The 111,888-nt window shown below is 70.9% G+C and carries 109 protein-coding genes and 1 pseudogene (2 of these 110 running past the window's edge); 64 read left to right on the forward strand and 46 right to left on the reverse strand.

Features of this window, described 5'->3' with window-relative positions; all coding sequences use genetic code 11:
- A protein-coding gene (locus ACFY36_RS31410; RefSeq protein WP_499749527.1) for a LamG-like jellyroll fold domain-containing protein crosses the window boundary here: on the reverse strand, positions 1-7,130 show its 5' portion. 2,233 nt of this gene lie to the left of the window's left edge; only the first 7,130 of its 9,363 coding nucleotides appear in the window; its start codon is at positions 7,128-7,130; its stop codon lies beyond the left edge, outside the window.
- A 220-nt stretch (positions 7,131-7,350) separates the two neighbouring features.
- Between ACFY36_RS31410 and ACFY36_RS31415 the strand changes: the two genes are divergently transcribed.
- Positions 7,351-8,334 carry a carbohydrate binding domain-containing protein gene (locus ACFY36_RS31415; protein WP_499749528.1) on the forward strand — a complete coding sequence of 328 codons (984 nt, stop codon included), beginning with the start codon at positions 7,351-7,353 and terminating at the stop codon, positions 8,332-8,334.
- A gap of 16 nt (positions 8,335-8,350) precedes the next feature.
- Here ACFY36_RS31415 and ACFY36_RS31420 read toward each other — a convergent pair whose 3' ends face one another.
- Entirely contained in the window at positions 8,351-9,067 is a 717-nt protein-coding gene (locus ACFY36_RS31420) for an SDR family oxidoreductase (protein WP_499749529.1), read from the reverse strand.
- Between the two features lie 123 nt (positions 9,068-9,190).
- Between ACFY36_RS31420 and ACFY36_RS31425 the strand changes: the two genes are divergently transcribed.
- Together ACFY36_RS31425 and ACFY36_RS31430 are read left to right on the forward strand one after the other, a co-directional pair.
- A complete protein-coding gene (locus ACFY36_RS31425) occupies positions 9,191-9,760 on the forward strand; it encodes a TetR/AcrR family transcriptional regulator (RefSeq protein WP_499749530.1) in 570 nt (189 codons plus the stop codon).
- A gap of 87 nt (positions 9,761-9,847) precedes the next feature.
- A complete protein-coding gene (locus ACFY36_RS31430; protein WP_499749856.1) occupies positions 9,848-12,025 on the forward strand; it encodes a S8 family serine peptidase in 2,178 nt (725 codons plus the stop codon).
- A 30-nt stretch (positions 12,026-12,055) separates the two neighbouring features.
- Here ACFY36_RS31430 and ACFY36_RS31435 read toward each other — a convergent pair.
- The 4 genes and pseudogenes from ACFY36_RS31435 to ACFY36_RS31450 all read right to left on the reverse strand — a co-directional run.
- Positions 12,056-12,301 (reverse strand): annotated as a pseudogene (locus ACFY36_RS31435) (DUF7674 family protein); the annotation flags it as partial.
- Positions 12,302-12,322: 21 nt separating this feature from the next.
- Complete coding sequence (locus ACFY36_RS31440; protein WP_499749531.1) at positions 12,323-12,799, reverse strand: DUF1877 family protein; 477 nt, start codon at positions 12,797-12,799, stop codon at positions 12,323-12,325.
- Positions 12,800-12,821: 22 nt separating this feature from the next.
- Positions 12,822-14,039, reverse strand: a complete 1,218-nt coding sequence (locus tag ACFY36_RS31445; protein ID WP_499749857.1) for an NAD(P)-binding domain-containing protein — start codon at positions 14,037-14,039, stop codon at positions 12,822-12,824.
- Positions 14,040-14,049: 10 nt separating this feature from the next.
- Positions 14,050-14,598 carry an OsmC family protein gene (locus ACFY36_RS31450; protein ID WP_499749532.1) on the reverse strand — a complete coding sequence of 183 codons (549 nt, stop codon included), beginning with the start codon at positions 14,596-14,598 and terminating at the stop codon, positions 14,050-14,052.
- Between the two features lie 102 nt (positions 14,599-14,700).
- Here ACFY36_RS31450 and metX point away from each other — a divergent pair, with 102 nt between their 5' ends.
- Genes metX through ACFY36_RS31465 form a run of 3 tightly spaced genes read left to right on the forward strand, consistent with a single transcriptional unit; the run spans position 14,701 to position 17,623 of the window.
- Complete coding sequence (gene metX / locus ACFY36_RS31455) at positions 14,701-15,855, forward strand: homoserine O-acetyltransferase MetX (RefSeq protein ID WP_499749533.1); 1,155 nt, start codon at positions 14,701-14,703, stop codon at positions 15,853-15,855.
- Positions 15,852-17,144 carry an O-acetylhomoserine aminocarboxypropyltransferase/cysteine synthase family protein gene (locus ACFY36_RS31460; protein WP_499749534.1) on the forward strand — a complete coding sequence of 431 codons (1,293 nt, stop codon included), beginning with the start codon at positions 15,852-15,854 and terminating at the stop codon, positions 17,142-17,144. The genes metX and ACFY36_RS31460 overlap by 4 nt, the downstream gene beginning before the upstream one ends.
- Positions 17,141-17,623: a CoA-binding protein gene (locus ACFY36_RS31465; protein ID WP_499749535.1), complete on the forward strand. Its 483-nt coding sequence runs from the start codon at positions 17,141-17,143 to the stop codon at positions 17,621-17,623. The genes ACFY36_RS31460 and ACFY36_RS31465 overlap by 4 nt, the downstream gene beginning before the upstream one ends.
- On the opposite strand, the gene ACFY36_RS31470 is transcribed toward ACFY36_RS31465, so the two are convergent.
- The gene (locus ACFY36_RS31470) at positions 17,595-17,804 is read right to left on the reverse strand and encodes a hypothetical protein (RefSeq protein WP_499749536.1); all 210 of its coding nucleotides are present in this window, start codon (positions 17,802-17,804) and stop codon (positions 17,595-17,597) included. The genes ACFY36_RS31465 and ACFY36_RS31470 overlap by 29 nt on opposite strands.
- A gap of 52 nt (positions 17,805-17,856) precedes the next feature.
- Here ACFY36_RS31470 and ACFY36_RS31475 point away from each other — a divergent pair, with 52 nt between their 5' ends.
- Entirely contained in the window at positions 17,857-18,669 is an 813-nt protein-coding gene (locus ACFY36_RS31475; RefSeq protein ID WP_499749537.1) for a hypothetical protein, read from the forward strand.
- Positions 18,670-19,009: 340 nt separating this feature from the next.
- Here ACFY36_RS31475 and ACFY36_RS31480 read toward each other — a convergent pair whose 3' ends face one another.
- Positions 19,010-20,323, reverse strand: coding sequence for an MATE family efflux transporter (locus tag ACFY36_RS31480; RefSeq protein WP_499749538.1), 1,314 nt, complete (start codon positions 20,321-20,323; stop codon positions 19,010-19,012).
- A gap of 8 nt (positions 20,324-20,331) precedes the next feature.
- Positions 20,332-20,922, reverse strand: coding sequence for a phosphotransferase family protein (locus ACFY36_RS31485; RefSeq protein WP_499749539.1), 591 nt, complete (start codon positions 20,920-20,922; stop codon positions 20,332-20,334).
- 116 nt (positions 20,923-21,038) lie between these two features.
- Here ACFY36_RS31485 and ACFY36_RS31490 point away from each other — a divergent pair, with 116 nt between their 5' ends.
- From ACFY36_RS31490 to ACFY36_RS31505, 4 genes are all read left to right on the forward strand, one after another.
- Positions 21,039-21,794, forward strand: a complete 756-nt coding sequence (locus ACFY36_RS31490) for a cyclase family protein (protein ID WP_499749540.1) — start codon at positions 21,039-21,041, stop codon at positions 21,792-21,794.
- A gap of 88 nt (positions 21,795-21,882) precedes the next feature.
- Positions 21,883-22,656 (forward strand): hydroxyethylthiazole kinase, encoded by a 774-nt coding sequence (thiM, locus tag ACFY36_RS31495; protein ID WP_499749541.1) that lies wholly within the window; start codon positions 21,883-21,885, stop codon positions 22,654-22,656.
- Positions 22,653-23,981, forward strand: coding sequence for an LLM class flavin-dependent oxidoreductase (locus ACFY36_RS31500; protein ID WP_499749542.1), 1,329 nt, complete (start codon positions 22,653-22,655; stop codon positions 23,979-23,981). The genes thiM and ACFY36_RS31500 overlap by 4 nt, the downstream gene beginning before the upstream one ends.
- Positions 23,978-24,670, forward strand: a complete 693-nt coding sequence (locus ACFY36_RS31505; RefSeq protein WP_499749543.1) for a GntR family transcriptional regulator — start codon at positions 23,978-23,980, stop codon at positions 24,668-24,670. Before ACFY36_RS31500 ends, ACFY36_RS31505 begins: the two co-directional genes overlap by 4 nt.
- On the opposite strand, the gene ACFY36_RS31510 is transcribed toward ACFY36_RS31505, so the two are convergent.
- Positions 24,589-25,500, reverse strand: coding sequence for a DMT family transporter (locus ACFY36_RS31510; protein WP_499749544.1), 912 nt, complete (start codon positions 25,498-25,500; stop codon positions 24,589-24,591). The genes ACFY36_RS31505 and ACFY36_RS31510 overlap by 82 nt on opposite strands.
- 19 nt (positions 25,501-25,519) lie before the next feature.
- Between ACFY36_RS31510 and ACFY36_RS31515 the strand changes: the two genes are divergently transcribed.
- The 3 genes from ACFY36_RS31515 (at position 25,520) to ACFY36_RS31525 (ending at position 26,713) form a co-directional block, all read left to right on the forward strand.
- The gene (locus ACFY36_RS31515; RefSeq protein WP_499749545.1) at positions 25,520-26,017 is read left to right on the forward strand and encodes a MarR family winged helix-turn-helix transcriptional regulator; all 498 of its coding nucleotides are present in this window, start codon (positions 25,520-25,522) and stop codon (positions 26,015-26,017) included.
- 158 nt (positions 26,018-26,175) lie between these two features.
- Complete coding sequence (locus ACFY36_RS31520) at positions 26,176-26,469, forward strand: hypothetical protein (RefSeq protein WP_499749546.1); 294 nt, start codon at positions 26,176-26,178, stop codon at positions 26,467-26,469.
- A gap of 37 nt (positions 26,470-26,506) precedes the next feature.
- Positions 26,507-26,713 (forward strand): hypothetical protein, encoded by a 207-nt coding sequence (locus ACFY36_RS31525; RefSeq protein ID WP_499749547.1) that lies wholly within the window; start codon positions 26,507-26,509, stop codon positions 26,711-26,713.
- Positions 26,714-26,722: 9 nt separating this feature from the next.
- On the opposite strand, the gene ACFY36_RS31530 is transcribed toward ACFY36_RS31525, so the two are convergent.
- Complete coding sequence (locus ACFY36_RS31530) at positions 26,723-27,160, reverse strand: DUF6232 family protein (RefSeq protein WP_499749548.1); 438 nt, start codon at positions 27,158-27,160, stop codon at positions 26,723-26,725.
- 53 nt (positions 27,161-27,213) lie between these two features.
- Entirely contained in the window at positions 27,214-29,199 is a 1,986-nt protein-coding gene (locus tag ACFY36_RS31535) for an alkaline phosphatase family protein (protein ID WP_499749549.1), read from the reverse strand.
- Between the two features lie 134 nt (positions 29,200-29,333).
- Here ACFY36_RS31535 and ACFY36_RS31540 point away from each other — a divergent pair, with 134 nt between their 5' ends.
- The 6 genes from ACFY36_RS31540 to ACFY36_RS31565 all read left to right on the forward strand — a co-directional run bounded on the left by ACFY36_RS31540 (position 29,334) and on the right by ACFY36_RS31565 (position 36,436).
- Positions 29,334-30,029: a Crp/Fnr family transcriptional regulator gene (locus ACFY36_RS31540; RefSeq protein WP_499749550.1), complete on the forward strand. Its 696-nt coding sequence runs from the start codon at positions 29,334-29,336 to the stop codon at positions 30,027-30,029.
- Between the two features lie 70 nt (positions 30,030-30,099).
- Positions 30,100-30,840: a hypothetical protein gene (locus ACFY36_RS31545; RefSeq protein ID WP_499749551.1), complete on the forward strand. Its 741-nt coding sequence runs from the start codon at positions 30,100-30,102 to the stop codon at positions 30,838-30,840.
- A complete protein-coding gene (locus ACFY36_RS31550) occupies positions 30,833-33,055 on the forward strand; it encodes a hypothetical protein (RefSeq protein ID WP_499749552.1) in 2,223 nt (740 codons plus the stop codon). Before ACFY36_RS31545 ends, ACFY36_RS31550 begins: the two co-directional genes overlap by 8 nt.
- Positions 33,052-33,846 carry a hypothetical protein gene (locus ACFY36_RS31555; RefSeq protein WP_499749553.1) on the forward strand — a complete coding sequence of 265 codons (795 nt, stop codon included), beginning with the start codon at positions 33,052-33,054 and terminating at the stop codon, positions 33,844-33,846. Before ACFY36_RS31550 ends, ACFY36_RS31555 begins: the two co-directional genes overlap by 4 nt.
- Positions 33,843-35,057 carry an OmpA family protein gene (locus ACFY36_RS31560; protein ID WP_499749554.1) on the forward strand — a complete coding sequence of 405 codons (1,215 nt, stop codon included), beginning with the start codon at positions 33,843-33,845 and terminating at the stop codon, positions 35,055-35,057. The genes ACFY36_RS31555 and ACFY36_RS31560 overlap by 4 nt, the downstream gene beginning before the upstream one ends.
- Positions 35,057-36,436: a hypothetical protein gene (locus tag ACFY36_RS31565; protein WP_499749555.1), complete on the forward strand. Its 1,380-nt coding sequence runs from the start codon at positions 35,057-35,059 to the stop codon at positions 36,434-36,436. Before ACFY36_RS31560 ends, ACFY36_RS31565 begins: the two co-directional genes overlap by 1 nt.
- On the opposite strand, the gene ACFY36_RS31570 is transcribed toward ACFY36_RS31565, so the two are convergent.
- Both ACFY36_RS31570 and ACFY36_RS31575 read right to left on the reverse strand, forming a co-directional pair.
- Complete coding sequence (locus tag ACFY36_RS31570) at positions 36,362-37,105, reverse strand: sulfite exporter TauE/SafE family protein (protein WP_499749858.1); 744 nt, start codon at positions 37,103-37,105, stop codon at positions 36,362-36,364. The two genes, ACFY36_RS31565 and ACFY36_RS31570, sit on opposite strands and share 75 nt — an antisense overlap.
- Positions 37,102-39,900, reverse strand: coding sequence for an FAD-binding and (Fe-S)-binding domain-containing protein (locus ACFY36_RS31575; RefSeq protein ID WP_499749556.1), 2,799 nt, complete (start codon positions 39,898-39,900; stop codon positions 37,102-37,104). Before ACFY36_RS31575 ends, ACFY36_RS31570 begins: the two co-directional genes overlap by 4 nt.
- A gap of 125 nt (positions 39,901-40,025) precedes the next feature.
- On the opposite strand from ACFY36_RS31575, the gene ACFY36_RS31580 reads away from it, so the two are divergent.
- Complete coding sequence (locus tag ACFY36_RS31580) at positions 40,026-41,141, forward strand: flavin-containing monooxygenase (protein ID WP_499749557.1); 1,116 nt, start codon at positions 40,026-40,028, stop codon at positions 41,139-41,141.
- On the opposite strand, the gene ACFY36_RS31585 is transcribed toward ACFY36_RS31580, so the two are convergent.
- On the reverse strand, positions 41,138-41,749 hold the full coding sequence (locus ACFY36_RS31585; RefSeq protein WP_499749558.1) for an HAAS signaling domain-containing protein: 612 nt from the start codon (positions 41,747-41,749) through the stop codon (positions 41,138-41,140). The genes ACFY36_RS31580 and ACFY36_RS31585 overlap by 4 nt on opposite strands.
- 139 nt (positions 41,750-41,888) lie before the next feature.
- Here ACFY36_RS31585 and ACFY36_RS31590 point away from each other — a divergent pair, with 139 nt between their 5' ends.
- Positions 41,889-42,719: a carbon-nitrogen hydrolase family protein gene (locus ACFY36_RS31590; protein ID WP_499749559.1), complete on the forward strand. Its 831-nt coding sequence runs from the start codon at positions 41,889-41,891 to the stop codon at positions 42,717-42,719.
- Positions 42,720-42,728: 9 nt separating this feature from the next.
- Here the strand turns inward: ACFY36_RS31590 and ACFY36_RS31595 are convergent, their stop codons facing one another.
- Positions 42,729-43,151 (reverse strand): hypothetical protein, encoded by a 423-nt coding sequence (locus ACFY36_RS31595; RefSeq protein ID WP_499749560.1) that lies wholly within the window; start codon positions 43,149-43,151, stop codon positions 42,729-42,731.
- Positions 43,152-43,202: 51 nt separating this feature from the next.
- Here ACFY36_RS31595 and ACFY36_RS31600 point away from each other — a divergent pair, with 51 nt between their 5' ends.
- The gene (locus ACFY36_RS31600; RefSeq protein WP_499749561.1) at positions 43,203-43,487 is read left to right on the forward strand and encodes a hypothetical protein; all 285 of its coding nucleotides are present in this window, start codon (positions 43,203-43,205) and stop codon (positions 43,485-43,487) included.
- Positions 43,488-44,224: 737 nt separating this feature from the next.
- Here ACFY36_RS31600 and ACFY36_RS31605 read toward each other — a convergent pair.
- On the reverse strand, positions 44,225-44,857 hold the full coding sequence (locus ACFY36_RS31605; RefSeq protein WP_499749562.1) for a LysE family translocator: 633 nt from the start codon (positions 44,855-44,857) through the stop codon (positions 44,225-44,227).
- A 113-nt stretch (positions 44,858-44,970) separates the two neighbouring features.
- On the opposite strand from ACFY36_RS31605, the gene ACFY36_RS31610 reads away from it, so the two are divergent.
- From ACFY36_RS31610 to ACFY36_RS31635, 6 genes are all read left to right on the forward strand, one after another.
- Complete coding sequence (locus ACFY36_RS31610; protein WP_499749563.1) at positions 44,971-45,930, forward strand: LacI family DNA-binding transcriptional regulator; 960 nt, start codon at positions 44,971-44,973, stop codon at positions 45,928-45,930.
- 9 nt (positions 45,931-45,939) lie between these two features.
- Positions 45,940-47,109, forward strand: coding sequence for an extracellular solute-binding protein (locus ACFY36_RS31615; protein WP_499749564.1), 1,170 nt, complete (start codon positions 45,940-45,942; stop codon positions 47,107-47,109).
- Complete coding sequence (locus ACFY36_RS31620) at positions 47,106-48,149, forward strand: ABC transporter ATP-binding protein (RefSeq protein WP_499749565.1); 1,044 nt, start codon at positions 47,106-47,108, stop codon at positions 48,147-48,149. The genes ACFY36_RS31615 and ACFY36_RS31620 overlap by 4 nt, the downstream gene beginning before the upstream one ends.
- On the forward strand, positions 48,146-49,060 hold the full coding sequence (locus ACFY36_RS31625) for an ABC transporter permease (RefSeq protein WP_499749566.1): 915 nt from the start codon (positions 48,146-48,148) through the stop codon (positions 49,058-49,060). Before ACFY36_RS31620 ends, ACFY36_RS31625 begins: the two co-directional genes overlap by 4 nt.
- Entirely contained in the window at positions 49,057-49,884 is an 828-nt protein-coding gene (locus ACFY36_RS31630) for an ABC transporter permease (protein WP_499749567.1), read from the forward strand. Before ACFY36_RS31625 ends, ACFY36_RS31630 begins: the two co-directional genes overlap by 4 nt.
- 182 nt (positions 49,885-50,066) lie before the next feature.
- On the forward strand, positions 50,067-50,639 hold the full coding sequence (locus tag ACFY36_RS31635) for a GIY-YIG nuclease family protein (RefSeq protein WP_499749568.1): 573 nt from the start codon (positions 50,067-50,069) through the stop codon (positions 50,637-50,639).
- A 35-nt stretch (positions 50,640-50,674) separates the two neighbouring features.
- Here ACFY36_RS31635 and ACFY36_RS31640 read toward each other — a convergent pair whose 3' ends face one another.
- Positions 50,675-51,271 carry a PIN domain-containing protein gene (locus tag ACFY36_RS31640; protein ID WP_499749569.1) on the reverse strand — a complete coding sequence of 199 codons (597 nt, stop codon included), beginning with the start codon at positions 51,269-51,271 and terminating at the stop codon, positions 50,675-50,677.
- 93 nt (positions 51,272-51,364) lie between these two features.
- Here ACFY36_RS31640 and ACFY36_RS31645 point away from each other — a divergent pair, with 93 nt between their 5' ends.
- The 4 genes from ACFY36_RS31645 to ACFY36_RS31660 all read left to right on the forward strand — a co-directional run bounded on the left by ACFY36_RS31645 (position 51,365) and on the right by ACFY36_RS31660 (position 55,916).
- Entirely contained in the window at positions 51,365-51,859 is a 495-nt protein-coding gene (locus ACFY36_RS31645) for a hypothetical protein (RefSeq protein WP_499749570.1), read from the forward strand.
- A gap of 16 nt (positions 51,860-51,875) precedes the next feature.
- Positions 51,876-52,076, forward strand: coding sequence for a hypothetical protein (locus tag ACFY36_RS31650; RefSeq protein WP_499749571.1), 201 nt, complete (start codon positions 51,876-51,878; stop codon positions 52,074-52,076).
- Positions 52,077-52,211: 135 nt separating this feature from the next.
- Positions 52,212-54,965, forward strand: a complete 2,754-nt coding sequence (locus ACFY36_RS31655; protein WP_499749572.1) for a TIM-barrel domain-containing protein — start codon at positions 52,212-52,214, stop codon at positions 54,963-54,965.
- 63 nt (positions 54,966-55,028) lie between these two features.
- On the forward strand, positions 55,029-55,916 hold the full coding sequence (locus ACFY36_RS31660; RefSeq protein WP_499749573.1) for an ABC transporter substrate-binding protein: 888 nt from the start codon (positions 55,029-55,031) through the stop codon (positions 55,914-55,916).
- Here ACFY36_RS31660 and ACFY36_RS31665 read toward each other — a convergent pair.
- Positions 55,885-56,040, reverse strand: a complete 156-nt coding sequence (locus ACFY36_RS31665) for a hypothetical protein (RefSeq protein ID WP_498700156.1) — start codon at positions 56,038-56,040, stop codon at positions 55,885-55,887. The two genes, ACFY36_RS31660 and ACFY36_RS31665, sit on opposite strands and share 32 nt — an antisense overlap.
- A gap of 167 nt (positions 56,041-56,207) precedes the next feature.
- Here ACFY36_RS31665 and ACFY36_RS31670 point away from each other — a divergent pair, with 167 nt between their 5' ends.
- Together ACFY36_RS31670 and ACFY36_RS31675 are read left to right on the forward strand one after the other, a co-directional pair.
- Complete coding sequence (locus ACFY36_RS31670) at positions 56,208-56,513, forward strand: hypothetical protein (protein ID WP_499749574.1); 306 nt, start codon at positions 56,208-56,210, stop codon at positions 56,511-56,513.
- A gap of 42 nt (positions 56,514-56,555) precedes the next feature.
- Positions 56,556-56,909 carry a hypothetical protein gene (locus tag ACFY36_RS31675; protein WP_499749575.1) on the forward strand — a complete coding sequence of 118 codons (354 nt, stop codon included), beginning with the start codon at positions 56,556-56,558 and terminating at the stop codon, positions 56,907-56,909.
- Positions 56,910-56,929: 20 nt separating this feature from the next.
- Here ACFY36_RS31675 and ACFY36_RS31680 read toward each other — a convergent pair whose 3' ends face one another.
- Positions 56,930-57,706, reverse strand: coding sequence for a CDP-alcohol phosphatidyltransferase family protein (locus tag ACFY36_RS31680; protein WP_499749576.1), 777 nt, complete (start codon positions 57,704-57,706; stop codon positions 56,930-56,932).
- Positions 57,707-57,812: 106 nt separating this feature from the next.
- Between ACFY36_RS31680 and ACFY36_RS31685 the strand changes: the two genes are divergently transcribed.
- From ACFY36_RS31685 to ACFY36_RS31705, 5 genes are read left to right on the forward strand one after another with little or no spacing between them, the layout of a single operon-like run.
- Positions 57,813-58,781 (forward strand): zinc-dependent alcohol dehydrogenase, encoded by a 969-nt coding sequence (locus tag ACFY36_RS31685; protein ID WP_499749577.1) that lies wholly within the window; start codon positions 57,813-57,815, stop codon positions 58,779-58,781.
- Between the two features lie 13 nt (positions 58,782-58,794).
- Positions 58,795-59,193 (forward strand): 6-pyruvoyl trahydropterin synthase family protein, encoded by a 399-nt coding sequence (locus ACFY36_RS31690; RefSeq protein ID WP_360255651.1) that lies wholly within the window; start codon positions 58,795-58,797, stop codon positions 59,191-59,193.
- Positions 59,166-60,275 (forward strand): glycosyltransferase family 4 protein, encoded by a 1,110-nt coding sequence (locus tag ACFY36_RS31695; RefSeq protein ID WP_499749578.1) that lies wholly within the window; start codon positions 59,166-59,168, stop codon positions 60,273-60,275. Before ACFY36_RS31690 ends, ACFY36_RS31695 begins: the two co-directional genes overlap by 28 nt.
- Positions 60,272-61,039, forward strand: a complete 768-nt coding sequence (locus ACFY36_RS31700; protein ID WP_499749579.1) for a class I SAM-dependent methyltransferase — start codon at positions 60,272-60,274, stop codon at positions 61,037-61,039. Before ACFY36_RS31695 ends, ACFY36_RS31700 begins: the two co-directional genes overlap by 4 nt.
- A gap of 42 nt (positions 61,040-61,081) precedes the next feature.
- Entirely contained in the window at positions 61,082-62,185 is a 1,104-nt protein-coding gene (locus ACFY36_RS31705; protein WP_499749859.1) for a lysylphosphatidylglycerol synthase transmembrane domain-containing protein, read from the forward strand.
- 129 nt (positions 62,186-62,314) lie between these two features.
- On the opposite strand, the gene ACFY36_RS31710 is transcribed toward ACFY36_RS31705, so the two are convergent.
- The gene (locus ACFY36_RS31710; protein WP_499749580.1) at positions 62,315-63,007 is read right to left on the reverse strand and encodes a RibD family protein; all 693 of its coding nucleotides are present in this window, start codon (positions 63,005-63,007) and stop codon (positions 62,315-62,317) included.
- A 157-nt stretch (positions 63,008-63,164) separates the two neighbouring features.
- Here ACFY36_RS31710 and ACFY36_RS31715 point away from each other — a divergent pair, with 157 nt between their 5' ends.
- The 3 genes from ACFY36_RS31715 (at position 63,165) to recQ (ending at position 67,899) form a co-directional block, all read left to right on the forward strand.
- Positions 63,165-63,806, forward strand: coding sequence for a GTP cyclohydrolase II (locus tag ACFY36_RS31715; protein ID WP_499749581.1), 642 nt, complete (start codon positions 63,165-63,167; stop codon positions 63,804-63,806).
- A 33-nt stretch (positions 63,807-63,839) separates the two neighbouring features.
- On the forward strand, positions 63,840-65,735 hold the full coding sequence (locus tag ACFY36_RS31720) for a SpoIIE family protein phosphatase (protein ID WP_499749582.1): 1,896 nt from the start codon (positions 63,840-63,842) through the stop codon (positions 65,733-65,735).
- Between the two features lie 70 nt (positions 65,736-65,805).
- Positions 65,806-67,899 carry a DNA helicase RecQ gene (recQ, locus tag ACFY36_RS31725; RefSeq protein WP_499749583.1) on the forward strand — a complete coding sequence of 698 codons (2,094 nt, stop codon included), beginning with the start codon at positions 65,806-65,808 and terminating at the stop codon, positions 67,897-67,899.
- A gap of 12 nt (positions 67,900-67,911) precedes the next feature.
- Here the strand turns inward: recQ and ACFY36_RS31730 are convergent, their stop codons facing one another.
- Together ACFY36_RS31730 and ppdK are read right to left on the reverse strand one after the other, a co-directional pair.
- Positions 67,912-68,319, reverse strand: coding sequence for a VOC family protein (locus ACFY36_RS31730; protein WP_499749584.1), 408 nt, complete (start codon positions 68,317-68,319; stop codon positions 67,912-67,914).
- 146 nt (positions 68,320-68,465) lie between these two features.
- Complete coding sequence (gene ppdK, locus ACFY36_RS31735; RefSeq protein ID WP_499749585.1) at positions 68,466-71,147, reverse strand: pyruvate, phosphate dikinase; 2,682 nt, start codon at positions 71,145-71,147, stop codon at positions 68,466-68,468.
- Positions 71,148-71,337: 190 nt separating this feature from the next.
- On the opposite strand from ppdK, the gene ACFY36_RS31740 reads away from it, so the two are divergent.
- Both ACFY36_RS31740 and ACFY36_RS31745 read left to right on the forward strand, forming a co-directional pair.
- Positions 71,338-71,805 (forward strand): hypothetical protein, encoded by a 468-nt coding sequence (locus tag ACFY36_RS31740; protein WP_498700136.1) that lies wholly within the window; start codon positions 71,338-71,340, stop codon positions 71,803-71,805.
- The gene (locus ACFY36_RS31745; RefSeq protein WP_499749586.1) at positions 71,802-72,845 is read left to right on the forward strand and encodes an MAB_1171c family putative transporter; all 1,044 of its coding nucleotides are present in this window, start codon (positions 71,802-71,804) and stop codon (positions 72,843-72,845) included. Before ACFY36_RS31740 ends, ACFY36_RS31745 begins: the two co-directional genes overlap by 4 nt.
- Here the strand turns inward: ACFY36_RS31745 and ACFY36_RS31750 are convergent.
- On the reverse strand, positions 72,784-73,200 hold the full coding sequence (locus ACFY36_RS31750) for a helix-turn-helix domain-containing protein (protein ID WP_499749587.1): 417 nt from the start codon (positions 73,198-73,200) through the stop codon (positions 72,784-72,786). The two genes, ACFY36_RS31745 and ACFY36_RS31750, sit on opposite strands and share 62 nt — an antisense overlap.
- A 286-nt stretch (positions 73,201-73,486) precedes the next feature.
- On the opposite strand from ACFY36_RS31750, the gene ACFY36_RS31755 reads away from it, so the two are divergent.
- Positions 73,487-74,641, forward strand: coding sequence for a cytochrome P450 (locus tag ACFY36_RS31755; protein ID WP_499749860.1), 1,155 nt, complete (start codon positions 73,487-73,489; stop codon positions 74,639-74,641).
- Between the two features lie 121 nt (positions 74,642-74,762).
- On the opposite strand, the gene ACFY36_RS31760 is transcribed toward ACFY36_RS31755, so the two are convergent.
- Positions 74,763-75,446, reverse strand: coding sequence for a hypothetical protein (locus tag ACFY36_RS31760; RefSeq protein ID WP_499749588.1), 684 nt, complete (start codon positions 75,444-75,446; stop codon positions 74,763-74,765).
- 62 nt (positions 75,447-75,508) lie between these two features.
- Between ACFY36_RS31760 and ACFY36_RS31765 the strand changes: the two genes are divergently transcribed.
- The 3 genes from ACFY36_RS31765 to ACFY36_RS31775 are packed head-to-tail and all read left to right on the forward strand — an operon-like array spanning position 75,509 to position 79,427.
- Positions 75,509-76,960: an FAD-linked oxidase C-terminal domain-containing protein gene (locus ACFY36_RS31765; protein ID WP_499749589.1), complete on the forward strand. Its 1,452-nt coding sequence runs from the start codon at positions 75,509-75,511 to the stop codon at positions 76,958-76,960.
- Between the two features lies 1 nt (position 76,961).
- The gene (locus ACFY36_RS31770) at positions 76,962-78,080 is read left to right on the forward strand and encodes an FAD-binding oxidoreductase (protein WP_499749590.1); all 1,119 of its coding nucleotides are present in this window, start codon (positions 76,962-76,964) and stop codon (positions 78,078-78,080) included.
- The gene (locus tag ACFY36_RS31775; RefSeq protein ID WP_499749591.1) at positions 78,081-79,427 is read left to right on the forward strand and encodes a (Fe-S)-binding protein; all 1,347 of its coding nucleotides are present in this window, start codon (positions 78,081-78,083) and stop codon (positions 79,425-79,427) included.
- A 2-nt stretch (positions 79,428-79,429) separates the two neighbouring features.
- Here ACFY36_RS31775 and ACFY36_RS31780 read toward each other — a convergent pair whose 3' ends face one another.
- The 3 genes from ACFY36_RS31780 to ACFY36_RS31790 form a co-directional block, all read right to left on the reverse strand.
- Positions 79,430-80,014, reverse strand: a complete 585-nt coding sequence (locus tag ACFY36_RS31780) for an RICIN domain-containing protein (RefSeq protein ID WP_499749592.1) — start codon at positions 80,012-80,014, stop codon at positions 79,430-79,432.
- A 69-nt stretch (positions 80,015-80,083) separates the two neighbouring features.
- Positions 80,084-80,458, reverse strand: coding sequence for a VOC family protein (locus ACFY36_RS31785; protein WP_499749593.1), 375 nt, complete (start codon positions 80,456-80,458; stop codon positions 80,084-80,086).
- 9 nt (positions 80,459-80,467) lie between these two features.
- On the reverse strand, positions 80,468-80,797 hold the full coding sequence (locus ACFY36_RS31790) for a hypothetical protein (RefSeq protein WP_499749594.1): 330 nt from the start codon (positions 80,795-80,797) through the stop codon (positions 80,468-80,470).
- 143 nt (positions 80,798-80,940) lie between these two features.
- On the opposite strand from ACFY36_RS31790, the gene ACFY36_RS31795 reads away from it, so the two are divergent.
- Entirely contained in the window at positions 80,941-81,108 is a 168-nt protein-coding gene (locus ACFY36_RS31795; protein ID WP_499749595.1) for a hypothetical protein, read from the forward strand.
- A gap of 390 nt (positions 81,109-81,498) precedes the next feature.
- On the opposite strand, the gene ACFY36_RS31800 is transcribed toward ACFY36_RS31795, so the two are convergent.
- Entirely contained in the window at positions 81,499-83,271 is a 1,773-nt protein-coding gene (locus tag ACFY36_RS31800; protein WP_499749596.1) for a rhamnogalacturonan lyase, read from the reverse strand.
- A gap of 73 nt (positions 83,272-83,344) precedes the next feature.
- Here ACFY36_RS31800 and ACFY36_RS31805 point away from each other — a divergent pair, with 73 nt between their 5' ends.
- The 5 genes from ACFY36_RS31805 to ACFY36_RS31825 all read left to right on the forward strand — a co-directional run bounded on the left by ACFY36_RS31805 (position 83,345) and on the right by ACFY36_RS31825 (position 90,506).
- Entirely contained in the window at positions 83,345-84,385 is a 1,041-nt protein-coding gene (locus ACFY36_RS31805) for a cellulose binding domain-containing protein (RefSeq protein WP_499749597.1), read from the forward strand.
- Between the two features lie 160 nt (positions 84,386-84,545).
- Positions 84,546-84,683 (forward strand): hypothetical protein, encoded by a 138-nt coding sequence (locus ACFY36_RS31810; protein ID WP_499749598.1) that lies wholly within the window; start codon positions 84,546-84,548, stop codon positions 84,681-84,683.
- A gap of 59 nt (positions 84,684-84,742) precedes the next feature.
- The gene (locus ACFY36_RS31815; protein ID WP_499749599.1) at positions 84,743-86,473 is read left to right on the forward strand and encodes an ABC transporter ATP-binding protein; all 1,731 of its coding nucleotides are present in this window, start codon (positions 84,743-84,745) and stop codon (positions 86,471-86,473) included.
- A 77-nt stretch (positions 86,474-86,550) separates the two neighbouring features.
- Positions 86,551-89,832 (forward strand): S8 family peptidase, encoded by a 3,282-nt coding sequence (locus ACFY36_RS31820; RefSeq protein WP_499749600.1) that lies wholly within the window; start codon positions 86,551-86,553, stop codon positions 89,830-89,832.
- Between the two features lie 281 nt (positions 89,833-90,113).
- Positions 90,114-90,506 (forward strand): hypothetical protein, encoded by a 393-nt coding sequence (locus tag ACFY36_RS31825; protein WP_499749601.1) that lies wholly within the window; start codon positions 90,114-90,116, stop codon positions 90,504-90,506.
- A gap of 28 nt (positions 90,507-90,534) precedes the next feature.
- On the opposite strand, the gene ACFY36_RS31830 is transcribed toward ACFY36_RS31825, so the two are convergent.
- The 4 genes from ACFY36_RS31830 to ACFY36_RS31845 form a co-directional block, all read right to left on the reverse strand.
- Entirely contained in the window at positions 90,535-90,675 is a 141-nt protein-coding gene (locus ACFY36_RS31830) for a hypothetical protein (RefSeq protein WP_499749602.1), read from the reverse strand.
- 55 nt (positions 90,676-90,730) lie between these two features.
- Positions 90,731-91,585: an NAD-dependent epimerase/dehydratase family protein gene (locus ACFY36_RS31835; RefSeq protein WP_499749603.1), complete on the reverse strand. Its 855-nt coding sequence runs from the start codon at positions 91,583-91,585 to the stop codon at positions 90,731-90,733.
- Positions 91,586-91,632: 47 nt separating this feature from the next.
- Entirely contained in the window at positions 91,633-92,511 is an 879-nt protein-coding gene (locus ACFY36_RS31840) for an arginase family protein (RefSeq protein ID WP_499749604.1), read from the reverse strand.
- 173 nt (positions 92,512-92,684) lie between these two features.
- Positions 92,685-93,008, reverse strand: coding sequence for a putative quinol monooxygenase (locus ACFY36_RS31845; RefSeq protein ID WP_499749605.1), 324 nt, complete (start codon positions 93,006-93,008; stop codon positions 92,685-92,687).
- 72 nt (positions 93,009-93,080) lie between these two features.
- Between ACFY36_RS31845 and ACFY36_RS31850 the strand changes: the two genes are divergently transcribed.
- Entirely contained in the window at positions 93,081-93,875 is a 795-nt protein-coding gene (locus tag ACFY36_RS31850) for an IclR family transcriptional regulator (protein ID WP_499749606.1), read from the forward strand.
- Here the strand turns inward: ACFY36_RS31850 and ACFY36_RS31855 are convergent.
- Genes ACFY36_RS31855 through ACFY36_RS31865 form a run of 3 tightly spaced genes read right to left on the reverse strand, consistent with a single transcriptional unit; the run spans position 93,851 to position 97,919 of the window.
- Positions 93,851-94,810, reverse strand: a complete 960-nt coding sequence (locus ACFY36_RS31855; RefSeq protein ID WP_499749607.1) for an amidohydrolase family protein — start codon at positions 94,808-94,810, stop codon at positions 93,851-93,853. The genes ACFY36_RS31850 and ACFY36_RS31855 overlap by 25 nt on opposite strands.
- Positions 94,810-95,808, reverse strand: coding sequence for an NAD(P)-dependent alcohol dehydrogenase (locus ACFY36_RS31860; RefSeq protein ID WP_499749608.1), 999 nt, complete (start codon positions 95,806-95,808; stop codon positions 94,810-94,812). The genes ACFY36_RS31855 and ACFY36_RS31860 overlap by 1 nt, the downstream gene beginning before the upstream one ends.
- A gap of 26 nt (positions 95,809-95,834) precedes the next feature.
- Positions 95,835-97,919 carry an MMPL family transporter gene (locus tag ACFY36_RS31865; protein ID WP_499749609.1) on the reverse strand — a complete coding sequence of 695 codons (2,085 nt, stop codon included), beginning with the start codon at positions 97,917-97,919 and terminating at the stop codon, positions 95,835-95,837.
- 123 nt (positions 97,920-98,042) lie between these two features.
- On the opposite strand from ACFY36_RS31865, the gene ACFY36_RS31870 reads away from it, so the two are divergent.
- The 3 genes from ACFY36_RS31870 to ACFY36_RS31880 are packed head-to-tail and all read left to right on the forward strand — an operon-like array spanning position 98,043 to position 99,836.
- Positions 98,043-98,306, forward strand: coding sequence for a hypothetical protein (locus ACFY36_RS31870; protein WP_097323815.1), 264 nt, complete (start codon positions 98,043-98,045; stop codon positions 98,304-98,306).
- Between the two features lie 11 nt (positions 98,307-98,317).
- Positions 98,318-98,803, forward strand: coding sequence for an SsrA-binding protein SmpB (gene smpB / locus ACFY36_RS31875; RefSeq protein WP_499749610.1), 486 nt, complete (start codon positions 98,318-98,320; stop codon positions 98,801-98,803).
- 1 nt (position 98,804) lies between these two features.
- Entirely contained in the window at positions 98,805-99,836 is a 1,032-nt protein-coding gene (locus ACFY36_RS31880) for an LLM class flavin-dependent oxidoreductase (protein WP_499749611.1), read from the forward strand.
- Positions 99,837-99,852: 16 nt separating this feature from the next.
- On the opposite strand, the gene ACFY36_RS31885 is transcribed toward ACFY36_RS31880, so the two are convergent.
- The 3 genes from ACFY36_RS31885 to ACFY36_RS31895 all read right to left on the reverse strand — a co-directional run bounded on the left by ACFY36_RS31885 (position 99,853) and on the right by ACFY36_RS31895 (position 101,868).
- Positions 99,853-100,728: a hypothetical protein gene (locus ACFY36_RS31885; protein ID WP_499749612.1), complete on the reverse strand. Its 876-nt coding sequence runs from the start codon at positions 100,726-100,728 to the stop codon at positions 99,853-99,855.
- A gap of 143 nt (positions 100,729-100,871) precedes the next feature.
- The gene (locus tag ACFY36_RS31890) at positions 100,872-101,135 is read right to left on the reverse strand and encodes a hypothetical protein (RefSeq protein WP_499749613.1); all 264 of its coding nucleotides are present in this window, start codon (positions 101,133-101,135) and stop codon (positions 100,872-100,874) included.
- A 10-nt stretch (positions 101,136-101,145) separates the two neighbouring features.
- Positions 101,146-101,868, reverse strand: coding sequence for a TspO-related membrane protein (locus ACFY36_RS31895; RefSeq protein ID WP_499749614.1), 723 nt, complete (start codon positions 101,866-101,868; stop codon positions 101,146-101,148).
- Between the two features lie 47 nt (positions 101,869-101,915).
- Here ACFY36_RS31895 and ACFY36_RS31900 point away from each other — a divergent pair, with 47 nt between their 5' ends.
- On the forward strand, positions 101,916-102,395 hold the full coding sequence (locus tag ACFY36_RS31900) for a MarR family winged helix-turn-helix transcriptional regulator (protein WP_499749615.1): 480 nt from the start codon (positions 101,916-101,918) through the stop codon (positions 102,393-102,395).
- Positions 102,388-103,116: an alanyl-tRNA editing protein gene (locus ACFY36_RS31905; RefSeq protein WP_499749616.1), complete on the forward strand. Its 729-nt coding sequence runs from the start codon at positions 102,388-102,390 to the stop codon at positions 103,114-103,116. The genes ACFY36_RS31900 and ACFY36_RS31905 overlap by 8 nt, the downstream gene beginning before the upstream one ends.
- 58 nt (positions 103,117-103,174) lie before the next feature.
- Here the strand turns inward: ACFY36_RS31905 and ACFY36_RS31910 are convergent, their stop codons facing one another.
- The 4 genes from ACFY36_RS31910 to ACFY36_RS31925 all read right to left on the reverse strand — a co-directional run bounded on the left by ACFY36_RS31910 (position 103,175) and on the right by ACFY36_RS31925 (position 106,842).
- Complete coding sequence (locus ACFY36_RS31910; protein ID WP_499749617.1) at positions 103,175-104,311, reverse strand: sugar ABC transporter substrate-binding protein; 1,137 nt, start codon at positions 104,309-104,311, stop codon at positions 103,175-103,177.
- A 241-nt stretch (positions 104,312-104,552) separates the two neighbouring features.
- Entirely contained in the window at positions 104,553-105,563 is a 1,011-nt protein-coding gene (locus ACFY36_RS31915) for an ABC-2 membrane transporter-related protein (protein WP_499749618.1), read from the reverse strand.
- A complete protein-coding gene (locus ACFY36_RS31920) occupies positions 105,560-106,438 on the reverse strand; it encodes an ABC transporter ATP-binding protein (RefSeq protein ID WP_499749619.1) in 879 nt (292 codons plus the stop codon). The genes ACFY36_RS31915 and ACFY36_RS31920 overlap by 4 nt, the downstream gene beginning before the upstream one ends.
- On the reverse strand, positions 106,435-106,842 hold the full coding sequence (locus ACFY36_RS31925; RefSeq protein ID WP_499749620.1) for a GntR family transcriptional regulator: 408 nt from the start codon (positions 106,840-106,842) through the stop codon (positions 106,435-106,437). The genes ACFY36_RS31920 and ACFY36_RS31925 overlap by 4 nt, the downstream gene beginning before the upstream one ends.
- A gap of 71 nt (positions 106,843-106,913) precedes the next feature.
- Here ACFY36_RS31925 and ACFY36_RS31930 point away from each other — a divergent pair, with 71 nt between their 5' ends.
- Positions 106,914-107,447, forward strand: a complete 534-nt coding sequence (locus ACFY36_RS31930; protein WP_499749621.1) for a GNAT family N-acetyltransferase — start codon at positions 106,914-106,916, stop codon at positions 107,445-107,447.
- On the opposite strand, the gene ACFY36_RS31935 is transcribed toward ACFY36_RS31930, so the two are convergent.
- Positions 107,437-108,864 (reverse strand): NAD-dependent succinate-semialdehyde dehydrogenase, encoded by a 1,428-nt coding sequence (locus ACFY36_RS31935; protein ID WP_499749622.1) that lies wholly within the window; start codon positions 108,862-108,864, stop codon positions 107,437-107,439. The two genes, ACFY36_RS31930 and ACFY36_RS31935, sit on opposite strands and share 11 nt — an antisense overlap.
- Positions 108,865-108,899: 35 nt before the next feature.
- Between ACFY36_RS31935 and ACFY36_RS31940 the strand changes: the two genes are divergently transcribed.
- Positions 108,900-110,339: a peptide MFS transporter gene (locus ACFY36_RS31940; protein ID WP_499749623.1), complete on the forward strand. Its 1,440-nt coding sequence runs from the start codon at positions 108,900-108,902 to the stop codon at positions 110,337-110,339.
- Between the two features lie 499 nt (positions 110,340-110,838).
- On the opposite strand, the gene ACFY36_RS31945 is transcribed toward ACFY36_RS31940, so the two are convergent.
- On the reverse strand, positions 110,839-111,108 hold the full coding sequence (locus ACFY36_RS31945; protein WP_499749624.1) for an SCO0607 family lipoprotein: 270 nt from the start codon (positions 111,106-111,108) through the stop codon (positions 110,839-110,841).
- Positions 111,105-111,338: a hypothetical protein gene (locus ACFY36_RS31950; protein ID WP_499749625.1), complete on the reverse strand. Its 234-nt coding sequence runs from the start codon at positions 111,336-111,338 to the stop codon at positions 111,105-111,107. The genes ACFY36_RS31945 and ACFY36_RS31950 overlap by 4 nt, the downstream gene beginning before the upstream one ends.
- 61 nt (positions 111,339-111,399) lie before the next feature.
- Here ACFY36_RS31950 and ACFY36_RS31955 point away from each other — a divergent pair, with 61 nt between their 5' ends.
- A protein-coding gene (locus tag ACFY36_RS31955; protein ID WP_499749626.1) for an NAD(P)-dependent oxidoreductase crosses the window boundary here: on the forward strand, positions 111,400-111,888 show its 5' portion. Its footprint extends 405 nt past the window's final position; the window shows 489 of its 894 coding nt (coding positions 1-489); its start codon is at positions 111,400-111,402; its stop codon lies off the right edge, out of view.

Genomic DNA, 111,888 nt, shown 5'->3' on the forward strand with positions numbered 1-111,888 from the left:
AGCGCGTCGTAGCCGTACGTCTGGGTCTGCCCGTTGGCGGCCTGCTGGCTGATCACCCGCCCGAACGCGTCGGAGCTGGTGGTCGTGGTGGCGCCGCCCTTGACCGTCTGGGCCAGTGTGCCGCGGGCGGTGTACGTGTACTGGGTGCCGTCGCTGGAGGACATGAGCTGGTCGCGGGCGTCGTAGACCAGCGTGCGGTCACCGGCCTTCGTGCGGTTGCCGGCCGCGTCGTACTCGTACGCCACCTTGGTGACGCCGTTGTCCCAGGAGGTGAGCTGGCCGGCGAGGTCGTACGTGTAGGCGTTCTCGGTCGTGCCGCCGAAGCCGGTGGTGGTCTTGTCGGTCAGATTGCCGGCGACGTCGTACAGGTAGTCGATGGCGGCGACCTCGGCCCCGGCCTGGGTGTGCATCTGGTCGCGGGAGAGGCGGCGGAAGTCGTCGTACTCGAAGGTCCGTGTGTTGCCGGCGGCGTAGCGGATGCTGGTCGGCTGCGACAGCGCGTTGTAGCCGACCGTCGCCGACAGCCCGGCCCCGGTGTTGGCCAGCGCGCCGAGGCGCCCGGCCGAGTCATAGGTGTACGAGGTGGTGCCGGCCGCGTCGGTCCGTGACGCCGGGTTGCCGTCCGGGCTGTAGGTGACGGCGGTGGCGCCCGACGGGCCGGCGGTGGTGCGCAGCAGGTCGCGGTCGTCGTACGTGAAGTTGTTGGTGCCGCCGGGCGCCGACGCGGAGGTCATCCGGCCGTCGGCGTCGTAGCCGAAGACCCGGTCGGTGGTGGCCGCCTCCGCGCCGGCGCCGCTGCTGCGGGTGAGGTTGCCGGCGGTGTCGTACTCGTAGGCGGCGGTGACGTTGCCCGGCGAGCGGTCGGCGACGGCCCGGCCCACGGCGTCGTACGTGCGTGTGAACGTGCGGTCCGCGCCGGCGGGGTAGCGGGTGGTCGACGGCTCGATCACCGATTCCGGCAGGTTCAGGACGTTGTACGTGGTGATGAACGCGTTGCCCCGCCCGTTGGTGAAGCGGGTGCGGTTGCCGAGCAGGTCGTATCCGAAGCTGGTCTGTATCGCCTGGCTCGCCGACACCGGTTGCCGCTGCGAGGTGAGCCGCCCCGCCGCGTCGTACGTATAGACCGTGCGGGTCTTCCGCTCGTCGACGGTGGCCGTCGGGTGGCCGGCCAGGTCGTATTCGGCGAACGTGCCGGCCAGATAGTCGCCGCCGGGGGCGAGTTCCCAGGTCTCGACCGGCCGGCTGGCCTTGTCGAAGGCGATGCCCAGCTCGGTGCCGTTGGGCAGGAGGGTGACGTCCTGGCGGCCCAGGCCGTCGTAGTAGAGCCGCGTCACGTTGTTCGCGCCGTCGGTGCTGGTGACCACCTGCCCGGCCGCGTTGAAGGTCCTCGACGTGGTCACCCCGGCCGGGCTGCGCACCGAGGCGGGCCAGCCGCCGGGGGCGTACCCGTAGCTGGTGGTGTAGTTCTTGTCGTCCTGCCGGACCACATCGGAGCTGGTGAGCATCCGGCCCAGGTAGTCGTAGGTCGCGGTGCTGACCGCGCCGCCGGGTGCGGTGGTGGAGAGGCGGTCGCCGATGAGGTCGTAGGTGTGCCGGGTGACCGCCCCGCCCGGTTCGGTCTGTTCGGCCACACGGCCGAGCTGGTCGTACGCGAAGCCGGTGGTCCGGTCGAGCGCGTCGGTGACCGTGCGCAGCTGACCCAGCTCGTCGTAGGTGCGCGTCATCCGGGGGACGACAGCGGTGCTGGCGCCGGGCGGCAGGTAGGTGGGATACCGGGTCTCCGTCAGCCGGCCCGCGGTGTCGTAGGTACTGGTCGTGCGGCGGCCGGCCGGGTCCTGCTGGTCGACGGCATCGCCGAAGGTGTTGTAGCCGACGGTGCTGGTGGGCCGGCTGCGGACCGGGGTGCTTCCGCCGGTCTCGGCGGCGGTGGCCGGGGCGGTCACGACGGCGGGGCGGTCACCTTCGTCGTACGTGTAGTCGGTCGTGTCGCCGTTGGGCCCGGTGCCGGCGCGGACGAAACCGCCCTCGTCGACCCGGTACGAGGTGCGCACGACGCGGGCGTCACCGCCCGGGCCGTTGCCGTCACGGACCGCGGTGACCTCGGAGCCGGTCAGCGCCTTCTGGTAGAGCTGCACGTCGTCGACCTGGCCCGGCCAGAAGTCGGTGACCGTGCCGTTCCACCGGCCGGCGCCCACGGTCGTGCCGCCGGAGGAGGCGAACGGCCGGGCGCCGGTGTCGGTGTCCTGCAACGAGCCGTTGACGTAGAGCCGCATCGTCTGCGCGCTCGCGTCGTAGACGCCGGCCAGGTGGGTCCAGGTGCCGGCGGACGGCGTCGAGGTGGAGGTGGAGGCGACCGCGCCGGGCGCGGTGCTGTCGTACTGGCTGGTGATGAACTGCCAACGGTTGGCCGGGCCGTCGTAGCGCAGCTGGAACGGGCTCTGCTTGTTGCCGTCGGCGCTGACCGCCTGACCGGTCCTGCCGGTGGCGCTCAGCTTCACCCAGGCCGCGACGGTGAAGCTGCGGCTGCTGTCGACCGGGGTGGCCGCGCTGGTCAGCCGCCCGTCGGTGCCGTTGAGCACGGCGGCGCCGCCACGCTCGGCCGAGAAGGTGACCCCGGGGGCCGGGGTGAGGGCGCCGTTGCCGACGTCGTCGGCGGCCCGGCCGTCGGTGAGACTGTCGAGCCGCCAGCGGGCGGCCCGGTCGGCGCCGGCCAGCCACAGCGCCTCGGAGATCTGATTGCCGGCGGCGTCGTAGGCGTACGTCAGCCGCTCCTCGACCGCGCCGGTGCCGACCCGCCGGTTGGTGGCCAGCAACGCGTCGTCGTCGCTGTAGTCGTACTGGGTGACGCGGTTGACGCCGGAGGGGTCCAGGACCGAGGACGTGGTGCGCCCGGCGGCGTCGACGGTGTGGGTGGTGAGCGTGACACCGTTGTTGGTCCTCTGCGAGACCAGGTTGCCGCCGGCGTCGTACGTGTTGTCCTCCACGGCGAACGCGGCGCCGGTGGCCGGATCGCGGCGGGTGATCGTGGCGGTGAGCCCGTTGTCGGTGTAGGTGTACGCCGTCACCCAGTTCATCGCGTCGATCTCGGAGGCGAGCCGTCCCGCCGGGTCGTAGGTCTTGCTCTCGAGCACCAGGTCCCTGGCCGGGGACGGGTTGTTCGGGTCGCCGGTCCAGCCGGCGGCCGTGGTGCTGGTGAGATGGCCGTTGTGGTCGTAACCGTGGCGGGTCACCCCGCCGTCCGGCTCGGTCTCGGTGACGATGTTGCCCAGCACGTCGTAGGTGAAGTGGCTCTCGTGGCCGGAGGTGTCGGTCGCGGTGGCGATCTGGCCGTTCTGGTTGTAGGCGTAGAAGACCGTTCGGGGCGCGTCGCCGCCGGTGGTGTCCCGCGCGTGCTGCTCGGCCAGGAAACCGTCGGGGTCGTACGACATCGAGGTGGCGGCGGTGTGCACCACACCGGTGACCTTGTTGGTCACCGGGGGCTCGACCTGCCAGATCACGCGGCTCAGCTGGTCGTAGCCGTACGTGGTGGTGAGCCCGTTCGGGAAGCTCGAGGTCGTCTCGGTCTTGTCGGTGACCCGGCCCGCCAGGTCGTAGACGTAGGAGGTCAGCTTGCCGGTGGGCTCGGTCACGGAGGCCACGTCACCATTGCGGTAGTAGGCCACGCCGCGGCGGGCGCCGCCCGGTGTGGTGACCGCGGTGGGCAGACCGGCCGGCACCAGGCCGCCGCCGACGGCCGTGCCCGTGCCGTCGGAGTAAGTGGTGCGGGTGACCCGGCCGAGCGGGTCGGTGACCGCCATCCGGTTGCCCTTCGCGTCGTAGGTCATCGTGGTCACGTACCGGTTGTCGGTGGCCGAGGAGGACCGTCCGTCGCGCACGGTCAGCAGGACGTCGTTGCGGGGGTCCGGGGTGAGCGCAGTCGACGTCGCATCCGGGTAATAGGAGTAGTAGACGGTCGAGCACCGGCCGGCGGCCCGGTTCTGACAGGTCGCTGTGGAGACGACGTTGCCGCGGACGTCGTGCTCGTCGGTGGTGACGTGGCCGTTGGGGTCGGTCACGGTGCGCAGGAAGCCGCCCGTGTCGTAGCCGAACCTGGTGGTCCTGCCGAGCGCGTCGGTGGTGGCGACCCGGCGGTCCTCGGGCAGCTCGTAGACGTCGGTGAGCCACTTGCCGTTGGGGTCGGTGGTGATCACCGTCTTGACCGGCTCACCGGCCGATTTGGCGCGCGCGGCGAACTGCTGGGCGGCCTGGCCGGCGGAGAGCTCGGACCGGTAGTAGGCGAACTCGGCCAGGGAACCCGGGAAGAAGCCGTTGGTGCTGTCCGCGGCGGCCGAGGGCCAGTTCAGCGTGGTGCCGGCGCCGATGTACGGGTTCCAGGCGTCGGTCGCTTCGACGGTGCGGCCGACCGTGCCGGCCGGGGTGCCGTCGAGGTAGAGCGTGGTGCCGGTGGCGCCCGCGGCGAGTGCGGCGTGGTGCCACTGGCCGTCGTTGACCGTGCCGCCGGTGGTGATCGGAGTGGCGCCGTCGCAGTAGCAGAACTGGCCGCGCAGCTTGCCGTCGCGCCCCACGTAGAGGGCGGGCACCCACTGGTCGGTGTCCTCGTCGGGATCGTTCCAGATCTCGTGCGATTGGAACGAGTAGAGCACCCCGCCGGTGCTCGCCCCGGCGTTCATCTTGAACCAGAGGCTGATCGAGACCGGGCCCGACTGCGGCACGTTGCCGTCGCCGAGCGCCACGTGCGAGGCCTCGCCGTCGAACTGGGCGACCGGATCGCCCACCGGCCCGCCGCTGTTGCCCAGGCCGACGTCGCTGTAGTGGGCGTCGTCGCCGCCGATGACCTGGTTGACCGGGCGCCAGGTGCCCGACTCGGCGAACCGCCAGTAGTCGTTGGGCCGGGCGTTGAGCACGCTGGCCTGGTAGATCTTGCTGGATCCGCTGACGCCGGGCTTGCCCAGCTTCCACACACCGCCGTTGGTGTCGGTCACCGTGTCGACCGTGCCGTCGACCCGGTCGTAGCCGATGCGGGTGGTGGCGTTGCCCGACGGCCGCAGGATGGCGATCACCGGATGTGAGTCGGTGGTGCCGGCGCGGTGCATGGTGGCGATCTCGTCGGCGGTCAGCGGCCGGTCGAAGCGGGCGGCCTCGGCGATCCAGCCCTTGAAGAAGCTCGGCGCGGCGGCCGTCGACGGCTGGTCCGGCCAGCCACCGCCGTTGAAGCCGGCGCCCAGGTAGCGCCGGCTGGCGCCGGTCAGGCCGGCGATGTTCACCGCCCCGGTCTTGGTTCCGGCCTCGGCGCCGTCGAGGTAGAGCCACTGCTTGCCGGCCCCGGCGACCAGCGCGACGTGGTGCCATCTGCCGTCATTGACGGCGGCCGTCGTGGCGATCGTGGTCTGGCTACCGGTCCACAGGCCGCCGTGCAGCCGGCCGCTGCTGCCGATGTAGAGCGCCGGCGTGTAGTGGTTGCCGGTGGTGGCCTTGGTGATCGGGTCGGCCGAGTAGCCGAACAGCACCCCGCGGTCGCCCGGGTTCGCCTTGAACCACAGGGCCATCGACTGCACGCCGGTGGCGGCGTCGAGCTTGGCCGGCAGCTCCACGCGCGACGAGGTGCCGTTGAAGCCGGCCGAGGTGGCGGTCGCGCCGGTCAGCGGTCCCGGCTGGCCGAGGGTGACGTCGGTGTATCCGGCGTTGTCGAGGCCCTGGTTCGTGGGGACGGCGCTGACCGCGGTGGCGCCGGACGTCTCGGTCAGCCGCCAGTACGACTGCGGGCCCGCGTTGGCCACGATGGACGGGTGCTGCGAGGCCGAGGTGTGCTGGTAGACGGTGCACTTGCCGTTGTTGCCGGGCGGGCAGACCTGGCTCAGCTCGTCGTCCGGCCCGTAGTGGTACTCGTGGGTGTAGCTGCTCTCCGGGTCGTCCGGGTCGAGCCGCTCGGTGCTGACGTAGAGCACGTGCCAGCGGCCGGATCCGGTCTGCCGCCAGTCGATCCACAGGCGGCGCCCGGAGGCAGCGGTGATCGACTCGGCCCGCCCGCCGGCGTACTGGAAGGTCAAGGCCCGGTTTTGTACGTCCGTGATGGCGGTGACGCGATACTGCCCGGTGCCGGCGGCCAGGCCGAAGGTGTACGCGGTGCCGTCCTTGTCGGCCAGTCGGTAGCCGCCGTTGATCGCGGTGAAGGTGGCGAACCGCCCGGTGGGTGGGACGTAGGCGCCGTCCGGGTTACGGCCGAAGCCCACCTCCTGGCCGTTCGGGTAGGTGACCACGACGCCTTGCAGCGCGCCGGCCCGGTCGCGGGACTCGGTCGCCTTCGCGTCCAGGATGCTCGACCATCCGGCGCCGAACGCGGTGTCCCGGCGTACGTCGAGGGTGTTGTAGAAGCGGTCCAGCGACAGAGAGGGACCGACCGTCGGCACGGTGAGATCGGTGACGGTAGTCGTGTAGTTGCGGGTGTCGGGGTCGAAGCCGCGCCCGCCGTTCTGCGACAGACCGGTGGTGACCAGCGACTGCGGGAATCGCGGCTGCAGGCTGTTGAGCTGCTGGGAGGTGCTGGTGGCGGAGCCGTCGGTGACGGTCACGGTCCAGACGTACGTCTTGCCCCAGCGCAGCGCGCCGGCCGGCACCGTCCAGCCACGCGCGGCGATGGCGCCGGACTGCGCGACGACGGCCGCCGCGGCGTCGTGAACGGTGAACGAGTATCGCAGGGCCGACGGCCCGCCGTCCGGATCGCTGCCGGCGGCCAGCAACTCCGGCGTCAACGTCGGCACGGCCGCCCCGGTGGCCGGGTACTGCGCGTCGATCTGCGGCGCCACGTTGGCCGCGAGGCCGACGCTACGGCTGCCGGCCAGGGTCTTCTTGACCGTGCGCTTCTCCGGCACGTCCGGCGGCAGCGCCCCGATGCCCTTGCCCGCCGCCCGGCCCGCGCCGCCGTCGGCCCGGGTCGCGCCGGACCCCGCCGGATCGGCCTGCCGCGGGCCGCCGTCGCGTTGCTGCGGGAGCGCGCCGCGGGACTGGCCGTCCCCCGGCCCCGGAGCCCTGAGGTGGGCGCCCAGCGAGGCCAACATGGCGATGATCGACGGTCCACGTTCCAGCTCGGCCGCCAATGGCAACGGCACGGCGCCGCCGACGGCCAGCGACATCGAAAAGAACAAGCCCAGAGTTCGGCGTCCGCGCAACGGTCCGTCCCATCGGTCATGCACCGCGGCGGTGGCCGGTGCGGGCCGTCAAAGTGGACCAAGGCTGATCACTGTCCGGCTACGGTCCGGATGCCGTCCGTACTGTCCGGAACAGTGCCGGACACGCCGGACGCCCGTCGGCCATCCCTTGTGGACACCTATAGATCGATTTAAGTTTGTCTCCGTGATCCGAGTGGACTCCGGCAACGGCGGCGCGCCGGCCGCGCGCAACGCGGAAGCATTCGTGGCCGAGCTCCGCCGCCTCCGCGCGCGGGCCGGCGATCCGTCCTTCCGGCATCTCAGTCGGCTCGCCGCCGGCCAGCGCCCGGCGGATCCGCTGCCACCGAGCACGATCTCCGACGTGCTCGCCGGCAAACGCCTGCCTCGCCTGCCCCGCCTCGAGTTCGTCGAGGCGTACGTGGCGGCCTGCCTGACCGCGGAGGGCCGGGACGAGCCCGGCATCACCGCCGAGCTCGCCCAGTGGCGGGCGCTGTGGCGCTCGCTGGCGACGCCGGAAAAGCTGGAGGAGCAGGCCGATTCCGTACGATCGGAGCAGCCTCCGCGGCGTCGCCGGCTCACTCTGCTCACCCTGGCGATCGTGGTGTTCCTCGCCGGCCTGGGCGCCGGCGTCGCGGGCACCTTGGGCTGGACCGGCCGGCACCGGGCCGTAGCGGACGCGGCGGCCGCTCCCGACACCTGCGTCCCCGCCGGAGCGGCGCCGCCGACCGGCCAGGACGTCCTGCGACTGCCGTCCCCGGGCCGGAAAACCGGCTCCTGGTGGGTCAACGACACCACCGCGGCCACCCTCAGCACCGACGGCCGGCGGTTCCGGGCCGACGTCACCGCGGGCACCTCACGCCCCGGCGACCTCATCATCGTCAAGAGCGACGTCACCCTGGTGCGGGGTCGCGCGTACGCCCTCGCCTTCACCGCCGCCGCCGACCGCGCCACCACGATCCGGGTCCGCGTGCAGGACAGCCAGCCGCCGGCCTACCAGGCCTCCCACGACCGCGAGGTGTCGGTGGGCCGGGACACCTGCCACCACCATTACCGGTTCGTCGCCCAGAAGAGCAGCAGCCATTCCGAGCTCACGTTCCAGGTCGGCGGCCGCCCCCACGACTTCCAGCTGCACGTCAGCAACGCGGCCCTGGTCGCCGTCCCGGCCTGACCCGCCGAAACTCGAGTTAGGCGCCGTATCCGCCGTCGATCCTCAGTACCGCGCCGGTGACGTAGGAGGCCTCCGGGCCGGCCAGGAAGACGACGCCCGCGGCGATCTCCTCTCCCCTGCCGTAACGCCCCATCGACGTTGTCGGAAGGAACACGGCTGCGGCCGGGCCGTCGGCGGGGTTGGCATCGGTGTCCACGAATCCGGACTGGATGACGTTGACCGTGACGCCCCGGCCCGCCAAGTCGCGGGCCACGCCCCGGCTGAAGCCCTCGAGAGCCGACTTCGTCGCCGTGTAATAGGCCATCCCGGGGAACCCGGCCCGCGTTCCCACACCCGAGCTGATGCTGATGATGCGCCCGTCGTCAGGCAGCAGCGGCAACGCCTCGCGGATCGCGGCTGCCGGGCTCCTGTAGTTGGCGGTGAGCTGCCGCTCGATGGCGGCCTCGTCCGGATCGGCGTCGTCGATGCGGCCGCCACCGCCGATGCCCACGTTGTTGACCAGGATGTCGAGCCGTCCGAACCGCTCGGCCACCTGATGGATCAGGCCCACCGCCTGCGTCACGTCCGCCTGGTCGGCCCGGAACGCCGCCGCGCGCACTCCCTTCGCTTCCAGGTCGGCGACCACGGCCTTGGCCCGGTCCTCGGCGGCTACGTAGCTGATCGCGACGTCGGCTCCCTCGCCGGCCAGCGCCAGCGCGATCGCGGTCCCGATCCCCCGCGATCCGCCGGTCACGATCGCCACTTTGTTGTCCAGCTTTCCCACTGTTTCCCACTTCCCGATCCAACGAGTTCTTGACTGTTCGGTCCACATTAAGAGTAGTGGACCGAACGGTAAAGAACCCGTATCCTGGATCGCATGGCACGACCGCGAGGGTTCGACGAGAAGCAGGTGCTGGACGCCGTCCGTGATCAGTTCTGGGACGCCGGTTACGCCGCGACCTCGCTGGAGGACCTCATGCGGGTCAGCGGGCTCGGAAAAGGCAGCCTGTACGCGGCGTTCGGGGACAAGCACCAGCTCTTCCTCCGGGCCCTGCACAGCTACACCCACGACAACCACGACCACCTCCGCCAAGCCCTCGCCGAGGCGCCCCGGGCCGTGGACGCCCTACGCAAGATCCTCGAGCCAGGCACGCGGCGCGGCTGCCTGATGGCCAACAGCACCCTGGAACTCGGCAACGCCGATCCCGAAGTCCTCGATCACGCCCACCGCACGTACGAGACGTCCACCGCGCTGATCGGTGACTGCGTCGCCCGCGCCCAGCGCGAGGGCGACCTGCCCGCCGGAGCAGATCCGATCGCACTGGCGCGGGCCCTCCTGGCCGCACAACAAGGACTGCTGTTCATGAGCCGGACCGGCCTGGACGCGGCCACACTCACTGCCACGGCACGATCACTCGCGGACCAGCTCCTGAAGGCGCAGTCCTGAAGCGCACGGCTGGGCCTGACCCTCCATGTTGTACCTTGCCGACGACGTGCGTGACCGTGCGAAAGAAGATCGGTGCGACCACAGATGATGAAGTCGTGGCGGGTGGCCGGGGCCGGAGTGTGGGCGGTCGCGGTCAGCGTCACGGCGCAGTGGCTTGCCTGGCAGGCCGGGCAGGACACGGTCAGGACGGCCGGGGAACATCCCGGCGGCGGGGCCGCGGTCGCGTACGGCGCGCTCGGCGCGGTACTGGCCGCGATGCCGGCCGTGCTGCTGACGGTCCGCCGGCGGGACCCGGTGGCCCGGGTCTGGGTGTGGGCGGCGGCGGCAGGCCTGGCGCTCGGCACGGCCCGGTTCGTACCGGTTCCCGATCACGAGCTCTACCTTTCGGTCCTCGCCGCGCTGGCCGCTCTGGGCGCGTTCATCGCGCGGAACCGCCGGCCGGCCGAACACCGGAGCGTCCCCGCCGCGATCGTCGCCGGGGTGGCACTGCTGCTGCCCTGGTTGTGGGTGGGCGCGCTCGGTGGGCCCGTCGAGACGGCGCTGGCGGTGGTCGCGGCGGGCGCGGTCGGGTGGCTGGCGGCGGCGGTGCTCGCTCCGGCGTACCCCGGGAATGGTTTGGTTCTCGGTGTTGGTCTGATTCTGATCGCCGCTGGTGTGGGCCAGCCAGGTTCGAGCCTGGCGGTGTCCGCGCTGGCCCTGGCCGGGTTCGCGGTCGCCCGGATGCGCGGGCGGGTGGCGGTCGGGGTGCTGACCGGATTGGGCGTGCTCGGGCCGCTGGCGTTCGTCGGCCCGGAGGAGGTGACCGTGATGCTGACCGGGCGGGACGTGCCGATCTGGACCGCGGTCGCCGGGGTGGCGACAGCCGTGATCGCGGTCATGGTCGGCGTGGTCTTCCGCTTCTGGACTCCCGGGCGACGGTACGCGGCGGCGCTGCTGCTGCTCGGCACGGTGGTGCATGTCGGCGCCGGGCAGCCGGGGTTCCACGGCGACCGGCTGTTCGTGATCCTCGCCGACCAGGCCGATCTGTCCTCCGTCGACACTTCACGGATCGGCCCGTCCGGCCGGGCCGCGCGGACCAGCGAGGTGCACGACCGGCTGGTGGCGCAGGCCGAGCGCACCCAGGCCGGTCTGCGCCGCGATCTGGACCGCCTCGGGATCGGCTACACCCGGTACTACCTGATCAACGCGCTGGAGGTGGAAGCCGGCCCGTGGCTGCGGCCCTGGCCGGAACGTCGAGCCGATGTCGGCCGGGTGCTGCTCAGCCCCCACCTGCGGCCCCTGCCGCGGCCACGCGAGACCGGCGGCGGCCCGGTCGGCTCAGCGCCCGGCGACGGCTGGAACATCACGGCGATCGGGGCCGATCGGGTCTGGTCCGAGCTGGGGATCCGCGGCGCCGGTGTGGTCGTCGGCGCCTCCGACAGCGGGGTGGACGGCACCCATCCGGCGCTGTCGGCGAACTTTCGGGGAGGCGACGACTCCTGGCTGGATCCGTGGAACGGCACCCGGGTTCCGGTCGATCACGGCGGCCACGGCACCCACACCACCGGCTCGGCGGTGGGTGGCGGTGGTATCGGGGTGGCGCCGGACGCCCAATGGGTCGGTTGCGTGAACATGGACCGCAATCTGAGCAGCCCGGCCCGCTACCTGGACTGCCTGCAGTTCATGATGGCGCCGTTCCCCGCCGGCGGTGATCCGATCGCGGACGGGCGGCCCGGACGTGGTCCGCAGGTGCTGACCAACTCGTGGAACTGCCCGGTGGTCGAAGGCTGCGACCTGGCGACGTTCACCCCGGCCACCGCCGCGTTCGCCGTCGCCGGGACATTCGTGGTCGCCTCGGCCGGCAACGGCGGGCCCGGCTGCGCGACGGTGAATCTGCCGCCGGGGCCGTACCCGGATGTGGTCACCGTCGGCGCGACCGACCACGCGGGTGCGGTGGCGGCGTTCTCCAGCCGGGGGCCGGGCGCCAAGCCGGACCTGGTCGCACCGGGCGCTCGGATCCGGTCCGCATTGCCGGGCGGCGGGTACGGCGAGATGTCCGGTACGTCGATGGCGGCGCCGCACGTCGCGGGGGTGGTGGCGCTGATGTGGTCGGCGGTCCCGGCGCTGATCGGCGACCTGCCCCGGACCCGGGCACTGCTCAGCTCCACAGCGACGCCCGTCACCGGCCCCGCAGCCGGATGCGATGCGGCCGGCGCCGGCATGGTGAACGCCCCGGCGGCAGTCCACGCCGCCCTGGGGCTGGATCTCGAGGCGACGTCCGGTTGAGTCGCCGGATGACACCCACGCCGGCCTCCGTCAGCCAGGCTCGATGTTGGGGATGGGGGTACCGAGTTCCCAGAACCTGTTGATCGCTTCCCAGTACTTCGCAGACAGGGGGCGGAGCCAAGGCCGGAACGCCTCCGGGTCAACGCCCCGCGAGGTGACGGTTTGCATCTGCATACCTTCGAGATAGCCGATCACGCCCAGTTTGTAGACGTACGGATCGCCATGAAGGATCAGATGCTCGATGTAGTCGAAGGCGGCATCGAACTCGCTCGTGTCGCCCGCTGCGACCTGAGGCCGTCACGCGGCCCAGAAAACCGTGCACTGCCCCTCGGCTGCGGCTGTCCGGTAGAACCCCACCAGCAGGAGGTAGGCCAGCGCGAGCCTGTCTCGGATGGCGCGCGCTCTTCCCTCGTCGACGGGGCTGACAACCGGCTCGAGCGCCGGACCCGGCGCCTCGGCTTCGAGCAGCGGCCGCAGATGCACCTCCAACGCCCCGAACGGTGTCACCGCCAAGTGTTCCGCGGCCGCCTTGACCTGCTCCGCGGTCAGGGACAGCCCGAAGTCACAGCGCTCATCAGGAAAGGGCGCTCCGCCGGTGACCGGGTTGAGCGGAAAGCCCGCCCGGTCCATGAGTTCCGCGAGCCTTCTCCACTCCCGGTCGAGGTCCAGCATGTCGCTGAGCACGCTGACCCGGTCCCAGGCGTTCTCCGGGCCGGCCTTGATCTCCTCCAGGTGCGCCGGCGGCATCCGGCGGAACTCCCCCAGCACACTCACGCCATCGCCTCGATCTCCGCCTTCAGTGATCGGTCAGCTCCTTGGCCAAGTGGTCGATCACGGCGCGGGCGTCATCCTCTATGCCGTTGATGAACGATGAGCGGCGGCGGCGCAACATCGGCAAGCCCAAGGCGTACAGGCCGGGTGCATCGACCACGCCGCCCTCATGACGTAGGCGGCCCTTCTCGTCGACGACCGGGACGTCCAGCCAGCTGTAATCGGGGCGGAAGCCGGTGGCCCAGATGATGGTGCTGATCTCGCCGCTGCTCAGGTCGAGCTTGAGGCGGGTCGAGGCGGGCACGGCAGTCGGCTCGAAGTCCGGCGAAGGAGAAAGGCCGGCCCACTCGTCGAAGCCGGTCAGCAGGCGCTTCATCTTCAGGTCGGCCAGCGAACATACGTTGCGCAAGCCGCCCGAGAACAGGGCCACCCCGTCGCGGACCGCGGCCAGGCGGCCCACCAGCTCGACGCCCAGGCCGGTCAAGGTGTTCAGGTCCAGCGTGTCTCGCGTGGGGCTTCCGATCAGTTGCGGTGACGGCAGGCGGCGCGCCCTGTTCAGGTCGTCCACCTCGTCCCAGCGCTGGTCCCACACGCCGGAGGCGTCCATCCACCACAGGACGTCGCGGTCCCGGTACAACCTCGGGAGCCGGACGTGCTCGCCGACCGACAGGACCACCGGGCGGCCGGATCGCTGGATCTCGGCCGCCAGCTGTACGCCAGTAGCCGAGGCACCGACCACGAGCACGCCGCCTTCGGGCAGGGCGGACGGCCCCCGATAGCCGAGCGGTGTCAACTGCGTCAGGGCCGGCGGCAACGACGTACGGAAAGCGGGGGTTGTGGCTTTGTTCGAGGCCCCGCTGGCGATGACGACGGACCGGCAGTCGATCTCGCCTTGACTCGTGGTGACCCGGTATCCGTCGCCGGACGGCCGCACCGACGACACGTCGCAGGAAGTGCGCACGGGGGCGTCGATGACCCGGGCGAAGCGCGACACCAGGGACGCGACCTCGCCCGACGTCATGTAGCCGTCCGGATCGGGGCCGTCGTAGTCGAGGCCGGGCAGGCGGCTCAGCCAGTTCGGGGTGAGCAGCCGCAGCGAGTCCCAGCGTTCGCGCCGCCACGAGTTGGCCACCTCGCCCCGTTCCAGGACGACGTGATCGACCGAGCGGCCGGTGAGGAAGTGGCTCGCCGCCAGGCCGGCATGACCGGCGCCGACGACGACCGTGGTGACGCGTTCGATGATCCGGCCCGCCTCAGGCGACTTCGACGGTGACGTTCGTCGGGTTGGTCAAGGCGTCGTAGACCGCCGAGCGCTTCTGCGACTGGGCGACCAGGGCCTCGATCTCCTCCTTGGAGGCGTCGGCGTCGATGTTGAAGGTGACCTTGACGTCGTTGAAGCCGTTGCGGACGTCGCTGTCGGCGCCGAGGATGCCGCGGATGTCGTGGGCGCCCTCGACCGTCGACTCGATCGAGCGGACCTGGATGCCCCGGTTCTGCGCGACCGAGGCCACGCCGGCCGTCAGGCAGCTGGCCAGGCCCACGAGCAGGTATTCGATCGGGGTGATGCCGTTGTCCTCGGCCGCGAAGACCTCGGGGTGGTCGGCCGAGAAGACCGACTCCTTCTTGTGGGTCTGCTCCTGGCCGAGGCCGAAGAACTTCTGCACGGTGGCGGTGCTGTGCACGCCCTTCTCCCACTTGGAGGTGGCGCGCCAGGTGAACTGGGCGGCCTCGGGGGCGCCCTTGAGAACCTCGCGCGCCTCGAGCAGCGCCTGCACGTTCACGCCGTTGTCGACTACGGTCATGATCCAAATGCCCCTTTCAATATAATCCCGATAGGGATTCCCGACAAACATACTGGCCTGCGCAGACGGCGTATAGATAGCATCTCCCGCATGGTGAGGCCCTTGACCGTCGAAACTCAGTTCTTGGATCTACCGGGGTCTCTGCCGCTCGACAGCGGCCGCGAGCTGCGCGAGGTCCGGGTGGCGTACGAGACGTACGGCACCCTGTCCGAAAATCGTGACAACGTCATTCTCGTCTGTCACGCCCTCAGTGGAGACGCTCACGCTGCCGGATATTCGACAACGGCCCCGGCCGCGGGCACCCGCGACGGCTTCGCGGCGGAGAGCCGTGACGGCTCCCAGGGCAAGGCCCTGGGCTGGTGGGACGGCATGATCGGGCCCGGGAAGGCGTTCGACACCGACCACTATTTCGTCGTCTCGACCAACCTGCTGGGCGGCTGCCGGGGCAGCACCGGGCCGTCGTCGGTAGACCCGGGGACCGGTAAGCCGTACGGGTCCGACTTTCCCGTCATCACCGTGGCCGACATGGTTCGGTGCCAGCGGGCGTTCCTCGACGAGCTCGGCATCGAGCGGCTGGCCTCGGTCGCGGGCGGATCCCTGGGCGGCATGCAGGCGCTCCAATGGGCGGTCGAATACCCCGAGCAGGTCGACTCGATCGTGGTGATCGCCTCCACGCACGGGTTGCACCCGCAGGGCATCGCCTGGAACGCGATCGCCCGCGAGTCCATCCGGCGCGACCCGGCCTGGCAGGGCGGCCACTACTACGGCACCGGCCGCAAGCCCGACGGCGGCATGGGCGTGGCCCGCATGGTCGGCCACATCACCTATCTCTCCGCGCCCGCTCTGGAGGAGCGGTTCGCCCGGCGGCTCCAGTTCGCCGACGACATCCGCTACACGATCGACCAGCCCGAGTTCGAGGTCGAAAGCTACCTCGACCATCAGGCGGAGTCGTTCGTGAAGCGGTTCGACGCGAACACGTACCTCTATCTGTCGAGAGCTTTGACCTATTTCGACCTGACCCGAGGGCACAAAACGCTCGCCGACGCGGTAAAAGGCGTCAAAGCCCGCGTCCTGCTGATCGCCTTCAGCTCGGACTGGCTCTATCCGCCCTCGGCGTCCGAGGAGATCGCGGCCGCGCTGCCGGCGAAACCCGAGTTCCACGTCATCGACGCCCCGTACGGGCACGACTGCTTCCTGCTGGAGGAAGCCCGGCAGACTCCGATCGTCCGCCGCTTTCTGAATCTGGAGTCCAAGTGATCGAGGAAGCCCACGAGTTCGGATTCGAGACCCGGCAGCTGCACGCCGGGCAGCGGCCCGACCCCAACACCGGCGCCCGCGCGGTGCCGATCTTCCAGACGTCGAGCTACGTCTTCGAGGATCCCGAGTCGGCGGCCGCTTACTTCAATTTGCAGGAGTACGGCAACACGTACTCCCGCATCATGAACCCGACCACGGCCGTCTTCGAGGAGCGGGTGGCCAACCTCGAGGGCGGCTCGGGCGCGGTGGCGTTCTCCAGCGGCATCGCGGCCCAGGCCGGCGCCCTGTTCACCCTGCTCCAGCCGGGCGACCACGTGGTCGCCTCCTCGGCGCTCTACGGCGGCACGGTCAACCAGCTCAAGCACCTGCTCCGCAAGATGAACGTGGAGCTGACCTGGGTCGACCCGGACGACCCGGACGCGTGGCGCAAGGCCGTGCAGTCGAACACGAAGGCGTTCTTCGGCGAGACCATCGGCAACCCCGGCGGCAACGTGCTCGACCTCGAGACCGTGGCCGGCATCGCCCACGAGCACGAGCTGCCGCTGATCGTCGACAACACGTTCGCCACGCCCTATCTGTGCCGCCCGATCGAGTGGGGCGCGGACATCGTCATCCACTCGGCGACCAAGTTCATCGGCGGTCACGGCACCAGCATCGGCGGCGTGGTGGTCGAGGCCGGCACGTTCAACTGGTCGAACGGGCGCTTCCCGGTCGTGGCCGACCCGTCACCGGCGTACCACGGCCTGCAGTTCCATGAGACGTTCGGCGAGTACGGCTACCTGATGAAGCTGCGCGCCGAGACCCTGCGCGACCTGGGCGGCACCATGTCGCCGTTCAACGCCTTCCTGTTCCTGCAGGGCCTGGAGACGCTGTCGCTGCGCATGGAACGGCACGTCCAGAACGCGCTGAAGATCGCCGATTTTCTTCAGCGGCACCCGCTCGCCTCCAACGTGAGCTACCCCGGGTTGCCCGGCAGCAAGTACGCCCCGCTCGTCGAGAAATATCTGCCGAAGGGCGCCGGCGCGGTGTTCTCCTTCGACGTGGCCGGCGGCCGCGACGGCGGCCAGGACCTCATTCGCGGCGTCACCCTCTGGTCCCACCTGGCCAACGTGGGCGACGCCAAGAGCCTGATCATCCACCCCGGCAGCACGACACACCGCCAGCTCAGCGATGAGGAGCTGACCGCGGCCGGCGTCGGCCCGGGCACGGTACGCCTGTCGGTGGGCACCGAATCCGCCGACGACCTGATCTGGGACCTGTCCCAGGCGTTCGAAGGGCTGAAGAAATGACCGACCTCGCGCAGTACCAGGACGTGAAGGACATCCAGCGTGTCCTGCACACGTCGAAGACGATCGCGATCGTCGGCCTGTCGAACAACCCGCTGCGGGCCAGCTACTTCGTCGGCTACTACATGAAGCGGCACGGCTACAAGGTCATCCCGGTCAACCCGCGGGAGTCCGAGATCCTGGGCGAGACCAGCTACAAGAGTCTGCAGGACGTCCCCGAGCCGGTCGACGTGGTGAACGTCTTCCGCGCCCCGAGCGCCGTACCGCAGATCGCCACGGACGCCGTCGCCGTCGGCGCCAAGACCCTGTGGTGCCAGTTCGGCGTGATCAGCCCCGAGGGCGCGCAGACGGCCACCGACGGCGGCCTGACCGTCATCATGGACCGCTGCCTGAAGGTCGAGCACGCGCGCTACGTCGGCCGGATGAACTGGCTCGGCTTCAACACCAAGAGAATCACCGCGGTCCGTACGGGGCTGCAGTGAGCTCCCCGTTCCGGACGATCGCCGCCTCGATTCTCAGCAGCAGGCCGGCCACCGTCAGGATGCCCGCCAGAAATCGCCACGCGTCGTAGTCGCTGTCCCACAACAGCACGAGCCAGACGAGGCCGGCCAGGGCTGCGACGGTGCCGACGGCCCGCACAGTACGGCTGTTGCTCTGTTCCACGGCGGGAAGTGTAGGGACCCGCCGAGGCTCGTGGTGTGCTGGACTGGGTGGCATGCTGATGCGTCCCGCGGAACTGGAGGCGATCCGGGCCGGCGAGGTCGACGTGGCGTTCCGGCGCTGGGAGCGGCCCCTGGTCAAGGTGGGCACCCGGATGCGGACCGCGGTCGGGCTGGTCGAGGTCACGTCGGTCGATCGTGTGCCGGTGAGCAGGCTGACGGCCGCGGACGCCCGCCGGGCCGGGGCAGCCTCGCTGGCGGCGCTGCGGCAAGGGCTGGACCGGGTGCATCCCGAGCGGCCGGTGTACCGGATCGGGCTCCGGTACGCCGGCGTGGATCCGCGGCTCGCGCTGCGGGAGGCGGTGCCCGGCGAGGCGGAGATCGAGGCGATCGGGGCGTGGCTCGACCGCCTCGACCGTGCCTCGGCGAGCGGGCCGTGGACCCGGGCCACGCTGCTGCTGATCGACGAGCTGCCGGCCACCCGGGCGCCCGACCTGGCGCAACGAATGGGCCACGACACCGTCTCGTTCAAACAGAACGTGCGCAAGCTGAAGGAGCGCGGCCTGACCGAGTCGCTGGACATCGGCTATCGGCTCTCGGCCCGTGGCGCCGCTGTCCTGGACCACTCCCGGCCGGGCAGCAGCCGAACCGCACCGGAACCAGGCATCCCCCTGCCCCACCTCGGCGCGCCCGCGACCCGCGCCCTCAGCGCACGCGGGGTGGTCCGGCTCGAGCAGGTGGCCGAGCTGAGCGCGGGCGAGGTGCGGGCCCTCCATGGGGTGGGGCCCTACGCACTGCGCCATCTGCGGGCGGCGCTGGACGCGGCCGGCCTCGCCTTCCGCGACGATTCCGACGCCTCACCGCCCTGATCATCTTCTTCGTGAACGCGCACTGGTCCTCATGGCCGGCGGGGAGGGACGGGCAGGCGGCGCAGCGCCCGATGCTCCCCCACTCGCGCGTGGTCGAGCCGATGAGGCCGGTCCACGATGGCCTCCCACGGATCACGGCAGCGGCGGCGAGCCGGGGCGAACGCGGCCCCGCAGGACCCAAACGGCGGCGAGCCGAGGCGGAGGCCGCACAGCAGGACCCAAACGGCGGCGAGCCGAGGCGGAGGCGGCGCGGCAGGATCAGGGCGGCGGCGGGCCGGAGCGGAGGCGGCGCGGCAGGATCAGGGCGGCGGCGAGCCGGGGCGGAGGCGGTGCGGCAGGATCAGGGCGGCGGCGAGCCGGGGCGGAGGCGGCGCAGCAGGATCAGGGCGGCGGCCGCCGAGACGGGCTCGCCCAGGGCCAGCGCCACCCACACGCCGGTCGTTCCGGTGTGGGCGAGCGCCACCACCAGCGGCGCCTTGATGGCGAGCAGGGTGCCGACCGAGATGGTGTACGACAGCGCGGGCCGGCCCAGCGACTGGCTGTAGGCCGAGATGAGCGGGGCGACTCCGGCCGCGACGAAACCGATGGCGATGATCCGCAGCGCGTCCCGGGCGGTCGCCGCAGTCTCACCGTCGGGCAGGAACAGCGCCACGAGCGGACCGGCGAACACCGCGACGACGGCCGCCATCGCGGCGCCGTAGATGACCGTGGCTCGCAGCGACAGGGTCTTGGCGCGCCGGACCCGGTCGTGCTGCCCGTTTCCGGTGTTGTAGCCGACGATCGGCTGCAAACCCTGACTGATGCCCAACTGGGGCATGGCCACGAAGGTCTGAAGACGAGCGCAGACCGCGTACGCGGCAAGGGCCACCGCTCCCCCGGCCGCCGACAGAGTGTTGTTGACCAGCACCGCGAGCAGAGTCGCACCAAACCCGGCCAGGAACGACGGCGCGCCCACGCCGATCAGGGCGCGCACGGCCGGGCCGTGCGGGCGCAGGTCGGCCGCCCCGATGCGATAGGGCCGCTCGCGCTGGAGGAAGAAGAACCAGATGCTCATCGCCGCCGACACCGCCTGCCCGCCGACCGTGCCCAGGGCCGCCCCGCGTACACCCCAGCCCAGGCCGAAGATCAGTAGCGGGTCGAGGGTGATCTGCACCAGCACCGGGACCACCCACAACATCGTGGAGAACCGCAGCCGGCCCTCGGCCCGGACCAGGCTGGAGAAACCGGTCGACACGAGCGCCCCGCACAGGAGCACGATCGTGTAGTCACGGGTCAGGCCACGGGTGGCGTCCTCCGCACCGAGCGCGGTCAGCAACGGCTCGATACCGAACAAGCCGACCGTCGTGACCAGAACGGCGGCGATCCAGAAGACCGCGAACGCGTTCCCGGCGGCCCGGGCCGCGCCCGCCGGATCACCCGCCCCGAGCCGGCGCGAGACCAGCGACGCGCCACCCGCGCCAACCGTGGTCGACACCGCGCCGAGCACGAGCAGGACCGGGGCGGCCAGGTTCACCGCGGCCATCGCGTCCGCGCCGACGCCGCGGGCCACGAACCAGGCGTTGGTCAGCGCGTAGATCCCGTACACGCCGACCGACAGCGTGGTCTGCGAGCAGGTGTGCCACAGCAGCCGCCCGACCGGGCGGCTGCCGAGCATCGCCGCGCTCAGCGACTCTCCCGGAACAGCGCCATCACCTCGTGCAGGCGTTCGCGGGCCCAGTCGTACTGCTTGGTGTCGGTGTGGCCCCGGTAGTCGGTCTCGATGATCATGATGAGGATCAGGTACAGGGTGTAGAGCTTGCGGCGCTGCCGTTCGGTCGCCGTGAGCTCGGGGTGGCCGTAACCGCGCATGAACGCCGCCGGGTCGCCGAACGCGGGCAGGTCGATCGCGGTGAAACCGGCCTCGATGAGCGGGTCGCCGTAGAACGCCCGCTCATGGTCGATGATCGCGACGATCCGCCCGTCGCGGATCATGACGTTGCTGTCCCACAGATCCCACTCGACGAAGCGCGGCTCGCTCACCTCGTCCAGGCAGTCTTCGCTGGCGGCGATCACGTCACGGACCACGGAGCAGGGGTAGCCGAGGTCGACATCGCGACGTTCACCCGAACCCGGGGCGATCTTGACCACCACGCCGGCGCCGTCACGCAGGCGGATCCGGTACGCAACGTTGAACCAGCCGTGGCCCATCTCCTCGGCCCAGTCGTCACCGTCCGGCGCCTGCCCCGGCCCGCACGCCCGGGTGATGCTCTCCATCGGTCTCCCAACTGACACGTTTAAGCGAGCTTACCGGCACTGCAGAGCGCCATGGGCTGGGCAAGATGAGGGCCATGTGCACTCAAACCCATCATCTGCCCGGTATCAGCCGTCGCGTGGCCTTGTTCGGAGGGGCGGCGGCCGTCGCCTCCGTGGCCGTGGCCACGCCGGCCGAGGCAAGCGGGCGCGGCGGCCTCCTCGACCTCACCTATCCCCTGACTACCGGCTTTCCGGCGTTCTCGCCCGGCGAGGAGGCCCGGCGCCGGACCGTCGCCACCATCGCCGGCGACGGCTACTACATGCAGGAGTGGACCACCGTCGAGCACATCGGCACCCATGTCGACGCGCCGGTGCATTTCACGGCCGGCGGGCGTACGGCCACCGAGCTGCGGCCCGATGAGCTGATCCTGCCCGCCGTGGTCGTCGACATCGCGCGCAAGGCGAGGAACGACCCGGACGCCGTCGTCACCGTTGACGACCTCAAGGCGTACGAGCGCCGCTACGGCCGCATCCCGGACGGAGCCGCGGTGTTCATGTATTCGGGGTGGGGCGCCAAGGTCGGCGACCCCGGCGCCTACCGCGGCACGGACGCCAAGGGCGCCCTGCACTTTCCCGGTTTCGGTCTCGACGCGTGCGAATGGCTTCTGCGGCACCGCCGGATCCGCAGCCTCGGCGTCGACACGCTCAGCATCGATCCCGGGGTCTCGTCGACCTTCGACACGCATCTGGCCCTCACCGGCGCCGACCGCTACGGCGTGGAGAACCTCGCCAACCTCGACCGGCTCCCCCGGCGGGGCGCGACCGTCTTCGTGGGCCTGATCCCGTACGAGGAGGGCTCCGGCGGCCAGGCCCGGGTCCTGGCGATGAGATGAGATAAATCCTATTGGCTCTAGAGGAAATGAGGAGAACGGCCTACGCTGGCCCCCTGTATGCAGCCATATGCAGCTGGGAGCTGGACGTATGACCACCGTGACCTGGCAGGACCCGGACGTGCGCGAGGGGTACGCGCATATCGCGCGGCGCGTCCCCTTCGTGTACGGGCTGACGAACTACATCGCGGCCACCCTCAGCGCCAACGTGCTGCTGGCGGCCGGGGCCGGGCCGGCCATCGGCGCCGTGGCGGACTGGACGACCACGTTCCCGGCCGGGGCCAGCGCCGTCTGGATCAACGCGGCCGCCCTGATGAGCAGTGACGAGGAGTCGCTGCGCGAGGTGGCCCGGACGGCGCACGAGGCCGGCACGCCGTGGGTGCTCGACCCGGTCGCGGTCGGGGCGGGCGCGGTCAAGTACGACGACTTCGTCCGTTCGCTGCTGGAGTGGAGGCCCGCCGTCGTGCGGGGCAACGCGAGCGAGCTGCTCGCCCTGGCCGGCGGCGCGGCCACCGGCAAGGGCGTGGAGACGACCGTCGACTCGGCCGACGCGGTCGGGGCGGTGAGCGAGTTCGCCCGGGAGACCGGAACGGTCGTGGCCATCAGCGGGCCCGTCGACTACATCTCCGACGGCACCCGGACGGTGCGGGTGCCCGGCGGGGACGTACGCCTGACGAAGGTGACCGGGGCCGGATGCGCTCTCGGCGCGCTCACCGCGGCGGCCGTCTTCGCCACCGGGGACGCGTTCCAGGGGGCCGTCGTCGCCCATGCCGCGTACGCCGTCGCGGCCGAGCGCGCGGGGAGCCGTACCACGGGAACCGGGTCTTTTGCCGTGGCTCTGGTCGACGAATTGTCGGTGCTGTGATCCACCTCGGCGCCTTCCTCAACGCAGGTGTGCAGGGAACCGCGGGCTGGCGGCATCCCGGTGCGGCGCCCGGGTTCCTGACGGCCGCGCATTACGCCCGGATCGCGCGGACGCTCGAAAGTGGACTGTTCGACTTCGCGTTCGTGCCGGACGCGCTCAGCGTTCCGCGCAGTCTCGGTGACTCGTTCGAGCCGGCGGTGAAGTGGGGTTCGGGCACGCCGAGGCTCGATCCGGTGCCGGTCATCAGCGTCATGGCCGCCGCGACCACCCACCTCGGCGTGGCGGCCACCGTGTCGACCGGCTATCACGAGCCGTACAACGTGGCCCGGGAATTCGCGACCATCGACCACCTGACCGGCGGCCGCTCCGGATGGAACGTCGTCACCAGCTTCCAGGACGCCGAGGCGCGGAACTTCGGCCAGGACAGGCTGCCGCCGCGCCCGCGGCGCTATGCCCGCGCCGAGGAGTTCCTCGAGGTCGCCACCCGGCTGTGGGACAGCTGGGGCGACGACGCGATCGTCGGCGACAAGACTTCCGGCGTCTTCGGCCGGCCCGAGCGGGTCGAGGCGATCGACCACGACGGCGAGCTCTTCACGGTCCAGGGCCCGCTGAGCGTGCCGCGTCCGCCGCAGGGCTATCCGGTGATCATCCAGGCCGGCGCGAGCGAGTCCGGCCGTGACTTCGCCGCCCGATGGGCCGACGTCATCTTCTGCAGCCACGAGTCGCTGGAGTCGGCCGTCGCCTTCTACGCCGACGTGAAGGCCCGCGCCGCCGCGCACGGCCGTGATCCCTCCCAGATCAAGATTCTTCCCGCGGCCACGCCGGTGATCGGCCGGGACATCGAGGACGCGCTGGCCAAGCACGAGGCGTTCGCCGATCTCGTGTCGGTCGAGGCCGGTCTGTCGCGCCTGGCGTACCACGTCAACGTCGACCTGACGAAGTACGATGTGGACGGTCCGCTGCCGGCCCTCGATGAGGTCGGCGTCGAGGGTCACTACCGCGAGGTCGTCGAGTTCGCCGAGCGCGAGAAGCTCACCGTCGGGCAGATCGGCCGCTGGTACGGCGCCCGCACCGAGGGCCGCCTGCTCGGCTCGGCCGCCGACATCGCCGGCACCATCGAGCAGTGGGTCGCCGCGCGGGCCGCCGACGGCTTCGTCATCCAGGCCACGCACGTGCCGGGCGCCTTCGACGAGTTCGTGACCGAGGTCGTTCCGGAACTTCAAAGACGAGGCTTGTTCCGTACGGCCTACGAAGGCACCACGCTCAGAGAGCATCTCGGCCTGAGCCGCCCCGAGCGCGGCGAGTGGAAGGCCCGGCGCAAGTGACAAACGCCCGCGACACCATTTACCGCGCCGTGCTCGACCGGCTGACACACGGCCACTACCGCGACGGCGCCCCGCTCATCCCGCAGCAGCTCAGCGACGAGTTCAACGTCTCGCGGACGCCCGTGCGGGAGGCTCTGGCCCTGCTGGAGCAGGACGGCCTGCTCGTCTCGGGCAAGCGCGGCTTCGAGGTCCGCCCGCGCAGCGACCAGGAGATCCTCGACATCTTCGAGACACGGGCCATCCTGGAGTCGTCGGCCGCCTACGCCGCCGCGACCCGGGCCACACCCATCGACCTCGCCCGCCTGCAGGACCTGCACGACCGGTCGCAGGCCACCGACGACCCGGCCGAGATCCGCCGCGTCTTCAATCACTTCCACGACGCCGTGCGCAACGCCGCGCACAACCGCACGATCACAACCCTGCTCCGTACGATCGAAGCGCAGGTGAAGGTGTCCGCTCCCTGGACCACGCCGGGCGGCGCGCGCGAGTTCGGCCCCAGCTACGCCGAGCACGCCGCGGTCCTCGGCGCCATCCGGTCCGGCGACGCGGCGGGCGCCCGCACGGCCAGCCTCACCCACAGCGCCCACGACCGGGACACGCGGGTCAGTCAGTTGATCGTCCGGATGGCCGAGGACCTCACCGCGCCCGACTCCACCGCCGCCGGCTTCCTCGACCGCCACAGGGGCTGACCCAGCAGAACCCCGGCGAAGACCAACACCAGACCCCCGATCTGCTGTACGGACAGAGCCTCGTGGGCGATCGCCGTGCCCAGCAGCACCCCGGTCGCCGGGTTGAGCAGGCCGACCAGCCCGACCGTGCCCGCGCTCAGATGGCGCAGCCCGGTGAACCAGGCCGCGAAGGCGACCGCGGTCGCGATCACGGTGATGTAGCCGAAGCCCAGCACAGCCGCCCCGTCCAGGGCCGGCGGCGCCCCTTCCAGCAGCATCGCGGCCGGGACGAGCATGGTCCCGCCCGCGATGAGCTGCCACGAGGTCAGCGAGAACACGTCGACGTCGGCGCTCCACTTCTTGGCCAGGATGTAGCCGAACGACGACATGACCATGGCCGACACCGACGCCAGCACGCCCCGCGCGCCGACCGCGACCGGCCCGGTGAACAGCATCAGGCAAACACCCAGCACCCCGACCGCCGCGCCCACGAGGTGCGCGCCCCGGGGCCGCTCGCTCAGCGCCGCCCACGCGAAGAGCATCAGCACGACCGGCGAGGTCGCCATGATGGTGGAGGCGATGCTGGTCGGCAGCGTCTGCGCCGCGAGGTAGACCAGCGCGAAGAACGCACCCATGTTGAGCGTGCCCAGCACCAGCGACTTCCACCACCACGACCCGGACGGCAGCTTCCGGCGCACGAGCAGCAGCAGAAGCCCGGCCGGCAGCGCCCGGATGGCCGCGCCGTAGAGCGGGTAGTCGGCCGGCAGATATCGGTGGGTCACGAAGTAGGTGGTCCCCCACGCGATCGGCGCGAGCGCCGTGATGACCGTCCACCGCCAAGTAGCTTCCACGGAAGGTACTATAGCTTCCATGGAAGCTATCGACCACGTGTCCCGCATCCAGCAGGCGTGGGCCCGCGAACGCCCCGACCTCGACGTCACCCCCCAGGGCGTGATCGGCCGCCTGCACCGCGTCGCCGGCCACCTCACCGACCAGCTCACGGTCGTCTACCGCCGCTACGGCCTGGGCGAGGGCGACTTCGACGTGCTGGCCGCGCTGCGCCGGGCCGGCGCCCCTTACGAGCGAGCCCCCGGCGAGCTGGCCGCCCACACGATGGTCACCACGGGAGCCATGACCAAGCGCATAGACCGCCTGGAACGCGACGGCCTGGTGACTCGCCGCCCCAGCACGACCGACGGCCGGGGCCGGGTGGTCGCCTTGACCGAGGCCGGCCGCACATTGATCGACCAGGCTTTCACCGACCACATGCGCAACGAGCGCCGCTTGCTGGACGAGCTCTCCCCCGACGACGCCGCCACTTTGGAGGCCATCCTGACCCGCTGGCTGGCCCGCTTCGAGACGCCGTAGCTCGCAAGCCACCTCACGGCCGCCGGCGGCGGATCTGTCGTCGAACTGACATAGGCCACGGGTAGCGGCTTAGCGGCGCTTGTATTGTCCCCAGCCGCCCAGGGCGCTAAGCATGATCCCTCTTATGTCCGGTCACGTTCAGGGCTCAAAGGTGAGCCATGGCTGAGTTCTGGGCCTTGATGCACAAGGTTCTCGCCCGATCGAGTACCGTCTGGCGGCTCCTCTGGCTCGTTTTCTGCCTCGTGGTCATCTGCCTGGCGGGAGCGCCCGCACTCCGGTGGGTCGTTCCGTACGTGCTCGCCGGTATAGGCGATCAGCCCTCGACTCCGCTGCTCCCGAAGAAAGCTGACGCCGAGCCGCCGCCCGTCGGACCCTTCCTCACCTGGGTGCTACCTACGATCTTCTGGATTCTTGGTGCCGCCTGCGTGATCAAGCAGCTCTTCTTCCCATGAGATCGCCGGCTGCCCGGCAGGCGAGAGGAGGGATCTCATGGCACGCGTCTTCATCACCGGGTCGGCGGACGGCCTCGGGCGGGCGGCCGCGCGGACGCTGCTCGGCGAGGGACACGACGTCAGCAACGCCGTCGATCCGGGCTGGGTTCCGACCCGGATGGGCGGCCCCGGCGCCGACCCCCACTTCCAGGACCGTCTGCTCGACGCCCTGGCCGAGCTCACCGGCACGCCGCTGCTGCTCTGACCGGCGCCGTCAGGTGGGGTGGTGGCCGTCGTCGGCCATCTCGATGGAGCGGCGGATCGCCCTCTGCACCTGGTGGAAGACGCGGTCGTCGCGGCTCGCGTAGACCACCACCTCGGCGCCGTGATGCTTCGCGTGGATCTCCCATGTGCGCGTTCGGCGGCCCAGCGCCGCCCAGACGCAACCGATCGCGAGCACGTCGACGACGGCCGCCGTGACCCACATCGGTGTGCTGTCGGCGTACACCGCCGCCGCCAGGGCGACGATCGCGACCAGCACGCTCACCCCCGCCAGCACACTGGCGCCGGCGCTCGGCGGCGGCGGGGCCCCGCGGACGATGCCGAGCTCGCGCAGCTCGCGGCGCGGGAACGTGCGCACCGGCTCGGTCAGCCAGACGATGTGGTCGCTCGTGACGACGGCATCCGGGCCCCGGTAGTAGATTCTCGTCACGCGGCCACCCCCACCGAAGCGTATGCATCCACGCCCTTGATCGCAGCGCTCGGTCAGCGAAGTGACTTCCGCGCCCCGCAGTCCTCGAGCCAGCGGACCAGCTGACGGTGGACGGCGTCGGCCCCGTAGAGCATCGTCTCGCCCGGTTCCAGCTTCAGCGGCCAGTCGGCCGGGTGCACCAGCACGGCCTCGTTCTGCCAGCCGCCGAGGCCGCCGTGACATCCCACCAGCTCCTCGAAGGCGTGCACCTCGCGGGTGCGCTCGTCGAGGGTCGAGTGCACGTACAGGTCCGGCGCGTTGGGCATCGCCGCCACGCGCGCCAGGTCCCGCGCCGCCCTCTTCCCGAACGGTTCCAGGGGATCGGCGCCTTCGATCAAACCCTCTCCGAGCACGTGTACGCCGTCACGGCCGACCGCCAGCGGCCCGCGGGCACTGTCCACGACCAGGAATCCGATCCCCGGCTCGCCCAGCAGACCGGGGATCAGGTTCGGGAAGTGCCGCCCCAGTTCCTCGATCGGCACCCGGCCCGGGCGCCGCGGGAACCAGACCAGCCCGAGGTTGCCCGAGCCGACCACCACCAGCTCGGGCCGGTCGCCGTCGGGGGCCGCCCCGTGGCCCGGGTCGGGCCCGAGCTTCTTCGATTTGCCGAGCACCTCGGTGAGCATCGCGTTCAGCGGCCCCCACGTCTCCGCGTCCCGGGTGTCGGCCAGCGTCGACACCCGCGACGCGCCCGTGTGCTCCCGGACCGCGTCCTCCAGGGGCCGCCCGCTCAGCTGCCGGAACGTGGCGCCCTGGCTCTGGCCGTGGTCGGAGAGCACCACGAAGCGATAGGGCCGGGGCGCGGCCGCCGCGACCCGTTCCAGGGTCGACAGCACCCCGTCGAGCCCGGCCAGGGCGGCCAGCGACTCGGGGCGCAGCACCCCCGCGTGGTGGGCGATCTCGTCGTAGTCGACGAAGTCCACGAAGATGACCGGCGCCGCCGCCATCATGTGCTCGGCCACCAGCGCCACGTTCAGGTCGCGGAGCAGCACGTTCGTCAGGCCGCGCAGCGCCACGTACGACCCGCGCCGGGAGACCCGGGGCTCGATGCCGCGCAGGCGCTGCTGGCGGCCCTGGTAGACCTCCTTGACCATCTCCCCGATCGTGCGCACCAGGGCCCGCACCAGCACGAACGGGCTGGCGAAGAAGCGTACGTAGGCCTTGCCCGGACCCAGCCCGAAGCTGCTGCCGGCCCGGCTCATCACCACGTGCGCGGTCGGCGCGTCCCCGCTGAACATGTTCGAGATGCTGACGCCGCCCTCGGCCAGCAGGCCGTTGCCGTCGGACAGGCGGGCCTCGATCGCCGCCGCGTCGGCCGGCCGGTTGGCCACGAACAGCCGGCCGGCCTCCTTGTCGTACCACCGGAAGGCGGGAATTCCGTCGTTGGTGCCGTGCAGGAGCCCGGCCTGGCTGGCCGGGGTGGTCGACGGCACCCGGGCCCACCAGCGCGCCGCGTCGTGCGTCCCGGAGCGGATCCAGCGCGACAGCGTCGGCAGCGTCCCGGCCGCCGTGCCCACCTCCAGCACCGGGAACGGCAGCCCGTCGATCTGCACGATGACGACGCCCTCGGCGCCGCCGCTCTCGGCCGGCCGGCGCCGTACCCGTCCCCGGTGGATCAGATCGGCGACCAAATACGAGCTGTCGTTGACCCCGAGCAGCCAGCGGGTCACCGCCAGCACGACCGACACGATCAGCAGCGTCCAGGCGGCCGTGCCCCAGCCCGCGACCGTCACCCCGGGCACCACCACCAGGGCCGCCTCCACGACCGCGACCTGGGCCGCGATCCCCAGCAGCAGCGAGATCACCGCGCCCACCCGCCCGGCCAGCACCCGCAGCACGGGCAGGACGGCCGCGTCCACGAGGCCGAGCAGCGTGGCGATCAGCAGGGCCAGCCAGGACGACGAGAACGCCAGCCCGTCGAGCACCGCGGCCGCCACGAGCAGCGCCACCGCCGTCGGCACGAGCCCCAGCATGGCGTCCCGGACGTCCCGCCCACCCATTTGATGATCTTACGAAATGCCACGCCAAGTTACGGCGCAGACACTATGCGTATCTGATCGGCCGATGCATTCCGGCACCGCCGCACGTAGGAAGTGTGCACGGGGTGGCACCGCGACGAGCTGAGGGGGCCGACGTGGAAGGTCGCCAGAAGTACCACGACGGCACCTTCCTGGCCGGGCTGTCCGACCAGGAGCGCATGGGGCTGTTCCGCCTGGGCCAGCGCCGGGACTTCCGCAACGGCAGCTATCTGCTGCGCCAGCAGGACCGCGGCCGCGACGTCTTCGTGGTGCTGCACGGCCGGGTCGAGATCTTCATGCTCGACCGGCGGCAGCGCCCGCAGCGCATCGCCGTGCGGGTGCCGGGCGACGTGCTCGGCGAGATGGCGTACGTCGACGGACGGCACCGCTCGGCCTCGGTCGTCGCCGCCGGACCGGTCATCACGCACAGCCTGCCCGCGGCCTCGTTCGACCGCTATCTGCGGGAGTTCCCCGGCGCGTACCGCCATCTGACCCGCACCCTGATCGACCGTCTCCGCGCCGCCGACAACCGGCAGGTCGAGATCGGCTCCGACGTCGAGTCACGCCTGGCCGCGGCCCTCTACCTCCTGGCCACGCAGGGTGACGATCACAACGGCGTTCATGTCGTACGCCGTACCCAGCGCGAGCTCGGTCAGATGATCGGCGCCTCGACCGTCTCGGTGCACCGGGCTTTGCGAAAACTGGCTGGTCGCGACTGTGTCCGTACGGAATATCGGGAAATCGTGGTCCTCGACCTCGACAACCTGGCCTCGGCGGCCGGCGCCCGCACAACTATGCATCGCCTGATGTAGATCAGTTGGCGGCCCCGGAATCGGTCACTCACAGTGGAGAACACTCCTTTACTGATCAAGGTGGATATCGATGACTCGCACGCTGCCCGTCCCCGGAATCGTGTCCAACTGCGACGTCGTCGCCTCGAGCGCCGGAGGCTACACACGCCACGCCGAGCTCAACGGCGCCGCCCGCTCGCTGATCGCCGGCGCCGTCCGGACGTCGTCCGCTCCGGCGGGATGGATCCGCGACAGCCAGGGCGACGGCGAGGTCACGGTCGCACCGGCCGCGATCCCGGCCGCCTGGATGCTCTGGGACTTCCTCAACGAGATGTACGCGGGCGTGATGGCGTACAACCGCAACAAGCACGAGGACCACCGGCTGCGCCTGCGCTTCGGCCTGGCCGGCGGCGACGTGCTGATCGAGGAGGGCGTCCCGCGCGGCGGCGACCCCCTCGTCCTGGCCGCCCGCCTGCAGAACTCGCCGGCCGCCCGCGAGGCGACCCGGGCACTGCCGGAGGTCCCGCTGGTCGCCGTCGTCGCCGACGACCTGTACCAGCGCGTGGTCCCGCACGGCGCCAACGGCTTGCAGCCCCGCCAGTTCCGCGGCGTGACGGTCGACGTCAACGACGTCAAAGTCCTGGCCTGGCTGTACGTCCCCCACTCCTACCCACCGCACGTCGGCGCCACCGCGGCCCGGCCCGCGGCCCCGGCCCCGCCGCCCGCACAGCCCGCTCCGCCCGCCGCCTCGAAGTTCGACATCCGCATGGACCGCCCGTCGGGCGTCCAGATCGGCGACAACGGCCAGATGTGGGTCGGCCGGCATGAATGACGAGACACCGCCCCCGCCACCACCGGACCAGCCACCGGCACCGGCGCCGGCACCACCGGAACCTGAACCCCAGCCCCAACCCCAGCCTCAGCCTCAGCCTCAGCCCGAGGCGGCCTCGCGCGCGCCGGAGAGCGACAGCACCAGGAAGGACTACGACGACTTCGCCAACCCGGGCGGAACGGCCGCGACCGGACCGGCCAAGCCGGACGACAGCTGGGGCGGCGACGCCGGCGGGGCTGACCTCGGCCCGGATCGCGGCTACCACGCGAAGATCGACGGCGGCTACACGACCATCGGCGACAACGCCCGCACCTTCGTCTACAACCTGCGCAACGGCCGCGAGATCGCGATCCTGCGCTACCACCGCGGCCCGGAATGGGTCGCCCGCGCCCTGGACATCTTCGTCCCGCCGGCCAACCATCAGTCCTGCTACCGGACGCTGACCGAGGAGCGGCTGCTCTACCTCTGCGGACCGGCCGGCAGCGGCCGCCGCCTGTTCGCCGAGATGCTGTTGAAACTCGCCGTCGGCGAGGACCGGATCTGCGGCCTCCAGGTGAACCAGACCGACGTGCCCCTGACCGCTCTGGCCGGCGAGAACGACCTGCTCGCCGACTGCCACGGCTTCGGCGTCGTCCTCGAACTGGCCGCGCCCGGCCCGGTGGCCCCGGCGACCCTGGCCGCCCTCGCCGGCATGGCCGAGAAGGCGGACGCGTTCATCGTCGTGCTCGGCGAGCCGGGCGCCACCGCCGACCAGCCCCTGCACCCGTACGACGCGCTGATGGAGCCGGCCCCGCCGGAGGAGGTCCTCCGCACGCATCTGCTGCGCGAGCTGCGGGACCGCCGCGAGCGGGGCGACACGGTGCCCGGCGCGGACCCGGACGACTTCGTGCGCCTGTGCCGGAAGACGGACAAGGTCCAGGAGCGGCTCACCGCCGATCCGCTGCCCGGTGCCGTGGCCGACCTGGCCCGCGCCCTGGCCGTCTGGAACGGCACCGGCGAGGACGACCTGGACCTCGCGCTCAACCGGATCCGGGCCAAGGTCCGGGAGCTGGCGGCCCGCCTGGTCAAGGGCGAGGGCGACGCCGAGGCCACACCGGCCACCCCGCGCCGGCAGGCCGTGCAGATCGCGCACGCCGCGTTCGACGGGCAGCCCCTGGCCGACGTGTTCGAGGCCGGGCAGGTGCTGCTCGACATCCTCGACCACCTGGCCAGTGGCGGCGCCGACCGGCCGCGGGCCGTGTTCGACGCCGACGTCGACCGCATGCTGCGCCTGCCCGACGGCACCGTGCTGACCCGGCTCGAGGCCACCGACAGCCCGCGCCGGGCCCACTTCGTCGACCCCGGGTTCGCGCCCGAGGTGCTCGACGTGGTGTGGAACGACTTCGACACCGTCCGCGTGCCGCTGCTGTTCTGGCTGCACCAGCTGGTGGACGACGGCCGGCCGGCGATCCGGCGGCGGGCCGCCTACACGGCGGGTGCGCTCGCCGTCCGCGACTTCGACGAGGTCTGGCGCTATCTGATCAAGCCGTGGGCGCGCTCGGGCAGCGGCGTCCAGCGGCAGGCGGCGGCCTGGGCCATGGACGCGCTGGCCGCCGACGGCCGTCTGCTCTGGCTGGTGCGCGCGCTGGTGCGTGACTGGGCGCGCAGCCGCAATCCTCAGCTGCACGACGCGGCCGCGCGCGCCTACGGCACCTCGCTCGGCGCCGCCCTTCCGGAGGACGCGCTGGCCGACCTGCGCCTGCTGGCCGGGCGCGACGACCTCAACGGGAGCGCCTCCGTGGCGTACGCGATGAAGTTCCTCTACATCGCCGCCCCCGAGCTCACCCGCGCCGCGCTGGTCAGCTGGAACGCCGACGAGCTGTACCGGCTGCGGGTGCACGCCGCCCGTTCGCTGATCCTGCTGGCGCGCTATCCCGCCGCCGCTCCCCGGCAGCAGTGGCCGGTCCTGCTGGCCGACGTCGAACCGGGCGACCTGGCCGGCCTCTGGCGGGGCGCGCTCGCCGGGCCGACGACGATGCGGCGGGCCTGGAGCGAGCTGCGGATCTGGCTGCAGTGCGCCGACGCGGATCCCGATTTCGCGGACCGGATGGCGGAGCTCGGCCGCCTGGTCCTCGCCTCCTCCCTCGAGGACCGGGGCCGCTTCTATCTCCGGCGGTGGCGGCGGGACTGCGCCACGGCCGCCCGGCTCTACGACTCCCTTGGAGACCCCGCATGAGCAAGTCGTTCTTCCAGCGCTTCCGGGACCTGTTCCGCCGCCGGCGGGAGCCCGCGCCCGAGCCGATCAGCTACCGCCCACCGGATCAGCCCTTCACCATTTCGGCGCTGTGCCGGGGCGACGTCCACGAGTTCCAGGTCAGCGTCGAGACGGAGTGGACCGGCGACAACGTGCTGTACGAGGCCGTGGTCCGCCAGGCCGGCAAATACCAGTCCAGTGTCCAGGACACGCACCGGCGCCGGATCTGGCAGATCGCCCGCAACTACGGCCCGCACGAGGCGGCCGACGCCGAACGGGCGATCCAGCAGGACCTGGGGACGATGTGTTACAGCACCGACAACGGCCAGGTCCGCTGCACGTCGTACTTCCGGGTCACGCCCGACCCCCGCGTGCGGGAGCATCTCACGCAGTTCGTCCTGCGCGAGGTGAACGCCGACAGCGAGGCGGTCCTGGCCCGGCAGCGGGTGGTGCTGGCCCGCGAGCTCACCGGCAAGTGGTCCGGGCTGCTGACCGACCTCGGCGTGAGCCCGGTCAAGCTGAGCGCCACCGCCCTGGCCGACCCGCACTTCTCGGCCGAGCTGGGCCGGCTGGCCGACCGCCGCCGCCTCTCGGCCCGCGAGCTGGTCGACGTGCTCGGCGAGGCGGCCAAGGACCACGGCCAGCTCGGCATGTACGAGATCGCCGAGCTGTACGCCACGGCGGTCGCGGCCTACCAGCGCCAGATGGAGGTCCAGGACAGCGCCTTCATCCGCGAGGTGATGGACATGGAGCCCCCGGAGCCCGCCCGATGACCCGGCCAGGCACAGCCCTCACTCTCGCCCTCCTTCTCCTCCTCGGTGGCCTGGCCGCAGCGTGTGGCGACGGGCCGGATGTCTGCGACGGCATGACCGGCCGGGACGCGGGACAGGCCGCGACCACGACGGTGCTCATCGATGTCAGCGGGTCGGCCCGGGTGGGAAGGACCGCGCCCGACTACGCCGCCGCCCTCGACGGCCGGCTCGACCAGGCGATCGGCCGCGGCGACGTCGTGTCGATCGGCTCCTTCGACGGATCGGCCTCGACGGTCAGGTGGGCGCTGCAGAACCACCTGACCCGCTCGGACGCCAACCGCGAGGAGAACCGGAAGAAGCAGCGGGCCAACTTCAAGGACTGCCTGACCGGCGCCGCCAAAAGGGCCGCCACCCGCCCCGCCGAGACCGCCAGATCGGACATCGGTGGTGCGATGAACGTCGCCGCGGCGGCCGGCCCGGGGACCGTCGTCGTCGCCACCGACGGGATCGGCACCACCGGATGCCTGAGCCTGTCCTCGCCCTCGGCCGGCAGGTCACGCTGGATCGACGACCTCGTCGGCACCTGCCCCGGCCGGGACGGCTGGCCGTCCGCGCTGGCCGGCAAGAACCTCGTGATGCTCGGCGTCGGGCAGCCCGCCGACGGCGTTCCCCCGCCCACCACCGGCACCGTCGAGTTCCTCGGGCGCCTGTGGCAGCGTACGTGCCTGGCCGCCCGAGCCCTCTCCTGCGAGATCTCCACCGCACCGGTCGCCCGCGGCGACGGCGCCGCCGAGTCCGCCCACGCCGATCCTCCCGTCACCTTCGTGGCCGACGACGGGCCGCCCCCGATCTCGCCCGGCCCCGTCTTCAACCTCTCTTCCGAGGAGTTGTTCGCCCTCGACTCGGACGAGCTCAGCGAAGGCGCCGAGGCCCGGCTGCGGGCCCTGGCCGACGACCTGCGCCGGCGGAACCCGGTCGCCGTCCACGTCGTCGGGCACACCGACACCCGGGGCAGCGTCGAGCACAACCGCGACCTCTCGCAGCGCCGGGCCGCCCGCGTGTCGGCCGTGCTGAGCGCGGCCGGGATGCCCGGCGTGACCAGTGACGGCAAGGGCGAAGCCGATCCACTGTGCACCGTGGGCAAGCGGCCGGACGGGTCGTGGAACGAGCCGTGCCTGCAACGGGACCGGCGGGTCGAGATCACGATGAAGGTGAAGGACGGGCCGGCCTGATGACCGAGATGACGCGACCCGGCGAGACCTCGAACGGCCGCCGCTATCCGAGCACACCGTGCGGCGCCGGCTTCCCGCCGGTCCTTCCGCTGATGCCGGCCGGTAACAGGCAGGAGCCGTACGACCGGAACGAGCTCTCCTACGCCGAATCGGCCCGGCTGACCCGGGCCACCATGGCCGCCGAGGCGGCGATCGTGGCCGCCCGCGACGGCATCCGCGAGGCCCACCGGCGCCTGGTCACCGCCTGGCACCGCGGGGAGACCGCCGTGCGCCGGGTGGAGGAGTACGCGGCCGAGCACCGGCACGGCGAGGCCGGGCGGTCCCGGCGCCGGGTGCTCGACCGGCACGCCGGCGACGGGGCCGAGGACCGGCGGGCCCGGCCGCGCTGGCTGAGCTGGTGGCTGGTCTGGCCGCTGATCCTGATCAGCGCGGCCTACGACACCGCGTTCTTCGCCGGCACGTTCCAGACCGCGCTCGACGTGCCGGTGGACGCGCCGTGGTGGCACACCGCCATCTCGTACATCCCGGGCTTCGGCATCGCGATGGCGCTGATCCTGGCCGGCAGCTGGCTGGCCGTGCCGTTGCTGCGCCACCGCAACCGGGCCGAGCGGCGGCCCACCCGGGGCCGGCTCGACTGGCGGGTCGTGCTGTCCCGGACCTTCCTGCGGTGGCGGCCGTCGGTGGAGACCCGGCGGCCCGGCGACCTGCCGTGGCCGAGCTGGCCGTTGCCCGTCGCCTTCCTGCTGGCCCTGGTCGGCGTGCTCGGCGCGTGGGCCTGGCTGCGCGGCGACGGCCTGATCGACGACCGGCTCCGCGGCCCGCTGGCCGCGCTGCTGGTGCTGCTGACGGTGTCGGCCATCGCCTTCAAGGCGAGCGCCCACAACCCGTTCAAGGACCGGGACGTCGAGTCCCGCGTGGGTTTGGCCAGGAGCGGCGAGGAACTGACCCGGCTGGAGAAGGGCGCCCGCGACGAGCTCGGCGAGCACACCACGGCCTGGCAGGACTTCCACGCCGCGGTCGAGGACGCGGCGGCCGATTCCCGGCGGCATGTCGTGCAGGCGTGGGCCGAGATCGCCGACGAGCGCGGACGGCACGGTCTCACCGGGCCGATCGCCCCGCGGTTCGCCTCGGCCGACGGCGAGGGCGTGATCTTCGAAGGGCTGCTGCCGGCGCCGGCCGTACGGAGCCTCGTGCTGGGCGACGCCGGCCAGGCCGTCGAGCGCTACCGGCCCAGCGCACTCGAGGATCGGCTGACCACGGCCCTGCGCGCGGCGACCGACCAGCTGAGCCGGGCCATGGACCCGTCAGGTGAGCAGCAGGATCGCGGCCACCACCGTCGCGAGGACGACGATGGTCCACCGCAGGGCCCCGGCCGGTAGCCGCTGGGCGACGCGGGCCCCGGCGACGCCGCCGGCGATCGTGGCCGGGGCCAGGACGGCCACGACCGCCCAGTTCACCGGCCCGAAGACGCTGTAGGTCAGCACCGTGGTCACGCCGACCACGGCCGAGAAGACGTTCTTCAGCGCGCTGATCCGGCGCAGCGTCTCGTCGAGCACGAGCGACAGCGCGGCGATGAGGAGCAGCCCCATCGCCGCGTTGAAATAGCCGCCGTACAACCCGCAGAGGAAGACCGCGACCTGCACGAAGACCACGGGATTGTCCCTGGGCGGGCCGGCCAGCGAGCGCAGCCGTTTCTGGAAGGCCATCATCGCGGCCGCCGCCAGCAGCAGGAACGGCACCACGAAGTCGAAGACCGAGCGCGGTGTGAACAGCAGCAGGGAGCTGCCGCACAACGTGCCCACCACGATCGCCGGGATGATCGTGACGATCCGGCGGCCCTGGCCCACCAGGTCGGGCCGCCCGGCGAAGGCGCTGGCGGCGTATCCGGGCGCCACCGACAGCGCGTTGCTCACGTTGGCCGCCACGCCCGGCAACCCGAGCGCGACCAGCAGCGGGAAGGTGATCAGCGAGCCGCCACCGGCCACGGCGTTGACGGCGCCGGCGAGCAGCCCGCCCCCGAGCAGGGCGGCTATCTCGGCGGTGGTCAGCGCTTGTGCTCCCGCAACAGCTGCACGAGGTGCTTGCCCGGGGTGTCGGCCAGGTCGGCCGCCTGCGTGCGGCAGGAGAAACCGTCGGCCAGGAAGATGTCGCCCTCCTCGGCCTTGTCCAGGGCGGGCAGCAGCTGCTGCTCGGCCACCTGCACCGACACCTCGTAGTGGCCGCGCTCGACGCCGAAGTTGCCGGCCAGGCCGCAGCAGCCGCCGAGCCGCTTGACGGTCGCGCCGGCCTTCTTCAGCAGCTTGGCGTCGGCGTCCCAGCCCATCACCGCGTGGTGGTGGCAGTGCGGCTGCGCGATGACCCGCACCCCTTCCAGCGACGGCGGCTCGTAGCCCTCGGTCTCGGCCAGCAGCTCGGCCACGGTCTTCGTCGCCGCGGCGACGTCACGGGCCTTGTCGTTGTCGACCAGCTCGACCGCGTCCTGTCGCAGCACTCCGGTGCACGAGGGCTCGAGCCCGACCACCGGGATGCCCTGCTTCACCGACTCGTGCAGCTCGTCCACCGTCTTGCCGAGGATCCGCCGCGCCGCGTCGAGCTGCCCGGTCGAGATCCATGTCAGACCACAGCAGGCTTTCCGGCTCGTCACCTGCGGCGCGTACCCGGCGTCTTCCAGCACGTCCACGGCCGCCTGAGCGATCTCCGGCGAGAAGTGATCGGTGAAACTGTCCACAAACAACACAACCGGTTTGCCCAAATTTTTCGGCTCATAAGACGCGCGGAACGTGGACGCGGCAAATGTCGGGATCGACCGCCGCTTGTCCACACCCGCGAAATACAACGCGAGCCCCCGGATACCGGGCAGAGAGGTCATCAGGTTCGCCAGAGCGGGCATCCTCGACGCCAGCCGGGACCACCGAGGCAGCCACCCCAGCGAGTAATGCGACCGCGGCCGCGCGCGCCCCTGGTAACTCTGATGCAAGACCTCGGACTTGTACGCCGCCATGTCGATCCCGGTCGGGCAGTCCGAGGCACACCCCTTGCAGGACAGACAAAGATCAAGCGCATCGTGTACGGCCTCGGCCCGCCAGTCAGGCGCAAGGTCGCCGTCGAGCATCTCCTGCAGCACGCGCGCCCGGCCCCGCGTCGAGTCCTTCTCGTTCTTGGTGGCCAGGTATGACGGGCACATCACCCCGCCCAGCACGGTGGTGTCGGCCCGGCACTTGCCCACGCCCGTGCACCGGTGCACGGCCTGGTTGAAGTCGCCGCCGTCCGCGTGGTAGGCCAGCGCGAGCGGCACCGTCACCGGCCGCGCCCGCGACACCCGGATGTTCGCGTCGACCGGGTCGGGATCGACCAGGTTGCCCGGGTTCAGCAGGTTGCCCGGGTCGAACGTGTGCTTGATCCGCCGGAACAGGTCGATCGCGGCCGGCGAGTACATCCGGGTCAGCAGCTCGCTGCGGGCCCGCCCGTCGCCGTGCTCCCCCGACAGCGAGCCACCGTAGCTCACCACCAGATCGGCCGCGTCCTCCAGGAAGGCCCGGAACTTGCCCGGCCCGCCCGGCTTGTCCAGCGGGAAGTCCAGGCGCACGTGCACGCAGCCGTCACCGAGATGCCCGTACGGCATCGCGGTCAGCCCGTGCCGTTCCACCAGCACGTCGAAGTCACGAAGGTAGGCGCCGATCTTCTCGGGCGGCACGGCCGCGTCCTCCCAGCCCGCGTGGGCCGGCAGCCCGCTCGGCGCCCGCCCGGCCAGGCCCGCCCCGTCCTCGCGGATCTTCCAGAGCGGCGCCGCCTCGGCCGTGTCCTCGACCACCCGCGAGTCGACCGCCCCCGAGGCCGCGACCAGTCTCGCCGTACGGTCGCGGACCTCGTCCTGGTCCTCTCCGGCGATCTCCACCATGAGCCAGGCCGTGCCACCCGGCAGCGGCGGCACCGCGCCCGGACCGCGGCGGCTGCGCACCACGTCGCAGATGCGGGAGTCGATGCCCTCGCACGCGGTCGGCTTGAACCCGAGGATCTCCGGGATCACGTCACCGGCCGTGCCGAAATCGGGATAACCGAGAACGACGAGCGTCCGGTACGCCGGATCGGCCACCAGACGTACCGTCGCCTCGGTGATGACCGCGAGCGTCCCCTCGCTGCCGACCAGGAACTCGGTCAGGTTGAAGCCGTTCTCCGGCAGCAGGTGCTCGACCGCGTAGCCCGACACCTGACGGCCGAAGCGCGCGAACTCCGTACGCCCGGTGGCCAGGTTGGCCCCGATGACGTTGCGCAACTCGTCGACGACCTTGTCGGCACCGCTCGTCTCGGCTCCGGTGATCAGCCGATCGCCGTCGATCGTCAAAGCCCTCAGACCGGAGACATTGTCCGATGTACGCCCGTAGCCCAGCGTCCGGGCGCCGCACGAGTTGTTGCCGATCATCCCGCCGATCGTGCACCGGGTATGTGTGGACGGATCGGGACCGAACCGCAGCCCGTACGGCTTGGCCGCCGCCTGCAACGTCGCCTGGATCGTTCCGGCCTGCACCCGCGCGGTCCGCGCCTCGGGGTCGATCTCGAGCACCTTGTTCATGTGCCGGCTGAAGTCGAGCACCACGCCCGGGCCGATCGCGTTGCCCGCCACCGACGTGCCCGCGCCCCGGGCCGTGATCGGAACGCCCAGCTCGCGGCACACCCGCAGGGTCGCCGCCACATCGTCGTCGTGGCGCGGCCGCACGATCGCCCGCGGCACCACCCGGTAGAGCGAGGCGTCGCTCGAATAGGCCGACCGGTGCGCCGCATCGGTGAGAACGTCGGCCACACCGGCCCGGCGCAGGCTGTCGGTCAGGTCGGTGTCGCTTGTCATGTCCGGTTCCAGTGGGGCTGCGTAGCGGCGGTGTCCTCGGCCTTGTGGGCGTCGCCGTCATGGTAGTCGCCGTCCGGGCCACCCCAGCGCACCGGGCGCGTGGGCCATAGATCACACTGCTGCCCATGGCGAACGTGACTGTGCTCGGCGCCGGCGCCGCCGGCCTGGCCGTGGCGGCCCAGCTGAAGGCCAACGGCGTGGACAGCGTCGTGCTGGAGCGCGGCCCGGAGGTGGCCACCAGCTGGCGGGGCCGCTACGACCGGCTGCGCCTGCACACCGTGCGCCGCCTGTCCGGCCTGCCGGGTTTCCCGATCCCCCGCGAGTACGGCCGGTGGGTGCGCCGGGACGACCTGGTGCGCTACCTGGAGGCGTACCGGGAACGCTTTGCCCTTGATGTCCGCACCGGCACCACGGTCGAACGGGTCAAGCCGGGCGGCGAGCGCTGGTCCTTGCAGTTGGCCGACGGTGCGGAGCAGACGACGCGCACGCTGATCGTCGCCACCGGATATCTGCACACCCCGGTCGTGCCGCGGTGGCCGGGCCTGCCGTCATGGACCGGAACGCTGATCCACTCGTCGGCCTACCGCAACGCGGAACCCTTCCGCGGCAAGAACGTCCTGGTGGTCGGCCCCGGCAACAGCGGCGCCGAGATCGCCACCGACCTGGCCGAGGGCGGCGCCGCCTCGGTCAGCCTGGCCATCCGCACGCCACCGCACATCGTCCGCCGCACGACCGCGGGCTGGCCCGCCCAGATGAACGGCCTGCTGCTCAGCGGCCTGCCCGAGCCGGTCTTCAACTCGATGGCGGCCACGATGGCACGCATGGAGGTGCCCGACCTTCGCCAGTACGGCGTGGCGCGCCCCACCGAGGGCCTCAAGACCCGCCTGCGCACCCAGCGCTACGTCCCGTTGCAGGACGTGGGCATCGTCCGCGACGTCCTGGCCGGCCGGGTCCGCCCGGTCGCGGCGGTCGAGTCCTTCACGCCGTCCGCGGTTCAGCTGGCCGACGGCACCACCATCGAGCCGGACGTGGTGGTCGCGGCCACCGGTTACGGCACCGGGCTGCCCGCCCTGTTCGACGACCCCGCGCTGTTCGACGACACCGGCGTCCCGCTGGTGCACGGCGGCCCGTCGGCCCGTCCCGGCCTGTACTTCATGGGCTACAACGTGACCCTCGGCGGCATGCTCCGTGAGCTGGCCATCGAGTCCCGGCGGGTGGCCCGGGCCGTCGCGGCTCCTTAAGGTCGCCGCAGCGCGTCGTACATGCGCCACCCGGCGATCACCGACCCGCCGGTCAGGATCAGGTACAGGAGCATGAGGGCGGCCGCGCCCCCGACACCGGCCACACCCAGGAACAGGGCGAAGCCGAACGCGGCGGCCCCCGCCCCGACGGTCAGCACCCAGCCGGCGGCCTTCTGCGCCGGCTGCCAGTGCGGCGACCCGCTGGCCAGCAGCATGCCCGCCACCGGCCCGGCGACCGGGATGAGCACGGCCCCGACGGTCATGAGCCCGACCGCGGTGTACTCGGCCGCCCCGCCCCGGGCGACCGCTCCCCCGCCGGTGGCGGCCGGCGGAGGAGGCGGAACCAGGGCGGGCAGCCGGATGTGGGCCGGCACGCTCCCGCGGCGCACGGCCGCCACCAGGTCCTCCGGCGGCCCTAACCGGCGAATGATCTCCGCCGGATCCTCGAGCGGCGAGCTGGGCGACGTACGCCGCACCGCGATGTAGTCGGCCACGGTCGTCATGAGCTCGTCGCGAAGCTCGGGCGCCAGGTCTTCGCTCTGCGCCCACAGAGCGGCCAGGTAGTCGAGCACAACAACGTCGGTGTGTGCGAGCGGTGCCGTCGTCATTTGTGGTCCCCCGTTACTGGTCCGGCGCGATGGAAACAGCTTCGCCCGGCCCCACCCCCACCAACATCCACCCTCGGACGGAATCCCCTTGGCCGCCTCTACCTTTCGGCCGATGCACCGCGCTGGTTACGGTGCCGAGGTGAGGATCGCCGTCGCACAGACCGAGGTCACCACCGATCCGGTGGCGAACGGCCGAGCCATCCGAGCCGCGATGCGCCAGGCCGCCGACCAGGAGGCACGCCTCGTCCACTTCTCCGAGGGCGCGCTATCGGGCTACGCCGGCATGGCGAAGACGTACTACGCGGGCTGGCGCGTGAATGGGGAGCCGGTAGCGGACGAGCTGCGCCACACGATGGCGCTGGCCGCGGACCTGGGCATCTGGGTGGTGGCGGGCGGCAACCACCACTTGACCGGCCGCCACCGCCCCCACAACTCCCTCTGGGTGATCGACGATCGGGGCCGCCTGGCCGATCGCTACGACAAGCGCTTGCTGTCCCACTCCGAGATAAGCGGCTACTACACCCCCGGCGACCACACGTGCACGTTCGAAATCGACGGATTCCGTTTCGGCTGCCTGCTCTGCATCGAGGTGAACTTCCCCGAGCTGTGGCTGGAACAGCGCTCCCTGGACGTGGACTGCGTCCTGTTCTCCAGCTTTTCCGAGGACCCCATCTTCGAGGTGATGGCCCGGGGCCACGCCGCCGCGAACAACTATTGGGTGAGCATGGCCGTCCCGGCCCAGTGCGCCCCCGCCACCCCGTCGGCGGTGATCGGCCCCCACGGCTACGTACTGCGCCAAGCTTGTACGGAAGGTCCCGACGTGATCTGTGTCGACCTGGACCGCGCCGACCCGGCACTCGACGTCGCCCTCACGAAGGCCCGCCCCTGGCGCGCCATCGCCCGGGCCGGGGACATCTATGCCGCCGCCCGGGTCACCGACCCTCGCAGCGCGGACCACACCGGCATCTGACGAATCGAATCAGCCGATCCTGGCCGAGTAGCTCTCCGCGTCATACCACTCCTCCACACCGGCGATGACGTCGAGCATTTCCAGGGCTTCATCGGTGCCCAGCCCGGCGAGGTACTCCTTCGTCCGCGCCGGCCCCGCCCCGAGCAGAAGTTCGGCGTCGATGGCACCCGTGGCGTCCATGCTGGTCCGGCGGGCACGATGAATCAGGAGCGCGTCCTCGACCTGCCCGCCGTGCCACAGCTGAACGGCGCAGATCCGCATGAGCTCGGTGTTGCCGGGAACCGAGCCCACGCCGGCATAGGTGTCCGCCTCGTTCCGGGTCTCGCGAACGAGAATCTCCCGGACAGCCGGAAGGAGCCCAGGCTCAACGTGGAGACCGTGGACGGCCAGATATCGCTCGGCGTCGCGCTCGTACCGGTCATAGACGTCCACCTACACTCCCAGCATGGTGCGTGCCGACAGCTTAGGTGGAGGGGCCAAGTCATGTGGGCCGTGATCGGTGTGTGGGAGATCGACCCGTCGGTCATCGACGAGTTACGCGCCCAGGTCCCTCTGATGGCGTCAAGCAAGGTAGGAACGCCCGGCTTCGTCCACGGCACATGGACACTCGACGGCCACATGATGCAGGTATACGCCGACGAGAACAACGCGAGGCGCTACCACGAAGCGATGCTGGCCCAGGGCGCCACCGAGCGCCCGGGCGTGCGCTGCCTCGTATGGGACGTCGCCGAAGTCGGTGCCGAATCATCGGCCCCGGACCGCTCCTGACAGCCAATCCGCGGTCACATCACCGCGGAAAGACCCCGTCGACGCAAATACGATGTCGGCGTCTTCGGAACCGTAAGCAGATCATCGTCGTGGCGACATTCTGTTGGAGCGCAGACGCCGCGGATTTGTCGGATCTGAAGCACCTGATCATGTTGATCGAATGAGCATTCGCGCTCACGGATCCTCCGCTGTGCTGAGGATTCAGATGCAGGACGACGATCTCGGAGATCGTCAAGCACAGCAGTTCCTGTCGCCCGCCGTCATAACGCGCGGCGAACACGGTATCCGGGCGAGGTCGATCACTTGATCGCGTCGTCGCCTACGATGGCAGCTTGCCACTGGCATCATTTTCTCAAATACCCCACGAAGGAGGGAATGTTGCGCTCACCCTGGATAAGATCAAGCGATTCCGGCAAGCGCTGAGTTTCGATCTGTTTCTGAACACTCCAATCGGGCAGCCCGTGGGAATCGTCGTTCCCTATTTGCGGTTTCGGCTGGCCACTTCCGTTTCACCGGTCCCTCCGGACATCGAGGATCCAGTAATTACCTGATGTCGCGACGGCACGAAGCAGACGAGACGCCTCGGTGACCGGCTCGCCGATTCCGACTGCGGTCGATGAGACGTCCGAGAACGACGGCCCATGCCCGACGGCGCGCCTCAGCCGCACGTCATGGCAAGGACATCGCGTGGGCGACAGGCATGCGCCACACCGATCGGCGCTCGCACTCGCCGCGGGTCAGTCCTTGCGACCGGTGACCGCGACCGAGACACCCAAGCCGATCATCGTCAGGCCGCCCAGGCCGCCGACCATCGACAGGCGGCGTGGGGAGCGGGCGAACCACGTGCGGGTCGTGGCGGCGGCCAGGCCCCAGGCGCAGTCCGACGTGATGGCGACCAGGTTGAAGATGAGGCCGAGCAGGAGCAGTTGGGCTACGACGTGGCCCTGGGTGGTGTCGACGAACTGGGGCAGCACGGCCGAGAAGAAGACGATGCCCTTGGGGTTGGACACGCCGACCGTGAAGCCCTCGCCGAAGGTCCGCAGGCCGCCCCGGGCCGGTCCGCCGGCCACGAGCTTCAAGGTGTGGCGCTCGCGCCACGACCGGACACCCAAGTAGATCAGGTAGGCCGCGCCGGCCAGCTTCAGCGCCGTGAAGACCAGCGCCGACCGCTGCACGATCGGGCCCACGCCGAGCGACACCGCCACCACCAGCACGTAACCGCCCGCCGTATTGCCCAGGACCGAGGCCATGGCGGCCCGGCGGCCCTGTGACAGGGCCCGGCCGACGATGAACAACACGCTCGGGCCGGGGATGACGACGAGCAGGAACGACATCGCCGCGAAGGCGAGCAAGCGGTCTCCGGACACCATCGGGTCATTGGACCACGGCCATGACCATGATCTGTAAAGGTTTTCATGCGCCAAGAAAGAGATCATGGTCGATGCATTGACAGCGGAATGAAACGGATTGCAGTCTGGCCCGCATGGCAGTGACCATCAAGGACGTGGCTCGCGCGGCCGGTGTCTCGGCCGCCACCGTCACCCGGGCGCTGTCCAATCCCGAGGTGGTCCGGCCCTCCACCCGCGACCGGGTCAAGGAGATCGCGGCCAGCCTCGGCTATCACCCCAACCGTGCCGCCCGCGGCCTGATCACCGGGCGCACCGGCAATCTGGGCCTGCTCGTGCCCGATCTCGGCAACCCGTTCTTCCCCAGCATCGTCAAGGGCGTGCAGGCCCGCGCCCACGAGGCCGACCACGCCGTCTTCCTGGCCGACACCGACGAGGATCCGGCGGCCGAGGCCGGCCTCGTGCGCAAGCTGGCCAAGCAGGTCGACGGGGTTCTGCTCTGCTCGCCCCGGATGGCCGAGGCCGACCTGCGCGAGCTGGCCGCCGAGGTGCCCGTCGTGCTGCTCTACCGCCGCATCCCGGGCGTCCCCTCGGTCACGGCCGAGTTCCTCGACGGCATGCGCCAGGCCGTCAGTCACCTTGTCGCGCTCGGGCACCGTCGCGTGGCGTACGTCGCCGGACCCCGATCCTCATGGGCCAACCGGGAACGCGTCCGCTCCCTGCGGACGGTGGCCAAAGCGAAGGTCGACCTGGTCGAGACCGGCAACGTGGTCCCGCAGTTCGAGGGCGGCGTCTCCGTGGCCGACCGGGTGCTGGCCGAGCGGGTGACCGCCGTCATCGCCTACAACGATCTCGTCGCGCTCGGCCTGCTGCACCGCTTCGCGGCCCGCGGCGTCGACGTTCCGGGCGACATCAGCGTGCTCGGCTTCGACGACATCCCCCTGGCCGCGATGGTCCATCCCGCCCTGACGACCGTCGCGCTTCCCAAAGAGCTGGCCGGTCAGGCCGGCGTCGATCTGCTCCTGAAGAGACAAGACAAGGAACGCCGCGAACTACCCACCCAACTGATGGTACGAGGCTCCACCGGCCCCGCCTGAGGAGACACCATGTCCCGAAAGATGATCACCGCCGCCGTAGCCGCCGTCCTCCTGGCCTCGGCCTGCGGCGCCCCCGACAGCCCGGACGGCAACGACGGCGGGTCCGTCACCGTCAACATCCTCGACGTGGCCGGCAATCTTCAGCTGACTCAGGGGATGATCGACGAGTTCGTGGCCAAGAACAAGGACCAGATCGGCAAGGTCACCTACTCCAAGGCCACCGCGCCCGAGCTGGTCGGCAAGATCAAGGCGCAGCAGAACGCGAACCGGGTCGACATCGACCTCGTGCTGACCGGCGTCGACGGCCTGGCCGCCGGCATCGAGCAGGGCCTGTGGACGCCGCTGGCCGACGCCAGGACGAAGTTGCCCGGCATGGCCACGTACTCCGAGGGCGCCGCCGCCATGCAGAAACTGGCCGGCGACTTCGGCGTCACCGTCACCTACTACCCGTCGGGCCCGCTGATCGAATATCTGCCGGCCAAGGTCCCGGATCCGCCGAAGACCGCCGAGGACCTTCTGGCGTACGCCAAAGCGAACCCCGGCGCCGTGCAGTACGCCCGCCCGTCCAACTCCGGACCGGGCCGCACCCTGCTCATGGGCCTGCCCTACCTGCTGGGTGACAGCGACCCCAAGGACCCGGAGAACGGCTGGGCCAAGACCTGGCAATATCTGGCCGAGCTCAACAAATACGTGACGCTCTATCCGTCGAGCACCAGCGAGACGATGAAGAACCTGGCCAACGGCTCGGCGAAGATCATCGCGACCACCACCGGCTGGGACATCAACCCGCGCGTGCTCGGCACCGTGCCCAAGGAGGCCAAGGTCCAGGCCCTGGACGGATTCCACTGGGTGACCGACGCCCACTACGCGGTGATCCCCAAGGGCGTCCCGGCCGGCAAGCAGGCCACCATCCTCAACCTGCTCCAGGACATGCTGACCCCGCAACAGCAGGCCAAGGCGTACGACAAAGGCTATTTCTATCCCGGCCCGGCGGTGAAGGACGTGACCCTGGACATGGCGCCGGCCGAGAGCAAACAGGCGATTGAGGAGTACGGCCGGCCCGAGTACGAGAAGCTCATCGCGGACAACCCGCTCGAGGTGCCGCTGGACGCGAAGGCGCTGGTGGCGGCGTTCGACAAGTGGGACCGCGAGATCGGCGGCGCGAAGGTGAAGAAGTGACCACCTTCTCCGAGCTGCGCCTCGACGGGGTACGCCGGCGTTTCGGCGGCAAGGACGCCCTCGCCGGGCTGAGCCTGACGATCCGGCGGGGCGAGTTCATCGCCCTGCTGGGCCCGTCCGGCTGCGGCAAGTCGACGGCGCTGAACTGCCTGGCCGGCCTGCTGCCCCTGACCGACGGCAGCATCTGGCAGGACGGCGCCCGGCTCGACACGTTGCCCCCGGAGCGGCGCGGGTTCGGCATGGTCTTTCAGAGCTACGCGCTCTTCCCCCATTTGTCCGTACGCAAGAACATCTCGTTCGGCCTTCAGATGCGCCGCCTTCCCCGCGACGAGATCCGCCGCCGCACGGACGAGGCGATCAGGTTGGTACGCCTGGAGGAGCACGCCCGCAAGCTGCCGGGCCAACTGTCCGGCGGTCAGCAGCAGCGCGTGGCGATCGCCCGCGCCGTGGTGCTGGAGCCCTCGCTCGTGCTGATGGACGAGCCGCTGTCCAACCTCGACGCGAAACTGCGCCTGGAGATGCGTACGGAGATCCGGCGGCTCCACCAGTCGCTCGGCCTCACCACGATCTACGTGACGCACGACCAGGAGGAGGCCCTGTCGATGGCCGACCGCCTGGTCGTGCTGCGCGACGGCCGGGTCGAACAGATCGGCACCCCCGAGGACCTGCACAACCGCCCGGCGAACCGGCACGTGGCCGACTTCATGGGCTATCGCAACCTGCTGCCGATGAAGGTGAAGGCGGTGCACGGCGACACGGTGTCCGTCGACGGCTCGGGCCTCACCCTGGAGGGGACGGCGGTGGGCCCGGTCGCGGCCGGCGACGACGTGGTGGCCGGCATCCGGCCCGAGGACCTGCGCGCCGGCCCGCACGGGGTGCCGGTGACGGTCGAGGTCGTCGAGTACCAGGGACGTGAGTTGGCGGTCGAAGCCCGTACGGAAGAAGGGGTCGCCCTTTTCCTGCGCGCCGCCGAACGGCCGTCGCCCGGCGACCGGATCACGGTCACCGCTTCCCCCGACCGCGTCCTGGTGTTCCCGTGACGGCGACGCTTCCCGACCGGGACACGACGCCGGAGACGCGGGTGGCGCTGCGGCACCGCCTGGCCGAGCGCGGCATCGACCGGCAACTGCTGCTGCTCGCGCCGGCCCTGATCGGCGTGCTCGCGCTGTTCGTCTACCCCTTCGCGTACGGCATCGGCCTGTCCTTCCAGCCGGCCGAAGGCGGTGTCCTCGGGGCCTACCGAGCGTTCTTCACCGACGCCTACCAGCGCGACACCATCGCCACCACGCTCGGGCTGGCCCTGCCGGCGGCGATCCTGAACGTGGCCGCCTCGGTGCCGATCGCGTACCGGATGCGAGGCCGCTTCCGGGGGAAGCGCCTGATGACGACGGTCCTGGTCGTGCCGATCACGCTCGGCACCGTGCTGACGGCCGAAGGCCTGCTCAACTATCTGGGCCCGGCCGGCTGGTTCAACCGCGCGCTGATGACGATCGGCCTGACCGACGCGCCGGTGCGGTTGACGAACAACTACTGGGGCGTGTTCTTCTCGCTGGTCATCACCGGTTTCCCGTTCGCGTTCCTGCTGATCCTGTCGTATCTGTCGGGCATCGACCCGACCCTCGACCGGGCGGCGGCCACGCTGGGCGCCGGCTGGTGGCAGCGCTTCCGGCGGATCACCCTGCCGCTGCTGGCCCCCGGCCTGGCGACGACCTTCTGCCTGACCTTCGTGCTGGCGTTCAGCGTCTTCCCGTCGGCCGTCCTGGTCGGTGATCCGGCCGGCACGACAAGGGTCATCTCGATCGCCGCCTACCACGCCGCGTACGAGGTCTACGACTATCCGCTCGGCAGCGCCATCGCCGTGATCATGGGCCTGGTCGAGCTGGCGGTGGTCGCGGTGGTGCTCGGCCTGCGCTCACTGCTCTACACGGGATCGACGGGAGGTAAGGGATGAGATCGAAGATGACCGTCGGCGCCTGGCTGGTCTGGGGCGCGGTGGTGTTCTTCTTCGTCCACCTGGCCGGCGTGATCCTGTCGGTGGTGGTCAACTCGTTCGGCGAGCGCTGGTTCGACACGTGGCTGCCGCAGGGCTGGACAACGAAGTGGTACGCCTCGGCCTGGAACGAGTTCGGCCTGCTGCAGATCCTGGTGGTGACGCTGGAGGTGGCGCTGCTGGTGGTGGCGATCTCGCTCCTGGTCGGCGTCCCCGCCTCGTACGTCCTGGCCCGTCGCTCCTTCCCGGGCCGCCGCCTGGTCTACCTGCTGTTCCTGCTGCCGATCCTGATGCCACCCATCACGTACGGCATCCCACTGGCGACGGTGCTTTACAAGTACGGCTTGGCCGGCCACCTGGCCGGCGTGGTCCTGGCCAACCTGGTCCCGTCGATCCCGTTCGTGATCCTGACGATGACCCCGTTCATCGAGCAGATCGACCCGTCGGTGGAACGAGCGGCCCGCATGTGCGGCGCCCGAACGAGCCAGATCTTCGCCCGGATCCTGTCCCCCCTGCTGGTGCCGGGCATCCTGGCCGCCTCGATCCTGGTCCTGGTCCGCACGGTCGGCATGTTCGAGCTGACGTTCCTGACCGCGGGCCCCGACTCGCAGACGTTGGTGGTGGCCCTCTACTACTCGATGTCGGCCGCGGGCATCCGAGCCCAGCAGTCGGTGGACGCGATGGCCGTCATCTACACAGCCTCGATGCTGGTCCTGCTGGTCATAGCCCTACGTTTCGTCAACCCGACCCAGTTGGTGGCCCGCGTCAAGGAAGATCCAGAATGAGGTGACTTCCCGTCTCGCTCCAACGGAAGCCTCCGGCGCCATCGCCTTTGCCCGCCGCCCGCCCGTGCCTGAACCGTCGATTCGCGTCGTACTGCCATGTCGGCCTGGACGGTCGGCTTCGCCCGCACATGCGAGAATGACGGTTCGGCCCTGGCCGGACGAGACGCCTAAGATGACGTCTGATGACCAGTTCTGAACAGCGGTCCGCCGGTGAGACGGATGGCTGGACGCCCGCGGAAGAAGCCCTGCGACTGCTGGCCGGCGCTCCGGCCGAGCTGGACGTCGCCGTCAAAGGGCTCAGTCGCAGCAGTGGTGTCTACGCGTGGTGGGCTGCCCCGGCGGTCTTTCCCGATCTGCCCGGCCTGCCCAACGAGAACAACCCGTCGCTACGGCTGCTGTATCTCGGCCGGGCCACCAACCTGCGCGGGCGGATTCTTCGCAACCATCTCCGGCGGTCGGGCAGTTCGACTCTGCGCCGCACGCTGGCCGGATTGCTCCCGCACGAGGGCTATCGGACACAATGGACCGACCGCGTCGTCCTGGTGCCTGAGGATGAGGCACGGCTGACGCGATGGATGTACGCCCATCTGCGCCTGACCTTCGCCGAGGAACCCGAGCCGGTCCCCGTCGAGGCCGAGCTCGTCCGTCGCCTGCACCCGCCACTGAATGTGCACGGCGTCGATCCGGAACACCTTCAAGCGGCCGTTGTCGCCGCCAAGAACGCCTACAACGCCTCCAGCAGCCCGCCGAACTGAACTGTCGCTGCCCCGCCCCATCGAGTGATGTCACTTCACGGAGTACGCCAGTCCAGGCGCCGGGTCAGGATGGGCGCCAGAACGGCCCGGTTTGCCGCGCCGATCCCGTCCAGTGCCCGGTCCATGGTCTGCTCGGCGTCCTCGGGCAGCTCCTGGGCACCCACCATCGGCAGCATCAGCAGAAGCCGCTGCGCCCAGGTCAGCCTCTCGTCCGGCCGCCCCGCCGCCGAGAGAAGCTCGGCCCACGTCATCGCCGAGGTGAATCCGTGACCCTGAACGGAGGCGACCACCTTCGCCGTCCCGCCCGGCCGCTCCCGGACGAAGTCGATCGCCGGTTCGTCCTCGCAGTTGCGGTACACGATCCGAAGCCACACTTCCGCGCCGAGCCGCACCGAGACGACCGGCCAGCGTTCCGGATCGTCAAGAACGGCCGACACCGCGTCGCGGCCCTCCGCCGTCACCTCGAAGGCGTTGCCCGCCTCCGGGTAGGCGTTCAACGGGTCCGACAAGTAGCGCTCCCAGAAGGCCGGCCGCCGCACCAGGCCATCAGCGGCGTACACGACCGCGTGGCCGGGCGGAACCGGGCCGGTGTACCCAGGGATCGTGAACGCAGGTCCCGCGGTCGGCGACATGGCGGCATTCAACACGATCCCGGATCCGGGCGACGGAGCGAGGGCGTTGACGGAAGGGGGCATCATCGTGACAGCGCGAGCATGGGAGGAACTGTGGTTCAGTCCTTTGACGCGGTCGCCGCGTGGCGGGCCGCCGGCGAGGCCGGTGACGCCGCCGGGGCGGTCGCCGCCCTCGATCCTGAGGTCACATTGGTCTCGCCGATCACCGAACAGTTCACGTTCCGAGGGCATCGGCAGGTACAGACCTTGCTCGAGGTGGCCCTGACCGCCATCGACGACATCACCTACACCGACCAGGTCACCGAGGGCCGTACCACGGCGCTCTTCTACGAGGCGAGGATCGGCGCGACACGCCTGTTCGAAGCCCAGCGGCTGCGCTTGGGCGACAGCGGCCTGATCAGCGACATCACCCTCTACATCCGGCCGTTGCCGGCGCTCACTCTGCTGATGACCCGCCTCGGCCCCGAACTGGCCCGGCGCGACGGGCGACCCGGGCTGGCCCGGCTGATCCCGCTCGCCGGGGGCGTGATGCACTCGATGGCCACCACCGGCGAGCAGCGAATCATGCCGAGAGTGGCGCCCCGATAGCAGCGGGCGGTCCGCGGTGAAAACGGCGATCGTGATCCTGCTGGGCGCGCTGGCCGGCGCCGTTGCCGGCGCCGTGTTCGCCTGGGTGTTCGCGGACGGGTACGAGGCCGTCGACTCGATGATCGGCACCGGGTTCCTGGGCGCCCTGCTCGGCCGCCGTGGCCGTGGCCGTGGCCGTGACGCTGCGCCGCCGCCGGTGACGCGGACGCCTCAATAGCCGGTGACGCGGACGCCTCAATAGAAGCCGCCGCGGCGGTAAACCGAAGAGCGTTCCCCGGTTGACTTTGTTTCACGCCGATGACAGCGTTGTCATCGGCTTGTTCATCGTTGTAAACCGCGGCTAGGAGTGCGCGTGTTCCATCGATCCACCCCGCGACGCGGCCAAGCGGCCGCCACCGTCGCCATTCTGGCGGCCGGCCTCGCGCTGGCCGCCTCGTCACCCGCCGCTGCTCATGGGCCCAGCTCCACCGTGGTCTCCGGGAAAGCGCGGTTCGAGGTCCTCTCCCCCACCCTCATCCGCACCGAGTACGGGACGTTCACCGACGCGTCCACGTTCAACGTGATCGGCCGGGACTCCTTTGCTCCTGTGCGCTTCACGAAGCGTACGGACAAGGGCTGGCTGACCATCGACACCGGCGCTCTCACCCTGCGCTACAAGGTCGGCTCGGGCTCCTTCACCGCCGGCAACCTCGACGTCCGGCTGCGCACCGGCCAGCAGGTCGTGCAGGCCTCGCCGTGGGCCGGCCACTATCCGCCGAGCTGCGACGTCGGCGTGCTCTGCGAGGCCGAGGCACTCGATGTCCGCGGTCCGGGCGTGGCCACCGACCACCGGGACTTCACCGGCAAGGGCTTCACCGCCGGCTACACCGGCACCGGTGACGCCATCGTCTTCACCACCGCCGCCTCCGGCAGTCTCCAGCTCGCCGTCCGCTACGCCAACAGCACCGGCGGCGACGGCCAGAACGTCACCCGCACCCTGACCGTGGCGGTCGACGGGACCAACCAGACCCTGTCGCTGCCGCCCACCGCCAACTGGGACACCTGGGGCGTGGCCACCGTGCCGCTCCAGCTCAGCGCCGGCACACACCAGATCAGCGTGACCAAGGGCGCCAACGACACCGGCAACGTCAACATCGACAGCCTGGCGCTGATCCACGCGGGCGACGCCTACCCGGCGCCCACGCCCGCTCAGCCGCAGCCGTGCGCGTTCGGCACTGTCTGCGAAGCCGATCAGGGCACCCTGGCCGGCGGCGCCCGCACCGCGTCCGACCACAACGGATACGCCGGCGAGGGCTTCCTGGCCGGGCTCGAGAACACCAGCTCCTCGGCCGCGCTGACCGTGACCGGCGTGCCGTCCAGGGGCACCTACCGCGTGCAGGTCCGCTACGCCAACGGCAAGGCCGGCGCCCAGCCGGTGCAGACCCGCACGATGACCGTCAACGGCGCCACGGTGACGCTGCCGGCCACCTCGAGCTGGGACTACTGGCGTACCGTCGAAGCTCCTGTGACCTTGGACAAGGGCACCAACACGGTGACCCTGGCCTGCCCGACCGCGGCCAGCTGCAACGTCAACGTGGACACGATCGCGCTGGTCCGGGGCGGCACGCCGCTGCTGGCCCCGCACGCCGCGCTCGGCGGTTACCGCCGCGGCCTCGACGGCGTCAACGGCGCCGCCCTGACCGAGCCCGGCCTGCTCTACCAGGACGGCTGGTCGCTGCTCGACGACTCCGCGTCGGCGCTCTACAACACCAGGACCGGCAAGGTCACCCAGCGATCGGGGACGGCGCAGGACGGGTACGTCTTCGCGTACGGCCAGAACTACACCCGCGGCCTCTCCGAGCTGTCGAAGCTGACCGGCCCCACGAAGCTGCTGCCGAAGTGGGCGTACGGCGTCTGGTACTCCGAGTACTACGACCGCACCGCCGCCGAGTTCCAGGACATCGTCAAGCGGTTCAAGTCGGAGAACGTGCCGCTCGACGTGCTGATCGTCGACACCGACTTCAAAGCGCCGGACAAGTGGAACGGCTGGAACTTCGACGCCACCCGCTTCCCCGACTACACGGCGTTCCAGTCGTGGCTGAAGAAGCAGGGCATCAAGACCAGCTTGAACATCCACCCGAGCATCCTCGGCTCGGACCCGAAGTTCGCGCAGGCCCAGGCCACCGCCAAGGGCAAGCTCAAGAAGACCGGGTGCAACGGCGGGGCCGACTGCTACACCTTCGACTTCGGCGATCCCGACCAGTTGAAGGCGTACTTCGACCTGCACTCCTCGCTGGCCGACCCGGACTTCTGGTGGCTGGACTGGTGCTGCGACGCCTCCACCTCCACCCTGGCCGGCGTGACCGGCGACGCCTGGATCAACCAGCAGTACGCGGCCCGCGACGGCTTCGCGTTCTCCCGGGCGTACGGCTCGTTGCAGGCCGGCGGCTACGGCAACCCGACCGCGGTGCCGACCGGCCCGTGGGCCGACAAGCGCACCACGCTGCACTTCACCGGCGACACCGTGTCGACCTGGGAGACGCTGCAGGCGCAGGTCGGATATACCCCGGGTGAGTCGGCCGCGACCGGCCTGGCCGCGGTCAGCCACGACATCGGCGGCCACACCGGCGGCCTGTCGACCGAGAAGGGCGCCGAGCCGGACAGCACCAAGCTGCCGGACGACCTTTACGCCCGCTGGGTGCAGCTCGGCACGTTCCAGCCGATCGACCGCCTGCACTCCAACCACAGCGACCGCCTGCCCTGGCAGTACGGCCCGGCCGCCAACGCCTCGGCCAAGAAGTTCCTCCAGCTGCGCGAGAAGCTTCTGCCTTACACGTACGCGGCGGCCCAGAAGGCCACCCGCACGGGCACCCCGATCGTCCGCCCCATGTACTTGGCCTACCCGGGCCAGCAGGAGGCGTACGCCACGGCCGGCTCGCAGTACCTCTACGGCGACGACTTCCTGGTCGCCCCCGTGACCACCCCCGGCGAGACCGCGACCACCACGGTCTGGTTCCCGCCGGGCGACAACTGGAAGGACTACTTCACCGGCAAGGTCTATCGAGGCGGCACCACCCAGCAGATCACCTCGACCCTGGCCACGATGCCGGTGTTCGTCCGCTCCTGACCGCATCCCGCTCCGAGCGCGCCCCCGGCCACCGTCAGGCCGGGGGCGCGCCATCATGGACGCATGCGCCTGGTCTCCCTGCTCCCGTCCGCCACCGAGATCGTCTACGCCCTCGGCCTGGGCGACGACCTGGTCGGGGTGACCTTCGAGTGCGACGAGCCCCCGTCGGCTCGCACGGACAAGACGGTGGTGGTCGGCGGCCGCGACACCCGCGGCATGACCCCGGCCGAGATCGACGACTACGTGCAGACCCAGATGAGGAGCGGCCAGGACCTCTACACCCTGCACGCGGGCGCTCTGGCCGCCCTGGATCCCGAGCTCATCCTGACTCAGGACCTCTGCCGGGTCTGCGCGCTCCCGTCGGGTCACGTCACCGACGCTCTGGACCACCTGGGCTGCCGGGCCGACGTGCTGTCACTCGATCCGTACACCCTGGAGGAGGTCCTTCGGACCTTCCTCGAGGTGGGCGTAGCGGCCGGTGTGCCCGACCGGGCTGAGACCTTGGTCGCGGGCCTGCGGGCCCGCCTGGCCACGGTCAGCGCCGCCGTCGACGGCCGTACCCGGCCGAGGGTGGCGGTGGTCGAATGGGTCGATCCGCCCTTCACCGCCGGTCACTGGGTCCCCGACCTGGTCACGGCGGCGGGCGGCGTCGCGGTCGCGGCGCGTGGTGGGCAGCGCTCGGTCCAGACGACGTACGCCGACCTGGCCGCGGGAGATCCGGAGATCGTCCTGGTCACCCCGTGCGGCTTCCACCTGGACGGCGCCGCGCTCCAGGCCGCCGACGTGGTCCCCCACTTCCCCGGCGCGCAGGTGTGGGCCCTCGACGGCGACAGCCTGATTGTCCGCCCCGGCCCGCGCCTGATCGACGGCGTGGAGACGATCGCCGCGATACTGCACCCCACCGCGTTCCCGGCGGGCCCTAACCCGAGATCCGCTCGACGTCTTTCTTGAGGGCCTCGGCCTCCTGCTCGGTGACGTCCTTGAGCGCTTCCGCGACCTTGTCGAGCGGCACTCCGGCCCGGGTCAGCGCTTCCACCCACCGCTCATGAACAGACTTGTCGGCCACGTTCGACATACCCCCAGCCTGTCATTTCCGTCGTCCCGCCGTCCGCCCAACGCCGGAAACGCCCGAACCACGCCTCGCCGACGGCTACCGGGCGTTGAAGCAGAGGCCAGAACGCCTCGCCCGGTCGTGCCGAGCATGACGGATGCTGACGGCCCACCGAACAGGGAGCATCCGACATGACCTACGAGCCACCCACCCCGGCGGCCATGACAACTCCAGCACCCGATCCGGTCCCACCCCGGCGACCCCGCAGGGCCGGCCCGGTCTGGGTGATTCCCGCGGCGGCGATCGTCGCGCCGCCGGGACCCGAACTGTCCGCCGCCGATGTCAAACTCACCCCGAAGGTCGCCGAGAAGCAGTGCTTCGGTTCGGCCGGATGCAACGTGACGGTGAAGGTTCAGATGTCCTACGCGGGGCCGACGCTGAAGTCCAGCCGCACGAAGATCACAGCGAAGGTGACGGGCGTGGAGCGTGTCGGCTGACGTCGTCCGTAGCGTGATCGAGCGGAGAGCCGAGGAGGTGACGTGAGAGCCGAAGCGGCCGCTCTGCGGGACTTCATTTCTGATGTCTCCGAGGATGTGTACGCGGCCGGCTGGATGGCCGGCTGCGAATGGGACATCTGGCGGGCGTACACCGACTGGCTCGACGGCAAGCCTGCAGTCTGGGCACACGCGGACATCAGTGCACATATGCCGGCGCTGAATCGACTGCACAAGGCGGCGGGCGGATGGGTGTGGTGGCTGGACGACCCGGACGACGAAGTGGACGGCGAACGGTTCGTGTCCACCGACCGTTGGCTGCGGCTTCTCGATCTGCGGGAGCGGGCCGGCCGGCGGATCAGCAACGAAGATCTCGATCTGTCCGCCGGTGACGGCTAGCGCTGATACGCGGCCAGGCCTCAGTGGGCCAGGGCCGGCCGGCGGGACGGGACGGCCGACCAGCGGGCACGGGCGGCCTCGCGGACGCGCATGGCCCGGTAGAGCCAGTGCACGTCGCGGCCGAACGACCAGGTCAGGGAGCCCAGGGCCAGGGCGAGCACCGCGAACGCGGCGACGAAGGGCAGGAAACCGGCGGTGACCAGCGCCAGCGCGACGCCCTGCACGGCCGCGACCACCTTGCGGGAGAAGCGGGGCGGCAGCGCCGCGTTGAGCCACGGCCAGGCCCAGGCCGCCGCCACGAACGCGTAGCGGAAGGCGCCGATCGCGACCCACCACCAGCCGTAGCGGTCGCCGGCGTAGACGCTGAGCACCAGGATCAGGAACGCGTCGATCTCCATGTCGAACCGCGCGCCGAGCGCCGTCGTCGTGTTGGTGCGGCGGGCCACCTGCCCGTCCACGCCGTCGAGGGCGAGGGCCACGCCCGCGATCGCCACCAGGGCCGGGGTGCTGACCGGGTGGGTGAAGGAGGTCACCACCATCGCGGTCACACCGCCGACCAGGATCGCGCGGCTCAGGGTGACCGAGTTGGCCGCGCCGAGCTGCGTCATTCCGGCCCGGCCTAGCCCGGCGCCGAGCAGCGCGCACAGCACCAGGCCGTACGCCGCTCCGGCGACCAGCCCACCGGCCGTGAGCCCGAGGGTGCTGCCCAGCAGGGCCAGCAGGGCGAGCTGGGCGGCGAGCCCGAGAACCGGCCCGCGCGAGGGGCCTGCCGCTGCTTCCGCGGTACTGAGGGTCACCGTGGCTCCTCCCGTTCACAAGATCGGCCGCCGCGTATGGTTGCCGTCGTCAGCGCTTTACACGAGCGGAACCGGCGAACGGTTCAGCCGCTGAAGGGATCAACGCATGTCGGGTGACGCGGAAGCGTTCTGGCTCGCCGAGCCCGGCCGGGGCGAGATCCGCCCGGCGAAGGTGCGCGAACCCGGTCCGGACGAGGTGCTCGTGCGCACGCTCCACAGCGGCGTGAGCAGGGGAACCGAGACTCTGGTCTTCACCGGCCGGGTGCCCGAGAGCCAGTGGCCGTCGATGCGCGCGCCGTTCCAGGAAGGCGACTTCCCGGCCCCCGTCAAGTACGGCTACCTCAACGTCGGCGTCGTCGAGCAAGGACCGCGGGACCTTCTCGGCCGTACGGTCTTCAGCCTCTTCCCGCACCAGACGCGTTTCGTGGTGCCCGTGTCGTCGGTCACCGTCGTCCCGGATGACGTCCCCGCCGATCGCGCCGTGCTGGCCGGCACCGTCGAGACCGCCGTCAACGCTCTCTGGGACGCGGCCCCGCTGATCGGCGACCGCGTCGCCGTGGTCGGCGCGGGCATGGTCGGTGGTTCGGCCGCCGCGATTCTCGCGCGCTTTCCGGGGGTACGTCTCCAGCTCGTGGACATCGATCCGGCCCGTGCCGCCCTCGCCGCGCGGCTGGGCGTGCCCTTCGCCTCGCCGGACGAGGCCCTGGGCGACTGCGATCTGGTGATCCACGCCAGCGCGTCGGCGGCCGGATTGAAACGTTCGCTGGAGCTGCTGGCCCACGAGGGCACTGTCGTGGAGCTGAGCTGGTACGGCGACAAGCGGGTGGACGTGCCCCTGGGCGAGTTCTTCCACTCGCGGCGCCTGACCGTGCGCGGCAGCCAGGTGGGCGGCATCCGGCCGGACCACCGCCGCTCGTACGCCGACCGGCTCGCCCTCTCGCTCGATCTGCTCCGCGACGACCGGTTCGAGGCGCTGATCAGTGGACGGTCCCCGTTCGGGGACCTGCCCGCGGTCATGCCGCGCCTGGCCGACGGTAGCCTTCCGGCACTCTGCCACGTGATCGACTACAACTGAGGAGGAGCTGATCTTGTTCAGCGTCACCGTCCGCGACCACATCATGATCGCCCACAGTTTCTCGGGTGAGGTCTTCGGACCGGCCCAGAAGCTGCACGGCGCGACCTTCGTGGTGGACGCCACGTTCCGCCGGCCCGAGCTGGACGACGACAACATCGTCGTCGACATCGGCCGGGCGAGCGAGGAGCTGCACGCGATCTGCGGCGGGCTCAGCTACCAGAACCTCGACGACGACCCGGCGTTCAAGGGCGTCAACACGTCGACCGAGTTCCTGGCCAAGGTGATCGCCGACCGCCTGGCCGACAAGGCCGCCGCCGGCGACCTGGGCCCGGGCGCGGCCGGGCTGACCGGCATCTCGGTCACCCTGCACGAGTCGCACATCGCATGGGCCTCGTACGAGCGCGATCTGTGAGCTCACCACCTCTCTGGGCGGTGCTGCCGGGCGGGATCGACGACCCGGCGGCACCGAGCGGTGGCAACCGCTACGACCGGGCGGTCCTGTGCCGCCTGCACCGCGACGTCCACGAGCTGGCGATCGGCGGCACGTGGCCGTCGCCGAGCCCGGCCTCCCGGCGCGCGCTGCAGTGGGCGCTGGCCGACATCCCCGACGGCGCCCTGGTGCTCGTCGACGGCCTGGTCGGCTGCGGCGTGCCCGAGCTCCTGGCCCCGCATGCCGGCCGGCTGCGCATGGCCGTGCTCGTGCACCTGCCGCTGAGCGACGAGACCGGCCTCACCGCCGAGCAGGCCGCGGACCTGAGGGCGAAGGAACGCGCCGCCCTGCACCTGGCCACCACGGTGATCGCCACCAGCGAGGCCGCCGCCGCGCACGTGGCCGCCATGCACGGCCTGCCGCGGGTGGAGGTCGCCGCGCCCGGGGTGGGCCGGTTCCCCGCCGCCGAGCCGCACCCCGACGGCCACCGCCTGCTCTGCGTCGCCTCGGTCTCCCCCCGCAAGGGCCAGGACCTGCTGGTCGGCGCCCTCGAGAACGAGCTGCCCGGCCTGCGCTGGAAGTGCACGTTCGCCGGCGCCCTCGTCAATCCGGTTCCGTATCTGAGCGGCCGCATCCAGTTCGTGGGCCCGCTGGCCGGCGCCGATCTCGACGCCGCCTACGCCAACACCGACCTCTTCGTCCTGCCGTCCCGCAACGAGACGTACGGCATGGTGGTCACCGAGGCCCTGGCTCGCGGCATCCCCGTGCTGGCCACCGCCGTCGGCGGCGTGCCCGAGGCTCTGGGCACCACTCCCCTGGGCCTGCCCGGCATGCTCGTGCCCCCGGAGGACCGCACCGCCCTGGCCGCCGCCCTGCGCGACTGGCTCACCGACCCCGCCTTGCGCGCCTCCCTGCGCGCGGCCGCCCTCCAGCGCCGAGAGACCCTCCCCAGCTGGACCGCCACGGCCGAGCGCGTCACCGAGATCCTCGACGCCATGCCACCAGTTCCGCCGCCGCCCGCAACCCGGGCCGCGGCTCCGCCGATCGAAGGAGAGTCCGCATGACCGGTGAGTTCAGCGAGTCGTGGCTGGGGCTGCGTGAGCCGGCCGACGCCGACGCCCGCGCGGCCGACCTGGTCGGACGGCTCCCTCAGCCGATCCACGTGATCCGCGACCTGGGCTGCGGCACCGGCTCGCTGGGCCGCTGGCTCGCCCCCCGGCTGCCCACCCCGCAGCACTGGATCCTGGCCGACCGTGACCCGAAGCTGCTGCATTACGCGACCTCGCACCTGCGGCTGCCCGGCGTCACCGTCGAGGGCGCCCTCGGCGACGTCACGGCGCTGACCGCCGAGGATCTCGACGGCACCGACCTGGTGACCTGCTCGGCGCTGCTCGACCTGCTCACCGAGGACGAGATCGACTCGCTGGTGGCCGCCCTGGCCGCGGCGGGGACGGCCGCGCTGTTCACGCTCTCGGTGGCCGGCGAGGTCACGCTGGAGCCCGCGCGGCCGGAGGACCAGCTGGTCGAGGCCGCGTTCAACGCGCACCAGCGCCGCGTCGAGGGTGGCCGCCGCCTGCTCGGGCCGGACGCGCCGGCGTACGCCACCCAGGCCTTTGAGAAAGCGGGCGCCGCCGTGGTGACCCGGCCGAGCCCGTGGAAGCTCGGACCGGAGCGCCCGGAACTGACCGCGGAGTGGCTGCGCGGCTGGACCGGCGCCGCCCGTGAGCAGGAGCCGGAGCTCGCGCTGGACGACTATCTGGCCGCCCGTCTGGGTGACCTGCCGAGCGTGTCGGTCGGACATGTCGATCTTTTAGCGATCTTCGGCTGAACCCTTTGTGCCCGCCCCGGCGTACTAGGGGAAAGACGGGCTATCGAAGGGGACGGCGAAGTGACGCGATCGATCTGGGTGTGGCTGCGGATCCTGGGAGGGGCCGGGATCCTCGGTTTCCTCCTGTGGCGGCTCGGCACCGGCGCCTTCCTCGACGGCCTGCGGGTCATCGACGGCCCGTTGCTCGCCCTCGCGTTCGGCATCGGCGTGGTGACGACGGTCTTCAGCGCCTGGCGCTGGTGCCTGGTGGCCCGCGGCCTGGGCCTGCGGCTCTCGCTGGGCGGGGCGATCGCCGACTACTACAAGGCCCTGTTCCTGAACGCGGCCCTGCCCGGCGGCGTGCTCGGCGACGTCGACCGGGCGGTCACCCACGGCCGTGACGAGGGTGACGTCGCCAAGAGCGTGCGGGCCGTGGTCCTGGAGCGCACGGCCGGCCAGCTGGTCCTGATCGGCGTGGGCGTGACGGTGCTGCTCACGGTGCCGTCCCCCGTCCTGACGGCCCTCTCCCGGCACGGCGCCACCGTCGCGGTGGCCGTGACCGCGCTGGCCGCCGCCGGCGTGATCCTGCTGCTCGCCGTCCGCAAGCTGCGGCAGGGCGGCTCCCGGGTCGCCTCGGCGGTCCGCACCGGCGCCGCCGAGATCCGCACCGGCCTGCTGTCGCGCCGCAACTGGCCGGGCGTCACGCTGGCCTCGACCGTCGTGCTCGTGGGCCACCTGGCGACCTTCGTGGTGGCGGCCCGGGCCGCCGGCTCGACCGCCTCCCTGCTGCGCCTGGCCCCGCTGATGCTGCTGGCCCTGCTGGCCATGTCGCTGCCCCTGAACATCGGCGGCTGGGGCCCCCGCGAGGCCGTGACCGCCTGGGCCTTCGGCGCCGCCGGCCTCAGCGCCACCCAGGGCCTGACCACGGCCGTCGTCTACGGCGTCTTCGCCTTTGTGGCCGCCCTGCCCGGCGCGGCCGTGCTCCTGGTACGCGCGACCGCCGGCCTGCGCACCTCGCTCGCCGTACGCCGCGCCGTCCGCCTCTCCCCGGCCCCGGCCCTGCCGGTGCCCGTCTCCCCCGCGCCCGCCCTGCCGGTCCTCGTCTCGGCCGCCCCGATCGCGCCGGAGATGCTGCTCGGGCGCGAGCTGGCGCGCACCGGCGCCTGAGGGCGGCCCTGGGTGCCTTGGCTCTTACGCCGCGGCCCGTGGCCCCGACCGGGCCGCGGGCCTCAGCCCTGTCACACGGCCCTCTGTCCCACGGCCCTCTGCCCCACGGTCCTCTGCCCCACGGACTGGTCAGGCCGCCTGGAAGCGGTCGGAGAGGGCGTAGCGCAGCAGCACCACGTCACCGATCTGGCGCACCTCGGCCAGCGTGGCGCGGCGCCCCGGCCCCCAGGGGAAGTCGCCGTCGGTGACGAACCTCGGCGCCCGCGAGTCGCCCACGAAGAACGGCGCGACCACGAGCTGCAACTCGTCGGCCAGACCGGCGGTGAGGAACTGGGTGTGCATCCGCCCGCCGCCCTCGACCATCAGCCGGCGCACGCCCCGGGCGGTCAGGTCGGCCGTCACCAGACGCAGGTCGACCGGTTCGCCGCCGTCGACGACGGTGGCGACGTCGCCGAGCTTGGCCCGGGCCGATTCGACCGAGGGCGAAGCACAATAGACGATTTTGTCCACTTCGCCCACGGTGAAGAACTGGGCGCCGGGATCGATCGCGCAGCTGCCGGTCACGGTGACCTTGACCGGGTTGGCCGGCTCGCCCCGCGCGACCCGGGCGGCCCGCCGCTCGGCCGAGCGGACCAGCAGGCGCGGATCGTCCTGCCGGATCGTCGCGGCCCCGACGAGGATCGCGTCACAACCGGCACGAACCTCATCGACCCGGTCGAAATCGGCCTCGTTGGACAGCAGGAGCCGCTCCTGCGCCGCGTCATCGAGGTAGCCGTCGATGGACATGCCGCAGCTCAGCAACGTGTAAGGACGCTCAACCACCGATGACGCCTCCCGTCGAGCGACCATCGTCACCCTGGCCGAACAGTTGCGTCCAAGATAATCCGGGACACGATTACTGGCACGTTCGCAATCTGTTGCGGTGCGGTGACTCCGTCGGCGGGTATAGCGATCAACGGGGAACCAACGAGGAGGACCGATGATAGAAGCCACGGTGCGGCAGCAGGTGACCGTTCCGCTGCGGTTCGGGGACGGGTACGCGACGCCGGCCCGGGTGATGACCTTCGACGGCCTCGTCGACGGCAAGGAGCACCTGGCCCTCGGCCTGGGCGACTGGCAGAGGGCTCTGAAGAAGTCCGACGCGGGCGGCCGTGCCCCGCTGGTGCGCCCGCACAGCGAGTGCCTGACCGGGGACGTCTTCGGCAGCCAGCGCTGCGACTGCGGCCCGCAGCTGCGCGAGGCCGTGGAGCGGATCGCCGAGCAGGGCGGCCTCCTGCTCTACCTGCGCCAGGAGGGCCGCGGGATCGGCCTGTACGCCAAGCTGGACGCCTACGCGCTCCAGGACGCCGGTCTGGACACGTACGAGGCGAACGTCGCCCTGGGCCGCGGCGAGGACGAGCGCGACTACGCGCCGGCCGCGCAGATGCTGCTGGCTCTGGGCGCCGACCGGATCCGCCTGCTCAGCAACAACCCCGACAAAGCCCTGCAACTCGAGAAGAACGGGATCGACGTGACTCAGCGCATCCCGACCGGGGTCCACATGTCGCCGACCAATGTCCGCTACCTGGCGACGAAGGCGTCACACACGGCTCACACGATCGAGCTACCCCTTGCCGAGTAACTGATGCCCGGGGTCATCCGGCACCATGAGGGGATGGCGGACGACCCCGAGCTCATTCTCACCGCGGTCGACCAGGTGCCGTTCATCCTGGCCGTGTGCGAAGGCCCCGATCTTCGGGTGCTCCTGCTGAGCGGGGCCACGCGCGCCGTCCTGCCCGGCCGCGACTACCGAGGGCGGCCGATCCGCGACGTGATCAGCGACCTGGTCGGTCAGCAGATCGTCGACGCCTATTACGAGGTCAACCGCACCGGCCAGCCGTTCGAGGGCCGCGAGTGGCGGGTCCACCTGGACATGCCGGACGGATCGGTCCACGAGATGTTCGCCGACTTCACGATCACCCCGTGGACCGTGGACGGCGAACGCCGCGGCGTGATCGGCATCGGCACCGACGTCACCGAGGCGGTGCACAAGCGGCGGGCCGCGGCCGCCGACACCGAGCGGCTGCGCCGCCGCTACGAGGAGAGCCGCGAGGTCATCACGGCGCTCCAGCGCGAACTGCTCCCGGCCGGGCTCCCCGTCCTGCCCGGCGCCCAGATCGCGGCGAGTTACCTGCTGGCCGAGACCGACTCGGCGGCCGGCGGCGACTGGTTCGACGCGATCGTGCAGCCCGACGGCCGCCTGGCCCTGATCGTGGGCGACGTGGTCGGCCACGGTGTGGCCGCCTCCGGCGTGATGGGCCAGCTCCGCGCGGTCCTTCAGGACCGCCTCTACTCCGGCGCCTCGGTGACCGAGGCGATCGGCGCCGTGGACCGTTTCGCCGCCCGCCTGCCGGCGGCGCACGCGGCGACGGTCGCCCTGGCCGTGCTCGACACGGTCTCGGGCGCGGTCGAATACTGCACGGCCGGCCATCCGGCGCCCCTGGTCGTCGGCGGCGCCGGTGGCACGCGTTATCTGCACCTGACCGGGGCCGCCCCGCTCGGCACCGGCGGCTCCCTCGCCGTCGGGAAGGACCAGATAGAGGACGGGGACCTGCTTCTTCTCTACAGCGACGGCATCCTCGAGCGGCCGGGCCGCGACCACACGTCGAGCGCCGCCGAGCTGGCCCAGTCCGCCGCGGACAGCGCCGCCGGGCGGGCGCTGCGCGATCCGGAGGCCACCCCGGCCGAAAGGGTGTGCACGCAGACCGTCGAGCTGCTGGTGCGCGCGACGGGCCACGGCGATGACATCACGCTGCTCGCTGTGCAGCGCGTGACCCCCGTACCGGATCTGGCCCTTGATCTGCCGGCCGGGCCGGCCGTTCTCCGTGGTGCGCGCCACGAGCTTGGTGCGTGGCTGACCAAGGCGGGCGCCACCGACCAGGATGTCTTCGTGCTTCTGCACGCTATCGGGGAGTTGATGACCAACGCGGTCGAGCACGCGGCCGCCGCCGAGGGGTCGACGGTGACGGTGACGGCCACCCTGACGGCCTCGGGCGCGATCGAGGCGGTCGTGACCGACCGGGGCAAGTGGCGGGCGCCGACGCGGCAGGAGAACCGCGGGCGCGGGCTGGCTCTGACCGCACAGCTGGTCGAGAGCCTGACCGTGACGCACGACACCGACGGCACGGTCGCGCGGATCAGGCAGCCGCTGACCCGTCCGGCCCGGCTGCTGGACATGCGTGATCCCGCGACGCCGGCCCCGGCGCCGGCCGCGATCGAGTTCCGCATCGTCGAGCAGGAGGGTGACGACGAAGCACACGTACGGGTGGAAGGGCCGCTGGACTTCGAGACGGCGTCGCTCGCGCGGCGCGAGCTCTTGCGGCGCAGCCGGGGTGGAACTGTGCCTCTCACTGTGGAGTTGTCAACGGTGACGCATTTGTCCAGCGCCGGGGTCTCCGCGCTGCACCACGTCGCGGCTCAGCACGCGGCTCAAGGAGCGCCGCTGAGTCTCGTCGCGCCGCCGGGGTCACCGGCGCAGACGATTCTGGCACTCGTCGCGCTGCTCCATTGAGTTGTCCACAGGCCCGAAGTTATCCACAGGGCCCGAGCGGATTGTCGGTCCACCTCTCTAATATCGCTTCGTGACTTCGCCACCGACTCCCGCCTACGACGTCCTCAACCGCGTCTTCGGCTACCCCGACTTCCGTGGGCAGCAACGCGAGATCATCGAGCATGTCGTCGACGGCGGCGACGCGCTGGTGCTCATGCCCACCGGCGGCGGCAAGTCGCTGTGCTACCAGATCCCGGCGCTGGTCCGCCCGGGCACGGGCGTGGTGATCTCGCCGCTCATCGCCCTCATGCAGGACCAGGTCGACGCCCTGCGCACGCTGGGCGTGCGGGCCGGCTTCCTCAACTCGGCGCAGGACTACGACGAGCGCCGCCTGGTCGAGGCCGAGTTCGTCAACGGCGAGCTCGACCTTCTCTATGTCGCGCCCGAGGGCCTGGGCGTCGCGGCGACCCAGCGGCTGCTCGACCGCGGCAAGATCTCCCTGTTCGCGATCGACGAGGCGCACTGCGTCTCGCAGTGGGGCCACGACTTCCGGCCCGACTACCTGGGCCTGTCGATGCTGCACGAGCGCTGGCCCGACGTGCCGCGCATCGCGCTGACCGCCACGGCGACCAGCGCCACCCGCGAGGAGATCGCGACCCGCCTGCGCCTCGACGACGCCCGCCACTTCACGGCGAGCTTCGACCGGCCCAACATCCAATACCGCATCGTGCCGAAGAACGAGCCGCGCAAGCAGCTGCTCGACCTGCTGCGCACCGAGCACCCCGGCGACTCCGGCATCGTCTACTGCCTCTCGCGGGCCTCGGTGGAGAAGGTCGCCGAGTTCCTCAACCAGAACGGCGTCACCGCGTTGCCCTACCACGCGGGGCTCGACAACCGGGTCCGCGCGGCCAACCAGTCCCGCTTCCTGCGTGAGGACGGCCTGGTCATGGTGGCGACGATCGCTTTCGGCATGGGCATCGACAAACCGGATGTACGCTTTGTCGCCCACCTCGATCTGCCGAAATCGGTCGAGGGCTACTACCAGGAGACGGGCCGGGCGGGGCGCGACGGCCAGCCGTCGACGGCCTGGCTGGCGTACGGGCTCCAGGACGTGGTCCAGCAACGCAAGATGATCGAGAGCTCGGACGGGGACGTCAACTTCCGCCGCAACGCCTCGAAACACCTCGACGCCATGCTCGCCCTCTGCGAGACGGTGTCGTGCCGCCGGTCCGAGCTGCTGGCCTATTTCGGTCAGGACCAGTCCGGCGACAACTGCGGCAACTGCGACACCTGCCTGGCCCCGCCGGAGTCGTGGGACGCCACGGTGGCCGCGCAGAAACTCCTGTCGACGGTGCTGCGGCTCCAGCGCGAGCGGGGCCAGAAATTCGGCGCCGGCCAGTCCATCGACATCCTGGTCGGCAAGCAGACCGACAAGATCAAGCAGTTCCGCCACGACCAGCTCTCGGTCTTCGGCATCGGCACCGAACTGCGCGAGACCGAGTGGCGCGGCGTCGTGCGGAAGCTTCTGGCCGCGGGCCATCTGGCCGTCGAGGGTGAGTACGGCACGTTGGTGCTCACCGAGAGCAGCGCGGAGGTCCTCCGCGGTCAGGCGAAGGTCGCGATGCGCCGGGAGGTGGCCCCGGTCAAGACCAGGGCCCCGAAACAGCGCGCGGCCGCGGCGGCTCCGGCGGCCGACCTGTCACCGGCCGCCACCTCGGTCTTCGAGCGTCTGCGGACGTGGCGAGGGGCGACGGCGAAGGAGCAGGGCATGCCCGCGTACGTCATCTTCCACGACGCCACGCTGCGGGCGATCGCCGCGCTCAACCCCACGACCCTGTCCGAGCTGGGCACGGTGAGCGGTGTCGGCCAGAGCAAGCTGGCCAAGTTCGGCCAGCAGGTCCTGGACACCCTCCACGGCGACGGCGCCCCCGCAGCTCCCGCCACGCCACCGCCCGCCGCCCGCATCGCCTCCCGCTTCGGCGACGACCCCGCGCCGGCCGCGGCAGAGGGCCGGGGCGCGGCAGCGGGGCCAGGCGCGGCGGCAGCCGTCGGCGCGGCGGCCCGCGGCGGTGCGGGCGGAGCCGCTGCGGGCCAGGCGGGCGAGGCCTATCCGTTCGACTTCAGTGAGGAGCCGCCGGACGATTTCGACTACGACTTCGACGCGCCGCCGCCGGACCACCACTGACGAAGGGCCGGGCTACTGGGATGTCACGTTGACCATCCAGTGGATGCCGTACTTGTCCTTCAGCTGGCCGAACGTGTCGCCCCACATCTGCTTCTCGAAGGGGACCTCGATCTCGGCGCCGTCGGCCAGCTTCGACCACACGTCCTCCAGGCCTTCGCCCGTGTCGCCGGACAGGCTGCAGACGATCGTGTTGCCGGGGGTCGTGGTGCTGCCGGGCGGGGCGTCGGCGCCCATGATGGTGTAGCCCTGCGGGGTCTCCAAGCGGCCGTGCATGATGCGGTCCGCCGTTGTGGGGTCGGGGGCGCCGAACTCGCCGTACGTGTTGACCGTCAGGTCGCCGCCGAAGACGGACTTGTAGAAGTCGAGCGCCTCTCGGGTCTTGCCGTCGAAGATCAGGTAGGGGTTGAGCCGGGATGCCATCGCGGACTCCTTTGGCTGTGAAGGCCTGTCCCGGCTGACGCTAGACCTCACCTTCGGCGGACATCAGCCGGAAGAGTGAGATGTACCCGGTCGTGACGAGGCCCCGGCGGCTCGGGTGAGCGACCGGGGCCGAAAGAGGGAACGGGTCAGCGGTGATCGGAACCGGTCGATGAGATCGCCGCGCGGCCGGCCTCCAGGCGGGCGATCGGCACGCGGAACGGGGAGCAGGACACGTAGTCGAGGCCCACCTCGTGGAAGAAGTGCACCGACTCCGGGTCGCCGCCGTGCTCGCCGCAGACGCCCAGCTTCAGGCCGGGACGGGTCGCCCGGCCCTCGTCGGCGGCGATGCGGACCAGGCGGCCCACGCCGTCGCGGTCGATCGACTCGAACGGGGAGATGCCGAAGATGCCCAGCTCCAGGTAGCGCCAGAAGAACGCGCCCTCCACGTCGTCGCGGGAGAAACCCCAGCCCATCTGGGTCAGGTCGTTCGTGCCGAACGAGAAGAACTCGGCCGCCTCCGCGATCTGGCCGGCCGTCAGCGCCGCCCTCGGCACCTCGATCATCGTGCCGATCAGGACCTCGACGCCCGAGGAGCCGACCACCTCCGCGATGATCCTCTCGGCTTCGGCCCGGACCGTCTCCAGTTCCTGGACCGCGCCGACCAGCGGCACCATGATCTCCGGGCGGGGGTGGCCGCCCTCGCCCGCCAGCGCCACCGCCGCCTCCGCGATCGCCCGCACCTGCATCGCGAACAAGCCGGGGATCACCAGGCCGAGGCGGACGCCGCGCAGGCCCAGCATCGGGTTCGACTCGTGCATGCGCCGCACCGCCGCCAGCATCCGCTCGTCGTGCTCGGCCTCCTCGCCGCGCTCCTTCGCCACCGCCACCTGCACCGCCAGGTCCTCCAAGGACGGCAGGAACTCGTGCAGCGGCGGGTCGATCAGCCGGACCGTCACCGGCAGGCCGTTCATCTCGCGGAAAATGTCCAGGAAGTCCGCCCGCTGCAACGGCTGCAGCGCGCTCAGCGCGTCGTTGCGCTCGGCGTCCGTCCGGGCCAGGATCAACCGCTCCACCAGGGGGCGGCGGTCGCCCAGGAACATGTGCTCGGTGCGGCACAGCCCGATGCCCCGGGCCCCGAAGCGGCGCGCCCGGGCCGCGTCGGCCCCCGTGTCGGCGTTCGTCCGCACGGCCAGGCTCGCCGCCGAATCCGCGTGCGTCATCAACAGGTGCACCGCCGCCACCAGCGGCTCGTTGGCCAGGGCCGGGTCGAGGTCACCCTCGAAGTACTGCACCACCTCGGACGGCTGCACCGGCACCTCGCCCAGGTAGACCCGGCCGGTCGTGCCGTCGATCGACACCGTGTCGCCCTCGTGGACGACCTGGCCGTTCACCGTGAACTGGTCGCGGCCGACCTCCATCTCGTCGGCGCCGCACACGCACGTCTTGCCCATGCCGCGGGCCACCACCGCCGCGTGGGAGGTCTTGCCGCCGCGGGAGGTCAGGATGCCCTGCGCCGCGATCATGCCGGGCAGGTCGTCGGGGTTCGTCTCCCGGCGTACGAGAATGACCGATTTGCCCTCGGCAGCCGCCGCGACCGCGGCCGCCGCCGTGAAGACGACCTCGCCCGAGGCCGCTCCCGGTGACGCGCCGACACCGCGGGTGATCGCCGACGGCGAGCCCGACAGGTCGAACCGGGGGAACATCAGCTGGCCCAGCTGACCGCCCGAGACCCGGGTGAGCGCCTCGTCCAGGTTGATCATGCCCTCGTCCACGAGCTGGGCCGCGATGGTGAAGGCGGCCGCCGCCGTCCGCTTGCCGACGCGGGTCTGCAGCATCCACAGCTTGCCGCGTTCGATCGTGAACTCGATGTCGCACAGATCGTGGTAGTGCCCCTCGAGGCGGGCCATGATGGCGAGCAGCTCGTCGTACGACCTCTTGTCGATCTTCTCGAGGTCCTGCAACGGCACCGTGTTGCGGATGCCGGCGACCACGTCCTCGCCCTGCGCGTTCTGCAGGTAGTCGCCGTAAATGCCGCTCTCGCCGGTGGCCGGGTCCCGCGTGAATGCGACGCCGGTGCCGGAATCGGCGCCGAGATTACCGAAGACCATGGCCACGACATTGACGGCCGTGCCCAGGTCGGCCGGAATGCGCTCCTGCCGCCGGTAGAGCACGGCCCGGTCCGCGTTCCACGAGCGGAACACGGCCGCGATGGCCAGATCCATCTGTTCGCGGGGGCTCTGCGGGAATTCGTGCCCGGTGTGTTTGGAGAAGACTTTCTTGTACGCCGTGACGAGCGCCTTGAGATCGTCGGCGTCGAGCTGGACGTCGTCCTTGACGCCCTTGCGCACCTTCGCGTCGTGCAGCGCGTCCTCGAACTCGTGGCCCGGAACGTCGCACACCGTCTTGCCGAACATCTGGATGAGGCGCCGGTACGAGTCCCACGCGAAGCGGTCGTTGCCGCCCGCCTGCCGCGACAACCCCTCGACCGACTCGTCGTTGAGCCCGACATTGAGGACAGTCTCCATCATGCCGGGCATGGAGAACTTGGCCCCGGAACGCACCGATACGAGCAGCGGATCAGTGGGATCACCCAACGACCGCCCCATGGCCCGCTCCAGCGCGGCCAGATGATCATCGATCTGGGAGGAAAGACCCTCGACGTGAGCGCCGTCGGCGAGGTACCGCTGACACGCCACGGTGGTGATCGTGAAGCCGGCCGGGACGGGCAGGCCGAGGTTCGTCATCTCCGCGAGATTGGCACCCTTACCGCCGAGCAGATCCTTGAGATCCTTGTTGCCCTCGGCGAAGTCGTAGACGAACTTCTCCATGGCCAGTCACCTCCGGTTTCGATTCCGCGGCCGAACTGGTTTCTGCCCCGAGATTCGTAAGGCTATGCAGAGATCCGCCGAATAGTTAACTGTCCCGTGGGGTATTGCACAGGCCACCATCACCTCCTGTTCGGTAAGCGCTTTCTCCGCGCAGTTCCGCGCAGCGACCACGGCGAGTAGCGTGGCCACGGTGGAAAACCTGCGGCGGCGATGCGAGTCGCGCCTGCGCGGGGTCCGCGTGCCCGACCCGTTCGATCTGGACACGTTCTGCGCCGAGGTGGCGGAGCGGCGCGGCCGTCCACTGATCCGCCGGCCGGTGCCCGGCCTCAGCGCGGACGCGCCCTGCGGCCTGTGGATCGGCACCCCCGAAGCCGATCACGTCTTTTACGATCCAGGCACGTCCCCGCTGCACGCCGAGCACATCGTGCTGCACGAGCTGGCTCACATCCTCAGCGGACATTCCGGTGCCGACGGTTCGCTCGCCCGCCTGTTCCCCGACCTCGACCCGGCGACCGTCGGCCGGGTGCTGGGCCGGGCCGCATATTCCGACGCGCAGGAGCGCGAGGCCGAGATGATGGCGTCGCTGATCCGCGGCCGCTCCCCCAGGCCGCCGCGCACGACGCTGGGCCGCGTCGCCAAGGCGCTGGGCCTGGAGTGATCCTCTCGGCGATCCTGCTGGCCCTGCTCTGGGGCATGACGGTCGTCCGATTTCCCACCATATTTCGCGACAGCCGGCAACGGGCACTGTGGGCCTCCCTCGCCGCGGTCACCTTCGGCAAGACCTTCGCCTTCGCCCCGATCCTGGCCGAGACCCAGAAGCCCGCCCTCCCCCATCTGTTCGGTGTGCTGGCCGCCTTCTTCCTGCTCCGCTTCGTCGCCCTCGTCACCGGGCGCGGCGACAACCGCCGGCAGACCATCCTGGTCACGCTCGTCCTGGCCGCGCTGATCATCCTCACCGCGGGCGTGACCGCGCCGGAGCCCCGCATACCCACCCGGCATGTCGCTTACTGGGTCGTTCTGGAGGCCTATCTGGCGTACGTGCTGGTCAATGCCACCGCCCTCTTCTGGTCGACGAGCCGGCAGGTGAACCCCGGCCTGCCCCGCTTCGCGCTGCGGCTGATGGCGGTGGGAACGGCGCTGATCACCGTCTTCGCGTTCTTCCGGATCAGCGCGCTGGTCATCGACGAGGTGCGCGAGGCCGAGCCGATCGCCGAGCAGGTACAGACGATCGCGGTGCTGCTGACCGTCACCGGCGGCATGATCGCGGCCAGTCCGAGGGCCCGGAGCGCCCTGACGGCGTACCGGAATCTCCTGGCTCTGAGGCCTTTGTGGAAGGCCATGCGGGACGCCTTCCCCGAGATCATCCTCTTCACGCCGCGCCGCGCGATCGTCGAGCTGGCCGGCGTCGACGACATCCACCTGCGCCTTTACCGCCGGGTCATCGAGATCAGGGACGGCATGCTCGCCCTGCGCCCCTACCTCGAGACCACGGGAGAGAAAACCATGAGGTCAGAGGCCGAGGCCGTCGTACGGGCCTTGGAGCGCCGAAACGCAGGCGAATCCCCCACGGAAAGCTCGGCCGAGTGGGCGCCGGTCGGCGCGACCCTGGCCGACGAGGTGGCGTGGCTCGGCGGCGTCAGCCGGGAGTTTCGCCGGGCCGGCGCTCGGACTCCCACACCTTCCGGATCAGCTCGCTGATCGTGTCGCGCCCGCGCGGCGACACATCGGCCGCCCGCAACGCGATCTCGGTGACCCCGGCGTCGTGCAGGGTCCGCAGCAGCTCGAGCTGACCGTCGACCCGGGCCGCCTGCTCATCGTCCAGAAAGTACGCCACCGGCACCCCGAAATAGGTGGCCAGCGCGGTCAGATGCTGGATCGTCGGATTTCCGCGGCGCCCGGTGCGCAGCTGCCAGATGTACGTGTGGGAGATCGGCACGCCCTGATCGGCCCGGATCGCCTCGGCCACGGCCATGTAGCTCGGCTCGCCCTGCCCCGCCGGGCGCACCGAGCGGAACAGGCGGTCGAGTTTCTCGGCGATGGAGAAGGCGCCCACCACGCCCTCCTCCCCCGGGACAAGATGAGGTGCCCACCATACAGCGAACGGCGTCCATGAGCAGGGACCGGACGCGCCGGCCCATGCACATCCCCCGATGCAGGACGCCATAAACTGTGGTTGATGAGCCCGCACCACCGTATGCCAGGCCACCGGCCCACTCAAGCCCTTTCTGTCGCACCCGCTCGCTAGGCTTCGGCACATATCGATGCGTCGAGAGGAGTCCGCCGTGACGTCCGTTGTCGAGAGTCCGGAAGTCTTCACCCTGCTCACCGAGCTCACCACGATGGTCGGCCGGGAGGATCCCTATCCCCGGTACGCCCGGCTCCGCGAGATCTCCCCGATGGTCCGGGCCGGCGACAACGCGCTGGTGGTGACCCGTCACGCCGACTGCGCCGCGGTCGCCCGCGACCCCAAGCTCGGCCACATGCCGGCGCACATGCTGGCCTTCGTCGGCTTCCCCGACTGGGCCGACCACCCGGCCCTGCAGCAGTTCTTCACCAGCATGATCGCGCAGAACCCGCCCGACCACACCCGGCTGCGGCGGCTCGTCAGCTCACGTTTCACCGCGCGCCGCGTGCAGGAGCTGCGGCCGGCGGTCGAGGCCATGGTGAGCGACCTCCTGGACGACCTGGCCGGCAGCGGCGAGGCCGACTTCGTGTCGGCGTTCGCCTTCCCGCTGCCGGCCAACGTCATCGGCGAGCTGCTCGGCGTGCCGAAACAGGACCGGGCGCAGTTCCAGACGCTGGTCCGCGACTGGTCGCAGGTGCTCGACATCATCACGCCCGAGGTCCTGGAGAAGGCCGACCCGGCCGCGAAGATCATGCGGGACTACCTGACCGGGCTGGCCGCCGAGCGCCGGAGGGATCCGCAGGACGATCTGCTGAGCGCCCTGGTCAGCGCCGAGGAGGAGGGCGACCGCCTCACCGAGGACGAGCTGCTCACGATGGCCGCGCTGCTGTTCGCGGCCGGTTTCGAGACGACCACCAACCTGCTGGCCAACGGCCTGGTGGCGCTGCTCGACCACCCCGATCAGATCCCCGCTCTCCAGGAGGACGCCGAGGCCGCGGCCGAGGAGCTGCTGCGCTTCGATTCACCGGTGCAGCTGCTGGGCCGGGTCGCGTGGGACGCCACCACGATCGCCGGCGTGCCGATCGAGCCCGGTGACCGCCTGGTCGCCTATCTGGGCGGCGGCAACCGTGATCCGGAGCGGTTCGCCTACCCCGACCGGCTCGACCTGCGGCGTACGGACAACGCGCCGCTCTCGTTCGGCGGCGGCATCCACTATTGCCTGGGCGCTCCGCTGGCCCGGCTGGAGGCTCAGGTCGCCTTCCCGGCGTTGATGCGCCGGCTGCCGAAACTGGCACGCGCCGAGGGCGCCGAGCGGCGCGACAGCCTGACGCTGCGGGGTTATACGAAGCTGCCGGTCACGACAAAGTAAAAAATAAGGGCGCCGCTGTGAATTCCACGGGGGAAGAACTCACAACGGCGCACTCGGAACATTAGACCTTCTCCGGCGGGCTGTCCATCCCGGGCGCCGCATTCACAGCCGGCTTTGAGGTTCAGCCGACGCGCTGCACAACCGATCCGACCAGCTTCTGCCAGTCGCCGGCGAAGTTGGGTGACGTGCTGGCGTTGTTCAGCTGATAGATCGCGTACGCATCGACGAGCACCACGTTGCTCTTGGTCAGCACCGCGACCGCGGTGTCGGCCGTGCCGGGGTGCTTCGGCTCGTACTTCTTGTGGCGGATCACCGCGAAGCCGTCCCAGCCGCTCTCGTTGAACGTCTTGATCTCGACGGTCTCGGTGTACGCGGGCTCGGACTTGTCGTTCGTGACGGTCGCCGGCACCGACACGTCGGCCTTGCAGCCGTCGGCGATCGCCCGCAGGGCCGCCTGGCCGGCCTTGGCCGCGGTGGCGTCGCCGTAGACCAGCGCCTTCTGGTCGAGGGTCTGCGCGCCCTTCTCCCCCTCGTCCACGAAGGACGCGGCCACGACCTCGCCGCCCGGCGGGACCTCAGGCGCCGTGGAGGTGCCGCCGCAGATGCTCACCAACTGGCCGGCGGCGGGGGCGGTGGCGGGCGGGGCCCACGTCGGCCCGATGTCGGTCGCCTGCAGCAAGGCCCCGCGCATGGTGGTGGCGGCGATGAGGCCGGTCGGCTCCGGGGCCGGGTCGTCGTCGCCGGACGAGCAGCCGGCGGCCAGGAGCACGACGCAGAGCGCGGGGGCGGCGATACGAGCGAGCATCGGGCCATCTTCGCAGAACACATACCGTGACGGATCCGGGCGCTCCGGGTTAGGTTGTCGGGGTGACCGACCTCGATGCGCTGGCCCGGCGGCTGCGGGCGGAGCTGGGCCCCGACCAGGTCATCACCGACCGGCAGGAGCTGCGGACGTACGAGTGCGACGGCCTCGCCCACTACCGGGTGGTCCCGGCCATCGTGGCGCTGCCGCACACCGCCGCGCAGACCGCGGCCGTGGTCAGGGCCTGCGTCGGCGCCCGGGCCCCGTTCGTGGCCCGCGGCTCGGGCACCGGCCTGTCCGGCGGGGCGCTCCCGCACGCCGACGGGGTGCTGATCGTGACCGCGCAGATGCGCCGCGTCCTCGACGTCGCCCCCGAGGACGAGCGCGCGGTGGTCGAGCCCGGCGTGATCAACCTCCAGGTGACCCGGGCCGCGTCGCCGCACGGCTACTACTACGCCCCCGACCCGTCGAGCCAGCAGATCTGCTCGATCGGCGGCAACGTGGCCGAGAACTCGGGCGGCGCCCACTGCCTCAAATACGGCTTCACCACCAACCACGTGACCGGCCTGCAGTTCGTCGCCCCCGACGGCGACCTGGTGCGCGTCGGCGGCCGGGCCGAGGACCCGCCCGGTTACGACCTGCTCGGCGCGTTCGTCGGCTCCGAGGGCACGCTGGGCATCGCGACCGAGGTGACCGTGCGCCTGACCCGGCTGCCCGAGTCGGTGCGCACGCTGCTGGCCGCGTTCCCCGGCGTCGACCAGGCCGGGGCCGCGACCAGCGCGATCATCGCGGCCGGGGTGGTGCCGGCGGCCATCGAGATGATGGACGCGCTGGCCATCGAGGCGGCCGAGGCGGCGGTGGCGTGCGGCTATCCGGCGGGCGCGGGCGCGGTGCTGATCGTCGAGCTGGACGGGCCGTCGGCCGAGGTCGAGGCGCAGTTCGAGCAGGTCACAGGGCTGTGCGAGCAGAGCGGGGCGTTCGAGATCAGGATCGCGGCCGACGACGCGGAGCGGGCGCTGTTCTGGAAGGGCCGCAAGTCGGCGTTCGCGGCGGTGGGCCGGATCAGCCCGGACTACATCGTGCAGGACGGGGTGATCCCGCGGACCGCGTTGCCGCAGGTGCTGCGCAAGATCGACGACCTGGCGGCGAAGAACGGCGTGCGGGTGGCCAACGTCTTCCACGCCGGCGACGGCAACCTGCATCCGCTGGTGCTGTTCGACGACGGCGTCCCGGGCGAGGCCGAGCGGGCCGAGGCCACCTCGGGCGCGATCATCGACCTCTGCATCGAGTACGGCGGTTCGATCACCGGGGAGCACGGCGTCGGCGCCGACAAGGCGAAATACATGCCGCGCATGTTCGGCGACGACGACCTGGACACCATGCAGCTGCTGCGCTGCGCGTTCGACCCGGACGGCCTGGCCAACCCCGGCAAGATCTTCCCGACGCCCCGGCTCTGCGGGGAGCGTCCGGGCCGCCACCGGGCGGCCGACGCCTTCGGCGACGCCGAGGTGTTCTGACGTGGGCGTCCTCGACGAGCTGACACGGCCGGCCACCGACGACGACCACGTGGGCGGCGTGCCGGCCCGCCTGGTCGCCTCGCCCGCGTCGACCGCCGAGGCGGCGGCGCTGGTCGCCGCCGCGAGCGACCTCACCGTCGTGGTCCGCGGGGCCGGCACGAAGATCCACTGGGCTCCCCCGCCGGACCGGCTCGACCTGATCATCGACACGGCGCGGCTGTCCGGGGTCGTCGAGCACGCCGCGGGCGATCTGATCACGGTCGTCCGGGCCGGGACGCCGCTGTCCGGTCTGTCGCTGGGCGACCAGCGGCTCGTGCTCGACGGCCCGGCCGGTTCGACCGTGGGCGGGACGGTCGCGGCGAACACCAGCGGGCCGCTGCGGCTGCACTACGGGACGGTCCGCGACCTGCTCATCGGGATCACGATCGTGCGGCCGGACGGCAAGGTCGCCCGTTCCGGCGGCAAGGTGGTCAAGAACGTCGCGGGATACGACCTGGGCAAGCTCTTCACGGGTTCCTACGGAACCCTCGGGCTGATCACCGAGTGCGCTTTCCGGTTGCATCCGCTTCCGGCGTCGAGGGCGTACGTCCGTACGACCGCACCCGCCTCTCTGGCCGCGGCCGTCCTGGGCGCGCAGGTCGTGCCGAGCGCGCTCGAGATCGACTCGGCCTCCGGCGAGCTGGCCGTCCTGCTCGAGGGCACCGCCATCGGCGTACGGGAAAGAGCCTCGGCCGTGGAGAAGCTCATCGGGGGCGAGATCAGCGAGGAGGCGCCGGCCTGGTGGGGTGTGGCGCCGTGGGCCGCGGACGGGATCGGGATGAAGCTGTCCGTGCCGAAATCGCGGGTGCCGGAGCTGGCCGCGCCGGGCTTCGGAGTGCGCGGATCGGCCGGTACGGGCGTGCTCTACGCGGCGCCGCGCGACATCACCGAGGCGGAGCGGCTGCGGGCGCTGTGCGTGACCCTCGGCGGGCACGCGGTCGTGCTGACCGCGCCGCCGCCCGTGCGCGACATCCTGGACATGTGGGGCCCGGTGCCCGGGCTGGCGCTGATGCGCCGCATCAAGGACCAGTTCGACCCGGCGCGGCGCTTCGCCCCCGGCCGCTTCGTGGGAGGCATCTGAATGGTCGACGCCACGTGGGGCACCGGCGAACCACCCCGTGACGTGCTGGGACCGGTGGCCGGTCCCGCCGCCTTCGACGACGACCATCCGCCGCGGGCCGACCTTGTCGCCGACTGCGTGCACTGCGGGTTCTGCCTGCCGGCCTGCCCGACGTACGCGCTGTGGGGCGCCGAGGCCGACTCGCCGCGCGGCCGCGTCTACCTGATGAACCAGGGCCTGAACGGCGAGCCGCTCAGCGACTCGATGGTGGCGCATTTCGATCGGTGCCTGGGCTGCATGTCGTGCGTGACCGCTTGCCCGTCCGGCGTGCAGTACGACCGGCTGATCGAGGACACGCGGGCCCAGATCGAGCGCCGGCACACCCGCTCGCCGCGCGACCGTGCTCTCCGGTCGGCGATCTTCGCGGTGTTCCCGTACCGGCGGCGGCTGCGCCTTCTCCGAGGCCCGCTGCGCGCGTACAAGGGCCTCGGCCTCTCTGGTCTGCTCGGTCCGCTGCTGGCCCGGCTCTCGCCCACGCTGGCCACACTCGACGCGCTCGCCCCGCGCCCCCGGCGCGTCCCACCCCCGCCGCGCCTCGTCCGGGCCCGCGGAACGCGACGGGCCGTCGTGGGCATGCTGACCGGTTGTGTTCAGGGCGCGTTCTTCCCTGAGGTCAACTCCGCGACCGTCCGCGTCCTGGCCGCCGAGGGCTGCGACGTGCTGATCCCGCCCTCGCAGGGCTGCTGCGGCGCGCTGAGCGTGCACAACGGCCGCAAGCGGGAGGCGCAGCGGTTCGCCCGCAAACTCATCGACACGTTCGAGCACAGCGGCATGGACTACTTCGTGGTCAACGCGGCCGGCTGCGGCTCGTCGCTGAAGGAGTACGACGTCCTGCTGGCCGACGACCCGGCGTACGCGGCCCGGGCCGCCGCGTTCACCGCGAAGGTCCGCGACCTGGCCGAGCTCCTGCACGACCTCGGCCCGGTGGCCGAACGTCACCCGCTGCCGCTGACGGTGGCCTACCACGACGCCTGCCATCTGGGGCACGCCCAGGGCGTACGGAATCAGCCCCGCTCCCTGCTGAAGGGCATCCCCGGCCTGACCGTCCGCGAGATCGCGGACCCGGAGATCTGCTGCGGCTCGGCCGGCGTCTGGAACATCCTCAACCCCGTGCCGGCGGCCGAGCTCGGCGACCGCAAGGCCACCAACGTGCTGGCCACCGGGGCCGACCTCCTCGTGACGGCCAACCCCGGTTGCCTCATGCAGGTCGCCTCGGCGATCCGCCGCCAGGGCGGGACGATCGCCCTGGCCCACACGGCCCAGGTCCTGGACGCCTCGATCCGCGGCCTGGGCCGGTCGTTCCTCTAGCCCTACGACACCGGGGTGGCGTTACCCGCGTTCCACTGCTGTTTGGCGCCGAAGGTGCACTCCTGCAGAAGAACCGCGATGGCGGTCCCGCCGAACGCGCCGATGCACAGGTTCTTGTTGTACTGCTTGGCGCTGACGCTTCTGATCACCCAGGCCCCGTTCGCCTGCTTGATGGCCTCCCATTGCTTGTTGATGTCGCTCCCGCCACCGGCCCAGTTGCAGGTGCCGAGCGACAGGTTGTAGCTCAGGGAGGCGTTCGGGTGCGCCTCCAGGCAGGAAGTCGACGAGGTGCCCTGGCTCTGGAGCACCCACATCGGGTTGCCGGTGCCGCCGAAGTTGTCCACCTTCTGGTGCAGCCACCACTTGGCGAGGCTGTTCGGCGACGACGCACAGCTCTTGAGGTACGGGCTGTGGTCGTCGGCGCGGTTGTCCTCGGTCCAGAGACACATGCTGCGGTTGTCCTGGTCGCTGTGGAACACGTTGGTGAAGGCCCGGCTATACACGCCGACGGCCTGGGCCGGCAGGGCCCAGGCCGTGGTGATCAATAGAAGGACAGCGGAAAAGAGCATGGTGATACGTCTGAGCATGGACGAGTCCCCTCTCTCGGTTTCTCAGTGCGAAACATAGTTCCGCATGGAAGCCGATCGATCAAGACCCTAGAGATCCCGCTCCTTGGTGCTGCGCTCCACACAGAACTCGTTGCCCTCCGGGTCCTGCATGGTGACCCAGCCCAGACCGCCCTCGGCCCGGTGGTCCTCGTAGAGCTTGGCCCCGATGCCGACCAGCCGCTCGACCTCCTCGTCGCGGGTGCGCTCGTCAGGCATCCAGTCGATGTGCAGCCGGTTCTTGACACTCTTGGCCTCGGGCACCCGGATGAACAGCAGGCTCGGCACCGGCTCGGGCGCGGCCAGCAGCACCTCGTCGTCGTCCGGCAGGTCCTCGTCCGACAGGGGCCAGCCGGTCACCGCACTCCAGAAGCGGGCGAGCTCGTACGGCTGCGAGCTGTCGATGGTGATGTGGCGAAGGATCATGCCGTCAACCTACCGCCACGTCCGCAGCCACCACGGCAGCTCCGGCGGCGCGAACGGATCGGCGATCCACAGCCGCCGGCGCCGATCGTCGGCCGGCCCGATCACCGCCCGGAGCTCACGCCGGGCCCGGCGGGACAACCGCCGCAGCGCGACCTCGATGACCGCGCGCGGATCGTCCGGGTTACGCCAGTCGTAGTCGTCGCCGTGCCACGGAACGCCCCCGCCCCGAGGCGCCCCGCACCAGACGCGGATCGCCTCCGCAGCCCGGTTGTCCGGCCACCCTTGGCCACGATCAAGGGCGCGCAACTGGCGCATCGCCGCCGCGGAGAGCCCGGTCACGTCGACCCGGCGGCGGGAAGACCGGCGATGATGGCGCCGGAGGGTGGCGCGAACGGCAGCGGGCGGCCGGCGGGGCACGGACACTTCCCAGGGCTGGTGGCCGCCCGATCGTGCCACAGGTGAACCCGCCGAGGGGACCCGCGTTGATTTCGGAGTGGAGACAACATTGCTGGGAGATCGGGTTCGCCGAGCTGGTCGACTACTACGAGAACCACCATGTGCCGCCGATCCTCAGCCTGGCGCCGGCTCCGCTGGGTTGTCAGCGCAACTTCATCGACGCCGGTGACTTCCAGGTCGTCACCGAGCTATGACGAGGCCCGCTTCCTGGACCGGTCCCGGACCCGCTCATACGTCGTCGACGAGCGGGTCACGACCAGGCCCAGTCACTGACGTCACGCCGACCAGCCGCGGCGCCCACGTAATCGGCACGGTGAGCCGGGCCGACCAGGACCCACGCTCGTCAGGTGCCGAGCCCATGAGGTACGGCCAGGACCTGGTCAGAAAAGCCGGACCTCACCGGTAGCGGTAGGTGCGGACGATGCTCTGCTCCGTGGTCTTGCCAGCTTGTCGGCCGTGGTGGAGCGCAGGGAGACGAAGCCGGCGCCGCGCGGGAGCTGGAGGGCATCGAGGACGAGGGCCGGCTCCGGGGCCGGTCGCGGACCCGCTCGTCCGTGGTGGACGAGCGGGGCGCGTCGTGACGGTCACTGGATGGCGAAGCTCGGGTGTGGTGGCTGGTTGTAGGCGGTGTTCTGCCAGGCCAGGGCCTCCCGGTACTGGATGTCGTGCAGGAGGGTGACCACCCGGCGGTCGGTCGGGACCGGTGTCGAGTAGATGCGCAGGGCTGTGTTGTTGCTCGTCGGCCAGATGACCTCCTCGCGCCAGTCGCCCAGGATGTCGCCGGACAGGGACGGGGTCGACTTGGTGCCGTTGTTGGAGTGCACGCCCGACGCCGTCAGCAGGCGGGTGTCCGACGACGTGCCGTACTTGTCGATATGGGTGCCGTCGAGCAGCTCCCGGACCGGGTCGCCGTCCCACCAGACGACGAAGTTCGTCGAGCTCGGCTTGCGGGACGAGACGACCGAGCCGGACGGGTTGCGGACGCCTGCGGCCAGTGACGACCAGGACTCGGCGCCGGCGCTGCCGGACCAGATGTCGGCCGAGACGCCGCGGCCGTTGTCGCCGCCGGCGGGAGTGCTCCACAGGATCTGGCCGGTACGGGCGTCGGCCATCCACGACGACGGCTTGCTGGCGTCCTCGTCGACCTTGAAGACCTCGAGGCCGGCCCGGGACGGGTTGAGGTCGCCCACGTGCAGGGCGTCGCCGTGGCCGAGGCCGGTGTTCCAGAGCCGGGCGCCGTTGTCGTCGACGGCCAGCGAGCCGTAGACGATCTCGTCGCGGCCGTCGGCGTCGACGTCGGCCACCGACAGCTGGTGGTTGCCCTGCCCGGCGGTTCCCGGGTTGGTCGAGCTGTTGCTGTCGAAGGTCCACCGGCGGGTCAGCGTGCCGTTGCGGAAGTCCCAGGCCACGATCACCGTACGGGTGTAGTAGCCGCGCGCCATGATCAGGCTGGGGCGGGCGCCGTCGAGGTACGCGGTGCCGGCCAGGAAGCGGTCGACCCGGTTGCCGTACGAGTCGCCCCAGGAGGAGACCGTGCCGCGCGGGGGCACGTAGTCGACGGTCGACAGGGCGGCGCCGTTCCGGCCGTCGAACACGGTCAGGTATTCGGGGCCGCTGAGGACGTACCCGCTGGAGTTGCGGTGATCGGCGCTCGCGTTGCCGATCACCTGACCGGTGCCGGAGGTCGTGGCGTCGGCCGTCTTCATGGCCACTTCGGCGTCGCCGTCACCGTCGTAGTCGTACACCTGGAACTGGGTGTAATGAGCCCCGGCCCGGATGTTGCGGCCCAGGTTGATCCGCCACAGCCGGGTGCCGTCGAGGCGGTATCCGTCGATGTAGACCGGGTCGGTGACGCCGGACTGCGAGTTGTCCTTGGCGTTGAGCGGCTCCCACTTGAGCACCAGGTCGAGGCGGCCGTCGCCGTCGAGGTCGCCGACGCTGGCGTCGTTGGCCGCGTAGAGCGAGCTGTTCGGGTTCTGGATCGGCACGTCGAGATAGCCGCTGCCGAAGGTCAGGCTCGGGCCCTCGGCCGCCTGCTCGGCGCCGCTCACGACCGGGCGGACCGTGTACGAGGAGGACGCGGCGGCGCCGGCGTCCAGATAGTTCGTCGACGCGGTGATCGGCGTGGAGTTGAGCTTGGTGGAGCCGCGGTAGAGGTTGAACCCGACGCCGGCCGGGTCGGTGGCCAGCCACCGCCAGCTGACCAGGTTGCCGCTGCCGGAGCGGACGCTGATCAGGCCGCGGTCGAGCCGTTCGCGTTGCCGTCCGTCGGCGGCCTCGGCCCTGGTCGCCACCGTGATCACCGCGCCCGCGGTGAGGACGGCCAAGCCCGCCGCGATCTTTGCCCTGCTGGACACCGGAGTCTCCTCTCGATAGCTTCGGGAGCGCTCCCAGATTGACGTGTGTCGATGGATGAGTCAAGGAGAAGCCATGCGGAGATGGAGTACGGCCCTGATCGCCGGCCTGCTGATCGGCGCCGCCACGCTGGTCGCGGCCGCGCCCGCGTCGGCCGCCGTAGGCTGCCGGGTCGAATATAGGACGACCGCGCAGTGGCCGGGCGGGTTCGGCGCCTCGGTCGACGTCACCAACCTGGGCGACCCGGTGACCTCGTGGACGCTGACGTTCGCCTTTCCCTCGGGACAGACGGTCACCCAACTGTGGAACGGCTCGGTGACCCAGTCCGGGGCCGACGTGACCGTCCGCAACGCCTCGTGGAACGGCGCGCTCGCCACCAACGCCACCACGTCGTTCGGCTTCAACGGATCGGGCTCGGGCGCCGCCCCCACGGCCTTCGCGCTCAACGGAACGGCCTGCAACGGCGGAACGACGCCGACGACCCCGCCGACCACCCCGCCGCCTGGAGATCAGCCGGTGAAGATCATGGCTCTCGGTGACTCCATCACGGGCTCGCCCGGCTGCTGGCGGGCCCTGCTCTGGCAGAAGCTGCCGGCCGATCAGGTCGACTTCGTGGGCACCCTGCCCGGGCAGGGCTGCGGCTTCGCCTACGACGGCGAGAACGAGGGCCACGGCGGCTTCCTGGCCACCAACGTCGCCAACCAGAACCAGCTGGTCGGCTGGCTCTCGGCCACCGACCCCGACGTGGTGCTCATGCACTTCGGCACCAACGACGTCTGGAACAACCTTTCGCCGGCCACGATCCTCGCCGCGTTCACCAAGCTGGTCGGTCAGATGCGCGCCCAGAACCCGGCCATGAAGATCCTGGTCGCCCAGATCATCGGAATGAACGCGAGCAACTGCTCCGAATGCGGCCAGCGCGTGGTGAACCTCAACGCCGCGATCCCGGCCTGGGCCGCCGGCCTGTCCACCGCCGCCTCCCCGATCACGGTCGTCGATCAGTGGACGGGTTTCAACACCAGTACCGACACGTACGACGGCGTCCACCCGAACGACGCCGGAAACGTGAAGATCGCCGACCGCTGGTACCCGGAGGTCGCACGGGCCATCGGCTGATGCCGTAGCTTGTCGCGGTGATCGAGGCGCGCTACGGGAAGGACTTCGACGCCTGCGGGGCGCTCGACACCGGGGTCCTGGCCGAGCACCTGGGCGTCCCCGCCCCGCGGGAGGAGGCCGGACCGGTGAGCGGGACGAGGTCCTCGGCAAGCCGCTCTGCGTGGTCCAGCTCCAGGTGCTCGACTCGAACGCCCTGCTGTTCCACACGCTGATCGTGCCCGAGGGCCTGAAGTCGCGTCCCTGCGACGACCAGGCCGCCCTGCGGGCGGCGGTGATCGACAGCATGCGGGTGGCTTGAGGCACCCCCTCGGGTGATCACATCTTCCATTTCTGACCGATTCACGTAGTTTTCGCAGCATGTTCCAGGATCTGCGGCGGCTCACCCGGGGGCACCGCCGGTGGATCGCGGTGGCGGCCGGGCTCAGCCTGCTCGGGTCGGCCCTGGCCCTGGCCCAGCCGCTGCTGGCCGGGGCCGCGGTGGACGCCGCGAGCGGCGGGCGGGTGCCGTGGCCGGTGTTCGCGGCGCTCGCCGGGCTGTTCGCGGCCCAGGCCATCGCCCACGCGACGGCCCGCTACGTGCAGGCGTACACCGGGGAGACCATGACCCGGCAGTTGCGCCTCGCCCTCATCGTGCGGCTGCTGCGGGTGCGGATGCCGCTGCTCGACCACGTCCGCACCGGTGATGTGATCGCCCGCGCCTGCGGTGACACCGCCGTCGTCAAGACCCTCGTCGCGCAGAGCCTGGGCACCGGGCTGGCCGGCGCGATCGCCCTGGTGGCCGTGGTGGCGCTGCTGGCCCGGCTCGACCCGTCGCTGATGGCGCTGGTGGTCGCGCTGTTCACCGTCTCGGTGCTGAGCCTGCTGGCCGTGGTGCGCCGGCTGCGGGCCGCCTCGCACACCGCCCAGGACGCCGAGGGGGCGCTCTCGGCCGACCTGGAACGGGCCCTGGGCGGGATGCGCACGGTGCGGGCCTGCCGGGCCGAGCCGGTGGAGGCCTCCCGGCTCCACGGGTCGGCCACCAGGGCGTACCGGGCGAATCTGCGCATGGCCGAGCTCGCGGCACTCAGCGGGCCCGCCAACGACCTCGCGGTCAGCGGGGCCTTCCTGACCGTGCTGCTGGTCGGCGCGACCCGGGTCGCCTCGGGCGAGACCTCGCTGGGCCGCCTGGTCGCCTTCACCCTGGCCATGACCTATCTGTCGGCGCCGATCTACGAGATCTTCCAGGCCGTGGGCGCCATCCAGCAGGGCTCGGGGGCGCTGCACCGGATCAACGAGGTGCTCGCCCTGCCGGTCGAGCGCGACCATCCGCGGGCCGTGGTGCCGATGAGCCGGCGGCCGCCCGTGCTGGAGTTCCGCGACGTGTGGTTCGGCTACGACCCGGCCCGGCCGGTGCTGCGCGGCATCCGGTTCACCGTGCCCGAGCGCGGTCACGTCGCGCTCGTGGGCGCGTCCGGCGCCGGCAAGTCGACGGTGTTCGCGCTGGCCGAGCGGTTCTACGAGCCCGACCGGGGCACGATCCTGCTGCGGGGGCGCGACGCCCGCTTCATTCCGTACGCCCGGCACCGCGCCGTCGTCGGCCTGGTCGAGCAGGACTGCCCGCTGCTGGCCGGCACCCTGCGGGAGAACCTGCTGTACGGCTCCGGGCCCACCGCCGAGCGTGACCTGGACCGCGTGCTCGCGATGACGGGGCTGACCGGCGTCGTGGCCGGCATGCCCGACGGTCTCGACACCTCCGTGGGCGAGCGCGGCGGCCGGCTGTCCGGCGGCCAGCGGCAGCGCGTCGCGATCGCCCGCTGCCTGCTCTCCCGGCCCGCCCTCGTCCTGCTCGACGAGCCGACCGCCCACCTCGACCCCGACAGCGAGCGGGCCCTGGCCGCGACGATGCGCGAGGTGGCCCGGATCTGCGCCCTCGTGGTCATCGCCCACCGCTTCTCCACGGTCCAGGCGGCCGACCGGGTCCTGGTCGTCGAGGACGGCGCGGTCGCCGCCGAGGGGACGCACGACGAGTTGCTCCGCGCCAACGCCTATTACCGCCGCCTCGCCGGCGCACGCGCGGGAAGCGCGAAAGTTCGCCATCGTCCATTGTGAATCTTGTTACATAGATCATCTCCTGTCGCCCGGCGTAGTTTGCCCGCCAAAGCATTGCCTGCCGACAAAGGAGAACCATGCGATTGGTCCGCATCACGTCGGTGCTGGCCCTGGCGGGCGTCGCGGCCTGGGCCGCGCTGCCCGGCGGGGGCCTCGCCGCCGCGCAGACCCCCGGGCCGGCCGCCGCCACCGCGGCGACCGGGCCGGCCTTCGCCGCCCAACCGAAGGCGGTCACCCTCATCACCGGCGACACCGTCAAGATCCGCAGCGTCGCCGGCCAGACCACCGTGGACGTCGTCCCCGCACCGGGCCGGGAGAAGATCCCGTTCCTCACCTCCAGCGCCGGCGAGGACGTCGAGGTCGTCCCGGCCGACGCCGCGAGCCTGCTGGCCGCCGGCCGCCTCGACCCGCGCCTGTTCGACGTGTCGAAGCTGCTCGACTACGGCTACGACGACACCCGGCGCACCCTGCCGCTGATCGTTCAGGGCACGGCCACCCCGGCCGGCGCCCGGGTCACCCAGAAGCTGCCCGACGTCGGGCTGGTCGCCTACGAGCAGGACCGCAGCCAGCCGGCCGAGCTGTGGAAGAGCCTCACCGCGGCCGGCAAGCTGCGCTCCGGCGTCACCAAGGTCTGGCTCGACGGCCAGCGCAAGCCCACCCTCGACGTCAGCGTTCCGCTGATCGGGGCGCCCGCGGCCTGGCAGGCCGGGCTGACCGGGGCCGGGGTCAAGGTCGCCGTGATCGACAGCGGCGTCGACCTCACCCACCCCGACTTCGCGGGACAGGTCGCCGGCGCGGAAGACTTCACCGGCTCCGGCAACCTGACCGACCCGGTCGGTCACGGCACGCACGTGGCCTCGACCATCCTCGGCACCGGCGCCGCCTCCGGTGGCCGCTACAAGGGCGTGGCGCCGGGCGCGAAGCTGCTCAGCGCCAAGGTCTGCGGCCTCGAGGAGTGCTTCGAGTCGGACATCCTGGCCGGCATGCAGTGGGCCGCCGAGCAGGGCGCCGCCGTGGCCAACATGAGCCTGGGCGCCCCCGACACCCCCGACATCGACGTGCTCGAGCAGGGCGTCGACGACCTGACCGCCAAATACGGCATGTTGTTCGTCATCGCGGCCGGCAACTCCGGCGAGTCGGGCGACAGCACCGTCGAGTCGCCCGGCAGCGCCGAGAAGGCCCTGACCGTGGGCGCGGTCAGCAAGACCAAGGAGCTGGCCTCCTTCTCGAGCCGGGGACCCCGCGCCGAGGACGCCGCCGTCAAGCCGGACATCACCGGACCGGGTGTGCAGATCGTGGCCGCCCGCTCCGTGGACGGCCAGTTCCCGCCGGTCGACGGCGAGGAGGCGTACACCTCACTCTCCGGAACCTCGATGGCCACGCCGCACGTCGCCGGCGCCGCCGCCCTCCTCGCGCAGCGGCATCCGCAGTGGCGCGCCACCCAGCTCAAGGCCACGCTGACCGCCGCCGCCGACCCGGGGACCGGTCTGACGCCGTACGAGCAAGGCTCGGGCCTGGTCGACATCAAGCGTGCCTTGGACCAGCCGGTCACGAGCGACCCGGTGAGCGCCGGTTTCCAGCGCGACGGGACCACCCAGAAACAGACGATTGTGTACGCCAACAGCGGCACCCAGGCGGTGACGCTCGACCTGAAGCTCGGCACCGACGCGCCCTCCGGCGTCTTCACGGTCAGCGCCGACAGCCTGACCGTGCCCGCCGGCGGAACGGCCTCGGTGACCGTGACGGCCGCCGTCACGGCCGGGCTGGAGGAGCAGCCGTACGGCGGTGAGCTGACCGCGACCGCCGGCGCCCTCCGCGTGGTGACGCCGATCGCGATGTACCTGACCCGGCACGCGCTCACCGTGAACACCCCCGGCGTGACCGGCGAGAACCCGCGCTGGGTGACCATGCTGACCGACCTCGACAAGCAGACGGTCTTCTCGTTCGCGCACGCCGGCGACAGCGTCCGGGTGCCGGTCGGGCCGGGCCGCTACGTCGCCCAGTCGTACCTGCTCACCGGCTCCGAAGAAGATCCGGTCATCACCTCGCTGGCCGACCCGCGGGTGGTGCTCGACCGTGATCGCACGATCACCATGGACGCCCGCACGGCCAAGCCGGTGACCATCACGATGCCCGACACCAAGGCGGTGCCGGCCTATCACGAGGCGGGCTGGACCATCCGCGACAAGAAGCCGGAGATCTGGGGCAGCAACGACCCGTACGGCGTGCTGATGAACCTGAACTTCGCCCGCCTGCGCACGGGACCGGCGGTCGGCGGCGGCACGGCCCCGGGCTACGTCTCCTACCTGTCCGGCAAGTGGGCGGCCCCGGCGGCCACCTATCACGTCTACTTCTACGAGCGCGGCCGCATGATCGCCGGCAAGACGAAGGCGCTCCGCACGAGCGACCTGGCCACGGTCCGTTCGACGATCGGGGCCGACGTGCCCGGCGTCCCGGTGACCCGCCTGGCCATCGGCCGCGCGCCGGGCAACTCGGCCGTCTACCGCAGCGCGGACGCGCGGCAGAGTCCGCTCAGCTTCAACTACGACGCCCCGGCCACGGTCACCGAGTACTACAACCGCGACCAGCAGGCCGAGTGGCAGGTGTCGAGCAGCCAGCTCGGATACACCCACTACGAGTCGGACTGGACGTCGTGGCCGCCCGGACGGGCGTACACGGAGAAGTGGGCCAACGGTGTGGAGGGCCCGGTCTTCCCGAAGCCCGAGTTCGCGCAGCAGTTCGCCGCCCGCTACTGGGGCGACACGATGGGCGGCCCGGGCCCGCTGCACGGCGACGGCAGCGGACACGAGGGTTTCCGCTTCCCGCGCACGGGCAGCGCCGACGTGAGCATCTACCGCAACGGGAAGCTGGTCGGCGAGTCGGCGTGGACGCCGCAGGCCACCGAGGTGCCGGCCGAGGCCGGTGACTACCGGGTGCACGCGGTGTTCCGCAGCGACCCGGCCTTCCCACTGTCCACGGTGGTCGACGCCGAGTGGACGTTCCGCTCGTCCCACGTCCCCGACGGCAAGCTGGTCAGCCTGCCGATGACGGCGGTCCGCTACACCCCGGCGCTGACCATCGACAACACGGCCGCCGCGGGCCGCCTGACGACCCTGCCCATATCCCTCGACCGCCAGATCGGAGCGGCCCCGGCCGCCCCGCGCTCCTTGACGGTGGAGGCTTCGTTCGACGACGGCAAGACCTGGCATCGCCTCCCGGCCCTGCGCCTGGGAACCAAGGCCACGGCCGTCATCCAGCACCCGCGCGGAGCGGGCTTCGTCTCCCTGCGCGCCACCACATCCGACACCGCCGGCAACACCACGAAGCAGACCATCATCCGCGCCTACCGCTACCGGTAGCCAGCGCCGGTCAGTTCTCCGGGCGGGCGGTCTCCGGGCCGCCCGCCCGGGGGGCATCCTTCTTTACCTTCACGGCATGGCGCACCCCCGGGTGAGTCAGGGATGAGCAGACCGATCTCCACGGCGACGATGAGGACCACTCGTTGCCGGACGCCGCCACCAGACGGTGGGGTCGCTTTGGCGAGACGGGTGAGCCGTCATCAATCACCCCAGGTCCGGTGATGTCTTAGACTGCCAGGCCATCGGCAGAGGGGCAGCGTGGTGGCGGATAAGCGGTCGCGGTGGCTGCGATCACGTATTACGACCAGCGGCGGCTGAAGGAACTGACTGAAACCCGTTACGAACGCCGCTACGTCGACCGTGTCGCCTGGTGGATGGGAAACGATTTCAACAACCCGGGACAAGAGGCGAGGCTGATCATTCAGAACCGTTCGACCGCCCCGCTCAGAGGTATCGCCATACAGGGGCGGTACCCGGCCGGACCCGCCTTCAACGATGGACAGTTGATTGCTTACGCCACGTTCAACATTCCGCCCTGCAAAGCCGTTGATCTTCCGCTCCCCAAAGGACCGCGCCGCACGGGTCCTCAAACCCCTCTCGGTGTCGAATCTCGAGGACTGCACCGACGCGTGACCTGCGTACGTGATGGCTCGGCGGACCACCAGCGGAGGTAGTCCTGGTGGGCCCGGCCCGCCGTGCCGATCACGCGGACGCCGGCGGAGCCGGCGCCAGGCTGAGGATCAGCGGCACGTGGTGGTTCTCGTAGTAGTCGACCAGCTCGGCGAACCCGATCTCCGGCTTCTTCACCAGGAAAGCCATGACCTTCAGCAGCGTTGTCTCCACCCCGGGATCAACGCACCGTCCCGCCCCGGGTTCACGTAGAGGGCCCGGGCCGTTTTTACTGCCGCCACGAATGCTGAGGTTCGTAGCCGAGCAGGCGGCGGGCCTTGTCGATCGACAGCAGGGTCTCGTGCTCGCCCAGCTCGCGGGTGACCGGGACGTCCGGGAAGTATTCGGCGGCCAGGCCGGCGCTGGAGCGGCTCATCACCGTGTCGGCGTTGGCGATCACGAAGACCTCGACGCCGGTCGCGTCGTAGATCAGGGCTCGGCGGACGGCCTGGGCGCCGTCGCGGGCGTCGATGTAGCCCCACAGGTTCCAGATGCGCTGCCCCGGGTCGGCGTCGAACGACGGGAAGGCCTCGTAGTCGGCCGGCTCCATCACGTTCGAGAAGCGCAGGCCGATCGCGGTCAGCTCGGGGTTCCAGCGGCAGAACTGCTCGGCCATCTTCTCCTCGAGATGCTTGGAGAGCGAGTACGACGTCTCGGGCCGGGCCGGATAGTCCTCATCGACCGGGATGTACGGCGGCGGGCTGTCCGGTCCGAGCGGCAGCCCCAGCAGCGTCTCGCTCGACGCCCACACGATGCGGCGGATGCCGGCGGCGCGGGCCGCCGCGAACACGTTGTAGCTGGCCGTGATGTTGTTGGTGAACGTGGCCGCGTTCGGCCGCAGCCCCGGCGCGGGGATCGCCGCGAGGTGCACAACCGCGTCGATGCTGTCGTAGCGGTCGTCGATGGCGCTCAGCGCCTCGGCGACCTGCCCGTAGTCGGTGAGGTCGACCAGCGTGAACGGCGCCGACGCCTCCCGCGGCGCGGCCCGGTCGAGGTTGACCACCTCGTAGTCGTGGTCGAGCAGTTCTTGAACGACGGCGCGGCCGAGTTTGCCGCTGCCGCCGGTCACGGCTATCCGAGGCATGACGCTCCTGGGTGGTGAGGGTTCCCCTAGATCCTCGCACCCCGCCGTCAGGCACGCCGGTCCAGCAACGGGAAACCGGTCAGGAGCTGTCGCAGGTGCATGACCTGGCGGGGGATGAACTCGGCGATCGTGAGGCCGACGACGTCGGCGGCGGCTTCGAGGTCGGCGACCACGCGGCGGACCTGGGTGGCGGTGAGGCCGTCCGGTTCGGCGCCCAGGCCGAGGACGATCTCGGTGCTGTCGACGGTGTCGACGTCGAAGTGCACGGCCAGGCGTGAGCAGCCCGTGGCGGCCAGCCAGTCCAGTAGCGGCTGTGACGTCGTGCGCAGGTCGCCGGGGGCGAAGCTGCGGATGCCCCAGCCGGCGACGTTGCCGATGTCGTCGCCGGTCCAGGCGTGCAGGCCGGCCAGGGCTACGCGTGAGGGCGACACGGTGGCCGGGAGCAGGCGGAGTACGTCGGGATCGCCGTGGCCGGTCAGCGCGGAGACGGCCATGGCGTGGAAGCCGGGATAGTCGCTCTGCGGGGTGCCGATGTCGGGGTGCGAGTCGATCCAGACGATCGCCAGGTCGTCACCGTAGCGGTCGGCCAGGGCGGCGAACGGCGCGACGCTGACCGCGCACTCCCCGCCCAGCGTGACGATGCGGGCCGGGTCGTGGTGGAGGATCACGTCGAGGGCGGCGGCCAGTTGGGCGAGGATGGCGTCCTTCGCCTCGATGCCGTCGCGCTCCTCGAGACCGGCGTCGTTCATGGCCACGGGTACGGCGGCGGTCGGCCCCTCGTGCGGGGGAAGTACCGCCTCCAGGACCGCCGACCCCACGGCGTAGCCGCGCCGGGCCACGTCGAACGGGAACTCGGGCGCCAGCTCACGCACGCTGGATGTTCCCGCTCCCTGCCACTGGGGCCACAGCAACCGCAGGGTCGTCATCTCGCTCCTCTGGTTTTCGGGTTTCGAGCGCAACCATTTCCGCGGGCCGCCCGGGTGGGGTGAGCGTTCTGGGCGCGCAGCGCCCTGCTCGCCCCGCCCGGGCCCTCGACGGGAGTTGCGGTCCGTACCCACCACCCCGCTACGACATATTGATCTTGATCCTGATCTGCTTTTCAGCGCACCGCCAATTCCCCCAGCTCGGACCAATCGCTCTGGTCGATGCTCTGGCTGATGATCTTCGGGGTCGCCACCAGGTATTGCGGCAGGTCCTGCTGGGCCTGCTTGAAGTGGGCGGAACCGACGTGGGCGCCGCCGGCGTCGCCGTCGCGGAAAGCCTCGACCAGGACGTACTCGGCCGGGTCGTCGAGGCTGCGGGACCAGTCGAACCAGAGGCAGCCCGGTTCGGCGCGGGTGGCCTCGGTGAACGGGCCGGACAGGCGCGGCCAGTCGTCGGCGTGCTCGGGCTTGATCCGGAACTTGGCGGTAATGAAGATCATGTCACTCGACACCTTTCGCACGATCAGCTATGCGGGTTTTCTCATCTTGCCGCCCGACGCAGGCTGGACGACATGAAGCGCGCCGGGGTGCTGCAGTCGGTGGAACGGGCCATGCGCGTGCTCGATCATTTCGCGGCGGCCGGCGGGCCGGTGACGGCGAAGGACCTGTCCAAGGCCCTCGGCCTCACCCTCCCGACCACGTATCACCTGCTCACGACGTTGGTGGGTGGTGGTTATCTGGTGCATCTGGCCGACGAGCGGGCCTACGCGCTCGGTCACCGCGTCGACGATCTGGCCCGGGGGCTGCACCGGCAGATCGCGGTGCCGCCGGAAGTACGCCGGGTGGCCTCGGTGGTGCACCGGGAGGCGCGGGCCGCCGCCTACTACGCGGCGCTGCGGGACGACGAGATGATCGTGGCGCATGTCGAGGAGTGCCCGGAGCATCCGCGGATCAACCCGCTCGGGGTGGGCTTTCATCAGGTGCCGCATGCGACCGCCTTCGGGAAGTTGATGCTGGCCATGCTGCCGGGGGTGCTCGACGGGGTGCGGTTGCCGGAGGTGACGGCGGCGACCGTCACCGACCGTGCCGTGCTCCTGCGGCAGCTACGGCAGGTCACCGGCACCGGGCTGGCCGTCGAGGTGGACGAGTTCCAGGCCGGGCTCAGCTGCATGGCGGCGCCGGTGACCGACGCCGCCGGCCGGTTCGTGGGGGCGGTGGCGATCTCGATGCCGACCCTGCGGCTGCGGACGGACCGGTGGTCGGTGGAGCGGGCCGTACGGATCGGGGCCGTCCGGGCCACGCGGGCGGTGGCCCTGGCCGGGGCGGCCCGCAGCGGGCGGCTTCAGCCGGGCACGTCGATGTCATAGAGCCGGGCCGCGTTCAGGCCGAGGATCTTCTCCTTGGCCGTGGAGGTCAGCCGGCCGTACTCCCCCTGCATGTCGTCCGGGATCTGAAAGGCGGCGAACTGCTCGACCAGCCACTTCGGATGCCAGACGGCGTAGTCGCTGCCGAACAGCAGGCGGTCCTCGCCGAGCCAGTAGAGCAGCTCGCCGATGATCTGCGCGAAGTACCGCGGCCGGCTGTGCAGGAACGGCATCGCCATGGCCAGGCCGCCGTAGACGTTGGGCTCCTGCGTGGCGATCCAGCAGAAGTCCTCCAGCCGGGGCAGCCCTACGTGCTCGACGATGAACCTCAGGCCGGGAAACGCGGTCGCCGCGTCGTCCACGTCGGCCACGTCGAAGTCGTCCCGGTTCATCGGGTAGACCGTCGGGCCCTTGGGCACGTGGATGTTGCAGATCCCCAGCTGTTCGCAAAGTTCGAGATAGCGGTACGCCCACGGGTCGCTCAGCTTCCAGCCTTTGCTGTTCCCCTTCCATTCGGCGGTGCACAGCGTCACGCCCGGCAGCTTCCACCGCTCGTACAGCCGCTCCAGTCTCTCCAGACCGGCCTCGCCGTCACGCGGGTCGAAGGAGCCGTTGACGATGAAACGGCCCGGATGCCGCTCCGCCACCTCGCCGTGGTGGCCGGTGGTGGTGAAGCCGTTGACGAACCAGTCGGTCAGGCCGGTCGTCTGCAGGATCGCCACGTCGGCGTGGCCCACGTCGAACAGGTCGTGCAGCATCTGCTTCTCGCCGACCCGCTCGAACTCCTCGAGCGGCCACCGGTACCCGGCCGGCGAGAGGTTCGAGTGGTAGCCGTGCAGGCACCGGGTGAACCCCTCGCCGTACCGGTTGATCTGGTTGGCCGGGCCGCCGTCCCAGAGCCGGCAGTGGCCGTCGACGACGAAGTAGCCCTCGTACATCAGGGGACCAGGATCCCGCGTCCCTGGAGTCGTCCCGCCTCGAGGTCGTCCATGGCCTCGTTCACCGCCGCCAGCGGATATTGCCTGGTGTGCAGGGTGACCTGGCCCTGGGCGGCGAGCGTCATCAGCTCGTCGAGGTCGGTGTAGGAGCCGACCAGGTTGCCGATGATGTTGCGCTCGGTGGAGATCAGGTCGATGGTCGGGATGTCGATCTTCCCGCCGTACCCGATCACGAAGTAGCTGCCGGCCCGCCGGGTGATGGCGAGGCCCTCGCGTTCGGCGCCCTGCTCCCCCACGAAGTCGAGCACGATGTGGGCCGAGTCGGTCAGGTCCTCGCCGCTCTCGACGACCTCGTGCGCGCCCAGTTGCGTCGCCAGCTCGCGGGCGCGCGGGTTCGGGTCGACCACGACGATCCGGGCCGCGGTCATCGCGACCAGGCACTGGATGCCGATGTGGCCTAGGCCGCCGGCGCCGATGACGACGCAGGTGGCGCCCGGATGCAGCAGCGGAACGGCCTTGCGGACGGCGTGATACGCGGTCAGTCCGGCGTCGGCCAGGGCGGCCACGGCGGCCGGTTCGAGGCCGTCGGCCAGTTTGACCACCGAGCGGGCGCTGGTCAGCAGCAGCTCGGCCATGCCGCCGTCGCTGTCGATGCCCGGGAACCGCGAGTTCTCGCAGTGCACGTCGTCGCCGCGGCGGCACGGCCCGCACAGCCCGCAGGTCACCAGCGGGTGCAGGATGACCGCGTCGCCCGGGGCCACGTTGGTCACGGCCGAGCCGACCTCACGCACCCAGCCGGCGTTCTCGTGCCCGATCACATACGGCAGCTGGACGCCGGACTTCTCGGCCCACTGCCCCTCCACGATGTGCAGGTCGGTGCGGCAGAGTCCCGCCGCCCCGACCTGGACCAGCACATCGAAGGGGCCGGTCACCCTCGGTTCCGGCACGTCGTCCACCGAGGGCCTTTTTCCGTACGCGTGTACTCGAACAGCCTTCATGACGCGGACTCTGCGCCGTTGCCGCCCTAGTGCGTTAGCTCCGGTTCAGATGGTGACAACGGCTTCTCCTCCGGCTCCCGGGCCTTGCCCAGCTTCGACGGCCACCACATGTGCCGGCCGACGTCCAGGTTCAGCGCCGTGACCAGCACCGACCGCACGATCAGGGTGTCGAGCAGGACGCCGAACGCCACCGCGAACCCGATCTCCACGAAGGCGACCAGCGGCAGGCTGGCCAGCGCGGCGAAGGTGCCGGCGAGCACGATGCCGGCCGACGTGATCACGCCGCCGGTCGCCGCGAGCCCGATCAGCGCCCCCTTGCGGGTGCCGTGCTGCTGGGCCTCCTCGCGCACCCGGGTCATCAGGAAGATGTTGTAGTCGATGCCGAGGGCGACCAGGAACACGAAGACGAACAGCGGGAACGACGTGTCCTCGGCCGGGAAGCCGAGAATGTGGCGGAACACCAGCACGCTCACGCCGAGCGCGGCCGCGAACGACAGCACCACCGTGGCGATCAGGATCAGCGGCGCCACGATCGCCCGCAGCAGCACGGCCAGGATGAGCAGGACCACGAGCAGCACGAGCGGGATGATCAGCCGGTTGTCGTGCTTGTTGGCGTTGTTGATGTCGAGCAGCGCGGCCGACGTGCCGCCGACCTTGGCGTCCGCTCCCGGCACGGCGTGCACGGCGTCGCGGGTCCGTTCGACGGTCTGCTGAGCGGCCTCGCTGTCCGGCGCCGCCTCGAGGGTGCCGTCGATCAGGGCCTTGCCGTCCTTGATCACCGGATCGGCCACCGCGACGATGCCGTCGACGCCCTCGAAGGCCGTCTTGACCTGCGCCGCCTGCGCGGCGTTGGCGATGACCGTGACCGGCTGGCCGCCACCGGCCGGGAAGTGCCGGGCCAGCACCTCCTCGGCCGCCACCGACGGCTTGTCGCTGGTGAACTGCTCGGCCGAGGTGAGGCCGGTCGCGTTGAGCTGGAGCAGGCCGAGCGCCATCGCGCCCAGGGCCAGCGCCGTCACGATCCACACTGTGCGGGGCCGCCGGGCCATGCGGTTGCCGATCCGGGCCCAGAATCCGGTCGCCGTCGGCTCGGGCGTGCCGAACTTCGGCTTGACCGGCCAGAACAGCCACCGCCCGCAGATCACCAGCATGGCCGGGAGCAACGTGACCATGGCGGCCAGGCCGACGACGACGCCGATCGCGGCGACCGGGCCGAGGCCGCTGGTCGAGTTCAGCTCGGCCAGGGCCAGGATCGACATGCCGATGGCCACGGTGGCCGCGCTGGCGATGATGGCCGGGCCGGCCCGGTGCAGCGCCAGCTGCATGGCCTCGTGCCGGTCCTCGTGGCGTCTCAGCTCTTCCCGATATCGCGCCACCAGCAGCAGCGCGTAGTCGGTGCTGGCGCCGAAGACGAGCACGGTCAGGATGCCGGCGCTCTGTGCGTTCACCACCAGGTCGGCGTACTTGGCCAGGAGATAGATCACCGCTTGGGCGACCATCAGGGCCACACCGGCGCTGATGATCGGGAACAGCCAGAGGACCGGGCTCCGATACGTGATCAGCAGGATGATCGCGACGACGATCAATGTGGTGTAGAGCAGGGTGCCGTCGATGCCGGCGAAAGCGTCGGCCGAGTCGGCGGCGCTGGCCACCGGGCCGGCCAGATAGACCGTGGCGCCCCCTTCGGCGATCTGGGTGATCTGCTCGGCGATGTCGGGCAGCGCCTCCCAGCCGTCATCGTCGATCTTGACGGGGACGATGAGCTGGATGGCCTGCTTGTCCTCCGACGGGATGGGGCCGACGATCTCGCCGGTCACACCCGGGACGCTCTTCATCTCGGCCGCGTCGGCCTGCGCCTTGGACAGATCGGCCGGGGTGATGCCGCCCGGCCGCTCGTAGATGACGATGGCCGGTGCGATGTCGTCCGGCTGGAACGCGCGCGACTCCTCGATGACCTGCGTGGACTCGGCCCCGCCGGGCAGCCAGGCCGAGTTGTCGTTCTTCTCGACGCTGCCCAGTTTGCCCGCGAGCGGCGCGGTCAGGACCAGGATCACGATCCACAGGGCCAGCACGATCCACTTGGAACGGCGGCCGCAGATAAATCTCCCCATGATGAATTCCCCCCGGCGGGCAGCGTAAGTCCGTGGGCGGGCACGCAGAAGCCCCCGAAGGCGTACCTCAGGGTTATCTCAGGGGAGATCCACAGCGGACGTTGATGGTGAATAATCCCTCGGGTGACGAACTGGGAATACGCACGGCTCGAATACCGTGCCGCGGGCACGCTCGGCGCCGACCGCTTCATGGACTGGACAGCGACCTTCCACCACCCCGGCGGCACGCTGCGCTGGGGCACCGACGAGCGCTACGACGACCTGCGCCACCTCAACCGGGCCGGGGCGGCCGGGTGGCAGGCGTACGACCGGGCCGCGATGCACGTGCACAACGAGCCGCACCGGTTGAGCAGTGTCACGTACTCCATGCGGCGGCCCGTGCCCTAAATTAAGTGGTCGTGAGCAAGGAGACCGGGCGCAAGCTGATCGCCTCGAACAAGAAGGCACGGCACGACTACGCCATCCTCAAGACGTGGGAGGCGGGCCTCGTGCTGGCCGGCACCGAGGTCAAGTCGCTGCGTGAGGGCCGCGCCTCGCTGGTCGACGCGTTCGCCGCCGAGCACGAGGGCGAGATCATGCTCTACGGCCTGCACATCGCGGAGTACGGGTACGGCAGCTGGACCAACCACGCCCCGCGCCGTACCCGCAAGCTCCTGCTGCACAAGGCCGAGATCGTCAAGATCCTGTCGCAGCTGAACGACGGCAACGGGCTCACCCTGGTGCCGCTGTCGATGTACTTCAGCGAGGGCTGGGCCAAGGTCGAGCTCGGCATGGCGCGCGGACTCAAGTCGTACGACAAACGTCAGGTCATGGCCAAGCGCGACGCCGAGAAGGAGATCGCGCGCGAGATGGGCCGCCGCCTGAAGGGCAGAACCCGCCGGTAGGATGATCATGGTGGAATTCGGACTCGATACTTTCGGCGACGTCACCGCCGACGCACACGGCAAGCGCCTCCCCTACGCGGAGGTGATCCGCAACGTCGTCGAGCAGGCCGTGCTGGCCGAGAAGGTCGGCGTCGACGCCTTCGGCCTGGGCGAGCACCACCGCGACGACTTCGCGGTCTCCTCCCCCGAGATCGTGCTGGCCGCCATCGCGGCGCGGACGTCGAAGATCAGGCTGGGCACGGCCGTCACGGTCCTGAGCTCCGACGATCCCGTGCGTGTGTACGAGCGTTTCGCCACCCTCGACGCCGTCTCGAACGGCCGCGCCGAGATCACCCTGGGCCGTGGCTCGTTCACCGAGTCGTTCCCGCTGTTCGGCTTCGACCTGCACGACTACGAGAAGCTGTTCGAGGAGAAGGCCGAGCTGATGGCCGAGCTCCTCACCGAGGGCCCGGTCACCTGGTCCGGCTCGGTCCGCCCGCCCCTGGCGGGCCAGCAGGTCTACCCCAAGACGGAGTCCGGCCGCATCCCCACGTGGATCGGCGTGGGCGGCAGCCCCGAGTCGGTGGTCCGGGCCGCCAAGTACGGATTCCCGCTGGTCCTGGCCATCATCGGCGGCGAGCCGGTGCGCTTCGCGCCGTACGTGGAGCTCTACCACCATGCCCTGAAGGAGTTCGGCCGGCCCGACCAGCCGGTGGCGGTGCACTGCCCCGGCTTCGTCGCCGACACCGACGACGAAGCCGTCGAGACGCTGTGGCCGCACGCCCGGACCATGCTCAACCGCATCGGCCGCGAACGGGGCTGGCCCCCGATGGCCCGCGACCGCTTCGAACACGACATCACCGAGGGCGCCTGGCACGCGGGCTCTCCCGAGACGGTCGCCCAGAAGGTCGCCCGCACCATCAAGGAGCTGGGCATCCAGCGCTTCGACCTGAAGTATTCGGCCGGCACGCTCCCGCACGAGCAGATGATGAAATCGATTGAGCTGTACGGCACCCAGGTGATCCCGAGGGTCAAGGAGCTCCTGGGCTCCTAGGCCGGGGCGCGGACGATCAGCAGCGATAGGTGGCCTTGTGGGCCGTGCCCCACGCGGTCACGGCCGGGCCGACCCGGACCGACGTGTCACACCAGCGCCCGGTGACGGTCCACCGGCTGCGGGTGTCGACCTCGACGAAGACGGGATTGTTCTCCACCCCGTAGTTCGTCGTGGTGGCGATCTCGTCGGCGGCCTGGAGCATGCGGTAGGCGGCGATACAGGCGCCGCCCGTCCTCACGACCACCTGCCCGGCGGCCAGCTTGGCAGCCTTGATCTTGAGCGGGGCGCGGTACAGCACGCGGATCGGCGCGAAGGTGTCGATGAGCAGTCCGACGCCGCACGCTTTGACCAGGTCCTCGGCCCCGTTGTTGATCCCGATGGCTTTGACGATGGCGTCCCCTCCGGCCCAGACGCCCGCGTTCGAGGACTTCCGGCCGGCGCAGATCGCGCTGAGCCGGCCGCGGAACTCGGCGGAGGCCTGAACGCGGCTGATCGCCCACCGCATGCCGTGGTCGGCGATGGCCGCGCGAGAGAACTTCAGCTCGGCCGCGCGGGGTCCGCGGTTGAGCAGGGAGGCGTAGATCGCGCCGGCCTTCGCCTCGTTGGTACGCCACTTGCGGTGCGCTTCCGTGGAATCGAGGATGCGGACGCCGGCGTCGAGCAGGCCCCACCGGCAGTCCTTGCCGGCGAACGCCGAGTACATGGCGAAGCCGCTGGAATCGGGATCACGGTCGAGGCCGTGCCAGTAGTACGCGGTGAGCTCGCCGGCCGGCGTCCGGGACCGGCTGTCGGGAACGCGCCCGTCGAAGGCGGCCGCCGGCGGGACGGACACGAACGCGGACAGCACCGTCACGGCCACGACCAGCGCCGTTCGCCTCGGGAATCTTCGCATGCGAGGGACGGTGACATGTCTGGATAAAACAGCGCCATACCCCCGCGGAGTGACGCGCCGGGCCGAGCCTCCGTTTACCGCTCGCGGGTTCGCCGTTCCGCTCACCCGATCCCGGACGTTCAGGGGGCGCACCCGGCCCGGCGTCAGCCACCCGGTGGCCGCTCGGCCGTGTGGTCCGGACCGGCCGGGTCGCCGCCGCTGAAGGGCTCATCGCTCCAGCGCCACCAGCCCTCATCGCCGTCGAGGTGGAGCAGGAACTCGGGGACGTCGGCCCGTTCGGGTGAGCGCAGTGCCACCACGGCCGCGTAGAGCCAGGGAAAGTCGGCGTCGGTCACGACGAGGTCGGCCAGCACCCGGTCGTCGTCGCGACGGCACAGCTGCCGGACAGCGCCCCGAAAGCCACTCATGACGCGGACCCTAACGGCGGCCTCTGTCGGTCGCGGTTGTCAGGGCGGCGGCGGTGATGGCGGCGGCGCCGGTGGTGGCGGCGGCCCGGACCGTGGTGGGGCGCCGGCGGGTGGCGGCCAAGGTGGCCAGGCCCCAGGCGGAGGTCAGGGCCACCGCCCGGCCTCCCCGGCGGCTGCGGGTCACGGCGGTGGTCACCGCGGCCGCGGTGGCCAGCAGGGCGGCGGTGGCGGCGGGCACGGTTCGCGGGGTGTTGCGAGAGGGCCGGGCCGCCACCACGTTGACGACACTGGCCAGGGCGGTCCAGCCCAGCAGCAGGCCGGTGCTGGTGGCGGTGATCGTCGTGGGGCCGGGGCCCGCGGGCAGTCGCTGCAGGCGCAGATGGGCGGTGGCGGCCAGGGTCGCGGCCACGGGCAGCAGGTACGGCGTCAGGGCGAACCGGTTGCTCTGTGCGGCCAGGGACCACGCGGTGTTCGCGGCGTAGGCGGCGGCCAGCGGCCAGCCGGTCCGGCGGCTCACCGCGCTGTGCCGGGCCGACGAGCGGCATTGGGCGATCGTCGACGCGGCGCAGGCCGTGAAGATCGGCGCCCACACCGCGAAGGCGTAGCCGGGCGGGGTGATCGCGGTGTCGTACCGGTCGGTCTGCTCGCCGGGGCCGAGCAGGGCGCCCAGGTTCGGCACCGCGATGAAGGCCGTGCAGGCGCCGGCGAGCGCCAGGGATCGTGGTCCGTCCATCGTCCGCCCCTAGGCAACTGAGTAGCTTAGTTTCTAAGCTAGACCCCATGGAGCCGTCGCCGGACGAGCTGGCCTGGGCTGTGCACCATCTGGCAACCGCCGCCGCCGAGGTGGACGCGGCGACGGCCCGCCGCATGGGGCTCAGCGCCGGCGATTTCCTGGCGCTCAAACACCTCCTGGTGGCCGGGGAGCCGATCGGCCCGGTCGAGCTGGGCCGCCTGCTGGGCCTCACCTCCGGCGCCGCCACCGGCCTGGTCGACCGCCTGGAGCGGGCCGGCTGGGTCGGCCGTGCCCCTCACCCCGGTGACCGCCGTCGCCAGATCCTCACGGCCACCTCCCGGGCCACCAGCGTCCTGCTGGCCGAGCTGCGGCCCCTGGCCGACGACATCGCCGGCGTCGCCGCCGGCCTGCCCGCCGAGCAGCGCCGCCTGGTCACCGAGGTCCTGCACGACCTGGCCCGCCTCCACCGCCGCCACACCGGGGCAGCGCGGCCGGACGCGCCTGGCCTAGGGTCGGGTGATGGGTGAACGTCTCGACTGGGCCGACCCGACGCTGCGGGAGTGGGACTGCGCCGTGGTCTGGTCCGATCCGGCCGACCCCGAGCAGGGCATCGTGCTCGACCGCTCGGCGTTCTATCCGGGCGGGGGCGGCCAGCCGCCCGACCACGGGGTGCTGCTCTGGGAAGGGGTGCGCACCCGGATCGTCGACACCCGCAAGGGCGACGACTTCCGGCTGATCCCGGCGCCCGGCGATCCTGTCCCGCCGGCCGGGACCAGGGTGCGCGGTGCGATCGACGACGAGCGGCGCACGACCCTCATGCGCACCCACTCGGGGCTGCACATCCTCTGCGGCACGGTGTTCCGCGACTTCGGGGCCATGGTCACCGGCGGGAACATGCAGCCGGGTGAGGCCCGGATGGATTTCAACCTGCCCGAGGTCCCGGCCGGCTTCAAGCAGTCGCTGGAGGACGCGGTGAACGCGGAGATCGCGGCGGACCGGAAGATCGTGGCCCGGGTGCTGCCCCGCGCGGAGGCTCTTCGGATTCCGACCCTGGTGCGTACGCGGGACGCGCTGCCCCCGCTGGAGGAGCCGGAGATCCGGGTCATCGACATCGTCGGGCTCGACGTGCAGGCCGACGGCGGCACCCACGTCGCCTCGACGCGGCAGGTCGGGCGGGTCGAGGTGGTCAAGGTGGAGAGCAAGGGCCGGCAGAACCGCCGCGTACGGATCCGCCTGGCCGCCGCCTGACACACCGGCGCCCCGCCTTCCACCCCGTTCGGGGCGGAGACGGGGCGGCCGGGCGGGGCTACTCGGCGTCCGCGTCCGCGGTGGCGGTCACGCCGATCTTGTTGGTGGTGCAGAGCTTGGCGTACGCCCCGGCGCAGAGCTTGGACTTCTCGACGAAGCCGGCGGCCAGCACGTTGTTGATCTTGTCCTTGGTGATGGGCTGGGGAAGGATCGACCGGAACGGGATGTAGGCGCCCGACTCCGGGTCCTTGATCTGCTCGGTGACCTTGGGCGTCTGGCCCTTGAACAGGTCGATGGCCATGTTGGCGGCCGCGGCGGCCTCCTGCTCGAGCGGCTTGAAGATGGTGACGCACTGGTCGCCGCTCAGCACGGCCTGAAGGCCCTCGAGGGTGGCGTCCTGGCCGGTCACCGGCACCTTGCGGTTGAGGCCGTTCTTCTTCAGCACCTTGATGACCGCGCCGGCGATGCCGTCGTTCGCGGCGAGCACGCCCCTGATGTCCGGGGCCTGCTGCAGCATCTGGGTGAAGATCTTCTCGGCCTCCTTGGGGTCCCAGTCCGGCACCCACTGGTCCGGGCCCTTCTTGGCCCGGGCGTCGTCGTAGATCGGCTGGAGCACGCCGTCGTAGCCGTTCTTGAACAGCGTGGCATTGTTGTCGGCCTTCGAGCCGTTCAGCTCGGCGATCATCGGGTTGCTGATGTTCCGGGCGCGCAGGCAGTTGTTCAGCGCCTGCGCCTGCTGCTTGCCGACCTCTTCGTTGTCGAAGCTGACGTAGTAGTTGGCGCCGCCGTTGAGGGTGAGCCGGTCGTAGTCGATCGTCGGGATCTTGTTCTCCCGGGCCTTGTCGAGCACGGCCTTGCCGCTGGCCGCGTCGAGGTTGGCGATGATCAGCACCTTCACGCCGCTGTTGATCATCGACTCGCCGATCTTGACGAAGTTCGCCTCGTCGCCCTGCGCGTTCTGGATGTCGACCGGGACACCGGCCTTGTCGAACGCCTGCTTCAGGTACTTCGGGTCGTCGTTGCCCCACCGCTGCGAGCTCACGGTGTCGGGCAGGATCACGCCGACGCGGGCCTTGCCACCGCCGCTCGTGCTGGTGTTACTCGCGTCGCTCGAGTCGTCGCCGTCATCACACGCAGTCATGGTGGCTGTCGCCATCACACCCGCCATGGCGAGGGCCAACAATTTCTTGCGCATGGGGAAGTCGTCCTCTCCGGTGGAACCCGAGCTGTGAAACGCCCGAACGAGCGGACCCAGTATCGGATACCCGTCAATGCACTCGACAAGGGGTACGGTGCCGGAGAGAAAAATAGTTCATTTCCCGTCAGTAAGCACGCGTCAACTACGTACGGTATCGACGTTCATGATCATGCCCTGGTCAAGCGCGTGAGAAGGCCGGCGCTCCCCCGAACCGCCGACCTTTCCGACAAGTCCGTAATCACGCGACTTTTCGCTGAATCCACCAGACCGAGGCCAGCCCCAGAAGCGCCGTGACTCCCAAAAGTAGCCCGAGCTCCCGCCACTGAAGGCTCCAGAACCGGTCCGCCGGGATGTACGTGCTCTTCTGCGTCAGGTTCAGCGTGCCGAGATACCTGTCGCACTCCCGCTTCCCACCGGTGGCTTCGGGGCCGCACTTGGCCGGGTCGATGGGGCCCTTGAACTCCTTGCCGTCCGGCCCGACCGTGACGTTCGACAGCTCCCAGGCGTCCTCGACCGGCGAAGCCGCCCGGACGGTGATGGTGTTGTCCTCACTGATGCCGAGCGAGCTGATGTTCTCCGGGTCGAAGGCGGTGGAGCTGGTGACCGGGGTGGTCAGATGCTCCCGGACGAAGAACGGGACCGCCACCTGGACGACCACGACCACCAGCAGCGTCACCGCCATGGCCGCGATCGACCGCCGGAGCAGCATGCCGATCAGCACGCCGGCCGCGAAGCCGAGCGCCGCGTAGCCGATCGGGACGATCCCGCGGGCCGAGAACAGCTCCGGCGAGATGCGCCCTGACTTGCCGTCGTCGAGCGGCGCCGCCCACCAGGTCACCATCGCGCTGATCACGACGGCCGTGAGAACCGTGGCCAGGCCGACCCCGATCAGCTTGGTCAGGATCCAGCGGCGCCGGGACACCGTCTGGTTCCAGACCAGCCGATGGGTGCCGGTCTCGAGCTCGCGGGCCACCATGGGAGCGCCCCAGAAGATGCCGGCCAGCGCCGGCATCAGGAGAAGGGCAGCCGTGCCCACCCCGTACAGAATCGTGTTGAGCCTCGTCCCGGCCTGAATGATGAACGTGTCGGCGAGGTCGCCGCAGTCGGCCGTGCAGTCGGCCAGGCCGCTGGTCCGGTAGAGGTCGAACAGGTGCGGGCCGGTCACCGCGAGCGCGGCCGCGACGGCGACGGCGAAGACCGCCGCCACCCAGGCCTGGATGCGGAACTGTCGCCAGGTCAGCCAGATCATCGCTTCTCCAGCACGCGGTCGCGGCCGTTGGCGCCGGCCTGGGTCATGTAGGCGAGGACGATGTCCTCCAGGTCGAGCCGGTCCGCCGTCCAGGACGGATCGTCGACCGGGGCCGTGCTGCGCACCACGAGGGTCGACTGCACGTCGGTGTGGCTGGCCTGTACGACGTCCAGGCCGGGGCCGAGCGTCTCCGGGTCGCGGCGCGGACCGGTGAGCCGATGGTGGGTGCCGAGCAGCTCTTCCACGTCGCCGTGCACGCGGACGCGTGAGGCCACGAGCACGATCAGGTAGTCGCAGACCCGTTCGAGGTCGGCCACCAGGTGCGAGGACATGACGACGCTGGTGCCGTGCTCCGCGGCGTACGACATCAAGCCCTGAAGGAACTCGCGGCGGGCCAGCGGATCGAGCGCGGCCACCGGCTCGTCCAGCAGCAACAGTTCCGGCCTTTTCGCGATGGCCAGGGTCAGGGCGAGCTGCGCCCGCTGGCCGCCGGAGAGCTTGCCGGCCCGCTGCGACGGGTCGAGCCCGAGTTCGGCGATGCGCCCCTCCGCGAGCGCCTTGTCCCAGCCCGGGTTCATGTGGGCGCCGAACCGCAGGTGATCGGCGATGGTCAGGTTGCCGTAGACCGGCGTGTCCTGCGCGACGAAGCCGAGGCGCGAGGAGCCGGTGTGCGGGCTCTGGCCGAGCACTTCGATGCGGCCCTCGGTCGGCCTGAGCAGACCGCAGGTGAGCTGCAGAAGCGTCGACTTGCCGGCCCCGTTCGGGCCGACCAGGCCGACCACGTGGCCGGCCGGGATGTCCAGGGTGCAGTCGCTGAGCGCGGTACGCCGCCCGTACCGCTTGGTCAGGCCGATGGTGGTGACGATGCTAGTCATCCCCGTCTCCCCGCTCGTTCTTCCGAAAACTCACGAAAGGTGCTGATGAGGAGCGCCTCGACGTCCTCGTCGTCCAGACCGGCGGCCCGCGCGCGGCTGAGCCAGCCGGTGAGCTCGCGGCGCAGCGGCTCGTGCGCCGCTATCGCCGCGTCGTCGCCCGCGAGCGTGCGGGTGACGAAGGTGCCTAGGCCGGGGCGGGGCTGCACCAGGCCCTCGTACTCCAACTCGCGGTAGGCCTTGAGCACCGTGTTCGGATTGATCGCCACGCGGGCCACCACGTCCTTGACGGTGGGCAGCCGGTCGCCCTGCTTGAGCACTCCCAGCCGCAAAGCGTGACGGACCTGCTGAATCAGCTGCAGGTAGGGCGCGACACCGGAGCGCGCATCCAGGTGAAACTCGATCATCCTTGACCCTTCTATTTCACTAGGTGAATAGCACAATAGCAGTGGGTCTCTCATGGAGGAAGATGAAGGGCATGACTCTGACGAGCCGGCTCGCCTCGCACGCCGACCTGGAAGCGCTGAAACCCCTGATCACCGCAGCGATCGCGGAGAACCAGAAAAGCTTCCTGACACCGGAGCAGGTCGCCAGCAGTAACGCGATCATGGGGCTGGACACGCAGCTGATCGACGACAAGACGTACTTCGTGATCCTCGACGGCGACGAGATCGCCGGCTGCGGCGGATGGAGCCGGCGGGCCACGCTCTACGGCGGCGACCACTCCACCGGCCGCGACGCGGCCCTGCTGGACCCTTCCAGAGACCCGGCCAAGGTACGGGCGATGTACACGCACCCGGGTCACACGCGCCGTGGCGTCGGCCGGATGATCCTGTCGCTGTGCGAGCAGGCCGCGGCGGCCGAGGGCTTCACGATGCTGGAGCTGATGGGCACCCTGTCCGGGCAGCCCCTCTACGAGAACTACGGCTTCCAGGCCGTCGAGCGGGTCGAGGACGCCCGCGGGGGTGCCCCCGTCCCGCTCGTACGAATGAGAAAGAACATCACCAGTTGACGGCGATGTACTTCGACTCGAGGTATTCGAGCAGGCCCTCGTGGCCGCCCTCGCGGCCGATGCCGCTCTGCTTCACCCCGCCGAACGGCGCCGCCGGGTCGCTGACCAGCCCCCGGTTGAGGCCCACCATGCCCGCCTCGATGGCCTCGCTGACCCGCAGGCCCCGAGCCAGGTCCTTCGTGTAGACGTACGCCACCAGGCCGAACTCGGTGTCGTTGGCCAGCCGCACGGCCTCGTCCTCGTCGGTGAAGGTGACGATCGGGGCGACCGGCCCGAAGATCTCCTCGCGCAGGATGGGGGCGTCCGGCGCCACCCCGGTCAGCACGGTCGGCGGGTAGTAGTAGCCCGGGCCCTCGGGCCGGGAGCCGCCGGTGGCCGCGGTCGCGCCGCCCTCGAGGGCCTGCTTGACCAGGCTGTCGACCTTGCCGACGGTGTCCTCGTTGACCAGCGGCCCGACCTGGGTGTTCTCGTCGGTGCCGGGGCCCACGCGCAGCGCGGCCATGCGCTCGGCGAGCTTCGCCGAGAACTGCGGGGCGACGGACGACTCGACGTAGAAGCGGTTCGCGGCCGTGCAGGCCTCCCCGCCGTTGCGCATCTTGGCGATCATCGCGCCGTCGAGCGCGGCGTCGAGGTCGGCGTCGGCGAAGACCACGAACGGGGCGTTGCCGCCCAGTTCCATCGACGTGTTGACGACGTTGTCGGCGGCCTGGGCGAGCAGGATGCGGCCGACCTCGGTCGAGCCGGTGAACGACAGCTTGCGGACCCGCGGATCCTTGAGCATCCGGCCCACGACCTTGCCCGAGCTGCGCGAGGGCAGCACGTTGACCACGCCCGAGGGCACACCCGCCTCGGCCAGGATGGCGGCCATGGCGAGCGCGGTCAGCGGGGTGTCGCTGGCCGGCTTGAGCACGACCGTGCAGCCCGCGGCGAGCGCCGGCCCGATCTTGCGGGTGGCCATGGCGGCCGGGAAGTTCCACGGGGTCACCAGCACGCAGACGCCGACCGGCTGGCGCGTGACCAGGATGCGGTTGGCGCCCGAGGGCGCGGTGGCGAAGTCGCCGGCGCCACGGACGGCCTCCTCGGCGAACCAGCGGAAGAACTCGGCGGCGTACGTCACCTCGCCCTTGGCGTCGATCAGGGCCTTGCCGTTCTCGAGGCTGATCAGCTTGGCCAGGTCGTCGGCCCGCTCGGTCATGAGCTCCCAGGCTTTCCGGAGCGCCTCACCCCGTACCCGCGGAGCAGTGGCCGCCCAGGCCCGGCCCGCCTCGGCCGCCGCGTCCACCGCCGCGATCGCGTCCGCCTCCGACCCGTCCGCGACGGTGGCGATGACGTCGCCGGTCGCCGGGTCCCGCACGTCGAAACGGTCCCCGGTCGAGGAGGGGACCCACTTGCCACCGATGAAGAGTTCAGTTTCCACGGTCCCAGTCTGGTCCTGTTGGGTAATCGGGGCCAATGCTGGAGACGACTGAACGCACCTTCTTCGGCCAGCCCCGACCGCTGGCCAATCTTTTCGGGGTCGAGCTGTGGGAGCGGTTCTCCTTCTACGGCATGCAGGGCATCCTGCTGATCTACCTCTACTACGAGGCCTCGCGGGGCGGCCTGGGCATCGACCAGACCACGGCGACCTCGATCGTCGGGGCGTACGGCGGCTCGGTCTATCTGGCCACGGTGATCGGCGCCTGGTCGGCCGACCGCCTGTTCGGCCCGGAGAAGGTGCTGTTCGGCAGCGCGATCCTCGTCATGTGCGGGCACATCGGGCTGGCCGTGGTCCCGGGCATCGCGGGGGTGGCCGTGGGCCTGGTCCTGATCGCGCTGGGCAGCGGTGGCGTGAAGGCCACGGCGACGTCGATCGTGGGCACCCTGTACGCGCCGGAGGACGAGCGCCGCGACGCCGGGTTCTCCCTGTTCTACCTGGGCATCAACCTGGGCGCGCTGGTCGGGCCGCTGCTGACCGGCGTGCTCCAGCAGGAGGCGGGCTTCCACTGGGGCTTCGCCCTGGCCGCGGTCGGCATGGCGCTCGGCCTGACCCAGTACGCGCTCACCCGCCGTTCGCTGCCCCCGGCCGCGAGCCGGGTGGCGAACCCGCTGCCGCCGGGCCGCCGGCCGCTGGTCCTGGGCGCCGCCGTGGCGGTGGTCGCGGTGATCGCGGTGCTCGCCCTCACCGGCCTGATCCCGGCCGACCACCTGTCCGACATCGTGGTGGTCCTGTCGATCCTGGCCGCCGTGGCCTACTTCGCGGTGATCCTCACCAGCCGGAAGATCGACACCGTCGAACGCCGGCGCGTCTACGCGTTCATCCCCATGTTCATCGCGTCGGCGGCCTTCTGGTCGCTCTACCAGCAGCAATTCACGGTAGTCACGATTTACTCCGACAAAAGGCTCGATCGCGACATCTTCGGCTGGACGATGCCGGTCAGCTGGGTCCAGTCGATCAACCCGGTCTTCATCATCATCCTGTCCGGCGTCTTCGCCGCCCTGTGGACCCGGCTCGGCGACCGGCAGCCCTCCACCCCGGTGAAGTTCGCCGCCGGCACGGCCGTCATGGGCGTCGCGTTCCTGCTGTTCCTGCCCTTCGCCGGCAACCCGAGCGTCCCGCTGCTCGGCCTCGCCGGCATCCTGCTGGTCTTCACGGTCGCCGAGCTGCTGCTCTCCCCCGTCGGACTGTCCCTGTCGACCAAGCTGGCCCCGCGCGCCTTCCAGACTCAGATGGTCGCGTTGTTCTTCTTGTCGGTCGCCCTGGGCACAGCCCTGTCGGGCACGCTCGCCGGCTACTACAGCGAGGAACACGAGGTGGCGTACTTCGGCATCCTGGGTTTGATAGCGATCGCCCTCGGCGGCATTCTGTTCGCCCTGAGCCCATGGATTCGCCGCTTGATGGGCGGCATCCGCTGACACATCGCGGCCCGGATGCCGGTGCGAGGGGCGATGGTCGCGGTCTGCTGGCTGTGGCCGGTCGCCGTTCCGCTGCTGTACGTGGCGTTGTCCCCCGCTTCCCTGACCGACGTCCTGCCGGACGGCGGTGCCAGCACCAGCACGCAGCTCTACGCGGGCCGGCTCAGCCTGGCCTGTTCGCCGGAGGTGCCCGCATCCGGGACGTCCAGGACGACGACCGATCCCGCGTATCGCAGCGACTACTTCGATCCGATCTCGGCGGAGATCGGGGAGATTCTCAGGCTCCACGTCGACTACGCGACCCACCTGGGAATCCCGCGGCGCAACGCCTGGGAGGTTCGGGCGGCCGCATGGGTGATCGAGCGCTTCGGAGTCGTCACGCCGATCTTCACCGTCTTCGCCGTGCGGACCCTGTCAGGACGCGCGACGAAAGCGAAGCCGTCGAAGTCGTCGCCGACGCTGTGCGGGCCATACCGGCCTCGGGCGACCATCATCATGGCTAGGTGGCCGGAACCACCGCGCCCGACTTGTCGATCGTGTGGCGGCGCCAGTACTGGTCCCACTTGTCGTCGGTTCGCTGGGGCTCCTGGCCCGGTGGGTAGCGGACGTACCCGGCCGGCGGCTCCTGGCCGTCGGGAACGCACGTACGGCCGGTGGAGTCGACCTGGGCCGCCGGATATTCGCCGTCGCGACAGACGGCCTGGTCGGCGCAGGCCGCGGTCAGCAGGCAGGCCGCGACGGCGACGGCCGGGAGGAAGGCGCGCCTCACGCCGGGGGTTCGGTGACCTTGGCGAGGGCGTTGATGGCGACGGCGGCGCGGATGAACTGGTTCTCGGCCAGGTCGCCGATCGTGTTGATGCCGAAGGCCAGGGACAGGCCCTGCGCCTCCTCGTCGCTGACACCGGACAGGGCGGAGACCGGGGCCGCCACGACGTCTTTCAGGTCGAGGGAACGGTAGGGCTCGTCGAGAAGGGCATCGAGGTTCACAGTCACTGCCACGCCCCGCAGCATCGCACGCGTATCCGCCCGGGCACCGTCCCGTTTCGGATGGCGCGAACCAATGACGCCGGATTGGATCGGGCGCCGCCGCCGGCCGGCTCCTAGCGTCGCTGGCATGACAGTGGGATTCCTCGGGCTGGGCGTGATGGGCGCGCCGATGGCGGCCAACCTCGCCCGGTCCGGCACCGATCTGATCGTCTGGAGCCGTACACCCTCGAAGCCGGCACCGCCCGGCGCCGAACGCGCCGCCACCGTGGCCGAGGTCTTCGAACGGACCGGCATCGTGATCCTCATGCTGGCCGGCGCCGAAGCCATCGACAGCGTCCTCGACCCGTCGCTGATCGACGGACACCTGATCATCCACATGGGAACGACGGCCCCGGAATACTCGGCCGCGCTCCGGGACCGCGTCGAGAAGGCGGGCGGCCGCTACGTCGAGGTTCCAGTCTCCGGCTCGCGCGGGCCGGCCGAGGCGGGCTCGCTCGTCGCGATGCTGGCGGGCGAGGCGGAGGAGCTTGATGTCGTACGTCCCCTGATCGCACCCATGTGC

Source organism: Actinoplanes sp. NPDC000266, assembly GCF_042899005.1.
Classification (GTDB): Bacteria; Actinomycetota; Actinomycetes; order Mycobacteriales; family Micromonosporaceae; genus Actinoplanes.

Bases quoted from the DNA above. Each gene is read 5' to 3' on its own strand.
- ACFY36_RS31660 (WP_499749573.1), top strand. From the start codon at position 55,029: ATGCGCCTGGTCTCCCTGCTCCCGTCCGCCACCGAGATCGTCTACGCC.
- ACFY36_RS31715 (WP_499749581.1), top strand. From the start codon at position 63,165: ATGATAGAAGCCACGGTGCGGCAGCAGGTGACCGTTCCGCTGCGGTTC.
- ACFY36_RS31585 (WP_499749558.1), bottom strand. From the start codon at position 41,749: ATGACGACGGCACCGCTCGCACACACCGACGTTGTTGTGCTCGACTAC.
- ACFY36_RS31900 (WP_499749615.1), top strand. From the start codon at position 101,916: ATGGAGCCGTCGCCGGACGAGCTGGCCTGGGCTGTGCACCATCTGGCA.
- ACFY36_RS31775 (WP_499749591.1), top strand. From the start codon at position 78,081: ATGGTCGACGCCACGTGGGGCACCGGCGAACCACCCCGTGACGTGCTG.
- ACFY36_RS31480 (WP_499749538.1), bottom strand. From the start codon at position 20,323: ATGCTCGGCAGCCGCCCGGTCGGGCGGCTGCTGTGGCACACCTGCTCG.
- ACFY36_RS31425 (WP_499749530.1), top strand. From the start codon at position 9,191: ATGGCACGACCGCGAGGGTTCGACGAGAAGCAGGTGCTGGACGCCGTC.
- ACFY36_RS31670 (WP_499749574.1), top strand. From the start codon at position 56,208: ATGACCTACGAGCCACCCACCCCGGCGGCCATGACAACTCCAGCACCC.
- ACFY36_RS31610 (WP_499749563.1), top strand. From the start codon at position 44,971: ATGGCAGTGACCATCAAGGACGTGGCTCGCGCGGCCGGTGTCTCGGCC.
- ACFY36_RS31580 (WP_499749557.1), top strand. From the start codon at position 40,026: ATGGCGAACGTGACTGTGCTCGGCGCCGGCGCCGCCGGCCTGGCCGTG.
- ACFY36_RS31450 (WP_499749532.1), bottom strand. From the start codon at position 14,598: ATGACCGTAGTCGACAACGGCGTGAACGTGCAGGCGCTGCTCGAGGCG.
- ACFY36_RS31555 (WP_499749553.1), top strand. From the start codon at position 33,052: ATGAGCAAGTCGTTCTTCCAGCGCTTCCGGGACCTGTTCCGCCGCCGG.
- ACFY36_RS31785 (WP_499749593.1), bottom strand. From the start codon at position 80,458: ATGATCCTTCGCCACATCACCATCGACAGCTCGCAGCCGTACGAGCTC.
- ppdK (WP_499749585.1), bottom strand. From the start codon at position 71,147: ATGGAGAAGTTCGTCTACGACTTCGCCGAGGGCAACAAGGATCTCAAG.
- ACFY36_RS31755 (WP_499749860.1), top strand. From the start codon at position 73,487: ATGGTCGGCCGGGAGGATCCCTATCCCCGGTACGCCCGGCTCCGCGAG.
- ACFY36_RS31880 (WP_499749611.1), top strand. From the start codon at position 98,805: ATGATCATGGTGGAATTCGGACTCGATACTTTCGGCGACGTCACCGCC.
- ACFY36_RS31525 (WP_499749547.1), top strand. From the start codon at position 26,507: ATGGCACGCGTCTTCATCACCGGGTCGGCGGACGGCCTCGGGCGGGCG.
- ACFY36_RS31910 (WP_499749617.1), bottom strand. From the start codon at position 104,311: ATGCGCAAGAAATTGTTGGCCCTCGCCATGGCGGGTGTGATGGCGACA.
- ACFY36_RS31930 (WP_499749621.1), top strand. From the start codon at position 106,914: ATGACTCTGACGAGCCGGCTCGCCTCGCACGCCGACCTGGAAGCGCTG.
- ACFY36_RS31605 (WP_499749562.1), bottom strand. From the start codon at position 44,857: ATGGTGTCCGGAGACCGCTTGCTCGCCTTCGCGGCGATGTCGTTCCTG.
- ACFY36_RS31630 (WP_499749567.1), top strand. From the start codon at position 49,057: ATGAGATCGAAGATGACCGTCGGCGCCTGGCTGGTCTGGGGCGCGGTG.
- ACFY36_RS31815 (WP_499749599.1), top strand. From the start codon at position 84,743: ATGTTCCAGGATCTGCGGCGGCTCACCCGGGGGCACCGCCGGTGGATC.
- ACFY36_RS31720 (WP_499749582.1), top strand. From the start codon at position 63,840: ATGGCGGACGACCCCGAGCTCATTCTCACCGCGGTCGACCAGGTGCCG.
- ACFY36_RS31430 (WP_499749856.1), top strand. From the start codon at position 9,848: ATGAAGTCGTGGCGGGTGGCCGGGGCCGGAGTGTGGGCGGTCGCGGTC.
- ACFY36_RS31920 (WP_499749619.1), bottom strand. From the start codon at position 106,438: ATGACTAGCATCGTCACCACCATCGGCCTGACCAAGCGGTACGGGCGG.
- ACFY36_RS31600 (WP_499749561.1), top strand. From the start codon at position 43,203: ATGTGGGCCGTGATCGGTGTGTGGGAGATCGACCCGTCGGTCATCGAC.
- ACFY36_RS31700 (WP_499749579.1), top strand. From the start codon at position 60,272: ATGACCGGTGAGTTCAGCGAGTCGTGGCTGGGGCTGCGTGAGCCGGCC.
- ACFY36_RS31515 (WP_499749545.1), top strand. From the start codon at position 25,520: ATGGAAGCTATCGACCACGTGTCCCGCATCCAGCAGGCGTGGGCCCGC.
- ACFY36_RS31575 (WP_499749556.1), bottom strand. From the start codon at position 39,900: ATGACAAGCGACACCGACCTGACCGACAGCCTGCGCCGGGCCGGTGTG.
- ACFY36_RS31915 (WP_499749618.1), bottom strand. From the start codon at position 105,563: ATGATCTGGCTGACCTGGCGACAGTTCCGCATCCAGGCCTGGGTGGCG.
- ACFY36_RS31865 (WP_499749609.1), bottom strand. From the start codon at position 97,919: ATGGGGAGATTTATCTGCGGCCGCCGTTCCAAGTGGATCGTGCTGGCC.
- ACFY36_RS31615 (WP_499749564.1), top strand. From the start codon at position 45,940: ATGTCCCGAAAGATGATCACCGCCGCCGTAGCCGCCGTCCTCCTGGCC.
- ACFY36_RS31840 (WP_499749604.1), bottom strand. From the start codon at position 92,511: ATGACGACCCTGCGGTTGCTGTGGCCCCAGTGGCAGGGAGCGGGAACA.
- ACFY36_RS31885 (WP_499749612.1), bottom strand. From the start codon at position 100,728: ATGCGAAGATTCCCGAGGCGAACGGCGCTGGTCGTGGCCGTGACGGTG.
- ACFY36_RS31635 (WP_499749568.1), top strand. From the start codon at position 50,067: ATGACCAGTTCTGAACAGCGGTCCGCCGGTGAGACGGATGGCTGGACG.
- thiM (WP_499749541.1), top strand. From the start codon at position 21,883: ATGACCACCGTGACCTGGCAGGACCCGGACGTGCGCGAGGGGTACGCG.
- ACFY36_RS31640 (WP_499749569.1), bottom strand. From the start codon at position 51,271: ATGTCGCCGACCGCGGGACCTGCGTTCACGATCCCTGGGTACACCGGC.
- ACFY36_RS31820 (WP_499749600.1), top strand. From the start codon at position 86,551: ATGCGATTGGTCCGCATCACGTCGGTGCTGGCCCTGGCGGGCGTCGCG.
- ACFY36_RS31520 (WP_499749546.1), top strand. From the start codon at position 26,176: ATGGCTGAGTTCTGGGCCTTGATGCACAAGGTTCTCGCCCGATCGAGT.
- ACFY36_RS31940 (WP_499749623.1), top strand. From the start codon at position 108,900: ATGCTGGAGACGACTGAACGCACCTTCTTCGGCCAGCCCCGACCGCTG.
- ACFY36_RS31465 (WP_499749535.1), top strand. From the start codon at position 17,141: ATGACCGACCTCGCGCAGTACCAGGACGTGAAGGACATCCAGCGTGTC.
- ACFY36_RS31685 (WP_499749577.1), top strand. From the start codon at position 57,813: ATGTCGGGTGACGCGGAAGCGTTCTGGCTCGCCGAGCCCGGCCGGGGC.
- ACFY36_RS31850 (WP_499749606.1), top strand. From the start codon at position 93,081: ATGAAGCGCGCCGGGGTGCTGCAGTCGGTGGAACGGGCCATGCGCGTG.
- ACFY36_RS31760 (WP_499749588.1), bottom strand. From the start codon at position 75,446: ATGCTCGCTCGTATCGCCGCCCCCGCGCTCTGCGTCGTGCTCCTGGCC.
- ACFY36_RS31665 (WP_498700156.1), bottom strand. From the start codon at position 56,040: ATGTCGAACGTGGCCGACAAGTCTGTTCATGAGCGGTGGGTGGAAGCG.
- ACFY36_RS31925 (WP_499749620.1), bottom strand. From the start codon at position 106,842: ATGATCGAGTTTCACCTGGATGCGCGCTCCGGTGTCGCGCCCTACCTG.
- ACFY36_RS31780 (WP_499749592.1), bottom strand. From the start codon at position 80,014: ATGCTCAGACGTATCACCATGCTCTTTTCCGCTGTCCTTCTATTGATC.
- ACFY36_RS31695 (WP_499749578.1), top strand. From the start codon at position 59,166: ATGGGCCTCGTACGAGCGCGATCTGTGAGCTCACCACCTCTCTGGGCG.
- ACFY36_RS31905 (WP_499749616.1), top strand. From the start codon at position 102,388: ATGGGTGAACGTCTCGACTGGGCCGACCCGACGCTGCGGGAGTGGGAC.
- ACFY36_RS31545 (WP_499749551.1), top strand. From the start codon at position 30,100: ATGACTCGCACGCTGCCCGTCCCCGGAATCGTGTCCAACTGCGACGTC.
- ACFY36_RS31805 (WP_499749597.1), top strand. From the start codon at position 83,345: ATGCGGAGATGGAGTACGGCCCTGATCGCCGGCCTGCTGATCGGCGCC.
- ACFY36_RS31845 (WP_499749605.1), bottom strand. From the start codon at position 93,008: ATGATCTTCATTACCGCCAAGTTCCGGATCAAGCCCGAGCACGCCGAC.
- ACFY36_RS31730 (WP_499749584.1), bottom strand. From the start codon at position 68,319: ATGGCATCCCGGCTCAACCCCTACCTGATCTTCGACGGCAAGACCCGA.
- ACFY36_RS31890 (WP_499749613.1), bottom strand. From the start codon at position 101,135: ATGAGTGGCTTTCGGGGCGCTGTCCGGCAGCTGTGCCGTCGCGACGAC.
- ACFY36_RS31485 (WP_499749539.1), bottom strand. From the start codon at position 20,922: ATGGAGAGCATCACCCGGGCGTGCGGGCCGGGGCAGGCGCCGGACGGT.
- ACFY36_RS31535 (WP_499749549.1), bottom strand. From the start codon at position 29,199: ATGGGTGGGCGGGACGTCCGGGACGCCATGCTGGGGCTCGTGCCGACG.
- ACFY36_RS31895 (WP_499749614.1), bottom strand. From the start codon at position 101,868: ATGGACGGACCACGATCCCTGGCGCTCGCCGGCGCCTGCACGGCCTTC.
- ACFY36_RS31855 (WP_499749607.1), bottom strand. From the start codon at position 94,810: ATGTACGAGGGCTACTTCGTCGTCGACGGCCACTGCCGGCTCTGGGAC.
- ACFY36_RS31565 (WP_499749555.1), top strand. From the start codon at position 35,057: ATGACCGAGATGACGCGACCCGGCGAGACCTCGAACGGCCGCCGCTAT.
- ACFY36_RS31560 (WP_499749554.1), top strand. From the start codon at position 33,843: ATGACCCGGCCAGGCACAGCCCTCACTCTCGCCCTCCTTCTCCTCCTC.
- ACFY36_RS31835 (WP_499749603.1), bottom strand. From the start codon at position 91,585: ATGCCTCGGATAGCCGTGACCGGCGGCAGCGGCAAACTCGGCCGCGCC.
- ACFY36_RS31550 (WP_499749552.1), top strand. From the start codon at position 30,833: ATGAATGACGAGACACCGCCCCCGCCACCACCGGACCAGCCACCGGCA.
- ACFY36_RS31860 (WP_499749608.1), bottom strand. From the start codon at position 95,808: ATGAAGGCTGTTCGAGTACACGCGTACGGAAAAAGGCCCTCGGTGGAC.
- ACFY36_RS31475 (WP_499749537.1), top strand. From the start codon at position 17,857: ATGCTGATGCGTCCCGCGGAACTGGAGGCGATCCGGGCCGGCGAGGTC.